The organism is Cytobacillus mangrovibacter (assembly GCF_042865275.1).
Lineage (GTDB): Bacteria > Bacillota > Bacilli > Bacillales > Cytobacillaceae > Cytobacillus > Cytobacillus mangrovibacter.
Genome location: NZ_JBIACJ010000008.1, coordinates 1 through 115,343, shown reverse-complemented (window position 1 = coordinate 115,343; position 115,343 = coordinate 1). Strand labels below are relative to the sequence as shown.

The following is a 115,343-nucleotide window of genomic DNA, read 5'->3' as shown; positions in this document are numbered from 1 at the left end:
AAACAAGTATTAATTAATGGCGGTGTAGGTGACTATGTAGCAGAATTATTCAACGGAACCTCCTTATCACCAATTTTGCTTGCTTGGATCATCGCTGCCATCTTACGGATCTCTTTAGGATCTGCCACAGTTGCTGCTTTAACAACAGCTGGTTTAGTGATTCCAATGCTAGGTCAATCTGATGCTAACCTTGCTTTAGTTGTCCTTGCAACTGGTGCCGGCAGTTTAATTGCCTCTCACGTAAACGATGCAGGCTTCTGGATGTTTAAAGAATATTTCGGCCTAAGCATGAAAGAAACATTTGCCACATGGACACTGCTTGAAACAATCATTTCAGTAGCTGGATTAGGGTTTATTCTATTACTAAGTTTATTTGTATAGGCTGCTCTTTTCAAAAAATCTTTGAACTAGCTACATGAATGGTTGTTAGCAAAAAAGGTTAGTTGATTGGAGCGGAAATCAACCTCTACAAATAACGTATTATAGCTTTCTAGGCAGTAAAATCCCTACGTATCAAAGGGACTTTACTGCCTATTCATCTAAAATAAAAGGAGCGGAAAGAATGTTTAATACAATTGGTGTCATTGGTTTAGGAGTCATGGGCAGTAATATCGCTTTGAACATGGCCAGTAAAGGTGAGCAAGTGGCTGTCTATAACTACACAAGAGATTTAACTGATCAGCTTGTACAAAAAAGCGAAGGGCAGGCGATCCATCCTTATTATGAAATCCAAGATTTTGTTCAGTCATTAGAAACGCCAAGAAAGATTTTCCTGATGGTTACAGCAGGTGACCCGACTGATTCAGTCATCCAATCATTAATACCTTTCCTTGAAAAGGGCGATATCATTATGGATGGCGGGAACTCTCATTACAAAGATACGGAACGCAGATATGATGAGCTGAAGTCAAAAGGTATCGGCTATTTAGGAATTGGAATTTCTGGAGGCGAAGTTGGTGCCTTAAAGGGACCTTCTGTCATGCCTGGCGGAGATAAAGACGTATACGAAAAAGTTGCGCCTATCCTTACAAAAATTGCGGCCCAAGTTGGAAATGAACCTTGCTGTGCCTACATGGGTCCAAAGGGAGCAGGCCATTTTGTAAAAATGGTGCATAACGGAATTGAATATGCAGATATGCAATTAATTACCGAAGCCTATACTTTTTTAAAAGACAAATTACATTTGTCTGTTCTTGAAATTGCTGACATCTTTGAATCATGGAATAAAGGGGAACTAAAAAGCTATTTAATCGAAATTACTGCAGAAATTTTACGAAAAAAGGATGAATTGACAGGCTTGCCACTCATCAATGTCATTCTTGATAAAGTAGGGCAAAAAGGTACTGGAAAATGGACAAGCATCCAAGCAATCGATAACGGAATTCCTTCATCCATTATTACAGAATCCTTATTTGCACGTTATATTTCGTCTTTAAAGGAAGAACGGGTAAATGCAGAAAGCATCCTAGCTGGCACAGAAATGGAGCAGCAGCCATTAGATAAAGAGTTGTGGATTGAACACGTCAGACAAGCATTATACATGGGTAAGGTTTGTGCCTACACACAAGGATTTACACAATATAAAATGACATCTGAATTGCACGGCTGGGATTTGCCGTTAAAGGATATCGCTCTCATTTTCCGTGGTGGCTGTATCATTCGTGCGGAATTTCTCAATGTTATCAGTGAAGCCTATCAAGCACAGCCAAACTTAGCAAATTTATTAATCGCTCCTTATTTTGCCGAAAAGGTAAAAAACTATCAAACAGGCTTGCGAAAAGTCTTGTGTGAAGGCATTAGCTCTGGAATCTCATTCCCATGTTTAAGTGCTTCACTCACATATTATGATAGCTACCGTACAGGCACTTCCAATGCCAGCTTGCTGCAAGCACAGCGCGATTACTTTGGTGCCCACACTTATGAACGTAGCGACATCGAAGGGGTCTTTCATACAGAATGGTAATATAAATAGTAACACTAGAATTCAAGACACGCATTTGATTTCTATAAATACTCCAAAAAGCTTAATGATGGGAGACATTTCCTTCCTTCATTAGGCTTCTAAAGAGGCTCTGTTATAACTGAATGTTGTTTTTACTGTATTAGAGAAATAAACGGGGAAATTCCGTTTAAATCGGGAAATACCCATATTTCCTTAAAAATAAAGGAAGTTTTTCCGTTTATAGTAACCAAATCTTTGGATTTTGTCTTATTTAGAGCAGTTACTCGGAATATCTCCGCTTATACCTGCTTTTTAAGCTTCCTCTCTCCATTTAGCCGGAAATTCTCCGCTTATGAATTCTCATACATCATGAAAATCAATAATGGAACATAACAAAGTCTATAAAAAAGCGGTATCGGAAATCCGATACCGTTTTTTTAGCTTATTATTTCCAATAGTTGTTCGCAGCGGCCACTGTTTGAAAATGGGTAGCAATTACCTGAGAGGCAAGTGTAAGGCTGTCTGCGTTTTCTTCATACACTGGTCGCAGTTTCTTCCTAACATCTTCAGAAGGCTGGGTATAGCCAACACCTTTTCTTGCCAATAAAATAGCTAATTCAAATCCCTCTTGAGGTGTTGCGGTTTGTAAGCTTGGAAGCCAATCACTCATGCTAATCATCTCCTTAACTTTCAATTTATCACCAATATATACCATATAGAAGGAGATATCAAATGCCATCTTCCATTAACTTTCCTCTGAATCATTACTAATTACTTGATTCGTATCTTATTAAACTGCCCCATTAGTCCAATAGGAATAAAAGCATCCAGAACGCCGGCCGCTCTTCGTTTTATGTTGATTATGATAATCCTTAAGCTTACCTTCATATACTAATTGAAACGTAGGGACTTCCTGCAGGTCATAGGGGGTGATTAGTGATAGCGGCTTATCAAAATGAATAGTATTGCCTTCCTTTAGCACGGATGCAACAAATTGAGAACAGAAGAAAGCCTTTGTTCTTGTTATTGGCTTATTAAACATAACACCAAATAAGCCTAAAAAATTATAGCGATAAAGGTTCTTTTGTACTTTAAATTCTTGTAAATAGTCATTCATCCTTTGGATTTGATGCTCTGTTGCTGAGAAAGAATAAATGGCACAATCAGCCTGCTTAAATAAACCAGCCGTCACATCTTCCTTAACAAAGCCTCCAATAAATGGATTTCGGGCTGTTTTTCTCCCAAAGCTATATACCTCTGATAACTTGTTATCAAAAGCAATAGATGCATGATTATATGGTTTTCTCGTATATAGCTTGATCAGCTTTGTTAAAACGGTTCCAGTATTTGTTACGATAATATACACCTGTTTTTCAGTCATCATTAGCCTCCTCAAAAACTCTTAAGAAAACTTCTCTACGTTTTACTATACATACAAAAACATAAGAAAAGTTTAATAGAATCCTTAAGATATTCTTAAGTTTTTTGGGGTAATGACCTTTGGCTATACAAAAAAAGACCATTCTTCGTTGCAAAAACAACTTGAATGATCTTCAAAGTCTCAAACACAATTACCTTATTGAAGCCTTCGTTATCTTTATAAATTATGAATTCGCTTTACATCGAGTCCCATGGACCAACCAATTATTCTCCCAACTCAGGTCAATCGATTTTTACAAACGGCCAAAGGAACAGGCTTTTCGTCCATAGGGTTAGAAGAGACCTATCGATGATTCAAATTGAAGAGGGCCTTTTGCATATTACTATTATTTATTTTGTCGCAAATCATCATAAATTTCCGTTAAGAGTACATTACTAGGGTCTTGGCTTAGCTCCCACATCATAGATCCGCCTAAGCCTATTGATTTAATGAAAGAAGTCTTATATCTTATTGATTCCACATCGTCATAGCTGATAAACTGAGACCCATTAAACAGCCAAGGGACTTTAGAATCAGGCGACCAATAGCGGGTAAATTTATTCTTATTAATATATTTCTCTTGAAGTTCAGCATATGAGATGGCAGATCCTCCCCCTGAAAATCGCTGGTATAAACCATTTCTCATTGGCTGAACCTGATTATAAACCCTGCCATAGAATGGAATACCCATAATAAGCTTGCTTGCCGGTACTCCATTATTAAGGTACATCTGTACAGTATCTTGTACACTCCAATCAGAATAAAAGTCTGAATGGGGATCTCTGTATAATGGAGCATTCAATCCAGTCAAAGGGTCCCAAGATCCGTGCATATCATAAGTCATCAGTTGAATATAATCAACATATTGATGAATGAACTTCAATTCCGTATTCGCTGCATACCATTTTCCCGCGCCTCCTGCAATGGTTAGCAAATACCTCCTTCCACTCTTAGCGCTTTCGGCATCGAAGGTTTCTTTAATTTCCTTTAATAATAACGTGAAGTTCTGCTTATCCTCACGGCGGTTTATATTGTCAGATTCCCCTCCTCCAACAGGATATTCCCAATCCAAATCAACTCCATCAAAGCCGTATTTTAAAATAAATTGAAGCAGACTATCAGCAAAAATGATTCTGGACTGCTCTGTTAAGGCAACATCCGAAAACCTTTCAGACCAGGTCCAGCCTCCTACTGAAATTAATGTTTTTAAATGAGGAAATTGCTTCTTCAGTTTGGCTAATTGATAAAAGTTCCCTTTATATGGCTGATTGGCTGTATCCCCTGGAAAGGATTTCTTCACATCAGCCCACGAATCTCCTAAGGCGATTCTTCCATCGGATGATATATTTGCGAATGCATAATTTAAATGGGTAAGTTTGCTAGCATCGATATCTGTTACTTGAAAGTTTGAATAGGCAGACCATCCTGTATAATATCCGACTGTCTTAAAGGTATTTTTCATAGGCACTATCGTTACCGTTTTTGAAGCCCTTGCCGCTTGATTAGATGTATCATAAACGACTGCTTTAAAGGTATGATTGCCATCTGGTACGGAACCGATAGACAAATTCGCACGATAAGGTGCAGAGGTGACGGATTTTATTAATTTCCCGCCATTATAACTATAAAAATTAACCTTGCTAATGCCCTTATCATCGCTAACATTTGCTGATAATGTAATCGTTCCGCTCACTGTTCGACCATCACCAGCTTCAGGAGAAATCTGAAATGCACTCATTTGAGGAGCTTTATCTATCACTAATTTCGCTGTTGTAACCTTGATCACATTACTGGTACCTGATACATTCCCGCTAAAATCTAGTGCTTTTATAAAAAAACTATATGATTTATTGGAATCTAATTTCTTTACAATATACTTTGTAGAGGCTGTATTTCCTATAAGCTTCTTATTCTGGTAAATATTATACCCTTTAACACCCTTATTATCTTTTGATTTAGTCCACGATAGGGATATTGTCGAACTGCTTTTCCCAGTCATCTGTAGTTTAGAAGGTATCGATGGTGCCGTCCGATCAGATGTGGCTGCCTCCGCAACACCGAATATTGGAAAGGATCCTGCTACAAAGAAAATAACAATGAAGAATGTGAATAAAGATAATAATGACCAACGAGGATCCTTTTGCAGCTTCATTTCTAGTCCCTGCCTCTTCTAGTAAAATAGTTTTAATATTTGTAACTCTATTTTAATAGAAGGCTAGACAAGGATATACCGGGAAATATTGGTATAAAAAATAGACAAGGATTTTCTACTACCATCCTTGTCTAAATTCGGTATTTATTTTATTGAAAAAAGACCATTCTTCGTTGCAAAAGCAACTCGAATGGTCTTCAAAATTAAAACGCTGGGATTGCCGTTTCATCATAATTTTTTTCTAAAAACTCACGTACTTCTGGACTTGTCATCGCTTCAGCGAGCTTTTGAATAGGCTCTGAATCAACATTATCTTTGCGTGCGACAAGAGAAATAGCAAAGTCATTATCGATTCCTTCTGTTAGAAGAGCATCCGCTTTCGGTGTCAATCCAAGTGGCGCCGCATAGGCAGGTGTCATAACGACTGCATCTGCATCATCGTACATTCTCGCTAGCATTAACAAATCTACTTCTTCAAATTTATAGTTCTTTGGATTGTTGGTAATATCGGCCTTCGTATAATATGGACCTGTTTTTTCTTTTAAAGTAATGACTTCATGTTGAGCTAATAATGCCAATGAACGGTCGATATTTGACACATCATTCGCAATCGCAATGACAGCGCCTTCTGGCAACTCATCCATTGCGCTGTATTCTTTAGCATACACACCATAGTTTGCAAAATAAATGGCTGTCACTGGAACTAGCTCCGCATCATTGCTTCGATTAAATTCCTCCATGTACGGAACATGCTGGAAGAAGTTTGCATCTACTTCTTTTGCTGCAAGCGCACTATTTGGCTGCACATTATCACCTAATACAACCATTTCAAGGTTAATGCCTTCCTCAGCTAGTTTAGGCTTTACTAGATCAAGAATTTCCGTCATTGGGGGAATAAGTGAAGCTACTTTTAATGTTACTTCTTCCTTGCTTTTTTCTGGTGCTTTTTCACTCTCTTTTGCTTTATCCTCTTGACCACACCCAGCCAAGATGAATAGCGCTATTGTAATGAGTAAGAATACTTTTTTCATGTTGATCCTCCTATTGTTTATCTCTTGTCCATTATTCTTGATACAGTCATTCCTGTAAATTGGATAAGCTGTACCAGTATGACCATAATGATAATCATATAAATCATTAACTCTGTTTTAAATTGCTGATAGCCGTACCTTATGGCAAAATCGCCTATCCCCCCGCCTCCAACCACCCCCATGATCGTTGAATAGGAAATAAAACTAATAATTGATGTGGTTAATCCAAGAACAAGTCCAGACCGAGCTTCTACATAAAGGAATTTAAAAATGACTTCCTTTACGGAAGCACCCATTGAAATGGCCGCTTCTATCACACCTTTTGGCACGTCCAATAAGGACTGCTCGACCAACCGTGAATAATGGGCAATCGCGATAATCGATAGCGGAACAGTTGCAGCGGCTGTGCCAATAGCCGTACCGATAATGAGCCTTGTAAATGGGATTAAGAAAACAACTAATAATAAAAACGGAAAAGAACGGATAATATTAACCAATAAGTTCGAGATTGAGAAAATCAACTGGTTTTCTAAGATATTTCCCTTCCTGCAAAGAAAAAGCAATGTCCCAACAGGCAGACCAATCAAAACCGCAGCCAGAATGGACACACCAACCATCACAAAGGTTTCTCCAATCGACTGCCAGATTTCTGCTTCATATTGTACTAAGACCTCAGGCATGGCTCATGTCACCAGCCTCTGTTAGTTGATTGATAAAATATTTCGGACTATTGTCTATCTGTTGAATCCCACTTGGATCAATTACTACCGTTTCGTAAATTTCTCCCGCTGCCATGACGGTTGCGTGATTACATATACTTTTAACCACTTCCATCTCATGACTAACAATGACAATGGTGACACCGAAACTTTTATTTATATTTTCCAAAACGCCTAGTACTTCACCAGTTGTATTCGGATCTAGCGAAGACGTCGGCTCATCACAAAGCAGCACTTGCGGGTTATTCGCTAATGCTCTCGCAATCGCCACACGCTGCTTTTGACCGCCACTTAATTGAGCAGGATATTTCTCCATTAAACCGTCCAACCCAACAAATCGCAGGCACTCTATCACACGATTTCGACGTTCTCTCTTTGGAAATTTTGCTAATTCTAAAGAAACAGCGACATTCTCATAAACCGTTTTATTTGCCACAAGATTAAAATGCTGAAAGATCATCCCGATTGACTTCCGTGCTTGCCGAAGTGCTTTGCTGTTCAAATTGGTCAGCCTTTGCCCATTCACTTCCACTTCGCCTTCATCCGGAATTTCCAGCAAGTTCATTAACCTCAGCAAGGTTGATTTCCCAGCTCCACTTGCTCCAATGATTCCATGGATTTCACCTTTATTTATTGTTAAAGAGACAGATTTAATAGCATGGAATTGTGAGAAGCTTTTGCTCACTTGATGCAATTTAATCATAAAAAAACCCCTTTCTATGATTTGAAAGGTGAACACATCGCTACTCATTATAGCTTAATCTTATGAGGATGTCATTTAGGGAAATTACTGAATCAGCAGTAAGATATAAAGCCCAAAATAAAGGGCCTGATACACTAAGCATCAGACCCTTTACTCACGGTTTAAGAAAAACGGCCAATGCACGACTAATCAGTGGATGAAGAACCGTTACATGCCCCTCCTCTTGGAAAATACGCAAACTCACTTGAAAGTTTGGTAAGTTCCAAGCAGACAAACGAGCATACATTTGTTCCGCATCCTCTACCATTATCCCTTTTTCCTCAGCCCCTATACCAATCAACAGTGCCTTTTCCCCTGATGAATTTCTATCTTTTAATTTCTGAAAAAATGAATCTTCAAGCGTGTTAATATAATTGTTTTTCCACCATATTGATGGACTTCCAGCAATATATGTTTGAAATAGGTCAGGGGTATTAAACAATGAATATAAGGTGAAAAATCCACCTAACGAGTGGCCAAATAATGCTTGTCTCTCCCGATCTATTTCCAATTTTGATTCAATCACTGGCTTTAATTGATTTTCAATAAAATGAATAAACGAATCTGCTCCCCCTACTTCAGGCCATTGCATTCCGTTCTTTCGTAATGGCAGCTCTTCATTCGTTGCTTGTACTGTATAATCCCAAAACCGCCCTTTTAGATCAAATGGCTCATCGGTCTGGTAACCAATTCCCACTACCACAATTGGTTCAAAGCCATGCGGTTTTCGTGTTTGCAAGCGGACAGCCTCCACAACCGAACCAAACAAAGCATTAGCGTCAAGTAAGTAAAGAACAGGAAAGCCTTGAATGGGCGCAGGTCCTTTTGGTTTGTACATAAAAATCTGGTATTCCTGTTCTCTTTCTTGTGAAACCATATGCCATTGTTCGGTACCAGGTATAGAATATGGCGGACATGTTTTATTCATTTGTCATTAAATCCTTTCCTTACGAGATTTAAACATTAAAAAAATAAAATATGGAACCCCAATTATCGATATAACAATGCCTACTGGCAGCTCTGCTGGAGAGAAAACGGTCTTCCCAATCAAGTCTCCTATCACTACCATGCAGACTCCAATTAATCCACTGACAGGAAGAACATGCAAATGCTTTAATCCAACAAGCCTTCTTGCCAAGTGGGGAGCAATCAAACCTAAGAAACTGATGCTGCCTGAAACAGAAATACATGCACTGATGATACCAACACTGCATAACAAAAGGAGCATCCTTTCTTTATTAACAGAAACCCCAAGACCTGTTACAGACATTTCATGAAGCTGAAACAAATCCAAAACCTTAGATTTATAATAAATAATCGGAGTTAACACGAGTATCCATGGCAGCGCCGTCACAACATACATCCAGTTCGCACTACAAATGCTCCCAGTCAGCCACACAGTAGCCATTTCAAAATCTTGAGGGTTCATTTTTAAGGACACATACAAAGTAAGTGCACTTAGACCTGCGCTTATTGCAATACCTACAAGGATGAATCTTTGTGGATCAATGGTTCCACGCTCCCAAGCAAAAATAAAAATGAGGAGAACAGCTATGATCCCGCCTACCCAGCCAAAAAGAGGCATAAGCATGACAGAAAGCCAATCTGCGCCTTGGATTTGCCCTGAAAAGAAGAACATAAAGAGAACAACTGAAGCACCAGCCCCTGCATTAATTCCAAGGATACCTGGGTCTGCTAAAGGATTACGAACAACACCTTGGAGTACAGCACCAGCAAGACCAATTCCAAAGCCTACTACTATTCCAATTATGATCCTTGGTAAGCGAAACTCAAAAATGACTAAGTCATAATTAGAATCTGGATCAATTCTTAATAACGTTTTGATAATATCCTTTACTGATATATCAAAGGCCCCGTTTGTAATACTCGCATAAATGCCAATAAGCATAAGAATAAAACCAATGAGCAATACACGCCAAAATCGCGCATTTGGATGACTAGACACCTCTTTTCCCTCCTCTCTTTTTAATTAAGTAGAGAAAGTAGGGCACACCAAATAATGCAGTGACCACCCCAACAGGAGTTTCAAAAGGATAGTTTATAAATCTGCTTATCATGTCACAAAGGACAAGAAAGATTCCCCCTATCACTGCTGAACAGGGAATTACCCATCTATAATCCTGTCCAACAATGAATCTCGTAATATGGGGGACAATTAATCCTATAAAGGCAATTTTCCCAGCTAGAGCAACCGAGATGCCTGTTAAGATCACAACCGCTAAGATACTGAAGCCTTTCACTAGCTCCGTTTTTTGTCCAAGTCCAGTCGACATCTCATCCCCTAATGACAAGATCGTAATTGACCTTGATAAGCATAAAGCCAAAATAATGCCCACTACAGCAAATGGAATTGCTAATTTAATGAGATGAGGGTCCATTTGATGCAAACGTGCATTGTACCAGAAGCTTATATTTTGTGAGACTTGAAAATAAGTAGATAGTGCCTGCGAGACTCCACCTAAAAATGTGCCGATAATCGTCCCAAGAATGGCCATTCGAATAGGAGAAAGGCCATCTGGCAGCAACCATGCAAGGCCAAAGACAAGAATGGCCCCGAATGCAGAGCCAATCAAGGAGAAGGTGATCATTGACATTGCTCCTGCATTCGGAAGTAAAATCATAAAGATTGTAATGAAAAATACGGAGCCATCCGTGACCCCCATAATGGAAGGGGACGCTAAATAGTTTCTGGTCATTCCTTGCATTAAAGCACCCGATACGGCAAGGAAGGCACCAATTAATAGAGCACCAATCGCTCGGGGCAGGCGTGATGACCAAATAATTTGGTGATCAATATTTGCCGTATCAAAGTGGGTGATCGCCTCAATAATTGTATTTGTACTCATTGATTTTGTGCCAAAACGAACAGACAACAAGATGAGTATTACAGCGATTAGCGGTGAAATCAATAAGATGATGAAAGCGATAGATCTTTGTTTCCCCATAATGAATCCTCGTTTTTTACTTCTTTATTTTGTAAGCGCGCTAACAGCTTCTTTCAAAAAGTTGATGCGACTCAATGCTGGGCCACCTTCAGAAAGAGGGTCGATCACATTCACAAAAACATGATCATCTTTAAATGCATTTGTTTTATTTAAAATTGGATTTTGCTGTAAATCCTTTAATGCATTTGGTGCTTGGGCATTTTCATTATTTTCAAATTGGATAAATAAATAGTCTGGATTGATTTCTGCTAGCTTTTCCACTGAAATTTGTTCCTGTGCCTTTGCTGCTTGTACTTCTTGAACACCGCTTAAGCCAAGGTCACTATATAACAATGGATTAACAAAAACAGTCTCAGGATAAATAAACAAATTCCCTCCACGAATTCGAACAGCAAGTACTTTTTTACCTTCCACCGTTTCCTTCAGTTTTTCTTTGGCCGATTGAAGATCGGAACTGTATTTCTCTATCTCTGCTGTTGCATCTTCCTGCTTTCCAGTTAACTCACCTAAGAACTTTACGTTTTCTTCCCAATCTGTTGCAATATGTGAGTAGCGAATGGTCGTTCCGATTTTTTCTAATTTCTGAATGACTTCATCAGGGAATTTCGTTGAAGCTAGAATCACGTCCGGCTTTAATTTAAGGATGGTTTCAAAATCAGGCTGGGACTTTTCCCCGATTGGTTCGGCATTTTCTACAATCGATGAAAATACCTCAGGGAATTTCCCGCCTATCGTCATTGCACCAACAGGCTTAACATCCAATAAGACCGAATCCTCCATTGCTTCCATCGCACCAGTTATGACAATATTTTTTACTTCCATAGGAATTGTGTACTCTTTGCCTAAATAAGTGATTGTTCGTGTTTCCTCTTTTTTTGGACTTTCTTCCTTTGCTTGTGTAGAAGCTTCCTTTGAGCTCGTTTTTGGGGCAGACTCTCCGCCATTCCCACATGCTGTAGCCAATAGCATAAAAATAGCAATGATTGCTGTTAGAAATAATTTGTTTTTCATTATTTTTCTGTCCTCCTATTTTGTTGATAATGATAATTATTATCACTAATAATGATAGAATGATCTCTCCCATTCGACCATGGACAATTTACAGATATGATTTAGATTCATTACAGAAATATGTTTACAAGTTGGTCAATGATTCTGCTTTGTGCATATGCAGAGTTTTCTAGCCATGGATCGGAAGACAAATAATGAACTTGGTTCCTCTTCACCGCCTCAATTTCCTGCCATTCTGAGGTATGCTTTAGCTCATTCCAGTGGGCCAATGTTTCTGATTCCTGACGAATTAATAATAATAAATGACTTGGTTCCATTTCCCTTAGTGCCGCTAAAGATATTCTTTCACTCTTATTCGAATTAGGTTCCACAAAGGAAGTTAGCTCTAAATCTTCTGTTAAGGCAGATGCAATGCCTTTACTCCAATGCAAATAAAGATTATTTTTAAACACGCGTACGATCGCTACTTTTGCATTTGGGAGTTGTTCAAATTTCCTAATTAGCCTTTCCTTTGCCTGCTTTACTTTCCAATCATAATGATGCAGCCACCGTACTGCCTCCTCAGAAACCCCTAAGCTATCTGCAATCCATGTAAATTGTTCCCTCCACTGCAATTGTGATGGTACCTTAATAAAGCTAGAAATCTTTGTATGTAATTGACTCTCCTCCTGTTCAGACAAATGATCAGAAACCATCACAATCTCTGCATTTGATTGATTAATAATTTCTATATTAGATTGCCAGTTTACATTATGACGGTATGCATTCAGATGAACAGGGATGTCACTTCCATAGGTTTGATAATAATATTCCGTCCACTTCGGATGAAGGGGAGCAGCGTAAGGAATCATATGAAGGGCAAGCACTTGGCCGAGCAGCTGCCGATCATAGATAGCAATTTTTCGACTCCTTCTCTTCATGTATTCAGTAGGAGAAACCCCTATTTCCTTCTTAAATTTCCTGCTAAAGTAGAACGGATCATCATATCCTATTTGTGTTGCTACTTCCTTTAATTTCATTCCACCTTTTGCGATAAGTTTCTTAGCCATATCAATCTTTACATCCGTTAAATACTCAGTTACACATTTCCCATAGATTTTTTTAAAAAGATCAACAAAATAATTTGGGCTAAAATTAGCCATTCGCGAGAGTTCTTCGATCGTCAGCTTCTCATGATAATGAGCATCCATATATTCCTTTGTCCGTTCTATCGCAGCTAACGGGCCTTCCTCTTGTTCAAAATTCTGCATGAAAATATCATACAGCAGCGCTTGAAAGGAAATTTGACAGTGATATCTATTTAACATCTTATTAGCAAACCATTTTGTAAGAATCTCCTCACACTGAAAAGCGATATGTTTTTTGGAATAAGCCTTATATAGGACACCATGATTAATAAATAGATTTTCATCTTTCAATAGACTCATAGTTGCATTCTGATCAGTTTGCTGAAATATATTGAATCGGAAAAGAAACAGCTCAATTTCCTCACTATGTGAAAACACACCAAAGGTTTGTTCAGGCGCACAGAAAACAAAGGAATCCTTCTTTACCTTATATTCATGTTTATCAATCAAAATAGAACCATTGCCACCCTTCACGATGAAGAGTAAATATGTAAGCGTTAATTGTTGTTTAAACTGAAATTCTACATCTCCATTTATCTTCTCAACATCCTCAAGTCTGATCATCAATTCGTTTAAATATTGTTTATTAGAAGCCTCTTTCATATCTTTCAACATCATCTTCTCCCATTGAAATAAATGTGCGTTTCATCTTGTTATAGTTACTACTAGCTTACTTTAAATTAATGATATTGAAAATCATTATCATTTAATATATTGCTTTTTTCTTATTTTTACAAGGAAAAATTCCTAATACATCTTAGGCATGTTCAATGAATCAGACGGGCTCTTTTTGTACAAAAAAAGAACCTTCAATCTAAAGATAGATCAAAGGTTCCATGTTATATTAATTTCCATCATTGCTTTTTCTTTATCACAATAAGCTATCCTACAATCAAAGAATCAGCTATAAGCTGGCTCTTTTTTGCTTAAACCAAGAACATGAGCTGTTGAGGTATGAATGTCTTGGAATAGCTCTGGATTTTCCGTAAGTGAAATACCATAAGAAGGGATCATTTCTTTTATTTTCGATTCCCACTTAAACATATGCTTTGGGAAGCATCTTTCTAATACCTCAAGCATAACGTGCACAGCAGTTGAAGCACCTGGAGAGGCACCAAGTAAGGCAGCAACTGAACCATCAGAAGCACTGACCACTTCCGTTCCAAATTGAAGTGTTCCTTTGCCAGCCTCCGTATCCTTGATTACTTGCACACGCTGGCCTGCGACCACAACACTCCAGTCCTCGCTTTTCGCGTTCGGAATAAATTCACGCAATTCTTCCATGCGCTTTTCATTCGAAAGCATGACCTGCTGAATCAGGTATTTAGTCAATGCCATCTCTTTTACGCCGGCCGCCAGCATCGTGATGACATTATTCGGCTTGATGGAACCGATCAAATCCAGGTTTGAACCTGTTTTTAAAAACTTTGGCGTAAAGCCAGCAAACGGTCCAAACAGCAATGATTTCTTGTTGTCGATATATCTTGTATCCAGATGTGGAACAGACATTGGCGGAGCGCCCACCTTCGCTTTGCCGTACACTTTTGCATGGTGCTGTTCGACGACTTCCGGATTATTGCATACCAAGAATAAGCCGCTTACTGGAAATCCGCCAATATGCTTGGATTCAGGAATACCGGTTTTTTGCAATAAAGACAGACTGCCGCCCCCACCGCCAATAAAGACAAACTTTGCTGTATGGGATTCGGTTTTGCCGCCGTCCATATTATGAACCTTCACTTCCCATAATCCATCGCTAGTGCGCTTAATATCTTCGACACTATGCTTATAATTCATCTCAACGTTTTTACTCTTTAAATGATCAAATAACATACGTGTTAATGCACCAAAGTTAACATCTGTCCCTGAGTCAATTTTCGTTGCCGCTATTGGCTCATCTGATATACGGCCTTCCATTATAAGCGGAATCCATTCCTTCAGTTTTTCAGGGTCATCCGAAAATTCCATCCCTTGAAACAGCGGATTAGTTGACAGCGCTTCCAAACGCTTTTTCAAATAAGCTACATTTTCTTCCCCCTGAACTAAACTCATATGAGGAAGAGGCATGATAAAGTCCTGTGGATTACGAATCATATTATGGGTAACAAGATAAGACCAATACTGTCTTGAAAGCTGAAACTGTTCATTCACTTTAATCGCTTTGCTAATATCTATCGATCCGTCTGGTTTTTCGGATGTATAGTTAAGTTCGCACAGGGCAGCATGGCCCGTCCCCGCATTATTCCACTCATTAGAGCTTTCTTCCCCTGCGTTTGCCAGTTTTTCAAACACTTTGATTTCCCATTCCGGTGCTAGCTCTTTCAGCAAAGATCCCAAAGTCGCGCTCATGATTCCAGCACCAATTAAGATAACGTCTGTTTTGTTCTGTACGCTGCTCATAATAACCTTCCTTATCCCCTATATTCGCCAAACAGAGTAGGCAATGCTGCTTAAGTGCACAAGAACACCACTTAGGAACACACCTTTTCTATCTTTATTATATAACTATCTCCTAGTCTATTATAAATATTAATAGCTTAAAATATCTACTAATTTCTGATAATAATAAACTATTTAAATTTGGTAAAAGATTGAGACGGCTCTCTAATAGGACGTAGGAATATGAAAGACCAAAATCCTAACTAAGCTTCTATCCATTTTTCGATTCCTTCAATTGGATAATTTAATAATTCCACATGGCCTCTTAACGCTTTACTTCTAATAACAAATGGAACCTACACTTATTTAATATTCTCATTTGACTACTTTTAATAATAAATTACTTACTCACTTCAATTCTAAAATTACTTTGTACTAGTTATTAAATAAGGGATCCTGCTTCTTTTTATGTCTAATAAATTTAATGAAAATTAATATCTTATTAAAATAATTATCGCAAATATATTGACTTTAATAATTAAGCCTATATAATAATTAATATAAATAAGAAATTATTATAGATAGATAATTCTTCTCAGTTCATTGCGAACAACCTATCTATCATTTAAAAAAACACTTTTAGGAGGAAATTATATTATGTCACTTATCGGATCAGAGGTTAAACCATTTAACGCACACGCATATAGAAACGGAGAATTTTTTGAGGTGTCAGACGCAGATTTTAAAGGTCAATGGAGTGTAGTTTGTTTCTATCCAGCAGACTTTACATTCGTTTGCCCAACAGAGCTTGAAGATCTTCAAGAACAATACCCAGCACTTCAAGAACTTGGAGTTGAAGTATTCTCTGTTTCTAGGGACTCTCACTTCACACATAAAGCATGGCATGATTCATCAGAAGCAATTGGCAAAATCACTTATACAATGATTGGTGACCCAGCACATGTGATTTCTCGTAACTTTGACGTATTAGTTGAGGAATTAGGACAAGCAGATCGCGGAACTTTCATCATTGATCCAGACGGAATTATCCAAGCTGTTGAAATTAATGCAGATGGTATTGGCCGTGATGCAAGCACATTGATTAACAAAATCAAAGCAGCACAATATGTTCGCAACAATCCAGGTGAAGTTTGCCCGGCTAAATGGAAAGAAGGCTCAGCAACACTTAAGCCAAGCCTTGATCTTGTAGGCAAAATCTAAGGAGAAGATAGAAATGATACTAGACGCTGATATTAAAGCACAACTTGATCAATATCTTCAATTACTAGAAAACGATATCCTTCTTAAAGTAAGTGCAGGAACTGATGAATTATCAAGGGACATGTTAGCTTTAGTTGATGAACTAGCAGCAATGTCATCTAAAATTAAGATTGAGAATACAACATTAGTTAGAACACCTAGCTTTAGTGTTAATCGTATCGGTGAGGAAACTGGCGTCACTTTTGCTGGTATTCCTCTTGGTCACGAGTTCACTTCCCTTGTGTTGGCATTACTGCAAGTGAGTGGTAGAGCGCCTAAGGTCGATCAGAAAGTAATTGATCAAATCAAAGGCATTAAGGGTGAATATCACTTTGAAACTTATGTCAGCTTAAGCTGTCATAACTGCCCTGATGTTGTACAGGCATTGAACGTGATGAGCGTCCTAAACCCTAGCATTACCCATACAATGATTGATGGGGCAGCTTTCAAAGAAGAAGTCGAAAGTAAGAATGTGATGGCCGTACCAACTGTTTTACTAAATGGAGAAGTCTTCGGCAGTGGTCGTATGACATTAGAAGAAATCCTTGCAAAAATGGGAAGCACACAAGACCCTTCAGAGCTAAATGACAAAGAACCGTTTGATGTACTTGTTATTGGCGGCGGTCCATCTGGTGCAAGTGCAGCCGTTTACACAGCACGTAAAGGCATTCGTACAGGAATTGTAGCTGAACGCTTTGGCGGTCAGATTATGGATACACTTGGCATTGAAAACTTCATTAGTGTGAAATACACGGAAGGTCCTAAACTTGCCGCTAGCCTTGAAGAACATGTAAAAGAATACGACATTGATGTCATGAATTTACAACGCGCAAAACGTTTAGAAAAGAAAGAGCTTATCGAAGTGGAACTAGAAAGCGGTGCGGTTCTAAAAAGTAAATCCGTCATCCTTTCAACAGGGGCTCGCTGGCGTAATGTTGGTGTTCCAGGTGAAGCTGAATTTAAGAACAAAGGTGTAGCATACTGCCCGCATTGTGATGGTCCATTATTTGAAGGAAAACACGTTGCCGTTATTGGCGGCGGAAATTCAGGTATTGAGGCAGCCATTGACCTTGCAGGGATTGTAAAACATGTAACCGTTATTGAATTTTCGGCAGAGCTTAAAGCTGATTCTGTATTGCAAGATCGCCTGAACAGTCTTCCAAATACAACAGTTATTAAGAATGCACAAACAAAAGAAATTACGGGTACCGATAAAGTAAATGGAATCACCTATATCGACCGTGAAACAGAAGAAGAGCACCATATAGAATTACAAGGTGTATTCGTTCAAATTGGTCTTGTGCCAAATACTGACTGGTTAGGTGATGCGATTGAACGCACGAGAACTGGTGAGATTGTAGTAGATAAACGTGGGGCAACAAACATCCCTGGCGTATTTGCTGCAGGTGATTGTACAGATAGTGCCTATAAACAAATCATTATTTCGATGGGATCAGGTGCAACAGCAGCCTTAGGCGCATTTGATTATCTGATTCGAAACTAATAGAATATAAGCCAGATTAAACATGTCACTAGTGAAATGTTTAATCTGGCTTATTTATTTTTGACGTTCTCTCCATCAAGGACAAACGTAAACACCTCTTCTTTATATTCAAAATTACGATACTTATCAATCTGAGTTATCGATAATTTGAATTGCCCTATAATATAAAAATAGTTAAATTAAAGAGTACGTGTGCCTGGAGATATCCTAGGCATTTTTTTCTGTAAAAGTAGAGACTATTTCCATAGTTTTATAAAAAGGGAGAGTTACATTCCATGAATCTATATAAAAAAGTCTTCAAAGAATATTGGAATCCTTATGTAGCCATTAGTATTGCAGGCCTTGTCAGTGCCTTGTACTTCGGGATTACAGGTACAGTTTGGGCGGTTACCGGGGAATTCACCAGGTTCGGTGGACATATCCTCGAATGGTTTGGGATTGATGTGTCGCAATGGGCCTATTTCCAACTAGTAGGTCTCGAAGGAAATCCGATCAGCCGAACAGATGGCTGGATTGTTATCGGGATGCTTGTTGGTGCAATGATTACAATTCTATTAAGCAGCAGCTTTAAAATCCGCGTACCGAAACAAAAGAGGAGATTAGTGCAGGGATTCATTGGTGGTATCATCGCAGGATTTGGTGCACGGCTTGCTCTTGGCTGTAATTTAGCAGCCTTTTTCACGGGTGTACCCCAATTTTCGTTCCATGCATGGATCTTTATGGTGACCACGGCCATCGGAACCTACTTTGGCGTCAAAGTTGTGAGTACGAAATGGTGGCGCGGAAAACCGACCATGATAAAGGGCCGGTTAAGCCCAGGTGGGAAAATGGATGCTCCCAAAAAGAGTATCCAGCCAATCCTAGGTCTTATATTCGCCATTCTATACTTAGCAGTTGTTATTTACTTTATTGCAATAGGCAAGACCCTTCTTGCAGTTGCTTGTATCGCAGGAGCCTTGTTTGGTATACTCATTGAACGCGGTCAAATTTGTTTCACTTCTGCTTTCCGTGATTTATGGATTAGCGGCCGTGCCGTCATGTCAAAGGCAATTGCAGTCGGAATGATGATCAGCGTTGTCATTACATTTTTCTATATTCAAAGCGGGTCTATTGCCCTTATCAAAATAGCTGCTCCAAGCACGGCAATCGGTGGCCTCCTTTTTGGGTTTGGCATTGTACTTGCAGGTGGCTGTGAAACAGGAATGATGTATCGGGCAATGGAAGGTCAATTATTGTACTGGGTGGTAGGCGCAGGTAATATTATTGGAGCTACCGTGCTCGCCTATGGCTGGGATCATCTCGGTATTTATCATGCTCTTGTAGAAAATTGGCCGAAGGTAAACTTAATCGAACAATGGGGACCAATGGGTGCCTTAGTTGGAACGATGATTATGCTGGCTGCTTGGCTTTTATTCTCAAATTGGTGGGAAAAGCGATTCCGTTATGGAACAGGAATCAAACATCAAAAACAAGAACGAGTTTCCCCTGTTACCAAGGAGGTATAATTTATGTCTCAGATCATAGATGTCAATTACACTTTAGACATTCGCGGTGAACCTTGACCGTATCCTGTCATTTATGCGCTGGATGCGCTAAAAACGATGAAAATAGGAGAAATCCTTCAAGTAATTGCGGATTGTCCACAATCTTTTCGAAGTGTACCGGAAGAAGCGGTCAAACATGGATACCAGCTCCTAGCAGAGCCTGAAAAATTTGGGCAAGACATTTATTTTTATATTAAAGTAGTTCAATAGTTAACATCCTAAGTACCCGTGTTAAGTAGAAACGCATGAAGTCTACTAACCGGGTACTTTTTTTACAATTCCTTATTACCCTTCGATCTTAACCCAATAGGTTTAAAGGCAGCGTGATTGTAAAGCAAGTGCCCTCTCCTTCTTTACTTGTAAAACTAATTGATCCATTACAAATCTCGATAATCCTTTTTACAATGGCCAATCCAAGTCCATTACCCTCTTCTGAACGAGAAACATCTCCCTGAAAAAATTTCTCGAAAATACGTGGTTGGTTTTCCTTAGAAATACCGATTCCCTCATCTTTAATTTGAACAACAATAGCATCCCCGTTTTTTTTTAGAGAAATAGAAATCATTCCATTTTCATGAGAAAACTTTATAGCATTTCCGATTAAATTAATCCATAGTTGCTGAACTAATTCTTCATAACTTTCATAGTCGACTTTTTCTAAATTAATTTCCAACTCTAATTGTTTCTTACTCCATTGCTCTTCAAATAGGAGAATGGTTCTTCTTAACTGCTCATCTAAAGAAAAATTTACTTTTTTATTTTGAATGACTTGATTATCTAACTTTGAAAGCCTAAGGATATTGGTTGATAGGTTGTTGAGTCTTTTAGCTTCTTCTATAATAATGTCGGTATATTCATCAAATTTCTCACGTGATAGGTTCTTATCTTTAATGATTTCTACAAATCCTTGAATGGAAGCAATGGGCGTTTTAAACTCATGAGATACATTCCGCATGAAATCCTTTCGTAGATACTCAATGTTTTTCAATTCATCTGTCATTAAACTGAAATTTTCAGCAAGTACACCTATTTCATCTTTCCTTTGATAGTGAATCTGCACATCGAAATTACCTTTTGCCACTTCCTTTGTCGCATCACTAATATAACTAATTGGCTTAGAAATGATTTTAGTAGCAATGAACATGAGAATAGATCCTATCACTGCACATAAAATGACAGTAGCAGTTAAAAGAAGCACGACATCTCTATTTATCTCTAAAGTAATGATTTCATTTAAATTTGGAGTTGCAATAATGACTATGCCCAGAGCTGAAAGGCAGGATATAAGTAATATGGAGATAAATAACAATGTGAATTTTGCTCTAATGGAATGTGAAAACTTATTCATATATATTTCTCCGCTTTATATCCTAATCCACGAATCGTAATAATTTTAAACTCTTCTAATTCATCGAATTTCTTACGAAGTTTCTTGATATGACTATCAACTGTTCTCTCATCTATATCTACATCCATTCCCCATATTTCATCGATCAGCTGCTGACGTGTAAAAATTTGTTTGGGATAGCTCAATAGTTTAAATAGTAAATAAAATTCCTTTTTAGGCAGTTCATAAACTGTATTTTGGGTTACAACGGTAAGGGTGTCATAATCTAAAACCACATTACCCATAGTCAGTTTGTGTTCAGTAGAAATTTTTGCCCGTCTTAATAAGGCAGCAACCCTTAAAACCATTTCGTTCATATTAATCGGTTTTACCATATAATCATCAATTCCTACTCGAAACCCTTTTTCCTTATCTTCAAAACTTTCTTTTGCTGTCACCATAAGTATAGGGATATGAAAATCTGCTTCTCGCAAATTTTTAGTTAATTCGTATCCATTCATATAGGGCATCATAATGTCACTAATGATTAGATCGATATGATGGGTATCAAGCATATCCAGTGCAATCTTTCCATTTTCCGCTTGAAAAACAATATAGCCTTCTTGCTCTAATCGGGCTGTCATTAGTTTTCTTATATTCATGTGGTCTTCAACAACTAATATACTAATCATTTTATCCCACCATCCTTTGTTTAGATATTATCACACAATAAAGAAAGGAGTTTTATGAAGAAGTTTTCAAAGTGGCGATATCGTAGTGAGATGATTGAAAAAATAGGGACTGATATCTTCAGTCCCTCAAAATATGATCCACCGATGTCCTTCATTAAAGGTAATCATTCCATTAAATGTCCTAATTATTAGCTAAACGGGTGAAAGCCTAGCGGCAATTTAAGACCAAGAAAAACTGTAACGATCAAAATGAGTACGCATAGAAATAGAAATCCGATTATTTTTTTTCCTTCTCGGCTTCCCACAAGTATCATTTCGAACAATCCAATCATGGCAATACCAAGTAAAGCTTTTAAAATATACAAGATGGTTATTTTGAAAACAGAAAAGAACAATAATACACCTGTAAGAACAAGTAACAGATAAAATACTCGCAGAATCATATGTAATACTGTTGTGTCGCGTCCCTTTTTCTGCAAGGTTAGTGTAATACAAAATAAGATGATTGTAAGTATGATTGTTGCTAAATGTGCATGAGTCATTATGTATCTCTCCCATATCTTTTTTTATTTTATTATCTTATGATTGATCCTTTTCTCGTCCTTAGGTACACCGGGAAATAATGATGTATGACTTCATATTCTCATTTCCCTCCTTATTTTTTTTCATTCCCCCTATCTCTCGTACATTTACTATTTTATAGAATTTTGCCTTTAATAGTGAATGTACTGTTATTATAAAGCACTTATATGACCTCAATGTGACCTATTGGAGGTCTTTTATTATCAGAAAAAGCCAGTCATAAACATGACTAGCTTTCCACTTTGGTATTACTACATAATAATCATTCATTAAATTTTTCAGTTTACTTCTGGAGTTTTTTGTTGTTTTTCACTAATTCATCCATAGCCCAATTCGTTCTAGCACCAGTCACACCTGTACTTGGAGTCTGATCAGAACCTGTTGTTAAGTCCGCTACAATCCTTTCAACAAGGGGTTGATGAACATGCTGGATTGCAGGAAATTCCCACTGCTCCGTTTTACAAGATGTGGTTAGCATAACAGGATTATGACCAAATGTAGAAAAGGTTATTTTCCCCTTACTGCCAATGATCTCATTTGTATCTACATCTTCATAAGCAGAAAAACACCAAGATCCAACACCATGGACGCCAGATTCAAATTGGTAGGTACCAGTTACGATATCCTCCGCATGATAGTAGCCTGCTTGATTTGAAGCGAATCCTTGCACATCCTTTATAGATCCTAGTAAAAAGCCTAATATATCGAGTGTATGACAGCCTAAATCAAAAAACAGCCCACCACCAGACAGTTCAGGCTGGGTTCTCCATGGGGGATTTTGTTTATTTAGTACATCTTCGGCAGCCTTTTGATATTGGGTCGTTGATACGAAACGAACATCTCCAATCACATTATTTTCTAATAGCTCTTTAATTTTAAGAAACTTAGGTTGGGCCCTTCGGTAATAAGCAACATATAAAGGGACTTTGGCAACCTTGCAGGCAGCAATCATTTCATTGCATTCTGCAAAATTAAGTGCCATTGGTTTTTCTACATAAACAGGCTTCCCCGCCTTTGCCGCCTTTATTGTATATACCTTATGTGAACTAGGGGGTGTAGCAATATAGACCGCATCGACTTCTGGATCGTTAATAAGTGCATCCGCGTCATCATACCATTTTCGCACCCCATGCCTTTTAGCATAATCTTCCGCTAGATTGCCCGTTCTCCTCATAACCGCAACTAACTCGGATTTTGGAACCCTTTGGAACGCTGGTCCGCTTTTCACTTCTGTTACATCACCGCAGCCAATCATTCCCCAACGTACTTTTGCAAGTGCCATTGTCCAGTCCCCCTTTACTCGCATCTAAGCCCGTCCTCAACTAGAATAATTTTTCTCCATTAGAGTCAATAACCCCTTTATACCAAAAAAAGCTTTTCTTCTTTATGCGGCGGAGGTCATGGTCCCCCTCCTCATGCTGATTCACATAGACGAAACCATAGCGTTTTTGGAAACCATTTAACCAGCTTAGCAGATCGGTGAAGGACCACACGCAATATCCGAACAGATCAACACCATCTGAAATGGCCTCTTGAATGGCGATCATATGAGAGCGAAGATACTCAATTCGGTAATCATCATTAATGACATCTCCCTGATCCACCTGATCATATTCACCCAATCCATTTTCACTAATCAATACCGGTAAATCATAACGGCTCGTTATTCTGCGGAGAGCAATTCTTAAACCTTGTGGATCAATATTCCAATCCCAATTCGTTCTTTCCACATTGGGATTCGCAATCGTTTTAAATAATCCTGGTATTCCCGAATCCTTTGATGTTCCTTTTTCACCGGTTGTATTCATTTTCCCGGCACCGATACCGCCTTCTAAAGGATTACTCTCAAAGGTTGTTGACTGATAATAGTTTACTCCCATAAAGTCTGGCATGCCCTCTAGCAGTAGCTCAAAATCCCCTTTTTCAATAATTGGGGTAAGTCCCTTTTCCTCCAAATAGCTCCAAGCCATTTTCGGATATTTGCCCGATGCATATATATCCATCCACCAATGGTTATTTAACTCCTCTGCATTTTCAGCTGCTAAGATATCTATTGGATTGGAGGAAGCTGCATAAGCAGGCGAATAGGCAAAGCTAGGGCCGATTTTTCCATTAGGCACATATTTGCGAAATTCTTTAATAACACTGGCATTGGCAAGATTGGCGTGATGATTGACCTGGTAAAATAATTTTTCATCCTTCATTCCCGGCGGATGTGTGGCATGAAGATATCCGTGGCTTGTGAATATATTTTGTTCATTTAAGCTAACCCAATATTTCACACGGTCACCAAAACGCTTAAATAATTCAACACTATAATTTGTAAAATCCTCAATAATTCTTCTTGATTCCCATCCTCCATATTCCTCTTGAAGTGACTGAGGCAAATCCCAGTGATACAGAGTCAGGATTGGTTCAATACCATTTTTGATTAATTCATTAATTAAATGATCATAAAACTCCATGCCCTTTTCATTTATTTCCCCTCGTCCATTAGGAAAAACACGGGTCCATGCAACAGAAAAGCGATAGGCTTTTAACCCCATTTCCGCCATTAATTTCACATCTTCCTGATAACGATGATAATGGTCTACGGCCATATCACCTGTTGTTCCTTTATATGTTTTTCCCGGGATCCGGACAAACTGATCCCAATTTGACATCCCTTTTCCATCCTTGTCCCATGCACCTTCCACTTGATAGGCAGCAGAAGCTGCACCCCACAAAAAATCCTTCGGGAAGCATTTTAGTGTTTGATGAATCATTTTGCACACCCCTTATTCATTTAGAATGGACAGATTGCCTTTGCAAAAAATGATACAAGGCACCAATTAGATTTGAATCATTGCCAAATTGACATCTTTCAACGTTAATTGTTAAATCATTTTGACTCCGTTTCATCTGAAGTAGTATTTCATTAATCCGTTCAATAAAACCTTCGCGGCTGCTGATGGCTCCGCCAATCAAAATCTTCTCTGGATCAAGCATATACTGTAAATTGTAAATCCCAACAGCTAGTCGTTTCATGAACTTGTCTATTTCATCCTTGACTTCACTATCTCCTTTTTCAGCTAATTCGAATATCCTTTTTCCATTGAAACTATCCGGATCCATTCCTTTTCGCTTGGCTACTTTATTAATTAATCCCCCAACTGCAGCTAGTGAGCTCCATGTCTCTCCCTCGGGCTTGTCGAGATAATCTTCCATAATCATATAGCCAAATTCTCCACAAAATTGATTTTTCCCATGGCGAATATTTTTATTAAGAACGACCGCACCGCCAATACCGGTGCCAATCACAAGACATAGATAATCCATTACATCCTTTGCAGCACCAATCCAGCCTTCTGCTAAGGCAGCACAGTTTGCGTCATTTTCCATTTCAACCGTTAAATGTGTTCTTTCCTGAAGAAGTTCTTTCATATTCGGCCCATGGATATAAGGAAGCGCACTTAATCCTGCAATGTATCCTGTTTTAACATTTACGGCACCTGGCATGCTAATGGCCATACCTTTTAATTCGTAAATGCTTTGATATCTTTTCACAATGAAATCTACTTGATCCAAAAACAATTCAAGACTCTCTTTAGGTGTAGGAACAGAGGACTTATCAATAATTTCCCCCAATTCATCCATAAGGGCATATTTAATAGAGGAACCTCCAACATCTAGAACTGCATAGTAATTCATCAAACAACCTCCTATCAACCCTTTTAAAGTGGAATGTCTATCAATGGGGGTCTTCACTGCCCATTAAGGACGGGATAGAGATTTTTACTGCTTTGTTCCGCAAGACTCACGAATAATTAATTCCGAATCAATTAATACAGGCTTTAATTGCGATTCTCCATTTATTAAATCATTCAGCATATAGGCTGATAATTTTCCAAACTTCTCTTTATCTTGTTTAACTGTAGTAAGCTTAGGGTCGCTGTAGCGGCAGGCAACAATATCGTCGCAGCCGATTATTCGAATATCATGAGGAACATGAAGTCCCTCCTCCTTCAGCGCTCTTAATGCACCAAGTGCCATCAAATCAGATATGGCAAAAATAGCTTCAGGATACTCTTGGCACGCAAGAATTTTCCTCATTGCCTCATATCCGCTATTCTCATGGAAATCACCATACTGAATCCACTCTTCACGAACATCCAAACCAAACTGATTCATCGCCTCAAAGAATCCTAAATTTCTTAAATTAGAAATAGTTGAATCCCATTTACCCCCAATATAACCGATCCTTTTAATCGAATGCAGATAAAAAAACTCAACTACTTTTCTTGATAAATCAATATTATCCGTCATAATGTAACTTGATTTCGGCCCATTTAATTCAATATCAATTCCAATGCAAGGGAAACCTCCCTTAGCTAAATCAAAGATGGCTTCCTCAACCTCTTCCCCAGCAATAACTAAACAGCCATCCACATGGAAATGTTTGCATCGTGCTAAATAGCTCCCATTATCTGATTGAAAAAGTTCGTTGGAAAACATTAAAATATCATAACCAAGTAAACCGATATTTTTTTTAAATGATGAGATTACCTCATTGAAATAAGGGTGTGTCATATCAACATTAATTTTCCCTGCGTAAATAAGACCAATCAGGTTTGACTTCTTCGTTGCCAATGTTCTAGCAGAAAAATTAGGCTCATACCCCATTTTCGTAATGATATCCATTACCTGCTTCTTCGTTTTCTCACTAACTCCTGCATAATTATTAATTACTTTTGAAACAGTGCCTTGGGAAACGCCTGCCATTTGTGCTATATCTTTAATAGTTAAATTCATCTCTAATCCCTTCTATTTCTCACAAAATAATTGATAATCATCGCTAGATACTAAGAGTTTAAACAGATCACAAAGATATTTTGTGAAAAGTTCCTATTTCACAGATCCTTCAGTAATACTCGAAATAAATAAACGGTTAAATAATAAGAATATAATTAAAAGAGGTACCGTTGCCCAAAATACACCAGATAAAATCATTCCAAAATCAACATTCTGTGTATTGCTCAATTGGGCTAGGGCTACTTGAATCGTATACTTTTCCGGATCTCTTAAGACAGTAAACTGCCAAAGGAACTCTCCCCATGCCGCAGAAAAGACGATAATTCCAAGTGTTGCAAATGCAGGAAGGATAATCGGAAGCACAATGCTTCGATAAATTTTAAAATTGGAACACCCATCTATTTTCGCCGCTTCAATTAACTCATCAGGTACAGATTCACTGATATATTGTCTCATTAGAAAAATACCGAGCGGATTTAGGAAGAATAATATCATCACACCTGGCAATGTATCGAGGAATCCTGCCTTCGAAATTAAGAAATACTGCGGGATTAGCCCTAATTGCGGTGGAATAATCATCGTTAAAAGGATTGCCGTGAAGAGGATATTTTTCCCTCGAAATTTAAATTTCGCAAAGGCAAATCCAGCTAATGAACTAATAAATAAAACGACAATGGTCACAACCGAACAAACAACAAAGGAGTTCCACATCGCTTGAAAGAAATCAATTTTATCCAGAACCTTCATAAAGTTATCAACTAACAAGCGTCCTGGCGTAACCGTCGGCGGAATGGAATTATAGGCGGAGCTAGGGCTCGTTGCCATGACAAACATCCAATAAAACGGAAACAATGAAAATAATGACACGATGGACAAAAGTACATAAATGAGGATTCTGCTAACAGGGGTGCTTCTTCTTTTTTCTACTTTACTCATGTGTTTTCACCCCTTTTCTTCCTGCCATTCCCTGCAATTAGCGATGTATTAATTACGGCAAATAAAGTAATCAGCACTAAAAGAATAATGGCCGTTGCAGATGCGGTACCAAAGGATTGCAATTTAAAGGCATCCCGATATAAATACATAACGATAGTCATGGCCTCATCTCTTGTAAATGCACTATTTCCTAGAAAAACAGTAGGTTCAGAGAATAGCTGCAATGCCCCAACGGTTGAAGTGAATACAGTTAAGATAATAAATGGTTTCAGCATCGGCATCGTTATGTAGATTAGCTGCTGAAATTTATTTGCCCCATCAATCGTAGCTGCTTCATACAAATCATTAGGAATGCTTTGAATACCGGCTAGATAAATAATTGTGTTATAGCCTACCCATCTCCAAAATACCATGATTGAAATAGCAATTTTCGTTCCCCATTCAGAGCTGCTCCAATTCACTGGATCAACCCCTGCCAAACTCAACAAATAATTGACCAAGGAAGAGTCGTGATCGCTAAACAGTACGCTGAAAATAAGGGCCACAGCAACCATAGATGTAATATACGGCATAAAAATGGTTACTCTGAAAAAGTTTTTAAATTTTAAAAAGGCTAGATTTAATAAAAAGGCAAAAATAATTCCGAAAACTAATTGTGGGGCGGTGCCCATAATTCCCATAACAATTGTATTATAAACCGATTTCCAAAATAGGGGATCAGTTAAGACAATTTCAAAGTTTGAGAGTCCAACAAATTTCATCGGACTTAACCCATTCCATTTTTGGAATCCTAAATAGATACTAAATAACGCTGGGTATAAACCAACAAGGGAAAAAATGATAAAGAAAGGCGCAATATATAGATAGCCCGAAATCATATCCTTTTTCTCCTCAGACCTATACCGCTTCTTTCTTATCTTTTTCTTCCTTGGTACTTGATGGACACCCACGTCTCCCTTCTTCTCCACCTTTTCCTTATTACTTTCAGGTTGCATTCTCACACCTCTTTTCCGATCAATAGGCGAAAAGTGGAGCCCACTCACTTTTAAGCTCCACATCCACCTCTAATAAACTAATAACCTATCGATTTAATAAATCCTTCGCTCGCTTAATAGCTGCTGTCCACTCTTTTTCCGGATCTGCCCCTTTAGACTGTACATTCTTTAAAGCATTCAACACTTCCTGGTAAACTGGAAAGTATTTTTCCCCTTTATAAATGGCACCATTGATATCTTGAGCGGCTTTCGCAAAGACAGGAGCTGTTGCCTGTCCGCCAAAGAACTCATCTTCATTCGTCTTAAATTCATCCATTTCATAAACAGATGGTGCAGATGGGAACAATCCCTTTTCCTGGAATGACTTCAATTGATTATCAGGAGAAACTAACCATTGGACAAATTCATACGCTTCCTTCGCATTCTTTGTTTCCTTTGGAATAGCGATAAAAGAGCCGCCCCAGTTTGCAGCAAATTCTGATGGCAATGTTGCCACTTTCCATTTACCGGTTGCTTCGGTTGCATTGCCTTCCATCCAGCCTTTCAACCAGCCTGCACCTAACTCTGCTGCGAATTCCCCTTTATTTACTGCATTGGCCCATTCAGGTGACCACATTTCGAATTTTCCTACAATGCCTAACTCATTTAATTTAACTGCATAGTCATAAGCATTTTTAACCGCATTTCCGTTCTCTTCAAGAATTAATTCTCCTTCAGGATTAAGGAAGGTTTCTTGTGCGGCATCTAAATAAGCCCTAAAGGCCATTTCAATACTATCAATAAAAGGTTTACCCGTTTGTTCCTTTACCTTTAAACCAGCTTCTTCAAATGCCTTTGGTGAATTAATTAAATTCGCTACTTCCTCTGGATCAGTCGGCAGACCTGCTTCTTCAAATACATCCACACGATAGTATAAAGCTTTCGGTCCAATATCCGTTGGTAAACCAATTAAGAAATCTCCATCATTGTTTTCACCAGTATTCCATTTCCAATCCAAGTATTGATCTTTAATATCCTTTGCACCAAGGTCATATAAGTTTTCAAAACGATCTTGTGCTACCTTAAAACGATCTAACTGGTCAATTTCTAACATCGAAATATCTGGGGCACCGCTTCCAGCTGATAATGCTGTAAATAGTGCATCATGGTGCTCCGCCGTTTCAGCTGCTCTTACTTTTATTTTGACATTCGGATTTTCTAGTTCGTATGCTTTAGCTAAATCTTCATATCCAGTAGCACCAAACGTCCAAAAATCCAAAGTAACTTGCTTATCTCCTTTTTCAACATCATCAGAAGACGACTTTTCATTATCATTACAGGCTGCTAATGTAAATGCTAGGGCTGTCGATAATCCTACCGCGACCAGTTTTTTCAAGCTTCTCACTTTTCATTCCCCCCACTTTTTTTTTAGCCATTAATTATTTTCCATTTAAATACTCCGCTGAAATAATTATTTTCCCTTTTTTTGTATCATTCACCTTCTTTTTTTGAAATTTGATTCTTAAAACTAAATTATTGCAAGATAACTCGGAAACCGATTTCTAAACTTCGGGAGAAATCTAGTCTTTTCTATGGAGGAAACCGCTTTCAATACAGATTATAAACCTAATATTCAGAAAAATCAATGATTTTATAGAAACCGGTTTCCATAATTTCTTTTAAAATTCTACAAAAAACTCCATTTGGCTCATGCTTTTCTCTCTGGTTTCCTCCATAAAAAAAAGCACGCTGGCTGCGTGCAATAGAATTAATTTGATAAATCGCAATCCTTTAACGGGATCCATTTTGTCTTTTTCGTAAATTTGTAACCAAGCCATAAAATAAGGAATAAAGGCAGTCCTATATAAGAAACCACTATACCGTTCCAATCAATATGATCCCCCATAAAGGCTGAATAGTTTTGTCCTAATACGACGAAGCCACAAACTGCGAAGGCGAAAATAGGGCCAAATGGAAATAACTTTGCTTTGTATGGTAAAAGGCTTAAGTCTTTTCCTTGGGCAACAAATGCCCGTCGGAATCGATAGTGACAAATGGCGATTCCAAGCCATGCAATAAATCCTGACATTCCTGAAGCATTTAGTAGCCAAACATAGACAGTGCCGTCACCAAATAATGAAGCCAAGAAAGCAAGTGTTCCGACTAATGATGTTGCAATCAAAGCATTTACAGGAACACCTCTTTTATTTAATTTTCCAAGAAACTTAGGTGCTTTTCCTTCACGTGCTAAATCCCAAAGCATACGTGTGGAAGCATACATTCCTGAGTTACCGGCAGATAGCACGGCTGTTAAGATCACTGCATTCATTACGGAAGCAGCAAAGGCAATTCCTGCCTTTTGGAAAACGATTGTGAATGGGCTAACCGTTACATCACTGCTTGCAAGATTCCCATTTGTATACGGAATAATTAAACTAATTACTAAAATTGCTAGCACATAGAATAAAAGGATGCGCCAAAATACTGATTTTACAGCCTTAGGAATTGATTTACCAGGATCCTCGGTTTCACCCGCTGCTACACCTAGCAACTCTGTGCCTTGGAAAGAGAAACCCGCTGCCATAAATATCCCAAGCATTGCCATAAAGCCACCATGGAACGGTGCATCTCCAACCGTAAAGTTCTTTAAGCCAATTACCTGACCACCCATGATTCCGAAAATCATTAAAGTACCAACAATAATGAAGATGATTACAGTAACGACTTTAATTAAGGAGAACCAATATTCTGCTTCACCAAAACCTTTTACAGATAGAAAATTTAATAAAAACATGATTACTAAGAAAAGCGCACTCCATATAATAGAAGGCGTATCTGGGAACCAAAATTTCATAATCATGGTAACAGCTGATAGTTCTGCTGCAATAGTTATCGCCCAGTTATACCAATAGTTCCAGCCAAGAGCAAATCCGAGTGACGGGTCAACAAACTTGGCGGCATATGTGCTAAAGCTCCCTGCAACAGGCATGTAGGCGCCCATTTCCGCAAGACTCGTCATTAAGAAATAGACCATAATCCCAATCACAAGATAGGAAAGGAGAGCTCCTCCGGGACCAGCAGAGTGGATTGCTCCGCCGCTGGCGAGAAAAAGGCCTGTTCCAATAGTTCCGCCTAAAGAAATCATGGTTAAGTGACGTGTTTTTAAACTGCGTTTTAAGCCGGTAGTTTCTTTATTGGAAGAAACTGTACCAGTGCTAAAATTATCTTTTCTTTCATCAAATGTTCTCATTGCTTTTACTCCTTTTCATCAGTTTTTCTAGCACATAGTCTTCAATGAAGACCCATTAGCTTTTCTAATTTGGAAGGAGTTTGGAATAAAAAATGTCACCGAAGTAGAATCAGGTGACATTATCAATAGCCCGCATCATACCTTCCGAAAGATAGCCCAACACGAATGGCTGGTAGGACCAATCGTGACAGTTCTGTTCCTATTTGGAGACAGCCCCAGCATGCTTAACCAGAGAGACAAGCACACTTCGGCAGCTTTTCCTTTCAAACGGAGTCAAGTGATGTCTCTGCATCTCGTCCGCCTTACTAATAAAAACTGCGACCTCTACCTCATCGGTTGATGAGGATTTATTATATTAAATTATTACGTTACTAACTTTATAATACTATTTTACAATAGTCAATATCTCGTTGTTTTACCCTATTCCGATATGCCGTTTTAATGGGGATAGTTATCATTTACCAATTAAATAGAATATAAAATAAAGCAAAATACTTTCTAAGTAAAATTTATTGTTAATGGTTGATCATTCTTCTACGTATAAAGCTTGAGCACTCGAATTAAGAAATTAAACATGTCCATTATCACTGTACCTGTCATCAAAGGAGGAAAAGCGGAAATTTCCATGGACTTCCTCCCCATTCCTAAGAGGAGTCTGGTATTAAGGGGAGAATAATCTAATATAGTGATAAAAGAATAAACTTATAGAAAGGTGTGACGAATTGAAAAGGCTATTTTTACCCTTACTTATCTTAATCTCGAGTGCATTATATATTTTTATCATTCCAGATGCGCCACTTCTTCTCAATCTTCCATTTAAGCTAATTCCGATGTGGTTAATCATTACTTATGCTTTTATACAATTTAGAGGAAAAGGCTCTAGCACTAGCTGGATTATTTTAACTGGATTAGTATTTTGTATGTTTGGGGATGGTTTACTTCATTGGTTCCTGATTGGGCTATCTGCCTTTTTAATAGGCCATATTTTTTATCTCATTGGATTTTTTAAGGAGTGGCAATTTTCCCTCATCCGCGTTTTATCGATTATTCCTATCGGTTTCTATGCTATCTTTATTGGTCATATTCTTACCGAATCTCTAATCGAAAATGGAAATAGCGCTTTATTCATTCCAGTTTGTTTATATACGATCATCATATCAACGATGGCCTGGTCTGCCATTATGACCGGCAATAAATGGGCAATTACAGGGAGTATCTTATTCGTTATCTCTGATTCGATCTTAGCGTGGAATCGGTTTGTTTCCGACATCCCTTATTCATCTGTCCTAATCATGACCACCTATTACACAGCCCAATTTTTTATAGCCCGTAGTTTAAAATTCTTTCAAAAGGGGTCTAATTCTTTATATTAGGCCTTTTCTCAATTAATTTAAGAGCAGTTGCTGCACGAAGTATATATTCCCCTTTTCACTCCTGCCATTAATGTAAACAGCCATCGGGTCAAACATCCAAAAAAAAATCAGAGCCTAAGCCCTGATTCATTTTTTCAAAGAAATAATAGACTGTTAAATCTTTGTTAGCACAATACCAACTAGCGCGGAAATAACCCCGATGACCTGATATATTCTGAGCCTTTCTTTATATAACCAACAGCTGCTGAGAACGACAACTAAACAACTTAAACTTACAATCGGGAAGACAATACTTGCTACTCCAGCGTTAAGAGCAAAAAAATAGCTGCTATAACCTATAACACTAATACATCCAATAATGGCACCAAATTTCAACTCTGTACGCTGCCATTTTTCCTTCATAATAATACTATTAATAATCAAATAAGTTGCACCGCCTCCATACATACAAACAAGCGTATTAATGGAATCAATATGTAAATGTGAAGATGTTTTCATAAGCACACCGAGTACACCAAACGATACAACCGATAATAAAATGCGGTACATCCACGGCCTATAATCCAATTTAACACCATTACCTGGTACATATTGGATGATAGCTGCAGAAGCAAGCATAATAATAATGCCACTCCACTGAATGAGCGTAATATGCTCGTGGAAAATAAGTGCCGCACTAAGTATAGGAATAACCGTATTTGTACTGATAAGTGGTGACGTTAAACTTGCAGGTCCCTTCTCAAACGCCTTTGACATTTGAATATTACCGTTTGCATTCAATATTCCGATGACCACACCTAGTACAATGGTTAATCCATTAAATGCTGCAAACCCTTCGACTGCTCCATAGCCAAGCATTAACAAGAATGCAATAAGATAAAAGAAAAATTGCATATGTACCTTTGATAGTCCTTTTCCTGACGTAACCTTAAAAATCAAATTATTAATCCCAAAGCAAAGCATCGTTAGAACGGCAGCTACAATCCACATTAAACAATCCTTCTCTCTCTTTAATAGAATCATTTTAATATAGATTTCAAGTACTTCAAATAGTTTTTATTATTATTTTTCTATTCATTTATATAACCTAATTCTTAGACAAAAACCTCCCTTCCATCAATGGCTTTGACGGAAGGGAGGTTTTTTTGGCGAACAATAGAATGATACATTGAGTTAACTGCTGTTTCACATGGAACATGTCAATTAATGACTTATTCATTATAATTCTTAGGCATACTAATCATCGATTTAAATAAGTCCCCATCGATTTGAATGATAAATTTCCCTTTCTGTATATCAATGAGGCTTTTCGCAATAGAAAGGCCCAACCCACTGCCTTGGCTAGATCTGGATTCATCGCCTCTTTTAAAGCGCTCCATTAATTCATCAGCTGAAATATTTAATTCATAAGCTGAAATATTCTTAAAGGTAATAAGGATTTCGTTTCCTAAATCTTCAATATTGATATACACCCTTGACCCTTTAAGAGCATACTTAAAGATATTAGATAATACGTTTTCAATAGACCTCCATAACAATTTCCCATCAGCTGTCACATAGACTTTATCATTTGGATGATTGAACCTAAATTCTAAACCCAGCTCTTCAATCTTTTCACTTACTTCTCCAAGCCCCTGTGCAATTAATGATACAATATCAATCTTCTCGAGTTGGACCGGAATATTTCCGCTGGAAGCCTTAGCAGCTTCAAATAAATCGTCTGTTAGGAACTTTAGTCTTTTAGACTTTTGATCCAGTACCTCGGTATATTCTGCTATCTTTGCCAGGTCCTTTTCATTTTTTAGTAAATCGACATATGTGATAATCGAAGTTAATGGTGTTCGAATGTCATGAGATACATTGGTGATGAGTTCTGTTTTTAACCGCTCACTTTTTAGTTCATTATCGACTGCATTTTTCAACCCATCGGTAATGCTGTTTATATTGGCAGCTAAGCTTGCAAACTCACCCTTTCCAACAATATCAATGCTGTGATGGATTTCTCCATTTTTTATTCTTTCTACTCCATCTTTTATTGCCTTAAAGGACTTAACTTTCTTTAAGGCAAACCAGGCAGCCGCCCCTATGGTTATCGGGAACATAAAAAAGGTTAAAGCAATCAATAGTGGATACCCAATAACAATCAGTACTGTCTTTACTCCAACATTTCCGCTATCATAAACATTTCTTACAAATTGGACAAGTCCTTTGAAAATTTGATAAATCAGAGAATGCTTAAAAAATGTTCGATTCTTAAAATGTCTCACCATTGATAAAATCAATGCAAAAAAGGCAGCTGAAAATGGAATTGTGATTGGAATGACCCATTGTATATTATGTGGCAGCTCCAAAAGATCAAGTAGAATAACCCAAAACGTTATAAGTCCTATACATAGCAAGATGTTCAGATCAATATATAACTTATCGACTGCATGCAAGTGCAGCTCTTCTTCCTTAAAGGACTTTCTCCCGCTTACAAATGCCAGGTAGAAAAGGGAAAGGATAAATCCTGCTGAAAATCCTAGTAAACGATAAAAACCCTTTGTGGCATTCACTTTATTTTCTTTCCACCCACTTATTTTAGAATCTAAAAACTTCTTTGAAAAAGCCATATAAATAGCATTATTTTCAGAGCTCATTTCATCCATTTGCATGGTAATCCAATTTAAGTACTTATTCTTTTCTACTTCCTTTGGATAAACATCACTTTTATATCCCTCAAACACCATGTAAGATGGATAGGCTTTAAATAGCTGTGTATCTTTCATTGTATTATTCGTAAATACATTTACACCGTCACTGACATAATACAATGGATCTTTAACCTCTTCGATATTGTTCATTAGGAAATGAAATTCTCTTAAATCCCTCTTTATCATTTGATCCTTTATTTGGGCAATTTTATCAGCATAATCCACTTTAAACTTCTCATAATTTTCCGCTTCACTTAAATTTGGATTATAACTTTTAGATTCATACTGATAATCTGAAAACAAGTTCTGTTCTTCCATTCTTAGTTCATCTTTATCGATTGTCTCGCCCTTTAAAATATTTTCTTCATTTTTATATTCTCCCAGCAGCCTCGTAAGATCACTTATGAGACTTTCACTTTCTCTCACGTAAGACTTGCTAAGGAAGTAATTATCTTCAAAAACGATTTCAATATCCCCATCATTCACGGAAACTAAATGAGCAATTGCCTGCATAATACCTGAAAAACATGCAAGCATGACCATAAAGACAATCAATTTTGTTGTTATTGAGTGGCTATATTTTCTCAACCTTATACCCAATTCCCCACACCACCTTTAAATATTTTGGCTCTTTCGGATTGATTTCTATTTTCTCTCTAATTTTTCTTATATGAACGGAAACTGTATTTTCCGGGCTAAAGGCCGTTTCATTCCATACCTTTTCATAAATCTCTTCGATAGAGAACACTCTTCCTGCATTTGCTGTCAAGAATTTCAAGATCTTGTATTGCACTGGAGTAAGCTGAACGGTCTCTCCATCAACGGTAATTATTTTACTTTCATCATCAATCATGAGCCCACCTGTTTTATAAACGTTGCTCTTCGTTTCAAGGCCTCCAAAAGTTGTGTATCTTCTTAGCTGCGATTTAACCCTTGCAATGAGCTCCAAAGGATTAAAAGGCTTGGTCATATAGTCATCTGCACCTAGATTTAATCCTAATATTTTGTCGTAATCCTCAGATTTGGCAGAAAGCATAATCAGCGGGATGTTGTTCTCTTCCCTGATCTTCATGGTCGCTTTGATTCCATCCATCTTTGGCATCATAATATCCATAATCACTAGATGAATTTCCTGATCATTGATTATTTCGATTGCCTCTATACCGTTAAAAGCCTTAAAAATTGAAAAGCCCTCATTTTCCAAGTAAATTCCTATCGCATCAACAATTGCCTGATCATCATCACAAACCAATATGTTCACTACATTCACCCCTGATATGCACTAACTATCGTGCTCCTTCCTCTATTATTCGTTTTTAGCTAGGTTTTTTGCAAACATAAATAAAAGCTTGCGGTTTTTCTCTTTACTAATGAGATTATCTTAATAAAAAAATATTAAAAACTAGTGGATAAGTTTCTTAAGATTTTCTTAAGGTTTTTATTAGAGTTGCACAGTTTTGCAAACAGTATTTCTATTTCATAAATAGTTGGTAGCGGTTGATTTCCGCTCCAGGTTGCGCAGCGACCCGCGGGGTGGGCGGTGAGCCTCCTCGGCGCGCTGCGCCTGTCCCACTCCTCCCGCAGGAGTCTCGCACCTTCCGCTCCAATCAACTAACGTTATTTGCACATGAATTTATTCAGTTAATAATCCACTTGTACCTGCTGGAAAAAATTCTGTTGACATTATTTAAGTATTGATTTCATAATATAATATATTCAAATAATCAGATATACAAATATTAAGAGAAGAAGGGTACATATGAAACAGAAGTTGCTTTCAGGTGGCAGATATAAGGATTATTCGCTTCATTCACTCCAAAAGGATATTATTTCAGGGATTATTGTGGGGGTCATAGCTATTCCCTTAGGTATGGCCTTTGCTATTGCATCTGGTGTGAAGCCTGAATATGGAATCTATACAACCATTATTGCTGGGATTTTAATCTCACTGTTTGGTGGGTCAAAGTATCAGATTGGCGGACCTACTGGTGCATTTATTCCTATTTTATTTGGGATTATTATGACCTATGGGTATGAGAATTTATTGATTGCAGGATTTATGGCTGGGATTCTTTTATTTATTATGGGGGTTTGTAAGCTTGGGTCACTTATTAAATTCATTCCTAAATCTGTTACCATTGGATTTACTTCAGGGATTGCAGTCATTATTTTCATCGGGCAGGTTCCAAATTTCTTAGGTCTAACGGGTGTGAAGAACCATGAATATTTTCTCAATAATCTTTACGAAATAATTAAACATATCGATAGTATTAACCTATATAGTCTATTAACTGCTGGGATTTGCTTAATAACCATTCTATATATGCCAAAATTACTTCCTGCTATCCCAAGTCCTCTAATTGGGCTTATCGTTTCGACTCTAATTGCAAGTTTTCTCTTTCCTACTCACATAGCAACAATTGGTTCAACCTTTGGGGCCATTCCAAATACGCTACCCAAATTTGAATTTCCCTCCCTTTCATTTGAACGGATTCAACAGCTAATTGGTCCTGCCTTTGTGATTGCTTTCCTTGGAGCCATTGAGTCGCTATTGTCTGCCGTGGTCGCTGATGGGATGACAAATAGTAAACATAATAGCAATCGAGAATTAATTGGGCAAGGAATTGCAAATATGGTTACACCAATGTTTGGTGGGATCCCTGCAACCGGTGCGATCGCAAGAACGGCTACGAATATAAAAAATGGCGCAGCCTCCCCCCTATCAGGCATTATACATGGGATCGTTGTTCTGTTGGTTCTATTGCTTTTTGCACCATACGCATCGAAAATACCTTTGGCAAGTATGGCACCGATTTTAATGATTGTTGCATGGAATATGAGTGAACGTCATGTATTTTACCAACTGTTAAAAGCCAAAACAGAGGATTCCTTTGTTTTAGTTATCACCTTCTTATTAACCGTGTTATTTAATCTGACTCTTGCCGTTGGAATCGGTCTTATTTTGGCTATAATTATTTTCACGAAACGGATGAGTGATATAATGGTAACGGCTAAGGCATTACCTAATCCTGAGCATAAGCAAGAAAAAGTAGACACTCAAATTGTGACAGATTCTCATGATTGCCCCCAAATTAGTATTTATAATGTAGAGGGGCCGCTCTTTTTCGGCGCAGCACAGACTTTTCAACAGAGTATTATGAATACCATTAACTACAAACCGAAAGTACTTCTTTTAAGAATGGGAAGAGTACCGTTCATGGATATAACAGGGGAATCTCATTTATCTAGTATTGTAAAAGACTTTTCAAAACATGGAATTGTCTTAATATCTGGCTTAAATGCTCAGCCCAAAAAGGTATTAATTAAGACCGGTTTATATCAATTAATTGGCGAAAGGCACTTTTTTGAACATACTGGAGATGCCATCAATTATGCACTTTTACATTTAAACAAAGATAAATGCATTGGATGCAAACATTTCGCTTTTAGGGAATGTGCAGCCTTTTCAGGTGCTCATGATATAGTGGAAGAAAAAAGGAAAGTGTTTAATGCCTAATCTCTTTTAATAGGAGGAAATAGAATTGAACTTAGAGATGCAAAAATTCAAGGCAGATTTTTTTAAAGCTCTTGCCCATCCGCTTAGGATAAAAATTCTTGAGTTACTGGCTGAAGGTGATAAAAGCGTTAACGAAATCCAAAGCCTTGCTGGAAGTGAAGGTTCCGCTGTTTCACAACAATTAACCGTACTTCGCGGGAAAAATATTGTGACAGGCACGAAAGACGGAAATCGTGTCATTTATTCCTTGCGTGATCCGATGATTGTTGACCTCCTTTCTGTTGCACGTCAAATCTTTAACAATCATTTAGTCGACACGATTAATATGTTAGACAAATTAAATATCCAGATGGATGAACCCATGCAAAATGGAAGTACCGTGAGTGATGATAATTAAAGTAAATAAAACTTATATGAAATGAGGCCCCTTGGAACACTGTTACCTTCCATGGGGCTCTTATATTTAATTGAGGTTAACATTTTATAAAAATTTGTCACAGATATCCACCCTTCATCGTCTTGAGTATAAACTAACAAATGGAGGTTATCTTATGACTCAAAAATGGGATGTTGTGATTATCGGTGGCGGATTAGCTGGTTTTGTAGCAGCAAATTATTTAACTAGAAACAATTTATCCATATTAGTACTCGAAAAAGGAAAAAAGGTTGGTGGAAGGGCTAGAACGGATCAGATACACCAGCAATATTTCAATTTAGGTCCACATGCATTATATAAAAAAGGAAAAGCCATGTCGATTCTCGAAGAACTAACTATTCAGGTTCCTGGAAAATCACCTCAATTAGGAGGTGTTCTAGTTAAAGATCATTTGGAATATACTGCACCTTTTACTCCTTTAGGCCTTCTTACAACAGGGCTTTTAAATTGGAAAGAACGTATAGAATGGGCTAACACACTGCTGAAAGTAATTTCGATCCATACTGAAAAGCTAGAAAAGCAAACTTTCGAGCAATGGGTTCAACAAACGACTGATTCAGCAAACATCCAATCCTTACTCTATTTACTAGGTAGACTCGCAACCTATTGTCATGCTCCAGATCAAGCGAGTGCAAAGATTATTGTCTCTCATTTAAAAACGGTCTTGAATGGTGTACTTTATTTAGATCATGGATGGCAGACAATCATTGACCAACTCCATAACAAAGCCGTGGTCTCTGGTGTACAGATTGAAACACATAAGCGAGTCAAACACATTGCCCCCCTTGAACAAGATTCTTTTAAACTCATTCTATCTAATGACGAAGAGATTTTTGGAAAGAACGTGATATGTACAACTGGCCCTCATGAACTCCAGCACATGCTAGGTGAAAAATCTAACTTTTCTTTTACTAAAATGAAGCCTGTAAAGGGAGCAACGTTCGATGTTGCTTTAACACAGCTTCCGAATCCTAAGAAATTGTTTGCCATGGACATCCAGCATCCGCTTTATTTTTCCGTTCATTCCAATTATGCCCGGCTCTCTGCTGAAGGCAAAAGTGCCGTTATGCATGTGTTTAAATACCATCATCCAGATGAAAAGATAGATGAGAAAAAGGTGAAGAATGAGCTTGAGCAATTCCTAGAAAAGATACAGCCAGGATGGAAAAACTATGAGATCACCAGTCGATTTATCCCGCAAATTATAGTTAACCAGCGCTTACCTCAAATAGGAGATGAGCAAATATTACAATGTTCTAAACAGGGAATTCCAGGATTATATATAGCAGGAGATTGGGCTTCTCCAGATTTCATTTTGGCAGAAGGAGCCGTTAGCAGCGCGAAACAAGCAGCTGAGGAAATTATGAAAAGGGAAAAGAGTTGATATCGTGCAAATTAGTAATGAGGACTATCAACAATATAAACCATTATTATTTTCGATCGGTTATCGTATGTTAGGTTCGATCGCGGATGCAGAGGATATTGTCCAAGAAACCTTTTTAAAAGCGTACCAAATGGATGAGCAGAAAATTGATAATAAGAAGGCCTACCTTTGCAAAGTAGTAACTAATCGTTGTCTAGATGAATTAAAATCGGCACGGCATAGACGGGAACAATATGTAGGACCATGGAATCCTGAACCATTATTGCTTGAGAAGCTAGATGGCTCTGATCCATCTGAAATGGTCTTGCAAAAAGAAGGATTGAGCATTGCCTATTTACGGATGATGGAGCACTTAGCCCCCGATGAACGAGCGGTCCTCCTTTTAAGAGAAGTATTTGACTTCTCCTATTCGGAAATTGCTATAATCATTGAAAAGAAAGAAGAAAACTGTCGAAAAGTCCTCAGTCGGGCTAAGCAAAGGATCTCACGAATTGAGGATGAAAGCTTAGACTATGAGCGGAATAAGTCCCTTATTCATCGCTTTATCCAAGCATTTCAAATGCAAAAGACGGAAGACTTATTAGAACTTATCTCTGAAAATGTCACACTATACTCGGATGGCGGAGGAAAAGTCAAGGCGGCTCTACGCCCGATTGTTTCCCTATCCAATGTTTTAGCCTTATTATATGGAGTAACAAAAAATGTCCCCAATGACTTTTATTTTGAGATCAGAAACGTCAATAACCAGCCAGCAATCGTAGTTTTTTTGAATGGAACACTTCATAGCATATTGAGCTTCTACATTTGTAATGACAAGATCAACGAAATGTATTTAACGATGAATCCAGATAAGTTACCCATTCGCTAAAGATAGAAGGGTAAAGTCAACACTGTCCCTAAAGGTTCATTTATTATTCCCTTTAGGGACAGCTGCTTTTCATCTCTAATTTGATATGAAAGTATTTGTTTATTTGTAATACGGTCTGTTTACATGGAGTGACTAATTATCCCTTTCATTTCTTTAGGAAGAGATACTTCCCCCTCCATATATTCTTTCAAAGAAAACTTCATCGGTTTACAATTCTCCCCTACTCCAATCATGAGGCTTAAATTTTTTGGTGAATAAACAACTGTATGCAACGTACCAAAGTACTCTTTATAGTATTTAAAAAATAAAGGAGATTGGTCACTATTAAAATGATGATAGGCAGACATAGGCGGCAGATTCTCTCTTAATAAGTAACGTAAAAATTCCTTACGTTTTACTGAGCCTTGTATCTCTATCCTGTTTTTCACTTTCAAAACATCTGATTCAAAGTGATTTGTACATATGAGCGGATTGGTGAAATGAGTGATCTGTTGTTGTGGAGACGCTTCTACTATTACACTTTTTCCACTTGGATCTGTAATGGAGTAATTGTAGCAGTAACCATGAGGGATACTTGTAATAAATGTTAGCGCTTCTTCAATATTAGCACATTGTTCTAATAGCATTCGGACAATAGTTGTTGCAATAAACCCCTCTCCTCTATGTTCATTATTTACAAAATGCAACCCTACTACGAGCCCTTTTTCATTCATTCCATCCAGTCTGCCAATGACTTGCTGACTTAAACCTACACTAACATAGCCATCTGTCGGATTCGTAATAACTAGTCTAGCATCATACATTACAGGGCTAAAATCATAATTACGCACGTAATAGCCATCGTTCACTAACGTTGTGCACCCCATCTTCGGAAATACGACATCGTATCCACTAAAAAGTTTAATGATCGAATCGAGTGGCCTATTTAATCCTTCTGCCAAACCCTTTAATTCTTGAAAAAGTTTCGGTGAAACATTCTTTACTATTTCCTTTGCCCTTTGTGAATTTGAGTTAATTGTTAATTCCAAAAGCTGATTCATTTGATTTAAGATGGGTAATGACATTATTTCTTTCCCTTGCTCTAAACCAAATTGATAATAATCTCCTCTCAATTCTACTATTCTTACAACTAACTCTTCCGTTTTACACATGTAGTTTATCCTCCCTTTTCCCCAATTGAGTGACGGGCATGAATAAATCGAGATCTGAAAAACCCTCCCCACGATACCATTCTAGTATTGACCCAGTAGGAACCCATTTGTTTTCGCTTGCATAGTTTATTAATTTTCGGTAGCCATCTTGTATGTTTGTGATTGGATCATTAAAAGACATGGCGATACATATACAAGAATCCATTTGTTCTATTAATGCCATTTCAGGCAGCTCATTTGTTTGTGTGTCTGCTGGTACACCAAAGCCAATTTGCGCCTTAATCAAATCTTTCCCAGATACATATTTTAAATAAATATTCTTAAATGGAATATTTAATTTCTTAAGTTCATTCCCATTCTTACTAACATGTTCTTTAAATTGCCCAACTTCAGATTCAGCAGAAAACCAAACAATCGTTTCCGCACATTTCTCTATCAGATAAATTTGTTCATTCGTATAATCACTCTCTAAATAACGTAAACTGACATGTAAGATATCTAGTTTCCCCCTTATAATCTGAATCCACTTATTCATCATTTCTTGTCGGGTCTTATCATTTTCTTCCTTTAAATAAGCTTGAATATCTTTTATCGGTACATCAGCTAAACGTAAACTTGTGATTAACTTAATTGTTGCAATTTGAGTCTCAGAATACACTCGATACCCACTAGAGTTTCTGCCTACTGAATGGAGTAAATTTTTAGACTCATAATACCTCAAGGCACTTTTGGAAATACCCGTTCTTTCTGAGAAAGCCTGTATTGACATGAACTTACTCAAACCATCATCCCCCTTAAATTTAATGTTACACCTTAAAGCTGCTTTAAGGTCAAGAGGATATACAAAAATAAAAAGCTTGCTACCAGGCAAGCTTTTTGTATGAGAGTGTCCTTCATGGAATGCAGCTAGCAAGTAATTTCACTCCCTTTTCAATTTCTTCAATTGATAATCCGCCAAATCCTAACATGATATAGGAATGGCCCTCGGAGTCTGGATTAAGCCAAAAGCTTGAGGAGGAATAAACTTTGACTCCCTTCTGTAGCCCCTTTTCAATCAGCTCAGATGTAGATATGCCCTTTAGTTTCAATAAAATATGCAGACCTGACTTTTCTCCAACAATTTTTACTTTCGTACCCATATATTGTTCAATACTTCTTAGCAGAGCCTGATGTTTTCTTTGATATAGCTTGCGCATTCTTCGTATATGCCTTTCAAATTCACCGGATTGCATGAACTGGCCCATCGCCCTTTGTATAATAGGAGAAACAGATTGATTATAAGCAGCGAACCTTCGTGAATATTGAACCATTAAAGAGGGTGGAAATACAATATAACTTAGCCTGACTGAAGGAAGAAATGATTTAGAAAATGTCCCTAAATAAATAACCTTTTCCTCTTCATCCAGCGATTTCAGTGAAGGAATGGGCTGTCCTTGGTATCGAAATTCGCTGTCATAGTCATCCTCAATAATGTATCCCCCTGTTTCATAAGCCCATTTTAGTAATCGCATTCTTTTCGAAATGGATAAAATCATACCTAATGGAAATTGGTGAGAAGGCGTTAAATAGACGGCTTTTGCCCTGCTCTTTTGAATATGCTCCACTGACACACCGTCCTTTTCAAGAGGCACAGGTTCAATATGGCATCCTTGATCTTCAAAGACAGAGCGGACACCATTGTAACCAGGTTCTTCCATAGCTACGGTATTTTCTTGGAGTGCTAAAAGTCGGCAGATCATTACTATGGAAGTTTGCGTTCCGCCCGTTATAAGAATCTGTTCTGGTGTAGAGCGTACACCTCTGGATTGCAATAAATAGTTTGAAATCTCTTGCCTTAAAGTAAGCTCTCCTTGTTTTTCACTATACTGAAATAACCAGTCGTTCTCTTGAACAACTGCGTCTGACAGACATTTCTTCCACTGTTTCAAGGGAAATTTATCAAGATCAACATTTCCATATTCAAAATCTACAAGAACTTCACTTGAAGGCTTACTCTCCATCATCATAGGATGTTTCACCTTAATCGAATGCAGTGAAGGTTTCTCAATCTCAGCTACCCATATTCCGCTCTTAGGGACACTTTCGAGATACCCCTCTGATTGCAGCTGCTGATAGGCTGTCTCAACTGTGTTCCGGCTGATCTTTAATTGAGTCGTTAGCTGACGAATGGAAGGCATCTTCATTCCTGGCAAAAGCCTGTCTTCTTCAATTTCCATCTTAATCCAATCATATAACTGGCTGTATAACGGTTCTGGCAGCTCCCTATTTAAAAATGGGGAAAGTTCCACGGCTACCCCTCCATCTGTCCCTATTAAACTTTTTCATTCTGTCACTTTTACCATGTACAGAAATTTCTTAAAATGAGTTTATCATTAATAAAGAAAGTTGGGATGAAATATGCATAAGATTCGTCAAGAAAAATTAAGGTGTACAGATGATACGCGTATTAATCAGTTTTTAAGCCAAGCTCGTACAGGTTATCTCGGATTAACGGATGGGGAGCTTCCTTATGTTGTTCCTTTGAATTTTATTTGGATGAATAAAGCTTTGTATTTTCATGGAGCTGCACATGGAAGAAAAATTAATTTGATTGAGGCCAATCCCAACTGTTGTTTCACAGTAGCTGAGGATTATGGAACGATGGTAAGTCCGATACCCGCCAAGACTGATACTGCTTACATGAGTGTGATGCTGTTTGGAGCACTAGAAATGGTCAGTGATTTAACAGAAGCTACTGCAGCAATGCAAGCCATGCTGGATAAGTACGTACCCGGTTACTATGATAAAAGCCTTTCCCATTCCCATGTGGAGAAATATCGATCCTCTCTAGGGAGTCATACCGCTGTTTTTAAACTTATTCCAAGCGTACGAACGGCAAAAGAAAATCAATTGGATCCGCAACTAGCTTTCTATCCTGGCAGGAATGTTGAGATGAATAGTTGATAATACCTGTAATCCGTGTGGACCAAAAAAGGAGCCAATGCTCCACGATGCATCGGCTCCCTTTTTATGTAAAAACCTCAATCACTATTCTTCATAAAGTTCTGCTTCTCCAAGTAATTTAGCACAGTCTGTGAAAACTCAATGTGAGATTCCTTCGTGTATTTGGCAATAGTATAGACCTGAGCCAGATTCTTTAAGCCCAATTGTTCTGTCATTTCCTTTAGCCTAGGAATGTCCATATAGCGTTTCCATCCCTTTTCATTTCTTTCTTTATAGATTTCTAGAATATCCTCATCTGAATAATCACGATACTGTTCATAGTGAACAACTCCATGCCTTGGCAATCGATCTCTTGGAGCAGGGTTCTCTGCAGGGTATCCTAAAGAATAACCAACAATGGGTACGACATTGGGCGGTAAGTTTAGAAGTTCACCAATTTGATCACAATTTGCAAGCGTTGAGCCCATATAACAAATCCCTAGCCCTTCATTCTCTGCTGCTAATGCACAGTTCTGCGCTGCCAACGTGGCATCGATCGCACCTATCATAAAGCTCATAAAATTATCAAAATGTACAGGTGCATCATTAAGTGTAAGCCATTTTCTCATTCGATTAAAATCAGCACAAAAGGTTAATAGGATCGGTGCATCTACAACCATCGATTGTTCCATATGTGGGGTGTACAATTTTTGTTTAAGCTCTTTGTCTTTTGTGACGATAATCGAATAAGATTGCATATTGCCGCTTGATGAGGCACGAATGCCTGCATCTAATATTTGCTCTAGCAGCTCTTGACTTACTTCCCTATCTTCATATTCTCGTATGGACCTGTGTCCGTATATCACATCATTTAATTCCAAAGCAATCACTCCTTATTTAATCGTATATGTAAGAGTTTGAACAATCTTTTTTATTTATAAAGCAATCTATTCATCTGGTTATTACCGTAAAACATTCCACATTCTCTTTGATAGAGAGAAGTGCAAAGTCCCTGCTCATATTATATCACGGTTTCCGAATAATCTGATAAGTAGAAAAGGCGTTTTTATTTGAAAATGTTATAATGAAGTGGTCTGGAGGATCGAGCAGCTAGTTGTAAATATCAATCCCTAGTAACTTAAATACTACGAAATTTTGAGTTTTCACGGGTGATCTATAGCAATCTTTATTATAATTGAACTATTACTTGTTAAAGAGGGGACATTAGTGAATGGAGATAATAGATTTTTCTACAGAAGCAGTTACTTCTGAGCAAGAACTTAGAGAAATAATAGGTATTCCACACGAATACGTCGTAAAAAAGGAAATTTCAATGCTAGACGAGCATTGTAAAGAATTCATTTCGGAGTCACAGCTATTTTTCCTTTCTACAGCAAGTGCTGACGGGAAATGTGATGTTGCACCTCGAGGGGATCTACCAAGCAAAATACTAATCTTAAATAACTATCAATTAGTCCTGCCTGATCGTCCTGGTAACAAAAGAGTCGATTCCTTTGAAAATATTTTATCAAATCCACATGTAGGACTCGTTTTCCTTATTCCGGGGTTGGATGAAGTACTGCGCATAAATGGAAAAGCAACCATTATCAAAAATAAAGACATCTTAGACAAAATGAGTTTAAATGGGAAGCCACCATTACTTGGAATTGGCGTGGACGTAGAGGAATGCTTTATCCATTGTTCCCGAGCACTGAAAAAAGCAGGAATTTGGAACCAAAGTACTTGGCAAACTAAAGAAACACTGCCTTCCAGTCTTGAAATATTCCATGCCCATCTTAAGATTAATGGAGTCGATATAAAGAAATAATATCCTTCATTCAATATTGAAAAAGAATAGAATACTAGCCAAAAATAATCAAGCCCCTACTCTTTACTTGATTATTTTTGGCTATTTATATTAATGGAAAAAGCCTAACTTGCATAGACAACAGCTATTTTCATTACACTCTCTCCATTCAATGGACTAAATTTGATATTGTTTGTGAGGGATTGATCCACTTGCTTTCTACTGGTGAAGAAATAAATAATTGGTCTTTAAAGCCAGCCCCTCTAAATCCATGACCTTCCACTGTTTCAATCGGTACAAGTGTCATCGTTTTTGGACATATTTCATATAGTCGCGAAAAGCCGTACTCATCCTTACTTGAAGTAGTAAATATTTTTTCATTTGCACTAAATAGGTCTAAGAATGCTCTTTCTGTTACCGGTTGTTGAAATCTCTGCCACTCATTCTTATCTGCATGTAATATTTCAATGCTCCCTGACCTTGTAAATGAAGAGCCTTCGCAATATAAAGAGATTGATTATGATCAATATAAATAGATGAGATCATGGAGCTTTCTTCTTTTTTCACATGAGTCATTTCGCCACTTTGCAAAGAGTATTTCCATAACCCGCCACTTTCCTTATTTACTTGAGTACCGATATACACATTACCCTTGTGATAAAATAGAGATCTAATGAATGGCCGGGTACTAAGCGCATGAAATGGTTTGATTACATTCCAATTTGAGCCAAAATTAGTTGATACATATAGCCTACTGCCACCATGAGTAATAATTAATCCGTCACTATTCCCGGTAATATCCCATAAACGTTGCGGCGTCGGGAAAGACGTATGATTCCATTTCTTTTGATAAGGTTCATAACGAATAATTGTCCCGTTATCTCCAATACCGAATATATGGCGGCCGAGCCGAATTAATTTGTATATATTTTGAGTAAGGCTATACTGCAGAAGCCATTCCCCTGCTTTAAATGAGTAAATGCCAGCTTTTTTAACAGCAACTATAAAAGGACGATCCGGTGTCGATAATACTGCCGTTGAGCCCATGCTAAACAAGTTCTGATTCCTTTGTTCTTACCACCCATTCAAAAACGGATTGGGCAAATTGCTGACACTCTATCACCTGTTCATCTGTTTCAGGGGCAAATTCCACTTTCAATCTTTTATCAAATACAAGACAGCCTTTCTCCTCTAATTTTTCGGCAAATACATCTACTGCTCCGCAAAATTTGGGGTAAGCATAATCGCCTGAACCAAAGCATGCGACATGTTTTCCCGATAAATCTAAACGATCCAATTCATCAAAGAAGCCCTCTGCTTCATAAGGCAGATCTCCATCCCCCCATGTGTATGTTCCTATGAAAATGCAGTCATATGGTAAAACGATATTTCCCTCTATTTTATCAAGGCATTCCATTTCCACTTCACATCCTGTCAAAAGGAGACTTTCTTTAAGAGCATTTGCGATATCTTCTGTATTACCAGACATACTGACATATCCAATAAAAAACTTCATCATCACAACCTCCTACTGATAATCATTTTCATTCAATCAAATAATAAGTGAAAATGATTATCAATGTCAATTGTAATTTTATAAAAAGATAATTTGGTCATTCAAATACTGCAACATCCACTTAGGTGCTTTTTCCCCCTCAACTATTTACACCACACCAATCAAAAACGATATGGCTATCAACTTGACTCTGATAATAATTTTCAATTAAAATATATTTAGTGATAATGATTATCATTATTAGAAATACTACTCCTAATGAATGTTTTACGAAGATCCTTTTACATATTGAAAGAATAAAAAAGTAGGTTGTGAAATTACAGGTGATTTAAGTTTATATTAAATGGATAAAGGGGAAGTATGTATGTGGAGCTATAAAAATATCCAGTTAGAAGATTCTCAAAAACAGGACACTTCGTTTTTTTACGAGGAGGTAAGAGCATGATTCAATATTTCATCGCAACAGAAACCTTTACACATCAAATTGAATGTTTTTGTCCAGGTAGTATACATGCAACTACCATAACGATTAACAAAATGGATATTATAGAAGTCATTAATCAACAAAGCTTCGCATTTAATAATGGATGGTATGTTCTAGCTATACTCAATAGCCATGGACATTTCTATATAGCCCTAGAAGATTTGGATCAATATTTTCACTTAGGAAAACTTGTCACTGAATTTGACTTGGGATTGAAATTAAACTATTTACGTTTTCAAATCGATCAGGCTCTAGAAGTAAGGGATGAGGAATTATTTTTAACTCATACAAAACAATTAAAAGAATCTAGTGATCTTAAGCTGAGATTAGAGGGCTTTTTAAATAATACAGTTATAAATCATTCGTAATAAATATTAGGTACTCAAAGTCACATTTTGGAGAGAAAATATAAATGAATAATATTTCAAATAGAACAATAGGTAATGAAAAACAGCTAATCATTCAGCAGCTGCTAAACATGGAGTTTTATAAATCATCTGATGATCGTCAGTTATACGAGTTAACATTACAAGAATTAAAACATGAATATTATAAATATCTAGAAGGCAGTTAAAGCTAATAATTAGTAATTGGATTCGTATAAAGAGTTCAATTACATAACAAAAGTTGGGATAATACAACATAGATATTATCCCTAAAACAGCGCCTTATCGAATAGGATTCTCAAAGTTCCAGTTAGTATAAATTACTGCTGCAGTAACTGGATCTGCGGACGTATCTTCTGTAAAACCACCTATTAGATTGCCCACTCTAAATGTAGGCTCAAATAATTGTTCTTCCTTAGATGGTGCTGTTGGACCATCTATCCCCAATTCTGTTTTATCTGTGACCACTACTTCCATTCCGTTATCCAACGTAAAGCTCAATCCATCTTCTCCCACTTCTGTTATAACTCCTTCAATATTAATCATTGCTTTTGCAGCAGGTCCTGTATTATCCACCACAATTCTTTCTGTCAAATCTAACTCTGCATCGTTGTTTATATTTGTTAAAGCCATCACAGCAATTACGGCACAAGCTACTAAACCCCCAACCATTAATTTTATATTTTTCATAAAGACCCTCTTTTCCTTTTGTTCATATTCCATCATCTCTTTTTGCATTTTGCTCTTAAATTCTTCGGAAGCATGAATCTGCTTCATCACTTTCTTATAAGCACTCATCACACTTAACTCCCTTCTTCTAAAATGTTCTTTAGCTTCATCCGCACCCTTCTCAGCCTTGAACCTACGGTGTTTACTTTCATCTCTAATAAATTAGCAATTTCAGCAGTCGTGTAGCCTTCATAATAATGTAAATAAACAATTGCCCTCTCTTTTTGATCAAGTTCGAAAATCTCAGGAAGAACGATCTGTTCCTCTTTTGCGATAAACGTCATCTCTTCTGTTATCGGTATCGTCTTCTTGACGCGGGAGGATTTAAAGTAATCCTTGCATTTATTAAAAGTCACTTTGATGAGCCAAGCCTTTAAATGTTCTTCATTATCGAAGGGCTTTTTCTGTCTCATAAGTGTCATATAGACCTCTTGAACAATATCTTCCGCCTCAGACATATTCTTTGTCTGTTGCACAGCAATTCTTATTAAGGTGTCACTATAAGTTTGAACAATCTCATGAACACGTAAGCCGGCGAACGTTTTCATACCCAACCTCCTTCACTTCATAATACGATTCAATTTCGTTTATTCGTGCAACAGAAATTTTTTTCACAGAATAATTTTATAAACAAGCTATTCCTTTACGAACTTTAATAGAAAAAGGAGAGAGAATTCATCAGTAATAGATAAATCCTCTCTCCTTCATAGGTGAAGTATTTAGTGTTTAAATTTAGAAATTAATTTATTTAACTCTTCTGCCATAAACGAAAGGGACTTTGCTGATGCAGAAATTTCCTCCATCGAAGCTAATTGTTCCTCTGTAGATGCTGCTACTTCTTCTGAATTTGCAGCATTAACCTGCGCAATTTCAGCTAGCTCATCCGTGGTCGATGTAACCTCCTGAACTGCTGCATTCATTTGTTGAGCAGTTGAAGAGATTTCATCCATTTGAGGAGTGATCTCTTTTGTACTCTTGAGAATTTGATTAAATTTCTCTATAGCTTCGTTAGATATTTCTACCCCAGCTTGGACATCACTTGTTACAAGAGCCATAACTTTAACGGAGGTTTCTGTATCATTTTGAATTCCTTGAACAATATCGTGAATTTCCCTTGCTGACGTTTGAGATTGTTCAGCAAGTTTCCGTACTTCGTCAGCAACAACAGAAAATCCTTTACCATACTCACCAGCTCTTGCTGCTTCAATTGCTGCATTTAAAGCAAGAAGATTGGTTTGATCCGCAATCCCAGTAATCACATTTAAAATGGAACTGACTTCCTTAGAGCGCTCATATAAGGATTTTATCATTGTATTGGATTCCATTACGGACTTATGAATTGAATTCATCTGATTAACGGTATTGGTAACTGCCTGTCCCCCTGCCTCTGCTTGGGTAGTTGTATGATGAGCAAGTTTTGATACTTCTATGGAGTAATCTGTGATTAGAGACATACCTTCAGAAACATCGGCTATAATCCGGGAGTTATGATCCACTCCAGTTGTTTGTTTCTCCGCACTACTTGCCACTTCTTGAATAGCAGCTGATACTTGTTCTGTTGCCTCGGCCGTATGTTCAGCACTTGCCGTTAGTTCTTCCGCAGATGCTGCAACCCGTTCGGCACTTTGTTCTACTTCTCGAACCAATATTTTTAGACTCTCCTGCATTTCATTAAAGGCCATTGCTAACTGGCCAATTTCATCATTGGACTGAACTTGAATATGCTCTGTCAAATCCCCCTTACTAACTGTTATCGCCTTCTCTTTTAACACCTTAAGAGGTCTAATGATTGATTTTATGATAATGAATACTAAAAAGGCACCTACCAGCAAAGCAATCACAATAACAAGCATAGTTTTTTTCAAAATGGGAGATGCTGCATCACTGATCTCCGATTGTTTTATGCCTCCTGCTATTTTCCAACCTGTCAATTGGTTAGTAGAAAAGGCCATTATTTTTTTTGCACCCTCAAACTCGTATGTAAATTTCCCTTTTTCTTGTTCGTACATTTTATTATAAAATTTTTCTTTTCCTTCACTTCCAGCCTCTATTTTAGGATGTGCAATGTATTTCTTTTCATTATCTAAAAGAAAAGCATACCCTTCATCACCTATTTTGACTTGTTTTACTAGCTTTTGGATGTAATTTAAATCTATATTGACTGCCACTACCCCTGACCCGTCTTGAGTGGTACTCATAATAGTTACGACCAAATCTCCTGTACTAGCAGATTTACTTGGATTTGATACAATTACTTCTCCTTTATTTTTCATTGCCTCTTCGTACCAATATCTTTCTCTTGGATCATAATCGGGATCCATTTTTCTCTTTGGTTCTTGAATGAATAAGCCCTCGTCTGTTCCAACAAAAACACTATCAGCTTCGGGGTGTAAACTTATATACTGATCAAGAAGTTGACGTATGCCTGGACTACTGTCTCCCTGATACTGATTTGATGAGATCCTTTTGGAAAGTACATCTATATCATGTCTTTTAGTCTGTATAGTATCATCAATAGACGTATTTAATAAATCGATAGTCCCAGAAAATCCATCCAATATCTCTTGTTCAACAGCATTCTTTGCAGTTGTATACGATAGCGATCCTATAATAATGGCAGGAACTATTAATATGAAGGAAAAAGCTAAAATTAATTTTGGTTTAATATTTCTAAAGATATTTTTCAATACAGGAACCTCTTTCTCTACTTTTCTATTGTTATCATTTTACTTCCATTTCCAAACACCAAGTATTGCTTACATTAAAAGCTTTGTTAATCAATATTGTTGGTGCAGAAAATCGCCATTGGTGTACCCGCTCATTAAGTTATTCATTCGAATAAAACGCATTCGAGTGCACACCAATGGCTCTTTATCAACATCAAACATTAACAAAGCCAAATTAAAAAAGACTATTCTCGGAATAGAATAGCCAAGCTTTTTTTAAAAATTTATAATCTCGTATTCACTTGTAGGTTAACTTGTTTCAAAGGTTATAAATATTGCTCCCTTTTCAACCAATAATATAGGGTAAATTACATAATCTTAAAAATTATAAACTCCCCACCAGATGTTTCAACAAATTTTAACACGTTTCTACATTTATATACTATCTAACTTACACATTCTTCATTAAAAATTCACAACTTTGTCAAAAGTACTATCACTAAAAAGGCTGGGACAAAAATTTTTCAGCAACTAAAAAAGCCGAACTATTATTAGAAATGCTAACACAGCATTCTGCAATAGTCCGGCCTTCTCTATTTAGATAATAGAAAATGAATTTATCATTCGGCTTTTAACAAAGCTAAATTAGTTATGTCCCAGCCTCTTTCACATTTGTAAATATATATCTATCATTTGAGGGCAGGTCTTGGTAGAGAAAAAGGAGCGATAACCGTATCCTTTCTTCTTCATTTCATTTGCAACATACTTCTTTTCATAGAAAAGTGCCTTTTTATATATGGGATAGCAAATCTATCAAGTCCGTAGTAATACCTTCCTTTTCCAATAAACAGCAGAATCATTGCTAGCACAAAAAGCTTTGCATCTAGACTAGCTAATCCCATCCCCGCCATTATAAAGTTCAGATTCATAAAGGCACCACCAATTAATGCTGGAATTGTCGCTAGCCCTAAGATTAATCCTAAGCCAACAAGAAACTCTCCCCAAGGGATGAGGATGTTAAAAAACTCTATATTCGGTAATGCAACTCCTTTGAGAAAACCGGCATACCACCCTTGAACTGTAGGATTTTCAATTGTTCCTTGTAAAAATCCACCTGCATCAAATCCAGAACTAATTTTATAAAAACCTGCTTTGATCCATTGAAATCCTAACCAAATTCGTAATATAGTCAAAACGAATGCCACTATTGGTCCATTTATATGTTTTTTCATAATGAGTTTCCTCCTTTAATTGTGAATCACTTCACAATAATCATTAAAAAATTTTAAGTTAAGCTATAGTAATTAAAAGTTTGTGAAATTATTCACTTGTCTTTATACACATATTTACTTATTTCTTAATCTTCTCCCCCGCAAATTACTAATCATCATATGAATGTTAATAAAACCATGATGGCCTGTCCCCTTTTTTCATTTGTATACATATATTTTAACGAGCCCATTCATCTATTTCCTTGATTTAGATCAATTTTTTTATGAAGTTGTTTTATGGAATAATCATTAGGAGTGCTCTTATGTTACATAAGGAAACATGAGAGGAATAATATCGCTACATGATTTATTGATAAATTTGGCGCTGACCCTTTATTGATCTCCGAACTTCTCATAAAAAAAACCAACTCTCACTTAGAGAATTGGTTTATACATCATCCTTTTTTCAATTGCCCACGAATCACTCCGATAATGGCTGGCAACACAGACACAAAAATAATGGCTAAGAGAACCGTTGAAAAATTGTCTTTTATAATTGGGATATTGCCAAAAAAATAGCCTAGGATCGTACAGATGCCCACCCATAAAGCAGCACCCGTCACATTATAAATCAAGAAATAACGATAGTTCATTCGGCTCGCCCCTGCAACAAAAGGAATAAATGTGCGAATAAACGGCATAAAACGAGCGATTACAATTGTTTTTCCTCCATGCTTATTAAAGAAATCCTCAGCCTTCTTCATTTTATCTTGGTTAATCAATCTTCCCATAAAACTATTATTTGAGATGGTTGTCCCTACTTTCCTGCCGATATGATAATTGACTGTATCTCCAATTACCGCCGCGGCAAAAAAGAAAATGAGTAGTAAAACAATGTTAAATGCCCCCATCGCAGCAAGAGCACCACTAGCAAATAATAAAGAATCACCTGGCAAGAAAGGGAAAATCACAACACCCGTTTCCACAAATACGATTAAAAATAAGATTCCATATGACCAACCGCCGAAATTTTTGATGATTTCAACTAGATGTTCATCAATATGTAGGATGAAATCAATGATATTTTGAATTAATGTCAAAGTTGTACCCACTTTCATTTATATATATATTCTCATATTATTTTTTTCTAAAAGCCATTAAGAACACTCTCTTTTCCCTATAAGTTATTCTAGCATATTTAGCAAATAAAAGATCGTTTCCCCTTTATTAAAGGAAAAAGTATCCTCTCTCCGATGAACGGAAGGTCTCATAAAATCATCCTGAAACGACAAAGGACAGTACTGTAAACAGTACCGCCCCCTATTATCAATTTCTATCTCTAACCATCTGTGTATCCCGTATATTTTTCTGGATGGTGATTGCCGCAAATAGACTAAGTACAAATGACATAGCATAAAATCCCTTTTCACTTAAAATGATGCTGCCGGCATTATAAAGTCCAATCGCCATCAAGGAAATAGCAATAATCACCGCAAACCAGCTAAGCCCGTAATAGATACCGGAAACAGGGATATCCTCTTCCTTATCCCTAACCGCTTTTTGCAGTGATACAGCTGCATACAATCCGAATACCAATAAAGCAAAGTAGTACCCCTTCTCATTTAGTTCCATTCCCACATTGAACAGGCCAATCAGATAGGCGGAAACACCCACCACTAAAGCTGCCCAGCTTGCCCCTTTAAAGGCGGCAGTCGGCTCTCCTTCTTTTCTTTCAGGCTTTATCTTTGGTTTCTTTTCATCACTCTTCATTAACGGGTTTTCATTCAAATCAGACATTAGTCGCTCCCCTTTACTGTCATTCAAAATGCAGATACCTTCACTCCTGCTATAAGAAACATTATAGCGATTTTTTACATATTTTGTTTACTATTATTGAATTAATTTATACTTTTTACCACATTAAATAGTCCTATTTTAAAGGTATTGATTGGAGTGGAAATTTATGACACAGTATGTGAGACCACTTATATCAAGGACTAGTTGAACTGATCAAACAGCAGCTCCTTTTTTAACAAGGTCACTCATGTTCCTTTACAGTCACTTGTCTATCTATAATTTTACTTGGCAAATAAAAAAGGCTAGAGGTTCTCTAGTCCTTTTATGGTGCCATTTATAAAGAGTGTGCAAAATAAGTTATTATTCGTTGCTAAAATCATAAATTCATGTACCTTTAATGCTCTGCTTTAAGAGATTATTTGTGGTACGGTTCAGCGTAATGTACCTAAATGAGGTTTTTAAAAAGCAAATTCACATGCTTTTTTTAGAAACTCATTTTCTATTACGCCTCCCTAGCCAAATGTGCTGGCTCCACCATCTCAAAACACAAGCTTCCCTAACGGCAGAAACTGCCGGGACAGAGTGCCTGTCCCTTCGTCCCACCTACAAATAATCCCCCTGTAAAACAACTCTTTCGTTTGGAACCAAGCAAATGGCAATGCCTTCATCTTGATCACACTTGTCGTCAAGGAGCAAAGCATATTCACCGTTCCGGTCGAAGAGTAAAGTCCTAGGGATGAACTGTTCCGGTGCATTACTTTTGCAGTAATCATTGAGCAGCTTTTCGATTATACTCACTTTCTGCTCTTTGTTACTGTCCCAATCAGCAAATGCCTTTTCTTGGTCTGAGGTAATTCCATCCTTTTCGTAGTAAGCCTTAGCCTTAACCATGATATCTACGGTTTTATCGAATAGTACCAACACCGTTTTTGCCTTCCATCCCGTGTCAAAAATCAATTCTCCGAATACCTGGTTTTTCATGCGTTATCACCTATTCCTTTTTTAGCTTCAGATATGCCGCCGCTATGGGGGATATTGTTATGTATTTCGCTTGGCACCTTCTGCATAGTCTTCATATCCCTGCATTCATGCCATGTGTAGCCATTCTCTTTACGCCAAGCGGCGACTTCCTCTGGGGTGCATCCTTTTTGCTTTGCCAACTCGATGTCGGCTTTATCAAAGTTATCCGGCCTATTGTCAGAAAACGATTCAATCTCCACTTCACCTTTACAGACCTTACTGAAATCCGGTTCGCCATCCTTGAATGGAATGCAGCTTATTTCATACTTATCAAGGATTTCACTCCACGTTTTTCCTTCTGGATTGGCCTTACCCGGAACAAAATCCGGGTCCGGAAACCAAATGGAATTGCCGCGCTCACCATCCCAGTGCCCATTATTCCCTTCAATAGGACAGTTCCTAAATTTTTCAACAACTTCTCCCAATGGCTTGTCATACTCGCTCATCGGATTATCAAATTTCTTGCCTTCAGTCATTTTTCCAAGGGGGCTTTCGGCGAATCGATTCACAGTCAATTCCGCCACTTCTTTTAACGGAAAAAAGTTCATGGAACTATCTCACTTCCTTTTCCGCATCAATCCATTGCCTATAGATCCCTCTACGGACTTCTGTTTCGTTTTTATTTTCTGCCATATCTTTCATAAAGCATTGGCTCAATGTCATGATTACCTGCTCGCTTGCATCCGGAGCAAATTGTCTGACGGTTTCAGCTAGTTTCTTGGACAAGTCCGTATTGTCTGCAGCCGTGGCTACGATGTTTTCAATCCGTGCCCTTAAGCCCAGGATATTCGTTACGCGCCGGGCAAGCTTGGAAAAATTCCCCTCACTCCATAACAACAGCGAGTTGTTTGCATGATATTCTATGACTTGCTCTTCTACGAATTCGCGGTCCCGTAAGGAAAATTGAAACGAATCAATATTCCTCTCAATCTCACTTATATCAAATCTCAGCCGTTCGTTTACCCTTCCCTGAATAAGGAAATAAAGCAACTGCTGGCGCAATTGCGTTTTATCGGTAAAATCACCTTGCATGTCATGTTTATACTCTTTTTCGGCAATCCCGCATTTATTGATTTTTACCAAAACAGGTTCAACCCAGTCGTTTTGATAAACCGCCGCAACGCCGCGCTCCAACTTGGCTAACTCCTCAATTTGCTCCTTGTTGAGGTTTGCAGAAAGCCCCACGAGTTCACGGTCGTTATATTCCGGCAGACGTAGGATGATTTTCGTGTTTGTATTCCGAATAACCGACAAATCCAAAAGGCCCGGTGATTGGTCGGCAATAATAAACCCTTCGCCATATGTCCGCATTTCAGCGATTGAATTGGCAAGAAGTTCCACAGATTTCCCCAGCAGATTTGAACCTTCGGACACTTGTTCCGTTGAAGTGCGTTTTAATAGATTATGAGCCTCTTCAAGAACAGTTATATGTCTTAATGGACTATTAGTCTTACTGAAGGCCATTCGGTATTCATTTAACCGCATCACAAGCAAGCCCATAATCAGCGATTTCGTTTCCACTGAACCCACACGGCTAAGGTCAACAATGACACTTTGATCAAATAAATCGGCATCGCTCAAATCATCGTGGCAAAAAATTAATCCGTTCAAACCCGTCGTTAACGAGCGCACACGAGTAAGCAGCGCGCCGGAATAATCACCTTTATTATCCGCTGAGTAGTTGGATTCATTTATCACGTTTTCAATCTGTTCCAAAAGGTCGGAAAAATTCGGAAAGACCCCTCCCCTGGAATTTTCCGATGTGCTGATGTTCCACCCCACTGCAATGTACGCTTTTTCCATCGCTTCTTTTAAAATTGCGGGCATAGCCGCATACATCGGCCAGCAAACATTAAAAATCTCAACAAGTCTGTCCAAATGCTCCAAGACATGAATATCGGCCGGGAAACGAAACGGGTTAATGCGTAATAGTGCAGACTTCTTTGGATTCGTTCCATATACAGCAACATCGCTAAATTGGCCAAATACATCTTTATATTCGCCTTTTGCCGGTTCAACCACAAGGAACGGAATATGATAAACATTCCGAAGCTGTTCAAGCATGGCATAAACCGTGTTGCTTTTTCCGGATCCTGTCGACCCGGTGATAAACGTATGCATGGATAGCGAATCGAGGTCTAGTCTAACATCGGTGTCATTTTCTTTGCCCATGTTGAACACTTTGCCAAGAGCAAAATTGCGGGTGGATTTGCTCCTCGAATATTTCACCACTTCTTTGCCGAAATCGGCATGTTCAATAACAGGAAAACCGCAAACCGATTTGCGGGGCAGCCCCATTTGGATGGCAAGTTCATTGCCGCTTACAAGCGAAGATGCTGTTACTGGTACAACCGCTGAATGGGAACGGTACTCAAAAACAGGGTGGATAAAGTTCGTAATATAGTCACGAAGCATGGGCAACTGCTTTTGTTTTTGATTGCTGTTGCCCCAGAAATTTATCGCAGACATTTCAACCTCGGATTTTTCACCGATCATCAATGCCTTATACGTTCCGGCCGCCATTTCGACCGTTTCCTGGCTATCGGAAAGAAAGTATGCCGCGCTTTCCCACATACCAAAACTTTCACACTCGTCAATTCGCTGTAGCTGCAAATCAATTCTCTCAAGCGTATTAAGAATCGTTTTGTTCTGCATGGTAAGTTGCAGATTGTCTGACACCCCCGTAGTCAAACCCTTCGTTTCGGTATAGTTTTCATTTGTACTCTCATTGGTCGAGTCCGACACACCGAAAGTCTCAGACTTGGTTGAAGTGAAGTTTTCAGTTTCAGCTTTACCAGTAGTTGCCGACGTTCCGGTTGTTCTGGTACCGGTCGGAATCACATTGATCGCCGCCCCCGCTGCTCCCGCTGCCAACAAACTAAGTCCGCCGGTAAACGGTGTTGCAACGATTCCCGCAACGCCGACGACCGCGCCGAGACCGCTTTTAATAACCCCTCCAAGACTCTGGTTTGTTTTCGAGTCGTTCGTTGTCATGCTTTCATTAAACGTTGTCCCTTTTGAAAAACTTGTCCCCGATTGCGTGGAGCTATTGGTAGAATGTGAGCTTCCTACAGTAGTACCCTTGGAGAACGCATCGGAAATACTAAGCGCAGTATTTGTGCCGTAGCTTAGCTGCATATTTGCGAATGGCGACAGTTGAGTATAGATCTGCTCATACGCGCGGCGCGTTTCCAAAAGCTGGTTTGTCGGCGTGCTCTTCGCTAAGACAACGGCGGTATAACGTTGCCCTTGCATGGCAAGAGCAAGTTTCTCAAGACCCTGTATGTACGTTTCATTGTCCTTGAAATTCTCATACTTGTCTTTGGCTACACATGATACAGCAGCGATATTCTTCGCTTCAATTTTGGCTAGGATCTTTTCCGCTTGCGGGTCAAGTAAATCAAGCGTTTTTACACCAGGGAACTGGCCGCTTAGGGCGTTACGCAATGTATCCTTAAGCGACTTGGTTGTTCGTTTGTCGTCAAGAGAGCGAACGCCCATATAGAAATCTGTTTTCTGGCCGTCGCTATCAGCAACGATAAACACACCACAATTAAGATTCTGTACGGAATTGAAAACGGACGCAAGTTTATATGTCGAATATTCATCGTTTTGATAAACCATCTCGGTAATTTTGAAAAGACGAATATTGCCGATCTGCTTTAGGCTATCATCTAGCGGAATCACTTCTAAATCGGTCAGCTTCGATAGATAGTTCTTAAGAACAATATCATCAACAAGAACACTCGCCTCCGCAAGCTGATTTTGAAGCGTATCATAGCTTGGCACATTGCTTTTATGCGTTGCCGGAACACGTGCGGACGGATTACTTATGGTAATGCCCGCATTCTTTTTCTTCACAGAAAGGTCTAAAAAGTCACTCATGTAATTGTTCCCCATTCGTAGCAATTGCGACAGTCACGCCTCCGATAACCGCTCCGGCCACAGCCCCGCCGACAATAGCCACACTTGCAGCGGCGGCTATTGCTCCTCCAACTGCAGCTCCAGCTATTGCACCGCATGCAACTTTTGCACTTCGGTTAGAATAAGAATAACCCCGTAGACTGTGGTTTCCTTGTCCACCACCGGCACCCTGTCTGGTGGATGTTGTCTGATTGCCGCTTCCCACCTTTTGTCGTCCAGAACCATAAGCCGCGCCAAACTGTTCGGATGCACGACTTGCACCTTGAGAGCTAATTGCAACAGGGCGATTATGGCGGACAACTTTTTTCAAGAGGTCAATCCTATCCCGGGAAAAGTTCCCCACAACCTGAACCATAAGTTCATTCATATAATGATCCGTCCATGATGATTTTTCGTAATTCAGCACACGCCCATCATGGTCGTCATACAACTCTTTCATGTTCCTTGCCGCATTCAACATTTCGTTAAATTCCGTGAATGACGGGTCGTTCAGCAGACTGTCTTTCATCATGATCCGGACGCGCCTCAATTTTCCGGAGGATACTGCATCGTAAAAGGTGTTGGTCAAAGTCATTTCATTTCCTCCTATATTTCGAGAATGGATTCCACTTTTGTCTTAATTGCCTCTAGCCATTGCAACTTGCGCTCCGTTTCCTTAATACGCTCCTCGGCTTTCCGTTGGTCAGTGGCAAAGCTTTCAAGTTCAGCAAGTTTCTCTTTAAGAATGTCATCAAGCCGCTTAAACTCCATATTAAACTTATCAGCGATTCGTTTCGATTGTTTAAGGGTGAATTTCTGAGCATTATCACCGTTATCGTATAATGCCTCTTGCATTGGGGCAAGGTATTGCTGGGCTAGTACCGATCCATCAATATACCTGACCGTTTTATAAATGTTACGGGTTTTGGTGACATATTCGTTCTTAGGCCAGAAAGCAAAACTTTCAAACCATCCTCTTGTCTGTTCTTTTACTTCATAGGTTTCCGTTCCTGTTACCCGCCTGTCTTCGCGAATCAGATGCTGGAACGAAAAATTAGTAGGCACAACACTGCCGCCCATTAATTTTAACGGATCAATGGAAATCCCCATTTCCTCAAAATCCATTTCTTCTGTTAATGAAATTAGTTTCTGACGGTACTCTTCAATCAAAGCAGAACCTGTTTTGATTAAATTCTCTCGAACTAATTCATCCAGTTCAACTTCAAAATCAGGAATGAGCCTTTTTGCAAACTTGTCAAGGCGCTCTACCTCGTCTTGTGCATCATCAACATCCAATTCTTGACCTCTTAAATTGTCAATTTTCTTTGTAATCCGCACTTGGAACTTTTTAATAATACTTTCGACAACGTCGCGGGAATCATCGTTTACCTTTACTACTGCATTATCGACAGCATTTTTGAATTTCTTGGCGGATTTGGCATCATCGATTTTTTTTCGGACCATTTCAATTTGCTCAACAATCTTTTTGCTCTCTTTCTGATTTTCGATAAGTTCACGCTTAGTCTCTTCAAAACAGCCGACTTCATCAAGTTTATGCATAAAGGTATCCACAATATTTTTGATCTTTGCTGTTTTGGCGTATTTCTGGACATATTGCCGGATTGCTGCTTCGACAGAAGGGATACCTGTATGAATCAGCGCTTCGCCCTCATCATCGTAATTTGCTTTTGCATCCAATACGGCTTGATTTACTTCTCCTTGTAAACTTTGCGGCAAAGATGCATAGGTTTCAAAATGGAGCGGTGCATTCCCATTAGCCGGTATTCGATTTAATTTTCTCACCTTAAAGAAAATATCATCCAGTGTTTCTTCGTCTAATTCCACATTGTTTTTCTTTTGCCGGATATAAAGCGCCGGCAATGCGGCAATGGGAAACAAATTAGGATTCGCGACCCCGTGCGTCTTTAGATAGGCGCGGACACGATTTAATGTCTCAGCGGTATCACCGTCTTCTTTCTTACGGTCATCAAGTTTGTTCACAACAAATATAAAGCGGTCTTTTGATTGCTTGCCGCCAACGGCCATACTTTCGGCCACACGCTTCAATAGTGCGTTATCATCATCCGTTCCAAATTCGCCTGTCATTATGTATAAAACTAGTGATTTAGATGATTTACTTAGAAACTCACTTTGAACCTTTTTATGATGCGGGTCGCGTGAATTATTCGGTCCCGGCGTATCAATTAGCACCAGAGAAACATCATCCGTAGCCACAAATGGAATATTGCCCGCAATCTTAATGGCAGATACGTTCTCATCGGCGTTTAGGCGTTCCATTGTTGGGTAAGTAAGCTGTTCGTGCGTTTCCACAAGAACGGATTCTTTATTATAAACCTCAGCTTCCCAAGGTATTTCCTCTTGGCTAGTATCTTTAATTCGGGTAATAATTGCGGTACAGGCCTCTTGTTTTGACGGCATGAGTTTCGTTCCAAGCATCGCATTAATAAGAGTTGATTTTCCCGCGCTCATCGTGGCGACGACACAGACCTCAAAGTCGCTGCTTTTGGCATGATTGAATGCACTGATGATTTCAACGTCACGCAGTTCATCAAACGGCCCCGCTTGGATTTCATTGAATACTTCGTCAATTAAAACTTCCTTGTCCGTTGTTTCCTTTGCGGGCCTGCGCTCAAGCGTGGCAGTAAGTTCCCCGCGTTCGTGCGCTTCAATAAATACGTCGGCCAAATCCTCGTAGTCAGGCAGCGTGCCGTGAAACAATACTTGGAAATCGATATCATTGTACTCGTCGATCAGGATTCTTGGAAGGTTCTCAACCCACTGCTGCAGGCGCGACCCCGGTGCCGCCAGTTCACCAAGTTTGCTATTTTGCGCTAATTTTTTATCTTCAACAATGATTTCCGTTTCCAGCTTAAAAGGATTATACTTGATAAAGACTTTTTTCATAAACTTCCTCCGAATAATAATGTTTCTAAACCATAAATCCCACATCTTTTGCTCATCAATAACGGTTCACTATCGCTATCTACACTGTTTACACCATCATAATATTTTGACAGGTCATATTCAGGCCGACTAAACTTCCTGACATAGGCGTCATATGCATCTGTTTCATCTTCCGACAGTGGCTCACCGTGCATTTTCAGCTTAATTAGATAACCAAAATAAGCAGATAGCGGGTAGACTATTGGGTTTTCAAACCCCAGCTCCCTAAGGTCATTCTTAACACCGTTCATACTTGCCTCTATTGAATCCTCAGTTCTTTTGAAGTCATCGATTTTGTTAAGAACAAATACAACCTTTTCCCTCGGCATATTCTCCGCGACCCATTTCAAATAGCGCATCTCCTCATCCGTGCCGAGTTTATTCGCATTAAAAATGTACATCAACAGGTCGTACTGCCCCTCCACTAAAGCTTTTTTGGTAATCTTCCCATGCTGGCGGTTTATCGCTGAATTCACGCCGGGAGTATCAATTACACAAACTCGGCCATCGGAAGAAGCCATAGTTCTAAAATGCGAAGCAATGCTGCTTACCTCCGCCTGATCCAAACGAATAAGGTCCTCGCGACTTGCATCAAGATTTAGAGGAGGACCGGAAAAATGGATGGTTTTGTCTTCAAATGGCTTGTTGTAAAGGTAGCAAAGGTTACCCGTGCAAACTTCTTGGGAAGTCCGTGTCAGCGGCTTGCCGATGATGGCATTAATGAGTGTAGACTTCCCTGCGCTCATATTTGCCGTAACGACAAAGCGTTTTTCCGTATGTGCAAAGAATCGGCGATTTTCACGGAACTGGGCAAGCAATGGCTCTGTGAACGCAAACGCGGAGGTTACTTCATCATCAATCCATATTGCACGGTGCATCGATTCCATCAAAGCCGCTTGGCGTCTACTAAGGAAACTTTGCATGAATCGAAGCGACCGATCAATCGCATCTCTATCCAACAGAATAAGGGCAATGTCACAAAGCAACCAATATCTATATTTCCTGCGCCATGGCTTTATTGGGTTATTTACAATGGAACGAATAACTTCCTTGTATCCTTCATCACTTAACTTGTGCAGGTTCTCGTTTCCTACGAGGAAATCCCGATATTGACCAAGCCGGACATTTGTATACTCTGTATCGGTTGCGATTTGCTTCACGAAATACTCTAGCGATTGGTAGTAACGCGCCTTTAGTTTTCGTCTGCTTGCCATTAGTGGATGTCCCGCAAGCGACATTGCTGCGGAAAAATTTCTTGATTTACTATTCATTTGAAACCGATATCCTTCCTACCCTTTTGAGGGGATTTCTAGTTGCCATGCTTAGGAATTCCAAATTTCAAGTTGGTGTCTTACATTCTATTCTAGTAAAATTTCGACATAAAATGAAAAAATCCTACAAAAAAACCTTATTCAGGGAAATAGAAAATTCTATTAGGATTTTATGTATGATTGAAACTATTAAACTGCAAAACTCGACAAATTCCGGGGCGTGACAGGCACTGGCACAAAAATTAACACCATCAAAGAATTAGTTGCTAATCATCAAAAGGAAGGTCATGATCAAGATATGACCATCAAACCAATAACGGCAGATCAAATTCGTCAACAACTAAAAGAGTTTCTTGACCTGAAAGACCTTTTATCTGCTATCGAATCAGACAGCTACTTGTAGCATCAATTGAAAAAATAGAAATAAGCAAAAAGGAACTTAAACATATCCATTTTTCCTTTATTGCTTACCTACCTGAAAGTGAAAAGGATCATAATGATCCTTCACTACATAGCCTATCAAACTCTACCCCACTAATCTTACGGGGTTTATATTTTACCCCAAACCATTACCTATTTATGATAAGGTTCCCCCCGCATAATCCGAAACGCCCGATAAACCTGTTCCACCAATATCAGCCTCATTAACTGATGAGGAAACGTCATTCTTGAAAAGCTTAGCTTCTCGTTCGACCGCTGCAAGACTTCTGCACTCAATCCAAGTGATCCGCCAATTACAAATGCCACTTTGCTTTTGCCATAGGTAGCAAGCTTGTCCAACCCATCGGCCAGTTCCTCAGATGTTTTTAGCTTGCCTTCAATAGCTAGAGCAATCACGTGGGCATCTGGGTGGATTTTTGATAAGATCCGCTCGCCCTCTTTTTGTTTAACTTGGATCATTTCTGTTTCACTTAATTCTTCAGGTGCTTTTTCATCTGGAACTTCGATGATTTCTATTTTGGCATAGGACGATAGTCTCTTTAAGTATTCATCGATCCCCTGTTTTAGGTATTTTTCTTTTAGCTTGCCAACCGTTATAATTGAGATATTCACAGGCCATCCTCACTTTACAAACAAGATATCCACAATACTTATCCACATATCCACATTTTCTATCCACATATTGTGTAAGATCATTCGTTCGCCACCATATATATAGCTGGATTTTGACAATATTCACAGGCTGTTGATAACTTATTATCCTCTGAAATTTTAGATAATTGAGGGAAAGTTTCATACTCATCAACGACTGTATCTATTGCTACATCAACATGTTCCTCACAACTGTATATCATTTAATCATTCCTCTTCTCATAAATGTTATCTACTATTATTATTTGAATTGTGGATAATTTTGATTCCATTCTTTTCTTTTCACTTATCCACATCCCATCTTATCAAAAACAATTAGCTTTGTTAAATATGAATGTTGTGCATAAAAAAAAGGAGAGCACCCACGCTCTCCTTTTTACCTATTTAGAATGTCTCACCGCTCAGTTTCATAGTTGTTTCGGCTAGCTTCCCTGCTCGGTAATACTTAACTTTCATTTGGTCTCCAACTTTTTTCTGATTGTACAAATGCTTTCTCAGATCGATGACATCGGTAATTGCCTCGCCATCCATTTCTACAATGACATCCATCTCTTTCAAACCTGCCTGAGCAGCTGGTGAGTTTGGCTCAACGGTCGTAATTGCTACACCTGATTTCACTTCAGATGGAAGCTTCAAAGCCTCCTGCTGATAATATCCTGGAATTTCACTTACTGATGCCAACCCAATTCCCATATATGGCCTTCTTACTTCTCCATACTTCTCAAGATCTTCAATAATCGGCTGAGCATAATTAATTGGAATGGCTAGCCCAATTCCTTCTACTGCTGATTGAGCAATCTTCATTGAATTTATTCCGATCACTTGACCACTTATGTTCACTAAAGCTCCACCACTGTTCCCTGGATTGATAGCTGCATCCGTTTGAAGAACCTCTGCCTGCCAATCAGCCGTTCCATTCTGATCAATATCCACTGGTACCGTCCGCTCTAGGCCAGAAATAATCCCCTGTGTGACTGAACCTTCAAAAGTCCCTAGCGGATTTCCAATGGCAATCACAGGCTCACCCGTTTTTAGAGCAGCTGAGTCACCAAATTCTGCAATTGTTTGAATATCTTTTGAATCTACTTCTAATACAGCAAGGTCTGTCCATATATCACTTCCAACTAACTTTGCTGGTATCTTTGTTCCATCAGCAAGACTTACTTCAAGCTGTTGGGCACCTTCAACCACATGGTGATTTGTGATGATAAAGGCACTATTCCCCTGTTTTTTATAAATAACGCCTGATCCCGATCCTGCCGGCACCCCATCTTCTCCATTTTCTCTTGACCAGAAGCCAGCTGCTTGAATGTTTGTAATACTAACAACGGCATCTCCAGCCTTATCAACTGCTTTTGTTACATCTGTCACCACATTAAGTGATACATTTTGAGTAGGGACATTCTTATTTCTAGCAGAATCCTCTTGCACATGCTCACCTGAATCTATCGAATAAGGGAGAACATTGTACTCGAATAGTTTTGGGACAGCAATAATGACAAGAATAGCACCGAGAATGACTCCTACAAGACTTGCCAAAAAATAGCCGCCTTTATTCCCCTTTTGTCTATTTGACCGATTTTGATAATCTTGATCATAATAACCCACACTGCACCAGTCCTTTCTTTTCATAATAGAAAGTAATAACTTCTCGATTTCAGTGATACCTTGCCTTTAATACGAGTATTAGTCCTAGGATTTAGTCTTCCTTCTTATCCATTATTATACTCCCTCATTTTTAATAAGCTAAGGAAAAAGATACGCAAATAAGCATTCTTACGACTTTGTTCATAAGTTTGCTGAAATTTGTTAAAAAAGAGGAATGAGTTCCCGCTAAATAGCGATACTCATTCCTCTTATTTCCCCTATTTCCACTATCAAACAGCAGTTAATGCAGTCGGTATCTTCGGATCTGTATCATACAATTCAAACTGCTCCCCGACCCGAATCCCCCTGCTTTCCAGTGTTTGTTCGACAGACATTCTCGCTAAATCCTTCATATTATTATCCTGGCTTAAATGAGCTAAGTAAATGCGCTTTGTGCGGTCACCCGCTACTTCACTCATTGCTATTGCTGCATCCTCATTAGATACATGCCCGACATCACTTAGGATTCTTCTTTTAATACTCCATGGATAGCGGCCCATCCGGAGCATCTGAACATCATGATTGCTTTCGAATACATAGGCATCCGCATTAGATATAAGGCCCTTCATCCGGTCGCTGACATACCCCGTATCTGTAATTAAGACAATCTTCTTTTCTCCTTGATGGAAAACGTAGAACATTGGATCTGCAGCATCATGTGAAACACCGAAGGATTCAATATCTAAAGAACCGAAAGTCTTCACTGTTTCCATATCAAATATAAACTTCTGCTCCAGTGGTACTTGTCCAATCAGCCCATCCATTGCCTGCCATGTTTTCTGATTTGCATAAACAGGCAGCCGGTACTTCCTAGCCAGTATCCCTACACCTTTAATATGATCGCTATGCTCATGTGTAACAAGTATGCCTGAGAGATTCCCTATCTCTCGGCCAACCTTTTGAAATAGAGCTTCCATCTGTTTCCCGCTCAGACCAGCATCAATCAGAAATGAATGATCCTCTGTCGCAACTAATATCGCATTCCCTGTACTTCCGCTCGCGAGAACGCTAAATTGCAATGACATATTCTCTCACTCCACTATTTTTTTCTCTTCTTTATTCAATTGCATAATTTGACCCTCGAAGGCATGGACAAATAGATTTTCTTCATCATTGATAACAAATCGCCAGGCTGGTGTCAAAACCTGTGAGGTGCCCGTATGTACAAAAGTAACATAGCCAGGCTCTACTTTCGTTATTTTGCTTTTCGGCTTTAATGAGCCATTTTCATATAAGGTTTCAATCGCCTTTAAAGGCTGAATAATTTTTTCCTCTTCGGAGAGTTCTTCGATGTTTTCTAATAATGTTTGCTGATAGGTAACAATATCGTTTTCATCATTTAGAAAAATGGTCAATTCCCCACTAATATTTTTATAAAAGACCTTATCCCTAAACTGCTGATAATAGATGATCATATTCCCCTTCTTCTTCCAGAAGCGATACTGATCCCCGTACAAAACATGACTTTTGATAAAAGAATTAACCTCTGTTGAATCAATTTTATCACTAAGCTCGTATGGCTTGTCTAAAACAGATTCTAAAATTGTTCCATCCTTTACTTCAACGTCTTGTCCTTTTAACTTTGTATTTGCTAACTCTTCTAAGCCCTCATTATTAAAATTCTTTGGCTTAGCACTTAAATACATATCTTTTTGATAGACTTTTGGAAGCTCCACATACTCAATTTCATCGGCTTTCAGTCTTTTTTCAAATGATGTTTCTGTAAGAAATTCATATTGACTTAAACTTTTCAGTTTAAAGAATTCATACATTAGGTAAATATCTAAAACAAGGAAGGTCAATATAAAGATTGTCTTAATTTTACTCCAATCCATGATTGCCTCCTTCAAACTCATCCATTGAAATTTTGTACCATGAATGATTGTATTGATAATACCAAGAAGGTTCAAGATAGACTAATGGTGTTTGTGGATCCTTTGTCATCGTATACCCTAGCACGATATCCTGAACTAAATCAAGATCAAAGTCTTCCATACTTTCCAGCCATTCCAATACTTCATGACCCGAACTCAGCGTCTTTTCTACCGTTTCAGTTAGGACTCCAAATGAAAAATTACTGCGTGAATACTCCAGAATCTCATTTTGTCCCCATTTATGCCTGATTTCAGAAATTCCGTTCTCATCACTAAACACAGGGTAGCCTTTATCCTCGTAGAGCCTAAACAGCACCCTATGATTCAATTCATCCACCTCAACAAATCGATATTTACCTGTCCATCCCCCATGTTCATTAACAAAATCAATGCTTCTTTTCAGCAGATTATTGGAAGGAAAGTGACTCTCACTGCTTTCAACTGGATTAATATAAGAAAGGGTGTTTTTATCATAATTCACGCGCATTAAACTGGAATAATCCTTATATTCTTCTCCTGAAAGCAGATAATTCTTCTGAACAACACTTGGATCAATAAATAGAGCATTCTTATATTTTTCAGAATCCAATGGGTTGGATAAATACTGATAGCTTAACATTTTCGTTTCTTTCTCTGGAAGAAAGAAAATTCGTTCATTAGAGGACTTATATGGAAAATACTTTACATAGTTTATTGTGTATTCGACATTTTTAAAGAAACTAGTATTGAAATTAGAAACGAAGGAGGAAGGAACATGGCTTCTATAAGCTTTCTCATTCTTAGTAGAAATGAAATAAACGAAGCTCTGTTCCTTTTGTACTCCCTCTACATCGATCACAATTTGATCAAACTGAAAATTTGGCAGGTCTTTATCTTTTATATCAATAATTGACCGATAAAGGTCGATTGGAATAGAGTCTGGAAACACAATCACCGTATTTCCGGGACTATGGCTGAACGAATAAGGGTTCTTTATCTCATCTGAAATATTCTCAAAATCTGTAAAATTCCATCTGCCAATCTCAGTAATTATTTTCTTTATTTCATTTTTATCAACTGTACCATAATGCTTTTCTTTTGAAAGATGGTAATAAATTCGATCAGGCTTAATAATTTCCCCAACTTCTTTCTTTTCACTGATCGCAACCTTTTCAACTGTATTTTGCTTTTTCATCATTTCATAATTAGGCTGATACATCCAAATACTCCATGTTAATAGCACACTAAAGCATACTAAAAAGACTAATATGACTGATTTAATATTTTCATATGTCATTCCCAATCATCCTCTTCAGTACGAACATAAGGCAGGCTGAAAGAAATAGTTGTTCCTTTCCCCTCTTTACTCATCGCCCATATTTCACCGCCATGTGCTTCAACCATTTCCTTGGCGATTGCAAGACCGAGTCCGGTACCACCCAGTTTCCTTGTTCTTGCTTTATCTACTCGGTAAAACCTGTCAAATATTTTATCAATATTCTCCTTTGGTATTCCTACACCCTGATCAGAAACACTAATAATAAGCAGATCCATTTTCTCTTCCACCCTGAAAGTCACTTTGCCTCCTTCTGGAGAGTACTTCAGTGCGTTGGATATAATATTATCTAGCACTTGGGTTAGTTTATCCCCATCTATTTCGACAAATGCTGAATGAGCAGGAAGCTTTCTTTCAAAAGTAACATTTTGCTGTTTTGTTAATTCAAATCGGTCAATAATCCGATTATAGAAAGCAATAACATCGATCCAGTCTTTCGTCAGACGATAATCCTTGCTATCCATTTTCGATAGTTGCAGCAAGTCATTAACCAAGCGTATCATTCGCTCTGTTTCATTTTGTGTCACTTCTAAAAAGTTAGGCGCTATCTCTTTATCCTGCCATGCACCATCTGCAAGCGCTTCTAGATAACTTCTCATTGTTGTTAAAGGCGTTCTAAGTTCATGGGAAACATTCGCAACAAATTCTCTGCGTTCCATATCAATTTTTTCCTGTTCAGTAATATCATGAAGAACAGTAATAAGCCCGTTTACAAACCCTGTTTCCTTTTGTATAACTGAAACATTTGCCCGTAAAATTAATGTATTAGCTGGCCCGCTATAATCCAATATGACTGAATCCCGTTCGGCAAGCAGCTCATCAAAGGTATAATCCTCTTCCAGACCAAGTAGAGTAACAATCGGGGAGGACAGAACTGTTTCACGTGAAACATTCAACATTTCTGCTGCTGGTTCATTAATCAAAATGACGCGTCCTTTGCGATCGGTTGCAATCACACCATCTGTCATATAGGACAGGACAGAAGAGAGCTTCCGCCTTTCCCCTTCAGTTGTCGCCTGGGCCTCCTGTAACTTTTTCGTTAAATTATTAAATGTCATCGCTAGTTGGCCAATTTCATCATACCCATACACCTTTACCTTCCGAGAAAAGTTCCCTTTTGTCATCGCTAAAGCATGTCTTCTCATATCTGACATGGGCCTTGTGATGGTTTGCGCTAAGAGAACACCCAGAACGGCTGTGATGGCAAGGGCGATTGCTGTTCCAGTAATAAAGATATTATTAATCTGTCTCATTTGCTGAAAGACATTTTCAATTTTTGCTACTAAATAAATAGCCCCTTTGACCTCGCCATTATGCTTTATTGGCGTCACTAATACCCAGATCCGATTCCCTGTGTGATCAATATGATCCTCACTTGCTTGTTGTGCGGTAGCAATGGTCATTCTAATCAACGTATTAGTTGTTCTTTGTCCAACGACTCCTTGGTTATCTGGATTAGATGTGCCAATAATCTTTAATGTATCTCCCTCAATCACATTTACTTCCGTAATATCAGGTGAATAAAAGTCTCTTAATAATTTATAGACATCTTCATCAAGGGTTTGGCCATCTTCATCAGGCAACCGCTCTTTTGTCATCTGTTCCTCAAGATAATAGCCAAGTAAATTGACCCGATCCTGGATGGTCGTCTTAAAATTATCCTTTAATGTAGATTCTAATTGTCTAACAAAATAAACACCGATAATCTGCATGGCAATTAATATTAACAGTACATAAATAATGACAAATTTCAGGTGAATTGACCGGAAAAACCCTACCTTTTTCATTGATTATCCTTACTCCTGTTCGGGATTTCGCAAGTAATATCCTACTCCCCTTCTAGTTACAATCCAGGTGGGATGACTTGGGTTATCTTCAATTTTTTCACGAAGACGTCTAACCGTTACATCAACTGTTCGAACATCTCCATAATAATCATAGCCCCATACTGTTTGCAGAAGATGCTCCCTTGTCATAACTTGTCCAATATGCTTTGCCAAGTAATGGAGCAATTCAAATTCACGATGGGTCAGTTCGATAGTCTCTCCCCGTTTAGAAACAACGTAGGCATCTGGGTGAATAATAAGTGAACCCACTGTAATTTCATTGGTCTCATCTTCTTCAACTGTATTTGCAATAATTTGTTGATGACGCCTTAAATTAGCTTTAATACGAGCAATAAGCTCCCTTGTGCTAAATGGCTTTGTCACATAATCATCTGCCCCTAGCTCAAGGCCAATGACTTTATCAATTTCAGAGTCCTTAGCTGTTAGCATAATAATTGGCATATCATATTTTTTCCTTACTTCCCGACAAACTTCAATTCCATCTCTAAGCGGAAGCATGATATCAAGAAGAATTAGATCAGGTTTGATTTCCTCCACCTTTTCCAACGCATCGTTTCCATCATAGGAGCAGAAGACTTCATAGCCCTCTTTCTTTAAATTAAATTGCAGGATATCTGCAATTGGTTTTTCATCATCTACAACTAGAATTTTCTTTTCCATATTATTCTCCTTTTTTCATCTGATTATTGGGAGTAAGTAGATTTCAATTTATTATTATCTTTTCTCAATTTTACTTTACCATTTTTATAAATGGAAATACATTATTAGAAGTTATAGTATAGTAAAGCACGTGCACTGGGCAGGAGTCTATTAGAAAGCCTGTTTTCGCAAACATTGATGCTTTCAACGTGAATTCGTAAAAGTTGATTCCGCTCCAGGCGCTCGCTTTCCGCGGGGTAGGCGGTGAGCCTCCTCGGAGTATCCGCTCCTGCGGGGTCTCACCTGTCCTACACTTCCCGCAGGAGTCTCGCACCTTCCACTCCAATCAACAACCTTATTTGTAAACAGTTTTCCTTAATGTAACCTATTCAAAAACTACAATTTCCCATAAAACGACCATTAGAAAAGAATCAATAAAAAAGACTCTAGTATGAGTAACTAGAGACTTTTGCTGCGAGGGCTATTAACGAATGTAATTTAATGGATTCTGCAATTCGCCATTTTTGTGGATTTCAAAATGTAAATGAATGCCTGTTGAGTTGCCTGTTGAACCCATGATACCTATTTTGGAACCTTTTGATACGGTTTGACCTACACTCACATCTATGGATGCCAAATGCCCGTATATTGTACGGTAGCCATTATTATGATCGATAACAATTTTATTTCCAAAACCGCCATCATACCCAGCTGACACGATGACTCCATTATCTGCTGCTTTTATCGTCCGGTTACTTGGTCTAGCAATGTCAATACCTTTATGCATTCTACCCCAGCGATGTCCAACCTTGCTTGAAATATATCCTCCATTGGCCGGCCAGATAAAGCTTCCTTCACCACGAGAAGGTACTACCTTCGTTCCTTTAATAACAATATATTTAGCAGGCTCCTGAAGCACTTCTTCTTTCGTCATTTCTTTTGAAACTAATTGTCCATTTAGCTCAGAAAGTCGATAAGTTGCTGCACGAATTCCATCTTTTCCTTCTTGCTTTACTTTCCTATCACCTTTAAACAAGGAGGAGTCTTCAATAACTTCCTTTTCAAAGGCAATTTTTTCCTTTGCGTAATATTCCTTTTCGATTACAACTTGAATATATGGCTTCAAGACCGTTACATTCAATTCTTGATCAATTTTTAGAAGGGAATCTTCTGTTAAACCAGGGTTTATTGCAAGCAGTTGTTTCAATTCAAGGTTATGTGCATGGGCAATTCCCCCAAGTACATCCCCTTCTTTCACTTTATACTTTGTTTCCTCAACTGAACCCTTTACAAGGAGTTTAACTGCTTCTTCAATATTCAACATTTGTTCAGGATTAATTTTCTCATTTGTAATTGTAACTTCTTTTGATAACCGAACGTCTAATAGACGAGATTCATTTTCCTTTAATGGTGGTAATGTACTAGTATTCGATAATTTTTGTGCTTCTAATTTATTTAATTGATCAACAGTTATGTACTTTAATTTTAACTGACGAATAACCTCTTTTGCCTTCTCTTCATTTTCTACATAGGCTACTGGGTTTCCATCAATTACTAAAGCAGCAGCTTCAGCCTGTACACCAATTTCTTTGACCACTTCTCTAGCTACTTCAGAATTATTTGTTGCGGCATTCGAATGAAAAACCTGCTCTGGTATATACGTTACTTCCGAAGCAATCGACAAATGAAGATCTGTATAAGATGCCTGTGACTCTGCTAACTTAGCATTTACTAAGCTTTCAATCTCATTTTTATCAGAAACTGTACCTATGTATTTATCATTCACATAAACATAATAAACAGTTGTCAGCTTTTCACTATTTGCTAGTGCAGAGGCACCTCCTGCAAAGGCAAGAGCTACAACAGCTGTTGCAGTTATTGCAGTTTTTCTAAAGCCTGATGTCATTTTCTTATATGTATAATTTTTTAATTGAATTAATTTATTTATTGAACCTTGCATTGTTACATCCTCCTAGACTACGGTAACTAACACACTTTCATATAGTGCTATGTAACTACTTTTAGTTCCTGCCAATTTTTACTTCTTTACTTTATCATAAAAGGCCTAGGATATAATGATAGATTTCATAATGTAACAAAAATGTATAATAGATGACATTTTACTGCCATTTTTCTATCAAAGAAGTGAATTTGTTAGCGGGAAATGTCGGAAAAATGAATCTTCTATATAGGTAAATAATCCCTATACAGCGCGGTTTTGAAGTGATTTTTCATTTAGAAGTTGGAAATGTATGGAGGCATAGAGGAATAGTTGTTACTATTTCAAAGAAACTAGCCATTTATTACAATTGTGTAACAAAAAGGAGTATGAATGATTCATACTCCTTTTTACTATCTTTTTCTTAAATGGCTCAGGACGGAATCGAACCGCCGACACAAGGATTTTCAGTCCTTTGCTCTACCGACTGAGCTACTGAGCCGTATTTGATATGGTTCCCTATAAATAGATTCTTTTAAAAACTGTGCTCATAAATTCTCGCGAATTTCCTCGCAGATCGCCACTGGAGCTTAATCTTAGATGTTAGCGATCCTCTACCGACTGAGCTACTGAGCCTTATTAATAAATATGACAGTTAGCAAGGAGGCTGTGCTTGCCAGCCGCTCACCAACTGTCATGTGCCATGACCCCTACGGGATTCGAACCCGTGTTACCGCCGTGAAAGGGCGGTGTCTTAACCGCTTGACCAAGGGGCCATATTCAAAAATGGTGAGCCATGAAGGACTCGAACCTTCGACCCTCTGATTAAAAGTCAGATGCTCTACCAACTGAGCTAATGGCTCGGTATAAATTACTCATCACTTATGACGACGCTTTTTATAATATCATATATAATAATTACATTGCAATAACTTTTTTACTTTTTTTAAAAATACAGAAGCCCTGAACGAAATCAGGGCTTCTTCTTCTATTAGTTTTGGCGCCAAGGGCTTCTAACTACATTTGTTTGTGTACGGTCTGGACCAACAGAGAAGATGGAAAGCGGGATACCTGTTAATTGGGATACACGCTCAAGATAATGACGAGCATTTGCTGGCAGCTCATCTAATGTCTTGCAGCTAGTAATATCCTCTGTCCAGCCTGGCAGCTCTTCATATACAGGCTCACATTCAGCTAATACCTTTAAGCTTGCAGGGAATTCTTCAATGACTTCCCCTTTATAACGGTAAGCTACACAGATTTTCAATGTTTCAATTCCTGTTAATACATCAATGGAATTAAGTGAAAGATCAGTCAGTCCACTCACACGGCGAGAATGACGAACAACAACACTATCAAACCAGCCAACACGACGAGGACGGCCAGTTGTTGTTCCGTATTCACGGCCAACTTCACGGATTTGATGACCAATTTCATTATCAAGCTCAGTTGGGAATGGACCATCACCCACACGAGTTGTATAAGCTTTTGATACACCAACAACATGTTTGATTTTTGAAGGACCTACACCAGAACCAATTGTTACACCACCAGCAACAGGGTTTGAAGAAGTAACAAATGGGTATGTTCCTTGATCAATATCAAGCATAACGCCTTGTGCGCCTTCAAATAAGACCCTGCGTCCTTCATCAAGTGCATCGTTAAGAACTACAGATGTATCACAAACATAGTGCTTAATTTGCTGTCCATATTCATAATACTCATCTAGAATATCTTCGATTTTAAAACCTTCTGTTTCATAAATACGTTCAAATAAACGATTCTTCTCTTCAAGATTACGTGCAAGCTTTTCCTCAAATACTTCACGGTCTAATAAATCAGCCATTCTGATGCCAATTCGTGCAGCTTTATCCATATAAGCAGGGCCAATACCCTTTTTCGTTGTGCCAATTTTGTTCGCACCTTTGCTCTCTTCTTCTACTTCATCTAGTTTTAAATGATATGGCAGAATAACGTGAGCGCGGTTGCTGATTCGAAGGTTATCAGTTGTTACACCTTTTTCATGTAGATAAGCCAATTCCTTCACTAGTGCTTTCGGATCTACAACCATTCCGTTTCCAATCACACATGCTTTATCTTTATAAAAAATACCTGATGGAATTAAGTGAAGCTTGTAAGTTTCTCCATTAAACTTAATCGTATGTCCTGCATTGTTTCCGCCTTGATAACGTGCGATAACTTCAGCATTCTCAGAAAGAAAATCGGTAATTTTCCCTTTTCCTTCGTCTCCCCACTGTGTTCCAACAACAACTACTGATGACATATAAAACGCACCTCCGAGATTTCCGTTATTTAAAGTAAACATTATAAATTTAAATTTGTATCAACAATTTAACGTACAGCTTTTGAGTACTGACTATAATATTCTTTATATCCCATTCAAACATTCCTATTTTACCAACATTTTTAGACAAAAGTCAATAAAACACGAACAATTTCTACTAAAATATAAAAATATGTTCGTTAATAATTTCAAGCACATGCTTGCACTCTTGTAACACTATGATTAAAAAGGAAAAGGAGCTGTCCAATAGTCTGGAAATAGACTTATTGGACAGCCCCTATCTAGATAAGGCCACTATGCACCTGGCGGCATGGATGAATCATCGTATCGCCGCTCTAAATTTACGAATTTATTGTACTCTTTAACGAAGGCTAGCTGAACAGTACCAACTGGACCATTACGCTGTTTGGCAATAATAATTTCTATGATATTCTTATCCTCTGATTCTTTATCATAGTAGTCATCACGGTAGAGAAAGGCCACAATATCTGCATCCTGCTCAATACTTCCTGATTCACGGATATCTGACATCATTGGACGCTTGTCTTGACGCTGCTCAACCCCACGGGAAAGCTGAGAAAGAGCAATAACTGGAATCTGCAATTCACGAGCTAGTGCCTTTAATGAGCGGGAAATCTCCGATACTTCCTGCTGACGGTTTTCGCCTGAACGGCCGCTTCCAAGAATCAGCTGTAAATAGTCAATTAAGATCATGCCCAGGCCATGCTCCTGCTTTAAGCGGCGACATTTCGAACGAATTTCTGTAATCCGTACTCCTGGGGTATCATCGATGAAAATACCTGCATTTGATAAGCTCCCCATCGCCATTGTCAGTTTGCCCCAATCATCATCGGTAAGCGACCCCGTACGAAGCCTTTGAGCATCAATATTTCCTTCTGCACAGAGCATACGCATAACAAGCTGTTCTGCCCCCATCTCAAGACTAAATATCGCGACGTTTTCTTCTGTTTTTGTTGCCACATTTTGTGCAATATTTAATGCAAAGGCCGTTTTACCTACAGAAGGACGGGCACCGACAATAATTAAGTCATTGCGCTGGAAACCAGCAGTCATTTTATCTAATTCAGCAAATCCTGTTGCGATTCCCGTAATATCGCCTTTTCGATTATGCATGACTTCAATATTATCGTAGGTACGAACGAGTACATCCTTAATATTATGAAAAGCACCTGCATTTTTCCGTTGGGCCACTTCAAGAATACTTTTCTCTGCTTCGCCTAGAAGGACCTCAACCTCATCCTCACGCGCATAACCGTCCTGAGCAATATCTGTTGCTGTACGAATGAGTCGGCGGAGCAATGATTTTTCTTCAACAATTTTTGCATAATATTCAATATTAGCTGCAGTCGGGACAGACCCTGCTAACTCACTTAAGTAACTTACCCCGCCAGTATCCTCCAAAAGCTTTGCTGCGCTCAGCTCTTCAGTTACTGTTACTAAATCAACAGCTTTACCTTGGTCATTTAGCTTTAGCATCACATTAAAAATCTTTTGGTGAGCCGCACGGTAAAAATCCTCTGGTATTAATATCTCAGAGGCTAGCGTGAGAGAAGATGGCTCAAGGAAAATGGCACCAAGAACAGCCTGCTCCGCTTCAATGTTTTGGGGCGGAAGACGATCTGCGTATAAATCACTCATCTATTTTATACCTCCATCATACGCTTAAAGCGAACATATTTAGCACCGTTTTGAAACGTTCATCATTTATCTCTAATATATAGTAGTTTACTAGAATATATGGTAATCCCCATTGAATTTACGTTTTTTTGCTTAGAAAAAATGTGACCAGCAAGCACCGATCACATTTTTTCTAACCTTTATAGTTTAACATGTTTATTCGTAAATGGAACTTCCAATTTTAGTGTGCTTCTTTTACATGGACATTTAAAGTGGCTGTCACTTCAGTATGAAGCTTGACAGATACCTTTGTGTAGCCCAATGTACGAATCGCATCAGGCAATTCAATTTTACGTTTATCAATTTTTAGGTTATGATCTTTTTGAAGCTCTTCTGCGATTTGCTTACTTGTAATTGAACCAAATAAACGGCCGCCTTCACCAGCTTTTGTTGAGAATTCTAGTGTAATTTTATCCATTGTTTCTTTTAATTTTTTTGCATCTGCAAGCTCTTCAGCAGCAAGCTTTTCTTCTTTTTTCTTTTGGGCGCTTAATGTACTAACATTAGCTTGGTTTGCTTCAACCGCTAATCCTTGCTTAATGAGGAAGTTTTGTGCGTAACCGTCAGCTACGTTCTTTACCTCTCCTTTTTTGCCTTTTCCTTTAACGTCTTTTAAAAATATTACTTTCATCCCTTTTTTCTCCCTTCGATATATTCATCTATAGCTATTTTCAAACGTTCTTCTACTTCATCTATGGTCACATCTGCAAGCTGGGTAGCAGCATTTGTTAAATGCCCCCCGCCTTCAAGATTCTCCATAATAACTTGAACGTTTAAATCACCTAATGAACGAGCACTAACGCCTACTGTGTATTCTGACCTTTTGGAAATAACAAAGGAGGCAATCACACCATCCATTGTTAATAATGTGTCTGCTGTTTGTGCAATAAGCACTTGATTGAGCTCCTGGTCCGGCTGACTTTTAGCAATAGCAATACCCTCACGGTAAAAATAGACATTCTCAATTATTTTCGAACGCCTTATATAAGTCTCCACATCTTCTTTGAGAAACTTCTGTACGAGTACCGTATCTGCCCCAAGAGATCGTAAGTAAGAGGCAGCATCAAATGTCCGGGATCCCGTTCGTAATGAGAAGCTCTTCGTATCGACAATAATGCCGGCTAATAACGCTGTAGCTTCAAGCATTTCAACTCTTCCATGCTTTGGCTGATATTCAAGAAGCTCCGTTACTAGTTCGGCTGTGGAGGAAGCATATGGCTCCATATAGACAAGCAATGGATTATTAATAAACTCTTCTGCCCGGCGATGATGGTCAATAACAACAACATGATCCATTTTATGGATTAATCTTTCTTCTATTACCATTGAAGGTTTATGAGTGTCTACAACCACTAATAACGTATCCTCTGTTGCTATTTCTAATGCTTGTGCTGGACTAATGAATTTCGCAAACAACTCTTCATTCTTCTGAATCTCGGTCATTAATCTTTGAACACCTGTATCAATTTCTTGAAAATTAACAACAATATACCCTTCACGCTGATTCATTTGTGCGATTTTCCGAATGCCAATAGCTGCTCCAATAGCATCCATATCCGGATTCTTATGCCCCATGATAATCACCTTATCACTTGCTGTGATTAATTCCTTTAAGGCATGTGCAATAACACGGGCACGAACTCTAGTCCTTTTCTCGACTGGATTTGTTTTCCCTCCGAAAAATTTCACTTTCCCATTTGTCTGCTTAATCGCCACTTGGTCACCGCCACGGCCAAGGGCTAAATCAAGACTCGATTGAGCAAGAATGCCTAATTCAGGCAAAGAAGAGACACCTGTTCCTACACCGATACTTAATGTTAGAGGAACATTCTGCTTCGAAGTGGTTTCTCTTACTTCATCAAGAATAGTGAATTTCCCCTTTTCAAGCTGATGGAGAATTTGCTCATTAAAAACAGCAATAAATCGCTCCGATGAGACTCTTTTTAAGAAAACACCATTATCAAGAGCCCATTTATTGAGGATGGAAGTCACGATATTATTTAGACTGCTTCTTGTCTGGTCATCCATCCCTTGCGTTAAATCATCATAATTATCTAAATAAATAATAGACAGCACGGTTCTTTCTTCTTGATACATTTTTTCAATTTCTGTTTGTTCTGTTACATCAAAGAAGTATAAGAGCCGTTCATCTAATTTAAGAATGACGCGGAACTTCCGGTCATGGAGAGTGATAATTTCTGTTTCTACTTCCTGCTTGATAAGAGGAACAAGTATATCCCCTACATCATAAAGCGATCTTCCCACTAACGTATCTTCATCAAAGCATGAGGCTAAAAAGGGATTTGTCCATTCAATATAATAATCATCATTTATTAACATAATCCCAATCGGCATTTCCATTAAAGCCTCTTCACCGACTTTTTTAACCCGATAAGATAACGTTGTTATGTAATCTTCTGTTTCCTTCCTCTGTGTTGCATCCATTTTAAAGATATAATAAAAGGGAAGAAAGGCAAGAAGAACACCAATTACACCCAATATCCAGTTATAGTACGCTAGTAAACCAAGAAGCACCACCGTAATGCCCATCAATCCATAGATTGGATAGCGAATGGACCGCTTTTCTAAATATGAAGGCATTCTTTTCAGCTCCCAAACAGTCGTGTTAATAGGAAGTTCAAAATGCTTTGTCCTCCTTTTGAACACCCTCTTTATCCATTCCTATTTTCTAAACTTTTCCTTAATCCAAACCCTAAGTCAATTATACCTAATATCCTCACAATGGAAAGGAGAATTGGGAGAAGGAATATGGAGACAGTTGCAATAATAGGTATAGTCTTAGATACACCTTTCAAATGACAAATATAATAGATAAATGACAAGCCTTGAATAACCATGCATAGCTGAAGAATAAACGAAATATTGACTAAAGCTAAGTACCAATAATCCCCTTCAACAGGATTAAATACAAAGCTTGCTAGTATTGTTAATAAATAATACCAAAGAATACTCTTCGGCAGCACAAGTTCCCTAAATGGCTTTCTCTGGTCAACCGTTACCCCGAATCTTTTAACAATTGGGAAGGAAACCACTTCAATCAAGAAAACAGCAAATATTGAGGTTAATACAAATAAACTTGGTGTCAAAGATTCTACCATTTTCGGTACTGCCTCAAATTGTTCTATGACTTTCCCATCAATAGTCTGACCCGTCGCATCAAGAAGCTTTCTTGAACTATCAAAGGATTCCTTCATTATGGCAATCAATTCTTCAATAAGGTTCATCTTGAAAAAAACAACCATCGCTGCATATTGCACGAGCAAAGTAATAAGAAAGACAAGTGTGGCAGCAATAAACGTAGACATTCTTCCCTTTTTTACTTGAATAAAGTAGCCGATAACAAGCCCAGTCACTCCATATGAAAGTGTAAACGGAATCGCAAGAACCGTTCCGACTATGAAGGAAAGAAAAACAGAAGCCACGAAGAAAATGAATGAATTCATTCGTGTGTTTTTTGCGGCAAATAAAATAAATGGGACAGCCAAAAATAAGTTTGTCACAATCCCAAGCACTGGAACATAGACGGTTATTAGCATTAAAACACTAAAGATAGCTAGAAGGAGTGCCCCTTCTGTTAACTTATGTACATTTTTCAATTTTCCACCCCCTAGTGGGTACATCCATAAGGTCTATTTTAGCTAGTAATATTAAGAGATTCAACCATCTGAGCTAGGAATCGTTTATGTATGATTCTTCTTAGCTAATTTATCATTATATACATGCTAATTCTCGAGTATATTCTGTGAAAAATGGATAATAGAAAAGGGATATCAAAATGAATGATATCCCTTTTCTATTTAATTTATTTTAGGCTATTTTTGTAAATATAGTTGCTAAATAATACATAGTGGGGTAAAGGTTGATTTCCGCTCCAGGTACTCGCTTTCCGCGGGGTGGGCGGTGAGCCTCCTCGGCGTTAAAACGCCTGTGGGGTCTCACCTGTCCCACTGCTCCCGCAGGAGTCTCGCACCTTCCACTTCAATCAACCAATCTTTTTTTGCCAACAGTGTTCATCGATTGACAAAATTAGAAATAACCCCCTATTAAAGTACTCTAATTTATTTTAAAACGGTCTACTACTTCTTTTAATTCATTGCTTAATTCTGTTAGTTGCTCTGCAGATTCTGCAACGGATTGAAGGGCATGAAGTTGTTCATCAGTTGAAGCACTTACTTCTTCACAGGAAGCAGCTGCCTGCTCGGACATTGCTGCCATGCTATGAATTCCACTCACTACTTCATCTTTGCTCTTAGCAATATGAGTCATTTCATTGCTTATATAGAAAATTGATTTCCTCATTTCTTCAACTAGTCCTGAAATGTTTTGGAAATTCAATTCGGTTTCATTGACTACCTCTGATTGCTGATTAAAGGTTTCCTTTGTCTTACTCATTGATTCAACCGCTAACAGCGCTCCACTTTGAATGTCGGTTATTGTTTGCTTAACCTCATCAGTGGCTACAACTGATTGTTCAGCTAACTTTCTTACCTCATTTGCTACAACAGCAAAGCCTTTGCCATGTTCACCTGCGCGAGCAGCCTCAATACTGGCATTTAAGGCTAGTAAATTCGTTTGTGAACTTATTTCTGTAATTGTCGTCATTACCTTTTCTATCTTTTCGATCTTATCTTCAAGGTCATTTATAACATTTTCCATCGAACCAAGGTATTCCTTCGATGTAGCAAATGACCCTTTTAGATCGCCAATTTGCTTTATTCCTGATTGATTGATGCCATCTGCTTGTTCAGCTAGCAGCGTCATCTCAGTAGCCTTTTCGCTGATGTCATTAATCTGATTACTTAATTGATTTGATAGCTGATTGGCTGTTTCAGCCTCTGCTGCTGATTGAGTCGCACCTTTGGCAATTTCATTAATAGCTGCAGCCATTTCCTCACTAGAAGCGTTTGTTTCTTCAGAAACGGCACTTAAACTCTCAGCAGATTCTTTCACATTATTAACAGAATCGTTCACTGTAGTTAATATCGACTTCATACTTCCAACCATTGTATTGAAATGGCCACCCAGCTCACTAATCTCATCCTTCGAGGTTACGTTCACATTCACCATTAAATTCCCATTTGATACTTGGCTAAATGCCTTCTTCAGTAATGAAATAGGTTTGGTCAGTCCAGCAGCTACAAAATAAGTAATGACTAAAGCAATGACAAGACCAATAATCGAAATCATAATAATGCTATTTCTTATTTTCAAAGCTGTTACTATTAAATCCTTTTCTGTGTATGCTGCGCCTACTTTCCACGATGTATTAGCAACAGTGTTATACACTAATAACTTTTTGTCACCTTCATACACATAATTGATAACATCTTCCTTATTTTTACTCTCAAACATTGATTTAATAAATGGCAGATCCATTAAATTATTGCTTCTTTCAGTTGGATGAACAATAGCTGTTCCTTCTTTTGAGAAAACAAATGAATAGCCATGATATCCAATTTGAACCTCACTAATCATTTCTGAAATATTTGCAAGCGTGATATCTAGTCCAACTACACCAATTACCTTTGATCCTTCTTTCACGGCATGAGAGGCGGTAACAACATATTCTTTCGTTGCCTTATCAACATATGGCTCACTCCAGACAACTTCATCTGGATTAGATGCAGCAATTTTATACCAATCTCTTGAAGTAGGATCAAAATCTGCGCCTAAATCCACTGCAGGAATAATTTCTAAATCCTTCTTTGCACTCGCCACATAGATAGAAGTGACACTTCCGTATTTATCTATAAAATTTAAAAAGTCCTTTTCTAATTCCTTTTTTGACTGATCATCAATCACCTGACTATTACTATTGGCATAGTCCATTACTCGCTGGGATTCAGATAAATATTGTAAATTGGTTGAATACGTATCAAGAAATAATTGAAGTGATGTATTCATTGAATTGACAATACTTTTTGTTTGACCAACTACATCTTTCTCAATTTGGTTTTCTGTTTGTTGGTAAACAAAAAAGCCTACTACCAGCAATACGGCAATAAACAATGACGAAATCAATAAGATCAGTTTTCCCTTTATTGATTTTAACAAAATATTCTCCCCCTTATTTTTTATATTCATTTGAATAAGGAAGTAGATTCAATAGCATAAAAACTTGAAATACCCTCCGACATCCCCCAATATTCCATGTTGAAGCTAGTATTAAACAAGGTTTTAAAAGCCACCTCTTCTTCCCCATTTGTACAAAAAAATGCAGAAATACACTTAATTAATAGTAACATATATTTTTTTACTTAAATATTTGAAAGATGATTTGTAATTTTATAAATATTCCACTTTAACGTATAAAAGCAAAACCTGGAATAATTGGCATTTTTTGCATAGAAAAAGACACCGAAGAATCGGTGTCCTACTCTTAATTATTCACCTGAAACATAAGGCAGTAATGCCATAGTACGTGCGCGCTTAATAGCAGTTGTTAATTTACGTTGGTATTTAGCGTTTGTACCAGTTACACGGCGTGGTAAAATTTTACCGCGCTCAGAGATGAATTTTTTTAGAAGATCAACATCTTTAAAGTCGATGTGAGTAATTCCGTTTGCAGTGAAAAAGCAAACCTTACGACGTTTTGCACGTCCGCCTCTGCGTCCTCCAGCCATTGTCAATTCCCTCCTTTTCTATTTCTTATATAAGATCGTTTAATAATCAATCATGTTAAAACGGTAGATCGTCATCAGAAATGTCTATTTGACCATCATTTGCAAATGGATCTTTATCTACTCGCGTGTAACCTTGATTATTTCGGTTGTACTGTTGTTGTTGATTCTGATTGTTGTTTCCGAATGGGAAATCCTGTTCCCTAGGAGCACCATAGTTTGCACCTTCGCTTTTGCCGCCAGAACTATTACGCGGCTCAAGGAATTGCACACTTTCAGCCTGAACTTCCGTCACATATACGCGCTTTCCATCTTGGCCATCATAACTACGTGTTTGAATCCGTCCATCAACGCCAGCAAGACTTCCCTTTTTCAAGAAATTTGCTACGTTTTCAGCTGGCTTTCTCCAAATAATACAGTTAATAAAGTCTGCTTCCCGTTCACCTTGTTGATTCGTAAACGTACGATTCACAGCAAGTGTAAATGAAGCAACCGCTACTCCATTTGGGGTATACCGCAAATCTGGATCCTTTGTCAAACGTCCGACAAGAACAACACGGTTCATCATCAGAATCAACTCCTTCCAACCATTGTTTCACATGGAACATTGTATCTATTATTTTTCGTCTTTAACAACGATTTGACGGATAATATCTTCGCTGATCTTAGCTAAACGAGTAAATTCATCTACTGCTTTTGCTTCAGCATTTACATGCATTAATTGGTAGTAGCCATCGCGGAAATCATTGATTTCATAAGCTAAACGACGCTTACCCCACTCTTTAGAATCAGTCAATTCCGCACCATTATCAGTTAAGATTGTGTTAAAACGCTCAATAAGAGCCTTTCTAGCCTCATCTTCAATATTTGGGCGGATGATGTACATAATTTCGTACTTTCTCATCACTTTCACCTCCTTTTGGTCTAAACGGCCCGTCTATACGGGCAAGGAGCAATATACATTACTCACAAGTTGAAAGTATAGCATATAATATACAATTTTGCAATGCAGGTCCTTTAAATATTAATACAGATGCCTGCACATCTATTATTTAATTACTGCATATGACGATTGAAATGCTGTCTTAATCCTTCACCAAGGATATTAAAAGTCAATGTTGAGAGAACAATCGCTAGCATTGGAAAAAAAGGAATCCAAAAGGCAGTAATAACATCTCTGCGCGCTTCTCTAATAAGAGTTGCCCAATCTACACTTGTATTAAAGATTTGACTTTGTCCAAAGTTAATCTGGATCAGCTCCTGTGAAATAAATACATTAATAATTGCTAGTTGGCCAATCAACATCGCTACACGGCCTGCATCAATAAAAAAATTCACCCATATGCTTGGTAAAAGACTCGGTAGATAATGGGATAACATCATATTTATTGGCTTTACACCAATCGTTACTCCTGCTTCAATAAAGGATTTCTGTGAGAGGGAATGCGCCTCTTGCTGAATAATAAAGCTAACCCTTCCAACCTCAACAAGAGCAATCACAAAAATGGACCAATAGAATCTTTGCTCATGAAATAATAAAAAGGGCAAACAAAGAATTAATGCCGTTGTAAATATAACAGGGAAACTTGAAAAAAGCTGATTCCACCATTTATTAAGCCATGAAAAGAATCCTTTATTTTTCATGCCAAGAAGCCCTAAAGGAATAGCTAACGCATATCGAAGAATAACAATGATAAAAATAAGGAAAAATGTATCCTTTGCACCCACTACTAATAAACTAAGTAAATCTCTCCCTTCTCTATCTGAGCCAAGCGGGAATTTCTCAGAAGGTGGAAAAGGAGCTGTTTCAATTTTGCCTGGGCCAGGAAAAATTACTCGCTCTCCTTTTAGCTCTGCATCCACAAAAGGTAAACTTTCACCGAAAATGGTCAAAAGGGCTAACATCCCAGTCATAATTAAGCCAATCATTAAATAGTAATTTTTCAAATGATTCCCCCCTTTTATGGAATTCGAAGACTTCTCTTAATGAGTAGGCCAATCAATTGAGCCACTATAACAAGAAGCAAAAAACATAAGCCAATCCCAATGACGACTCCTGGCTCAAATCCGCGGAAAGATCCCATATTGAAAGACGTGCTGAATCCAAGGGCAGTAAATAATCTGTAGGCCAGACCTTCGTACCCGATCAAATATTCGACAATAAGAAGGCTGGACAAGGTATGAATCATTAATGAAGTCATATGGGACAAAATCATTTTCATCCCATTTCGCAAAATATGGCGGTTTGTCACTTTAGACATAGGAAATCCCTTTGCTTTTGCTACTTGAATATAATATTGCCCATCCTCATTTGATAGAGCAGCTGATGTAATCCTTGCCATGTACATCATTGGATAAATGGATACTAAAATAGCAGGCGCGATGAAGCCGTACCAATTTGACTGGCTAAAGAGGCGCAGGGATGGGAAAATAAAAATAACTAGCCATTGCAGGCAAATGACAATAAAAAAGTCAGGGATGGATTGCAGAAGCCATGTCAGTCCATTACCAAGGATACTCTTTCGATTAAATCTATTTCTGTAATCAAAAACTCCCTTCCAGACCCCCATGAGTAAACTAATAATAAATGCTGGTATAATAATCTTTAAACTGTTGGGAAAGAAACGTTTTAGTTCATCTTCAACAGTCACATTTTGATGCCTTGTCTCACCTAAGCTTTTTTCTTTCCAAACCAATTGTATGTATTGAACGATATTGTCTTTATACTCTTGCAAGGAAAATTGATATTCCATTTCTACCGTCTGAGCCCTTCCTCCTACAGACATGGCTGGATTTCGCGGGAACAAGACAACTAAGAGTAAGGCTGCGATGATAATCACATAAAAGAATAAGTTCTTAATAAACATTCCGGCAATATCCATCTTTCCCTCCAAACAAAAGGTTATTTTACAAAATCATATCAAAAATAACTAGAATATTCTATTAATTTACCATATATCTCTATAGAACTCTACTCAAAATTGGGAATCTTAACATAGAAAAAGCTGTCCACTAGTCGTAAAGTTGACTTAATGGACAGCTCTTTTATAATTAGCTCGCGATTAAACATTGAAACGGAAGTGCATGACATCTCCGTCTTTAACTATATATTCTTTTCCTTCTAAACGAACTTTACCAGCTTCTTTGGCTGCTGCCATATTGCCTGCTGCTAAAAGGTCGTCATAAGAAACTGTTTCTGCTCGAATAAAACCTTTTTCAAAATCAGAATGGATAACGCCTGCACATTGTGGTGCCTTCATCCCTTTAATGAATGTCCATGCACGAACTTCTTGTACACCAGCTGTAAAATATGTTGCCAGCCCAATAAGATTATAGGCAGCTCTAATTAACTGATCAAGACCTGATTCTTGAATGCCAAGTTCTTGAAGGAACATTTCCTTTTCTTCCCCTTCAAGTTCCGCAATTTCTGATTCAATCTTCGCACAAACAACAATAACCTCAGCATTATCTTTTTCGGCAAATTCTTTCACTTGCTGCACATATTCATTTGAAGATGGATCTGCTACATCATCTTCACCAACATTTGCTACATAAAGCACAGGTTTAATGGTTAATAGGTGAAGACCTTTAGCTACCTTCATTTGCTCTTCTGTAAATTCTACTGTACGTGCAGGCTTGTCTGCTTCAAAGGCCTCTTTAAGCTTTTCAAGAATCTCCATTTCAAACATAGACTCTTTATCTTTTTGTTTCGCCATTTTTCCTACACGGGCAATCCGCTTATCAACTGACTCAAGGTCAGCCAAAATTAACTCTAAGTTAATAATTTCAATATCATCTATCGGATCTACTTTTCCAGATACATGTGTAATATTATCATCCGCAAAACAACGAACAACCTGACAAATAGCGTCTACTTCACGAATATGTGACAAAAACTTATTGCCTAATCCTTCGCCCTTACTTGCACCTTTTACAATCCCTGCAATATCCGTAAATTCAAATGCCGTTGGAACAGTCTTTTTCGGTTGAACAAGCTCAGTTAATTTGTTTAGACGATGATCCGGCACTTCTACGATTCCTACGTTCGGATCAATTGTACAGAACGGATAGTTCGCAGATTCCGCTCCCGCCTGGGTAATTGCATTAAATAAAGTAGACTTCCCAACGTTCGGTAAACCTACAATCCCAGCTGTTAAAGCCATCTATCGCCACTCCTCTATTTAGAAAATATCTATTATAAACAATGGTTTCACTCATATAAGCCCCTCACAATTATAGAGATATAAGGGTAAAAAGACAAGCATTCATGAAAACCAGTCATTATGATGATGATTCCTCATTCTTTACTAAGATTTTCTTCATTTTCCGTGCAAACTCTCTGCGCGGGATTAGTACACTATGGGCACACCCTTCACATTTTATTCGGATATCTGCGCCCAAGCGAATAATTTTCCAACGGTTGGTTCCACATGGATGTGCTTTTTTCATCTCAACCACATCATTTAAACTAAACTCCTTTTGTTCCACCATTAGCCCCCCTATTCTATTCCTTCTCTGGCATCCTTTCACCATTACCTCATTTATGAACATATTATCAAATAATTGCCATGAATAGAAATGAACCTACTACAGGATTGAATAAAACAAGAATATTTTTCTACTATTCCCCTTTTTATAGGACATTTTGCCCTGTTTGATCTTTAAATTTAATCGTTACGTATACATTGCTAAATTCTTCCGTATACTGTTACTACTAATTGGAAAGAAGTTATCGAATGACTCAAACTCGTACGTTTCTTACTTAAAAAAGAGGGGTGGAACCATTGAATGTAAGACATAATCTGTTTGATAAAAAGGACGGCACAACAAGAATTCCACATAATGAGGCAAATGCATCAATGAAACTAGCAAAGGAAATCAGCTATCTATTGCCAACTAGTGTTAGCAGCCGTCCAATTGTCTTTGTCTGTATCGGAACAGACCGCTCAACTGGTGATTCATTGGGGCCACTTGTCGGCACACTTCTTGAAGAAAAAAGACAATCCTCTTTTTTTGTTTATGGAACACTTGAAAACCCCGTCCATGCTGTGAATCTCGCTGAAAAATTAGACGAAATAAAGAAACGCCATTTCAACCCTTTTGTTATTGGAATTGATGCTTGTTTAGGCCGTTTAAAAAGTGTTGGGGTCATCCAAGTAGGTGAAGGGGCAGTAAAGCCTGGTGCAGGCGTCAATAAGGAGCTTCCTGAAGTGGGACATATGCATATTACTGGGATTGTTAATGTAAGTGGATTCATGGAGTTTTTTGTTTTGCAGAATACAAGACTTCATCTTGTCATGAATATGGCAAAGACCATTGCAAACGGAATTTACAAAGCAAGCTTGGAATACGAGCCTAGTCCTATTTTATCTGCATTTAAATGGGAATCAGATAAAGAACAGGATATTCAAAGCAGCAATATGTAATAAGTAGAGGAGAAAATCTCTCCTCTACACTTTAAAAGTATAATTGGTAAAAGTGAATAATTGTTACAATAACTCCTGTTACAAGAATAGCAGGCAGTAAATTAGCCACACGGATTTTTGTTATTCCTGCCAGATTCAATCCAATCGCAAAAATCATAACTCCTCCTGTAGCAGTCATTTCAGTAATAAAGCTATTCATAAGCTCTGTTGGCACAAATCGATCAATTTGAGTAGCAAATAGCGCAATCAATCCTTGATAAATCACTACAGGGAAAGCTGAGAAGAGAACACCGACTCCAAGCGTAGTCGTCAAGATTAAGGCAGTAAAACCATCTATAATTGACTTTGTATATAGAACGTCGTGATCACCTCTAATTCCACTATCTAATGCTCCAATGATTGCCATCGCTCCAATAACAAATATTAAGGTAGCTGTAACAAAACCTTGAGAAATGCTCCCCTGCCCTTGGCCACTTGAACCCAGTTTTTTTTCTAGCCAGTCTCCGAGTGCATTCAATTTATTCTCCAAAGCAAAATACTCTCCTATCACCGCACCAAAAACAAGACTAATGATTACGACTAAAAAATTATCCCCTTTTAAGCCCATTTGAAGTCCCAGCACCATAACAGCTAACCCAATTGCATACATAACGGTTCCCTTCATATTTTCAGGAATCCGATGGAGTAATTTACCTAATAACGTTCCAATAATAATCAATAATCCATTTACAAGTGTACCAAGCAGAAACATCTCTTTTCTCCTCACTAAATCTATTTCGAATTACGAATGATTTTTAGAATACAGTACACGAATCCGACAATTTTTACAATATTTTTTTATTTTCCCCAATAAATTCTTATTAACAAGCCGCTCTTCAGAACAAATGCGCAAGCGCCTTGATCACCCCCGATAAGCACAAGACGAGCCTCCCGGAAAGGTGTCCTTTACCTTTCTGGGAGGTTTGGCTTGTGACCTCGAGGGGGTAGGCGCTGGAGCTGGACGCAGACAAACTTGTCGCAAAGTTATCCACAACATCCAAATTTATAATTTCCTAGACATAAAAAAAATAAACCATCAGCATGATGGTTTATGGATTACTTCGTTATCTCTAACAATTCAATGATCCGCTCTAAGTCTTCCTTTGAGAAGAATTCAATTTCAATTTTCCCTTTATTCTTCGATTGTTTGATGTTAACAGTTGTTCCAAAACGCTCACGAAGAGAGGATTCCCGTTCTTTAAGAAAGACATCTTTTTGTTGTGCAGGCTTTTTTGTTTCACGTGAAACATCGTTCAGTTGTTGAATAAGCTGCTCAAGCTGACGGACATTAAGATGATCCTTCATCGTCTTTTCGACAACTGCCTGGAGTTTATCCTTTTTTCTTAAGCCCAAAAGTGCCCTGCCATGTCCCATCGATATCTCTCCATCGGAAATAAGTGCTTGTATTTTCGGTGGGAGTGATAATAAGCGGATGTGATTAGCAATATGTGGGCGGCTTTTTCCAAGACGCTTGGCAAGCTCCTCTTGGGTTAGCTTTAGCTTTTCTATTAAAAGCTGATAAGCTGCCCCTTCTTCAATTGGTGAAAGATCCTCTCGCTGTAAGTTCTCTAGGATAGCGAGCTCCATCATTTGCTGCTCATTCAGTTCTCGTACGACAACAGGCACCGTTTCAAACTTCGCTTCCTTTGCTGCACGAAAACGCCTCTCACCTACAACAATTTCATAGCCCTTGATACTTTTTCGAACAATAATAGGCTGAAGAATGCCATGTTCAATAATCGATTGCTTCAGTTCCTCGATTGCTTCCTTGTCAAATACTTTCCGTGGCTGATAAGGATTGGGCCTCAGCTCTTTTATTTTAACTTCGCGAACCGTTTCTTCCTTCTCGGTTTCCATGTTTGTAAAAAAGGCATTCAGTCCTTTTCCTAAGCCTTTAGCCATTTGAAATCACTTCCTTTGCCAAATCTAAATATACTTCAGCTCCGCGGGACTTCGGATCATACGTAATAATTGGCTCACCATGGCTGGGTGCTTCACTTAGACGAACATTTCTAGGAATAATCGTTTTATAGACTTTATCTTGAAAATACTTTTTCACTTCTTCAATTACCTGTAAGCCTAAATTAGTTCTTGCATCAAGCATGGTTAATAAAACACCCTCTATTTTCAAGTCCTGATTTAAGTGCTTTTGAACAAGACGAACAGTGTTCAGTAACTGACTTAATCCTTCTAAAGCGTAATATTCACACTGAACAGGGATAATAACTGCATCAGAAGCGGTAAATGAATTGAGTGTAAGTAATCCTAGGGAAGGAGGACAATCAATAATAATATAATCGTAATCTTCCTTAATTTCTTCCAATGCTCTTTTTAGTCTAACTTCTCTTGAAATCGTCGGCACTAATTCAATTTCTGCTCCTGCTAATTGAATTGTTGCTGGAATGACGTAGAGATTTTCAACTGATGTTGGCATAATTACCTTAGACGCTTCCACATCATCAACTAACACATCATAAATGCATTGTTCCACATCAGCCTTTTCGATCCCAACACCACTTGTTGCATTCCCTTGAGGATCTATATCTACCAATAAGACTTTCTTCCCTATGTATGCTAAGCATGCACCAAGATTGACTGAAGTCGTCGTTTTGCCAACTCCACCCTTTTGGTTTGCAATTGCAATTACTTTGCCCACGATATCACCTGCCTTCATCTTCAATTAAGTTTTTTGTCGCATATATATTAATAACTTCAACTTTTTAAAAATAGCAGTCACGTAATCTATTTTATCATGAAAAAGGCAAGAGGATATTTTTTTTGTTAAAAATATGGAGAAGGACAGAGGTTTTTGTAGTTATTAATAATGCAGATAGTCTAATAGCCTGTGGAATACGCATTTTAAAAAGTGATCTATCAAACCAATCACTTTATTTATGCATACTCAACAGGCTATTTCAACTGTATAATTTATGGCTGTTTTCGTAAATATGGTTGCTAATTAACATATAATTGGTAGAGATTGATTTCCGCTCCAGGTACGCACCGAACCGTGGGGTGGGCGGTGAGCCTCCTCGGCGCCAAAGCGCCTGTGGTGTCGCACCTTCCGCTCCAATCAACAACCTCTTTTAAAAAGGACTATATTTATCAAGGATCAATTAAATAAACCTATTTCTTTTTAGGTATTTTAATCGTGATTTGATAGAATTCATCAAATTCTTCTTCTTTGGAATCTAAATTAATCCCACTGTCTGAAACCATAGATAATGATTGACGTATCGTATTGACCGCAATTCGCATATCTTTACTAAAGGCTTTTCTCTTTGCCTTTGGCTTAGGATTATTCTGTTCTAGAATCCTTACAACTCGATCTTCTGTTTGCTTAACATTTAGACTTTTTTCGATAACTTCCTCAAGTAATTTCACTTGCTTTTCAGGATCCTTTAAAGGGATTAGTGAACGGGCATGGCGCTCTGTAATCGCTTTACTTAATAAGGCGTCTTGGACAAGTTGAGGGAGTTTTAAAAGTCTAAGCTTATTAGCGACAGTTGACTGCCCTTTGCCTAAACGCTGTGCCAGTGCCTCTTGCGTTAGATTATGCAGCTCTAGAAGCTTTCCGTAAGCAACAGCTTCCTCTATCGGTGATAATTCTTCTCTTTGGAGATTTTCAATTAAGGCAACAGAAGCTGTTTCTGTATCATTAAGATTCTTAACAATAGCCGGGACTTCATCCCAGCCAAGCTTCTTCATTGCTCTCCATCTTCGCTCACCAGCAATAATTTCGAACTGGCCATTTCCAAATTCCCTTACTACAATCGGTTGAATAATCCCGTGTGTATGAATCGTTCGTGACAGTTCCTCAATTCGATCATCATCAAATACCGTTCTTGGCTGAAAACGGTTAGGAACAATAAGATTAATGGGAATTTTCTTTACTTCTTCGAAATCCCCAATTTTCTCTATATCCACTTGATCTTCTAATTTTTCCGCTTCTACTTGTTCTCCCTTTTCGCCTAGGCCAAAAAAGCGTGAGAAAGAATGCTTCATCACCCTGCACCACCTTTACGAAACTCCCTATTACATATTCTCTATAAAAATGACAAGTCCTTCCGACTATCAATATTAACCCATTTTTTTCGTACTAAAATTGTGAACATTTCTGCTTCAACTTTGCTAAGACTGTACTTGCAAGTATTATTGCTAAATAAATTTTATCAGACAAAATTCCTTGATTATTAAATAAAACGAGTCAGATTATTGCATTAACCTATTTATTATGCCATATTTCTGTGAAAAACGTAATATTATTCAATTGGTGTTTTGTTTGGCGTACCTGGTTTTCTTGGGTACTTTTTTGGTGTAGCCTTTTCCTTTTTGATAATTAAAATATTCCGTTCGCTTTCTTCTTGAGGAAGTGTGAAGGAAAAGGATTGATCAAGCTTACCGCCTAGGACGGCAATCGCCTTTTTCCCTGCATCTAATTCTTCTTTTGCACTTGCACCCTTCATCGCTACAAAAGTCCCACCTACTTTCACAAGTGGTAAGCAAAGCTCGCTAAGTACGGATAGTCTTGCTACAGCTCGTGCAGTGACCACATCATACACTTCTCGATGCTCCTTTTTCTGACCAAATGTTTCTGCACGATCATGGATAAATTGGACATTCTTCAAGCCCAATTGATTTGAGAGATGCTCTAAAAAACCAATTCGTTTATTCAATGAATCGACAATGGTCACATGAAGTTCTGGAAAGGCAATTTTGATAGGCAGACTTGGAAAACCTGCACCTGCACCAACATCGCAAATATGTAAAGGCTCATTAAAATCAAAATAAAAAGCAGCCGAAATCGAATCATAATAATGCTTTAAATACACCTCAGGCTTGTCAGTAATGGCTGTTAAATTCATTTTTTCATTCCATTCCACTAATGTGGAGTAATAAGTTTCGTATTGTTGAAGCTGCTGAGGCGAAAGCGAGATCCCCTTCGCACTCAGCATATCAATAAATTGTTCTATATTCATCGCCTAGTCCTTTCCAAATGTCTCGCTCTATTCATTTGAGACTCTTGCAATCCGTCCCTGTTCAATATAAATCAGCAAAATTGAAATATCTGCTGGGTTTACACCAGAAATCCTTGAAGCCTGTGCAATCGATAAAGGCTGAACTTCTTTTAAATTATGTTTTGCTTCTGTGGCAATTCCGTTAATGGCATCATAGTCAATGTTCTCAGGAATTTTTTTGTCTTCCATCTTCTTTAAACGCTCAACTTGCTGAAGGGATTTTTCAATATATCCCTCATATTTAATATGAATTTCAACTTGCTCTTCAACCTCGGAATCAAGAGCCTCTTCACTAGGAACAAGCTGCTGAATATGCTCATATGTCATTTCTGTTCGTTTTAATAGATCAGAAGCCCTGATCCCATCCTTTAATTCACTTCCGCCTAGATTATGAATTAGTTCCTGAACTTCAGCGGTCGGCTTGATGATTGTTTTTTGGAGTCTTTTAATTTCGCCTTCAATCGATTGTTTTTTTCCTAAAAACTTTTGATAACGTTCTTCTTTAATAAGACCAATCGAATGACCAACTTCTGTTAAGCGCAAATCCGCATTATCATGACGAAGCAATAAGCGATATTCTGCACGTGATGTAAGCAAACGATAGGGTTCAGAAGTTCCCTTTGTAATAAGATCATCGATCATTACACCAATATAGGCATCAGAGCGACTTAGAATAACCTCTTCTTTTACTAATGCTTTTAGCCCTGCATTTATTCCAGCCATAAGACCTTGCCCAGCCGCTTCTTCATAGCCTGACGTTCCATTGATTTGGCCAGCGGTAAAGAGACTTTTAACTTGCTTCGTTTCTAATGTAGGCCATAGCTGGGTTGGTACAATTGCATCGTATTCGATAGCATATCCAGCACGCATCATTTGTGCGTTTTCTAGACCAGGTACACTTCTAATTAAACGATGCTGAACTTCCTCAGGTAAGCTTGTTGAAAGACCTTGAACATATACTTCCTGTGTATTTCTTCCTTCTGGCTCCAGAAAAATTTGATGACGAGGCTTATCGTTGAAACGAACAACCTTATCTTCAATGGAAGGGCAATAGCGCGGACCTTTTCCTTGAATCATTCCAGAATACATAGGTGATCGGTGGAGATTGTTATTGATTATTTGATGTGTTTCTTCACTCGTATATGTTAGCCAGCAAGGAAGCTGATCTGTAATATACTTAGTCGTTTCGTATGAAAAAGCTCTTGGTGTTTCATCACCAGGCTGGATTTCGGTTTTGCTGTAATCAATGGTATGACTATTCACTCGAGGAGGCGTACCCGTTTTAAATCGAACCAAATCAAAGCCTAACTCCTGAAGGTGCTCAGAAAGCTTGATAGAAGGCTGCTGATTATTAGGGCCGCTTGAATATTTCAGTTCACCTAAAATAATTTCACCTCTTAGGAAAGTACCAGTCGTTATAATAACTGTCTTCGAATGGTAGACTGCTCCTGTTTGGGTAACAACACCTTTACAAACACCATCTTCTACAATTAATCTTTCAACCATCCCCTGGATGAGAGTTAAGTTTTCTTCCTCTTCAAGTATCTTCTTCATTTCATGCTGATACATAAATTTATCAGCCTGCGCCCTTAATGCTCGGACAGCTGGTCCTTTTCCTGTATTCAACATTCGCATTTGAATATGAGTTTTATCAATTACCTTACCCATTTCCCCACCTAATGCATCAATTTCCCGGACAACAATTCCCTTAGCTGGTCCGCCAACTGATGGGTTGCATGGCATAAAGGCAATCATATCTAAATTGATAGTAATGACTAATGTCTTCGCACCAATACGGGCAGATGCAAGGCCAGCTTCACAGCCTGCATGACCCGCGCCAATAACGATGACATCATAGTTTCCTGCTTCATATGGCATAATTCTGCCTCCTTTATTCTTCTTTTACTTTCCTAAACAAAACTGTGAAAATAATTGATCGATTAGGCTTTCATGAACACTGTCTCCAATAATTTCACCGAGCAATTCCCATGTTCTTGTTAAATCGATTTGCACAATATCTATTGGTGTTCCCATATTAACAGCCTGAAGTGCTTCTTCAATCGTATTTAATGCTTGATTCAGCAATGCAATATGGCGAGTGTTTGAAACATAAGTTAGATCCCCTGTTTCTATTGAACCTGAAAAAAACAAAGATGCAATTGCTTCTTCTAATTGATCTACCCCCTTATCTTCTAATAAGGAAGTCGTAACTATTTTATGACCTTTCGAAAGCACTTGAACTTTATCCATATCTATAGCTTGAGGCAAGTCTGTTTTATTGACGATAACGATAACATCCATGCCTTCAACAGCTTTAAATAAGTTTTCATCTTCATTTGTAAATTCATCGGAATAATTAAGAACCAGTAAAATAAGATCTGCTTCTTTTAATACCTGCCGGGATCTTTCTACACCGATTCGTTCAACAATATCTTCTGTTTCCCGAATACCTGCAGTATCTAGTAATCGTAATGGAACACCACGCACATTAACATATTCCTCAATTACATCTCTAGTCGTCCCTGGAATGTCTGTTACAATCGCCTTATTTTCATGAACAAGACTATTTAGTAATGATGATTTTCCTACATTCGGACGTCCTACAATAACTGTAGACAATCCCTCTCGCAAAATTTTCCCTTGTTGAGAGGTTCTCAGCAGCTTTTCAATCTCTTCTTTGACATATGCCCCTTTTTCCAGCAAAAGTGTATGTGTCATTTCCTCAACATCATCATACTCAGGATAATCAATATTCACTTCTACATGTGCCAATGTTTCTAAGATTTCTTGGCGCAGCTTTTGAATCAGCTTAGAAAGCCGCCCTTCCATCTGTCCTAGTGCTACATTCATAGCCCGATCGGTTTTGGCACGAATTAAATCCATCACTGCTTCTGCCTGGGATAAATCAATACGTCCATTTAAAAACGCCCTTTTCGTAAATTCCCCTGGCTCCGCAAGCCTTGCTCCATTATTCAAAAGCAGCTGCAGTACACGATTAACAGATACTAAGCCACCGTGGCAATTAATTTCAACGACATCCTCTTTGGTAAAGGTTTTCGGACCTTTCATCACAGAAACCATTACTTCCTCAGCCACTTGACCTGTCTTCGGATCAATAATTTGACCATAGTGGATTGTATGGGAAGCAACATCTTTAATCCTTTTTCCGCCGATTCCTCTAAATAATTTATCTGCAATGGCAATCGCATGATCACCACTTAACCGAACAATCGCAATTGCTCCTTCACCCATTGGTGTTGAAATAGCCGCTATTGTATCAAACTCCATTTAAATCCACTCCACTCACTACACTAGCAGGTTTCTATTTATACCAAATACCCAAATAAATAGAATAGCATATGCTCATTTGTTAGAAAAGAACGGAGTCACCTTTTTTGCTTCTTATCCACAAGGTCACTCTTTGCATTCTTAACCTTTTTTATCCACATTCCTCTAGATTATTATGCTCTATTTTAACTTATCCACATGTGAATAACAATAAAACCAAATGATAATTCACATTCAGGCTGTTTTCGCAAACATTGATGCTAGAGAAATGTAGTTAGTAGAGGTTGATTTCCGCTCCAGGTGCTCGCTTTCCGCGGGGCGGGCGGTGAGCCTCCTCGAAGCACACGCTTCTGCGGGGTCTTACCTGTCCCACACTTCCCGCAGGAGTCTCGCACCTTCCGCTCCAATCAACTAATTTTTTTGCCAATCGTTTCGTAACTTTTTAGAGCAACAAAAAACTCCCAATCAAATGATTGGGAGTTCGTTTCTATTTATTTGGTGTGATGACAAGATGTCGATGCGGGTCATTTCCACTTGAATATGTTTTTACCCGTTTATTTTCTGCTAGCGCTGCATGAATGACTTTTCGTTCATATGAAGGCATCGGTTCTAAAGCAACACTTTGGCCAGTTCTTACTGCTTTTTGTGCTAGCCTTTCCGCTAATTGAATAAGGGTATCATTGCGTCTTTTTCGGTAATCTTCTGCATCAAGCAAAACATTCATATATTGATCAGAATAACGATTAATCACAAGTTGTGTTAAATATTGTAAAGAATTTAATGTTTGTCCTCTTTTTCCGATCAATAGCGCAATTTTCTCACCTGTTAAAATAAATTGGATATTTCGCCCTTCACCTACAAGCTCAATTTCAACAGGTGCACCCATCTTTTCACTAACATCTGACAGGAATTTCTTCGCTTCTTCAATAGGATCCTGCTTCTTAACAGCTTTCACAATAGCAGGACGTGAGCCAAAAATACCGAATATCCCCTTTTTCCCTTCATCAACAATCGTAATCTCTGCATGCTCTTTCGTTGTCTGTAATTGAGCGAGAGCCGACTTTACTGCTTCCTCGACGGTTGTCCCCGTAGCAGTTACTTGTTTCACTTTTTTGCTCCTCCTGCATTACCGGTTGCTTTTGCACTCTTTAGCTCCGGCCCTTTTATAAAGTACGTCTGTACAATCATAAAGATATTTCCAACTACCCAGTATAATGAAAGAGCTGCTGGGAAGTTAATTGCAAAGACAATAATCATGATCGGCATTAGCCAAAGCATCATCGCCATTTGTGGATTTTGATTTGCCGTTCCAGCCATCATCATCTTTTGTTGAATAAATGTTGTTACACCCGCAATAAGCGGTAATAAATAAATTGGATCTGGAGAGCCGAGGTCAAACCATAAGAAGCTATGATCAGCAATTTCCCTTGTACGTGTAATTGCATGATAGAATCCAATTAAAATCGGCATTTGAATAATTAGTGGAAAACAGCCTGCTAACGGATTGACACCATGCTGCTGAAATAATGCCATTGTTTCCTGCTGCAGCTTCTGTTGTGTTTTTTGATCCTTTGAACTATATTTCTCTTTCAGCTTTTGCATTTCAGGCTGTATTGCCTGCATTGCCTTTGAACTTTTCGTCTGCTTAATCATTAGCGGCAGTAAGAATAAACGAATAACGATCGTAACGATAATTATCGAAAGCCCAAAGCTACCTCCAGCAAACTCTGCCACTTTTATAATAAACAGTGAAAGCGGATACACTATGTACTCATTCCAAAACCCTTCACTCTCAGAAGTAATCGGTTGTTTGATTTCTGTACAGCCAGCTAAAAGTGACACCAAGAAAATCAACCCGATTACCAGAAATATTCTTTTCTTCAAACGTTTTTTCCTCCTTACTGCTTAGAAAATAAGTATATTTGGATATTTACTTTTGCTTACACACAGATTTATATGTATTTTACCATTTTTACTATCTATTGTCTTTAAATTATATAGTCTCTTTCAAGTGTTCAAAAAGGCTGTTAAGAATGAAAAACGACTGTTGTACATTATTGCCATACTTTTATTTTTTCAAAACCCTAGAGAGCTTTAATACATGGGTCAAACTTTTTTTTATTTCGTCCAATCCCATTTCAGCTACAGGCTTCCTAGCAATAATTATGTAGTCAAATGGGTTCTGCACTTCATTCTCGAACTCATGGAATGCTTGACGGATATATCTCTTTATCTGATTTCTGGTTACAGCATTTCCGATCTTTTTACTCACAGAAAGACCGATTCGGAAATGCTCCTGCCCTGGCTTTTTAAGTGAATAAACCACAAATTGGCGATTTGCAAATGACTTGCCCTTTTTAAAGGCTTCTTGAAATTCTTTATTCTTTTTCACTCTATACTCTTTTTTCATTGTCATTTACACCACCTTTAAGACATTTACGCATTTCTATGATTATGGAAAAAAAGACCACTGACGTTTCAGTGGCCTAAGCAGATAATACTTTTCTTCCTTTACGACGACGACGAGCAAGGACATTACGTCCGTTAGGCGTACTCATACGACTACGGAATCCATGAACTTTGCTTCTTTTACGCTTACTTGGTTGGTAAGTTCTTTTCATTATATGACACCTCCCTCGAGGAATAGCTGCTAAAGACAGTCTTAACTATTATAAAGATGCTACTAGAATATTGTCAACTCTTCATTGTATAAGTTCAGAAATTCCTAACTGAATTTAAAAAGTTCTACTAAGAGAGTTTACCCTCTTTTTATCTTTCTGTCACTTAAAAAATTATATTTTAAGAAAGTAAATTTCTCCATTAATCATCGCTGCCCTACCTTGTGGATAAATTTTCGACAGGTTTTTTATTATCCACAGCACATATTGACAGCTTTTTCACAAAAAAAGGTCTTGTGGACAGTTTTTATACCCAATATGTTAAGCTTGTGGATAATATCTGAAAAATCGTTGCACCTCTTAGGATTATCTGTTATCATAATTGTGTTTTCACTCTTAATAATTCATTGTGCATAACTCCGTTATCCACAGATTGTGGATATCATGTGGACAGTTTATTCAAAGGGATTGTAAAACATTGTCCACAGGTAGTGGATATTGTCGAAATCCTATTTTACTTCCTTATTATATATTTTTCCACATCATTATTTCGATAGATTTCAAAAAAGCGGATATACGACCTCATAATATTGACTTCTTATTGGTAAGTAAGGATGAGTAAAGGTCCAACCAAAATAAAAACATGGTTCATTCATATAGGTTGTACAACTTGTATAACCTATATTTTTAATGCGGAATTACGTAAAGCAACGCAAAAAAATAGGAAGAGGAGGGACAATGATTGGAGAATATAGCAGATCTTTGGAATAATGCTCTTGCTAAAATTGAAAAAAAAATAAGCAAGCCAAGCTATGAAACATGGCTAAAATCAACTAAAGCCCATTCCCTTCAAGGGGATACTTTAGTCATTACGGTTCCAAATGACTTTGCCCGTGATTGGCTTGAAGAGCGATACTCCAAACTGATTTCTGAAATTGTCTATGAAATAACAGGCGAAGAATTGGGAGTTAAATTTATTATCCCGCAAAATCAGACTGAGAATGATCTTGATCTTTCTAATCTTCCTAAGAAGAAGAAAAAAGAAGAGGAACAGCCCGAACTGCCATCCATTATGCTTAATCAGAAAAACACATTTGATACATTTGTTATCGGATCAGGCAACCGCTTTGCACATGCTGCTTCACTTGCAGTTGCTGAAGCGCCGGCCAAAGCATATAACCCTTTATTTATTTATGGGGGAGTTGGACTTGGAAAAACGCATTTAATGCATGCGATTGGCCATTATGTATTGGATCATAATCCATCTGCTAAAGTTGTGTATTTATCATCAGAAAAATTTACAAATGAATTTATTAACTCCATTCGTGATAATAAAGCCATTGATTTTCGCAATAAATATCGTAAAGTGGATGTGCTATTAATTGATGATATTCAATTTCTAGCTGGAAAAGAATCGACACAAGAGGAATTCTTCCATACTTTTAATACTTTGCATGAAGAGAGCAAGCAAATTGTCATTTCAAGTGACCGCCCGCCAAAAGAAATACCAACACTTGAAGATCGGCTTCGTTCCAGGTTTGAATGGGGTTTAATAACTGATATTACGCCGCCAGATCTTGAAACGAGGATTGCTATTCTCCGTAAGAAGGCGAAAGCAGAAGGATTAGATATTCCGAATGAAGTCATGTTATATATAGCCAATCAGATTGACTCCAATATTCGTGAATTAGAAGGGGCACTTATCCGTGTTGTTGCCTATTCCTCTCTAATCAATAAAGATATTAATGCTGATTTGGCTGCTGAAGCACTAAAGGATATTATTCCAAGCTCTAAGCCTAAAATAATTACAATCCTTGATATTCAGCGTGTTGTTGGGGAACATTACAATGTAAAACTTGAGGACTTCAAGGCGAAAAAGAGAACGAAATCCGTCGCTTTCCCACGACAAATTGCGATGTATCTTTCAAGGGAATTAACAGATTTCTCCCTTCCTAAGATTGGTGAGGAATTTGGAGGAAGAGACCATACAACCGTTATTCATGCTCATGAAAAGATATCCAAGCTGATCCAAACGGATACTCAATTTCAAAAACAGCTAAAAGAAATTCATGAAGTCTTAAAAATATAATGTGAATAACTCCGAACTACTTACACACAGTCTGTCCACATGTGGATAGGCTGTGTTTCCATTCAAAAAATAGAGTTATCCACATACTAACAAGCCCTACTAGTACTTCTATTATTTTTTAAAAGAAAAATATATACCTATCTTTAAAAAAAATACTTATATTCGGAGGATTAAAAAATGAGATTTATAATCCAACGGGATCGTTTAGTACAAAGTGTTCAAGATGTAATGAAAGCTGTAACAAGCCGAACGACTATCCCGATTTTAACAGGAATTAAAATTGTAGCGACAACCGATGGGGTCACATTAACAGGCAGTGATTCTGACATTTCGATTGAATCCTTTATCCCAAAAGAAGAAGATGAACATGAAATTGCTGAAATTAAGCAAACAGGATCGATTGTTCTCCAGGCAAAGTTCTTTAGTGAGATCGTTAAAAAGCTGCCAACAGATATTGTGGAAATTCATGTAGAAAATCAATTACAAACCATTATCCGTTCAGGCAAATCTGAATTTAAATTAAATGGATTAGATGCTGAGGAATATCCACATCTACCGCAAATTAAAGAAGAAAACATTTTTAAAATCCCAACAGATCTCTTGAAAATGATGATTAGACAAACTGTATTTTCAGTGTCCACCTCAGAAACACGCCCCATCTTGACAGGTGTAAACTGGAAGGTGGGAAATAATGAATTAATCTGTGTTGCAACAGATAGTCACCGACTAGCTTTGAGAAAGGCTAGAATTGAGACTGAGGCAAATGAAAGCTATAATGTTGTTATTCCAGGAAAGAGTCTAAGTGAATTAAGTAAGATACTGGATGATAACAATGACTTAATTGATATTGTTATTACGGAAAACCAAGTTTTATTTAAAGCGAAGAATTTATTGTTCTTCTCAAGATTATTAGAGGGGAATTATCCTGATACTTCAAAATTAATTCCAAATGAAAGTAAAACAAATATTGTTGTAAATACGAAGGATTTCCTTCATGCGATTGATCGTGCATCATTGCTGGCAAGAGAGGGCAGAAATAATGTTGTTAAGTTCACAACAATGACAGAGGGAAGTATTGAAATTTCGTCCAATACACCGGAAATCGGAAATGTAGTCGAGGAACTCCAAAGTCAACAAATTGAGGGAGAAGACCTGAAAATCTCCTTTAGTGCGAAATTTATGATGGACGCTCTTAAAACACTGGAGGGCTCAGAAATAACAATAAGCTTCACTGGTGCAATGAGGCCATTTGTTATTCGTCCAGTAAATGATGATTCCATTCTTCAGTTAATACTCCCAGTTCGAACATACTAAATAGATTCAAAAAAGATTGAGCTACCAGCAGACTGTTGGTAGCTTTTCAATCGTATTAACTTATCTTTGTATATTAGTTAGTTATTTAGTAAAATAAAGTATTGGATACTATTTTAGAAAGAGTGAAATAATGACGAAAATTAAAATAGAGACAGAATACATTACATTAGGCCAGTTTTTAAAAGCTGCGGATATGATCCAGTCAGGCGGGATGGCTAAGTGGTTTCTGAGTGAATATGAAGTATTTATCAATGGAGAACAAGATCAAAGAAGAGGTAGAAAGCTTCGATTAGGGGACAAAATTGATATCGCTAGTTTTGGTTCTTTTGAAATTATCTAATCCTCTTCGAAGTCCAAAAGGATGTAGCGCCTATGCATATTGAGCAGTTGCTTTTGAAAAATTATCGTAACTATGATGAATTAGAGGTACACTTCGAAGATAAAGTAAATGTTATCTTAGGTGAAAATGCCCAAGGGAAAACAAATGTAATGGAATCCATCTATGTATTAGCTATGGCTAAGTCACATCGAACTTCAAATGATAAAGATCTTATTCGTTGGGATCAAGAGTATGCTAAAATAGAAGGACGGATAAAAAAAAAGCACGGCTCATTGCCAATGCAATTAGTCATTTCCAAAAAGGGAAAGAAGGCTAAGTGCAACCATATTGAACAGCAAAGATTGAGCCAATATGTTGGGAATATGAATGTTGTTATGTTTGCTCCGGAGGATCTTCATCTTGTAAAAGGCAGTCCACAAGTAAGACGTCGATTTATTGATATGGAGATAGGGCAAGTTTCCCCTATTTATTTACATGATATAAGTCAATACCAGAAAGTTCTTCAACAGCGCAATCATTATTTAAAACAACTGCAAATAAAAAAACAAACCGACCACACGATGCTTGAAATTTTAACAGAACAATTTATTCAAATAGCTGCGAAAATTGTATTTAAGCGTTTTGAATTTTTGAGACTGCTTGAAAAATGGGCGATACCGATCCATGTAGGGATATCTAGAGGACTGGAAACATTGAAAATAGAGTATAAGCCGTCAGCAGATGTATCAGATGAGCAAGAATTGTCGAAAATAGTAAGTGTCTATGAGGAAAAATTTGCTAAAATAAAGATAAGAGAGATAGAACGCGGAACAACAATGTTTGGACCTCATCGGGATGACCTTCTTTTTTTTGTTAATGGACGAGATGTACAAACATTTGGTTCACAAGGCCAACAAAGGACCACTGCTCTATCTGTCAAGCTAGCAGAGCTTGAACTGATTCATTCTGAAATTGGCGAGTATCCCATCCTTCTTCTAGATGATGTTCTATCGGAACTGGATGATTATCGTCAATCGCACTTATTAAATACGATACAGGGAAAAGTACAAACCTTTGTCACGACAACTAGTGTTGATGGAATCGATCATCAAACACTAAAAGAGGCTGCTGCGTTTCGAGTGAAAGCTGGAGGTATACTTAAGATTCAATGAGGTGAGTGTTTGTATATTCATGTCGGAGAAGATATATTAGTACGTTCAAAGGATATCATTGCAATTTTAGATAAAGAAAGTTTCAACTCTTCTAAGTATGTAGAGGAGTTTTTAGAATGCAAGAATCATTCAATCGTAAATCTTTCTAAGGGGTCATTTAAATCAGTAGTCATCACCGCGAAGGAAGTTTACTTTTCCCCATTAGCTTCTGGAACACTAAAAAAACGTTCCCAGCAATTAGCTATTCATGAATATTAGAATATATGGAATTACCAAAAGCGGACTGACAGTAATGTCAGTTTTTATATAGATTATTGATTAAAGTGAGCAAAACGAAAGTGTAGGTGATCGATGTGTCTATGGAGCAAAAGGCTGTGCAAGAGCAGTCCTATGATGCGAATCAGATACAGGTACTAGAGGGTCTTGAAGCAGTAAGAAAGCGTCCGGGAATGTATATTGGTTCTACCAGTGCTAAAGGTCTCCATCATCTCGTCTGGGAAATTGTCGATAATAGTATTGACGAAGCATTAGCTGGCTATTGTTCAGAAATTAATGTGTGCATCGAGAAAGATAATAGTATAACTGTCACTGATAATGGACGAGGCATTCCTGTAGGTATTCAGGAGAAAATGGGTCGGCCAGCAGTTGAGGTTATCATGACAGTTCTACATGCAGGTGGGAAGTTTGGCGGCGGAGGATACAAAGTTTCTGGTGGTCTACATGGTGTAGGAGCGTCTGTAGTTAATGCTCTATCATCGGAATTAGAAGTTTTTGTCCATCGTGATGGTCATATTCACTATATAAAGTTTGAACGCGGGGCTATAATTGAAGAACTTAGGGTTATAGGTGAAACGGATCATACAGGGACTAAGACACACTTCAAGCCGGATGGAGAAATATTTACTGAAACAACTGAATATGATTACGAGACACTTGCCAACCGAATTCGTGAGTTAGCTTTCTTAAACCGTGGCTTGAAAATTACGATTGAAGATAAGCGTGTGGAAGATAAGAAAAATGAATATATGTACGAAGGTGGAATTAAGTCGTACGTTGAACATTTGAATCGTACAAAGGATGTTATTCACGAAGAGCCGATTTATATTGAAGGTGAACGTGAGGGAATCAGTGTTGAAGTTTCCATGCAGTATAATGATGGTTTCACTGGAAATATTCATTCCTTCGCAAATAACATCAACACATACGAAGGCGGAACACATGAAGTAGGATTTAAAACTGCTTTAACTAGGGTTATTAATGACTATGCTAGAAAAAATGGGATATTTAAAGAAAATGATGCTAATCTTTCTGGAGAAGATGTACGTGAAGGGTTAACTGCAATTATATCTGTTAAACATCCTGATCCTCAATTTGAAGGACAAACAAAAACAAAGCTTGGAAATTCTGAGGTTCGAGCAATTACTGATACTATTTTTTCAGAAACACTCGAAAAGTTCCTATTAGAAAACCCAGCAGTTGCCAGAAAGATTGTGGAAAAGGGACTTATGGCAGCACGTGCAAGACTTGCAGCCAAGAAAGCGCGTGAATTAACAAGAAGAAAGAGTGCACTTGAAGTATCAAGCCTTCCTGGGAAATTAGCGGATTGTTCTTCAAAAGATGCTTCCATATCTGAACTTTATATTGTAGAGGGTGACTCGGCTGGCGGTTCAGCTAAACAAGGGCGAGATCGCCATTTCCAAGCTATTCTTCCGTTAAGAGGAAAAATCTTAAATGTAGAGAAAGCAAGATTGGATCGTATTCTTTCAAATAATGAAGTAAGAGCGATGATTACTGCTGCGGGAACGGGGATTGGTGAAGATTTTGATATTTCTAAAGCGAGATATCACAAGATTGTCATCATGACTGATGCTGACGTTGACGGTGCTCATATTCGAACACTATTATTAACGTTCTTCTATCGTTATATGAGAAAAATACTCGAAGCAGGCTATATTTACATTGCTCAGCCACCGTTATATAAGGTGCAGCAAGGGAAGAAAATTGAGTATGCATACAATGATCATCAATTAGCGGAAATCATGAGTCAATTACCAAGCCAGCCAAAGCCAAATGTGCAGCGATATAAAGGTCTGGGTGAAATGAACCCTGGGCAGCTTTGGGAGACAACGATGGACCCTAAAACAAGAACTCTGTTGCAAGTGAATTTAGATGATGCAATTGAGGCTGATGAAACATTTGAAATTTTAATGGGCGATAAAGTAGAACCACGTCGTCATTTTATCGAAGAAAATGCACTATATGTAAAAAATCTGGATATATAATTAGGATGCCAGGATAGATTCTAGATTATTCTATCCTGGTTTTACATAGAAAAGCGGTGGCGAGAAGTCACTTAATGATAAGCATGTAAACATGCAGGAAGTTTCACTTATAAGGGAGGTTCTTTAAATGGCCGAAACTCCGAAGTCTCAGATAAAAGAGAGAAATATAAGCCAAGAAATGCGTGAGTCTTTTCTTGATTATGCGATGAGTGTTATCGTATCGCGCGCGCTACCGGATGTAAGAGATGGATTAAAGCCTGTTCACCGTCGTATCTTGTATGCAATGCATGACCTTGGTATGCATGCAGATAAGCCGTACAAAAAGTCAGCACGTATTGTTGGGGACGTTATTGGTAAATACCATCCACATGGTGATTCTGCTGTATATGAAACGATGGTTCGTATGGCTCAGGATTTTAACTATCGCTATATGTTAGTTGATGGACATGGAAACTTTGGTTCAGTTGATGGGGACTCTGCAGCAGCCATGCGTTATACGGAAGCACGGATGTCAAAAATCTCAATGGAACTTCTAAGAGATATTAATAAAGATACAATTGATTATCAAGATAACTATGATGGGGAAGAAAGAGAACCTGTTGTTCTTCCCGCACGTTTCCCTAACTTATTAGTAAATGGAACTTCAGGGATAGCGGTAGGAATGGCAACAAATATTCCACCACATCAGCTAGGAGAGGTCATCGATGGGGTCCTAGCAGTGAGCCAAGATCCTGAGATCACCATTCAAGAATTAATGGATATTATTCCTGGTCCTGACTTTCCAACTGCTGGGATCATTTTAGGACGTAGCGGTATTCGTAAAGCTTATGAAACGGGAAGAGGATCTATTACTTTAAGAGCAAAGGTAGAGATTGAGCAAAAGGCAAATGGCAAAGAAGTGATTATCGTCAATGAAATCCCTTATCAGGTAAATAAAGCAAAGCTTATTGAGCGGATTGCTGAACTTGTTAGGGAGAAAAAGATTGACGGAATTACAGATCTTCGTGATGAATCAGACCGTGATGGGATGAGAATCGTTATAGAGGTTCGCAAAGATGCTAATGCAAGTGTTCTGTTAAATAACTTATACAAACAAACAGCCATGCAGACGAGTTTTGGTATTAACTTACTTGCCTTAGTAGATGGCGAGCCGAAGGTCCTAAATTTAAAGCAATGTTTAGTGTACTATCTTGCTCATCAGAAGGTTGTTATTCGCCGTAGAGTGGAGTTTGAATTAAGGAAGGCAGAAGCACGTGCCCATATCTTAGAAGGTTTACGTATTGCACTTGATCATTTGGATGAAGTCATTGCATTAATCCGCAGCTCTCAAACAACAGATATTGCCCGTGAAGGATTAATGACAAAGTTTAATCTTTCTGATAAGCAGGCTCAAGCTATTCTTGATATGCGTCTTCAGCGTTTAACAGGTTTGGAACGTGAAAAAATTGAAGATGAATATGCGAACTTAGTTAAGCTAATTGGGGAACTGAAGGCAATTTTAGCGGATGAGGAAAAGATTCTTGAAATTATCCGTGAAGAATTAACTGAAATTAAAGAGAGATTTAATGACAAGCGCCGCACTGAGATTGTTGCCGGAGGAATTGAGCAAATTGAAGATGAAGACCTCATTCCGCGCGAAAATATTGTTATTTCTCTAACCCATAAAGGTTATATTAAGCGTCTGCCGGTATCGACTTACCGAGCGCAAAAACGCGGTGGCCGCGGAATTCAGGGAATGGGAACAAATGAAGATGATTTTGTTGAACATTTAATTACCACCTGTACGCATGATACAATCCTATTCTTCACGAATAAGGGGAAAGTATACCGTGCTAAAGGGTATGAAATTCCTGAATACAGCCGAACGGCAAAAGGGATACCGATTATTAATCTACTTGGAATTGAGAAGGATGAGTGGGTTAATGCTATCATTCCAGTTGAAGAATTTGTTGATGATTGGTTCTTATTCTTCACAACGAAAAAGGGAATTTCAAAGCGTTCTCCGCTAAGCTCGTTTGCTCATATAAGAAATAATGGACTGATTGCCTTAAATTTAAGAGAAGATGATGAATTAATTTCTGCGCGTTTAACAGATGGAAGCAAGGAAATCATTATTGGAACAAGTAATGGAATGCTCATTCGTTTCCCAGAAACAGATGTCCGTTCAATGGGACGTACAGCAACAGGTGTGAAAGGGATTAGTTTAAACGATGAAGATGAAGTTGTAGGAATGGAAGTTTTAGAAGATCATTCCCAAATCTTAATTGTTACTAAAAACGGGTATGGCAAACGCACTCCTTCTGAAGAATACCGTATTCAAGGAAGAGGCGGAAAAGGAATTAAAACATGTAATATTACTGAGAAAAATGGCAACCTTGTATCAATGAGAGCTGTAACTGGAGAAGAAGACTTGATGCTGATTACAACTGGCGGAGTTCTTATTCGTATGGCTGTTAATGATATCTCTACAATGGGACGTAATACACAGGGTGTAAGACTGATCCGTTTAGATGAGGCACAGAATGAATTTGTCGCAACAGTTGCGAAAGTAGAAAAGGAAGAAGATAAACCTGAAGAGGAATTAACAAAACCGCTTGAGAGTGCTGATTCTTCCGAAGAAGATGTTGAAGTGAATGATCAGGAATAGGATGGAATAAGGAGGGACACAATTTTGTGTTCCTCTTTTTTTATAAAATGAAGTAGAATGTTAGTAAGGACTCACGACATTTGAGGTGTGATAGATATGCGTGTAGATTTAAAGGAGCTTCAAGAAGGCTGTATTGTATCAGCTGATATTTATAGCCTGACAAATCGTCCAATCATAAGTAAAAAGACGATCATAACGAATGAATTAATTGAAGTGTTAAAAGCTTTTATGGTAAAAGAAGTAGCTGTAGATAAATTAATGGTTAATGGTTCCCCATTTATTCCTAAGGAAGTTTTGCATGAAGGAGGAAAAGAGTCAGGTAATGTCTCTTCAGGTAAGGAAGTTAGCCTAGAAGATGCCTTTATAATGGGTGTTCAAGAGTATAAGAGAGAATTCAATAATTGGCAAGCAGGTCTTCCAATTGATATTTCAAGGATTAGGAATATCATGATCCCTCTCGTAGAGAAATCAGAGACAGTGCCTTCTAAATTATTCTCCTTGCACCACTTATCAACGGAAGATGAGTATTTATTTCAACATGCGGTTGCAGTAGGATTAATAAGTGCATTTATAGGAAAAAGGCTAAAAATGAACAAAGGTGACATTGTTCAATTAGCAATTGGAGGCTGCTTATCTGACTCTGGAATGGCAAAGATTAAGCCAGCAATCTTAACAAAGAAATCTACTTTAACACAGCAAGAATTTGAGGATATAAAAAGGCATACTACCTATTCTTATAAAATGGTTCAAAATATATCTCTTTTAAGGGAAAGTATGAAAATTGGAATATTACAGCACCACGAAAGATTGGATGGAAGTGGCTACCCATTAGGAGAGCAAGATAAGAAAATTAATATCTTCGCAAAAATTATTGGGGTTGCTGACACATTTCATGCAATGACTTGCAGCCGTCTTTATAGACGGAAACAATCGCCATTTAGAGTTTTAGAAATGATGCTCCAAGATATGTTTGGGAAATATGATATCACTGCCATGCAGGCAATTGGATCAGGTATAATGACATTTTCAATTGGCAGCAATGTAAAGTTGTCTGATGAGCGTGTGGCTGAAATTCTATTTATAGAAGAAAAGTCTCCAACAAGACCGTTAGTGAAGATTATTCATACTGGAGAACTCATACACTTAGAGAAAAATCGCCAATTGTTTATTGATGAAGTATTAAAATAGATCGTATATTTACGGTCTATTTTTATTTATGCTCATTGTTTGAACATCCTATTTGGAAAAGTTATATAAAATGATGAAAAAACTCTTGCAATCGATTTGTTTAGTTGTTATACTAATTCAAGTCAGCAAGAGACAAGTTCACTTCTTTTATAAGAAATAAAGAAATTGTTGACATCAACAAAGGTAAATGATATAGTAATAAGGTTGCTTCAGATGAAAAGAAAAGCAAATAACATTGATCTTTGAAAACTGAACGAACAAAAACGTCAACGTTTTAAATTTTTATTTATGAGCTAATCAACTCTTTATTGGAGAGTTTGATCCTGGCTCAGGACGAACGCTGGCGGCGTGCCTAATACATGCAAGTCGAGCGAATCTGAGGGAGCTTGCTCCCGAAGATTAGCGGCGGACGGGTGAGTAACACGTGGGCAACCTGCCTGTAAGACTGGGATAACTTCGGGAAACCGGAGCTAATACCGGATAATTCTTTTCCTCTCAT

At 38.1% G+C, this 115,343-nt stretch carries 102 protein-coding genes, 3 tRNA genes, 1 rRNA gene and 1 riboswitch (1 of these 107 running past the window's edge); of the genes, 26 read left to right on the top strand and 80 right to left on the bottom strand.

Features of this window, described 5'->3' with window-relative positions:
- Both ACFYKT_RS15465 and gnd read left to right on the top strand, forming a co-directional pair.
- Positions 1-381, top strand: partial view of a GntP family permease gene (locus ACFYKT_RS15465; RefSeq protein WP_389221440.1) — the final stretch only. It extends 966 nt beyond the left edge of the window; only the last 381 of its 1,347 coding nucleotides appear in the window; its start codon lies off the left edge, out of view; it ends in the stop codon at positions 379-381.
- 181 nt (positions 382-562) lie between these two features.
- On the top strand, positions 563-1,963 hold the full coding sequence (gnd, locus tag ACFYKT_RS15460; protein WP_389221438.1) for a decarboxylating NADP(+)-dependent phosphogluconate dehydrogenase: 1,401 nt from the start codon (positions 563-565) through the stop codon (positions 1,961-1,963).
- 424 nt (positions 1,964-2,387) lie between these two features.
- On the opposite strand, the gene ACFYKT_RS15455 is transcribed toward gnd, so the two are convergent.
- The 12 genes from ACFYKT_RS15455 to ACFYKT_RS15400 form a co-directional block, all read right to left on the bottom strand.
- The gene (locus ACFYKT_RS15455) at positions 2,388-2,612 is read right to left on the bottom strand and encodes a hexameric tyrosine-coordinated heme protein (RefSeq protein ID WP_389221436.1); all 225 of its coding nucleotides are present in this window, start codon (positions 2,610-2,612) and stop codon (positions 2,388-2,390) included.
- A gap of 120 nt (positions 2,613-2,732) precedes the next feature.
- Complete coding sequence (locus ACFYKT_RS15450) at positions 2,733-3,323, bottom strand: hypothetical protein (protein ID WP_389221434.1); 591 nt, start codon at positions 3,321-3,323, stop codon at positions 2,733-2,735.
- A gap of 385 nt (positions 3,324-3,708) precedes the next feature.
- Positions 3,709-5,514, bottom strand: a complete 1,806-nt coding sequence (locus ACFYKT_RS15445; protein ID WP_389221432.1) for a glycosyl hydrolase family 18 protein — start codon at positions 5,512-5,514, stop codon at positions 3,709-3,711.
- A gap of 203 nt (positions 5,515-5,717) precedes the next feature.
- Positions 5,718-6,545, bottom strand: coding sequence for a MetQ/NlpA family ABC transporter substrate-binding protein (locus tag ACFYKT_RS15440; protein WP_389221430.1), 828 nt, complete (start codon positions 6,543-6,545; stop codon positions 5,718-5,720).
- Positions 6,546-6,562: 17 nt separating this feature from the next.
- Positions 6,563-7,225, bottom strand: coding sequence for a methionine ABC transporter permease (locus tag ACFYKT_RS15435; protein ID WP_389221428.1), 663 nt, complete (start codon positions 7,223-7,225; stop codon positions 6,563-6,565).
- The gene (locus ACFYKT_RS15430; RefSeq protein ID WP_389221426.1) at positions 7,218-7,967 is read right to left on the bottom strand and encodes a methionine ABC transporter ATP-binding protein; all 750 of its coding nucleotides are present in this window, start codon (positions 7,965-7,967) and stop codon (positions 7,218-7,220) included. Before ACFYKT_RS15430 ends, ACFYKT_RS15435 begins: the two co-directional genes overlap by 8 nt.
- 154 nt (positions 7,968-8,121) lie before the next feature.
- Positions 8,122-8,934 (bottom strand): alpha/beta hydrolase, encoded by an 813-nt coding sequence (locus ACFYKT_RS15425; RefSeq protein WP_389221424.1) that lies wholly within the window; start codon positions 8,932-8,934, stop codon positions 8,122-8,124.
- A gap of 6 nt (positions 8,935-8,940) precedes the next feature.
- Complete coding sequence (locus tag ACFYKT_RS15420) at positions 8,941-9,915, bottom strand: FecCD family ABC transporter permease (protein WP_389221645.1); 975 nt, start codon at positions 9,913-9,915, stop codon at positions 8,941-8,943.
- Positions 9,916-9,964: 49 nt separating this feature from the next.
- Positions 9,965-10,972 carry a FecCD family ABC transporter permease gene (locus ACFYKT_RS15415; protein WP_389221422.1) on the bottom strand — a complete coding sequence of 336 codons (1,008 nt, stop codon included), beginning with the start codon at positions 10,970-10,972 and terminating at the stop codon, positions 9,965-9,967.
- A 24-nt stretch (positions 10,973-10,996) separates the two neighbouring features.
- Positions 10,997-11,983, bottom strand: coding sequence for an ABC transporter substrate-binding protein (locus ACFYKT_RS15410; RefSeq protein WP_389221420.1), 987 nt, complete (start codon positions 11,981-11,983; stop codon positions 10,997-10,999).
- Between the two features lie 110 nt (positions 11,984-12,093).
- On the bottom strand, positions 12,094-13,713 hold the full coding sequence (locus ACFYKT_RS15405) for an AraC family transcriptional regulator (protein WP_389221643.1): 1,620 nt from the start codon (positions 13,711-13,713) through the stop codon (positions 12,094-12,096).
- Between the two features lie 297 nt (positions 13,714-14,010).
- Entirely contained in the window at positions 14,011-15,510 is a 1,500-nt protein-coding gene (locus ACFYKT_RS15400; protein WP_389221418.1) for a malate:quinone oxidoreductase, read from the bottom strand.
- Positions 15,511-16,146: 636 nt separating this feature from the next.
- Between ACFYKT_RS15400 and ahpC the strand changes: the two genes are divergently transcribed.
- The 4 genes from ahpC (at position 16,147) to ACFYKT_RS15380 (ending at position 20,007) form a co-directional block, all read left to right on the top strand.
- Positions 16,147-16,710 (top strand): alkyl hydroperoxide reductase subunit C, encoded by a 564-nt coding sequence (gene ahpC, locus ACFYKT_RS15395; RefSeq protein WP_389221416.1) that lies wholly within the window; start codon positions 16,147-16,149, stop codon positions 16,708-16,710.
- A gap of 13 nt (positions 16,711-16,723) precedes the next feature.
- Positions 16,724-18,253, top strand: coding sequence for an alkyl hydroperoxide reductase subunit F (gene ahpF, locus ACFYKT_RS15390; RefSeq protein ID WP_389221414.1), 1,530 nt, complete (start codon positions 16,724-16,726; stop codon positions 18,251-18,253).
- Between the two features lie 275 nt (positions 18,254-18,528).
- Positions 18,529-19,758, top strand: a complete 1,230-nt coding sequence (gene yedE / locus ACFYKT_RS15385) for a selenium metabolism membrane protein YedE/FdhT (protein WP_389221412.1) — start codon at positions 18,529-18,531, stop codon at positions 19,756-19,758.
- Between the two features lie 69 nt (positions 19,759-19,827).
- Positions 19,828-20,007 (top strand): sulfurtransferase TusA family protein, encoded by a 180-nt coding sequence (locus ACFYKT_RS15380; protein ID WP_268877052.1) that lies wholly within the window; start codon positions 19,828-19,830, stop codon positions 20,005-20,007.
- Positions 20,008-20,095: 88 nt separating this feature from the next.
- Here ACFYKT_RS15380 and ACFYKT_RS15375 read toward each other — a convergent pair whose 3' ends face one another.
- From ACFYKT_RS15375 to ACFYKT_RS15325, 11 genes are all read right to left on the bottom strand, one after another.
- Positions 20,096-21,145: a HAMP domain-containing sensor histidine kinase gene (locus tag ACFYKT_RS15375; protein WP_389221410.1), complete on the bottom strand. Its 1,050-nt coding sequence runs from the start codon at positions 21,143-21,145 to the stop codon at positions 20,096-20,098.
- The gene (locus tag ACFYKT_RS15370) at positions 21,142-21,816 is read right to left on the bottom strand and encodes a response regulator transcription factor (RefSeq protein WP_389221408.1); all 675 of its coding nucleotides are present in this window, start codon (positions 21,814-21,816) and stop codon (positions 21,142-21,144) included. Before ACFYKT_RS15370 ends, ACFYKT_RS15375 begins: the two co-directional genes overlap by 4 nt.
- 188 nt (positions 21,817-22,004) lie before the next feature.
- Positions 22,005-22,358, bottom strand: coding sequence for a DUF1516 family protein (locus ACFYKT_RS15365; protein ID WP_389221406.1), 354 nt, complete (start codon positions 22,356-22,358; stop codon positions 22,005-22,007).
- Positions 22,359-22,681: 323 nt separating this feature from the next.
- A complete protein-coding gene (locus tag ACFYKT_RS15360; protein ID WP_389221404.1) occupies positions 22,682-23,680 on the bottom strand; it encodes a Gfo/Idh/MocA family protein in 999 nt (332 codons plus the stop codon).
- Between the two features lie 40 nt (positions 23,681-23,720).
- Positions 23,721-25,163, bottom strand: coding sequence for a glycoside hydrolase family 1 protein (locus ACFYKT_RS15355; RefSeq protein ID WP_389221402.1), 1,443 nt, complete (start codon positions 25,161-25,163; stop codon positions 23,721-23,723).
- Positions 25,164-25,179: 16 nt separating this feature from the next.
- Positions 25,180-26,088 carry an ROK family protein gene (locus tag ACFYKT_RS15350; protein ID WP_389221400.1) on the bottom strand — a complete coding sequence of 303 codons (909 nt, stop codon included), beginning with the start codon at positions 26,086-26,088 and terminating at the stop codon, positions 25,180-25,182.
- Positions 26,089-26,172: 84 nt separating this feature from the next.
- On the bottom strand, positions 26,173-27,189 hold the full coding sequence (locus ACFYKT_RS15345; RefSeq protein ID WP_389221399.1) for a LacI family DNA-binding transcriptional regulator: 1,017 nt from the start codon (positions 27,187-27,189) through the stop codon (positions 26,173-26,175).
- 93 nt (positions 27,190-27,282) lie between these two features.
- A complete protein-coding gene (locus tag ACFYKT_RS15340) occupies positions 27,283-28,125 on the bottom strand; it encodes a carbohydrate ABC transporter permease (protein ID WP_389221397.1) in 843 nt (280 codons plus the stop codon).
- Positions 28,122-29,120, bottom strand: a complete 999-nt coding sequence (locus ACFYKT_RS15335; RefSeq protein WP_389221395.1) for a carbohydrate ABC transporter permease — start codon at positions 29,118-29,120, stop codon at positions 28,122-28,124. Before ACFYKT_RS15335 ends, ACFYKT_RS15340 begins: the two co-directional genes overlap by 4 nt.
- Positions 29,121-29,205: 85 nt before the next feature.
- Positions 29,206-30,504: an ABC transporter substrate-binding protein gene (locus ACFYKT_RS15330; RefSeq protein ID WP_389221393.1), complete on the bottom strand. Its 1,299-nt coding sequence runs from the start codon at positions 30,502-30,504 to the stop codon at positions 29,206-29,208.
- Positions 30,505-30,867: 363 nt separating this feature from the next.
- Positions 30,868-32,349: an amino acid permease gene (locus tag ACFYKT_RS15325; protein ID WP_389221391.1), complete on the bottom strand. Its 1,482-nt coding sequence runs from the start codon at positions 32,347-32,349 to the stop codon at positions 30,868-30,870.
- A 144-nt stretch (positions 32,350-32,493) separates the two neighbouring features.
- Positions 32,494-32,684, bottom strand: a riboswitch (Lysine riboswitch).
- A gap of 387 nt (positions 32,685-33,071) precedes the next feature.
- On the opposite strand from ACFYKT_RS15325, the gene ACFYKT_RS15320 reads away from it, so the two are divergent.
- Positions 33,072-33,722: a lysoplasmalogenase gene (locus tag ACFYKT_RS15320; RefSeq protein ID WP_389221389.1), complete on the top strand. Its 651-nt coding sequence runs from the start codon at positions 33,072-33,074 to the stop codon at positions 33,720-33,722.
- Positions 33,723-33,875: 153 nt separating this feature from the next.
- Here ACFYKT_RS15320 and ACFYKT_RS15315 read toward each other — a convergent pair whose 3' ends face one another.
- The 3 genes from ACFYKT_RS15315 to ACFYKT_RS15305 form a co-directional block, all read right to left on the bottom strand.
- Positions 33,876-34,712: a DMT family transporter gene (locus ACFYKT_RS15315; protein WP_389221387.1), complete on the bottom strand. Its 837-nt coding sequence runs from the start codon at positions 34,710-34,712 to the stop codon at positions 33,876-33,878.
- A 221-nt stretch (positions 34,713-34,933) separates the two neighbouring features.
- Positions 34,934-37,015, bottom strand: coding sequence for a HAMP domain-containing sensor histidine kinase (locus ACFYKT_RS15310; RefSeq protein WP_389221385.1), 2,082 nt, complete (start codon positions 37,013-37,015; stop codon positions 34,934-34,936).
- Positions 36,990-37,676: a response regulator transcription factor gene (locus ACFYKT_RS15305; protein WP_389221383.1), complete on the bottom strand. Its 687-nt coding sequence runs from the start codon at positions 37,674-37,676 to the stop codon at positions 36,990-36,992. Before ACFYKT_RS15305 ends, ACFYKT_RS15310 begins: the two co-directional genes overlap by 26 nt.
- A gap of 498 nt (positions 37,677-38,174) precedes the next feature.
- Between ACFYKT_RS15305 and ACFYKT_RS15300 the strand changes: the two genes are divergently transcribed.
- From ACFYKT_RS15300 to ACFYKT_RS15285, 4 genes are all read left to right on the top strand, one after another.
- The gene (locus ACFYKT_RS15300; protein ID WP_389221381.1) at positions 38,175-39,932 is read left to right on the top strand and encodes a SulP family inorganic anion transporter; all 1,758 of its coding nucleotides are present in this window, start codon (positions 38,175-38,177) and stop codon (positions 39,930-39,932) included.
- A 25-nt stretch (positions 39,933-39,957) separates the two neighbouring features.
- Positions 39,958-40,329, top strand: a complete 372-nt coding sequence (locus ACFYKT_RS15295) for an ArsR/SmtB family transcription factor (RefSeq protein ID WP_389221379.1) — start codon at positions 39,958-39,960, stop codon at positions 40,327-40,329.
- Between the two features lie 154 nt (positions 40,330-40,483).
- Positions 40,484-41,752 (top strand): phytoene desaturase family protein, encoded by a 1,269-nt coding sequence (locus tag ACFYKT_RS15290; protein ID WP_389221377.1) that lies wholly within the window; start codon positions 40,484-40,486, stop codon positions 41,750-41,752.
- Positions 41,753-41,756: 4 nt separating this feature from the next.
- Positions 41,757-42,620 (top strand): RNA polymerase sigma-70 factor, encoded by an 864-nt coding sequence (locus ACFYKT_RS15285; protein WP_389221375.1) that lies wholly within the window; start codon positions 41,757-41,759, stop codon positions 42,618-42,620.
- 119 nt (positions 42,621-42,739) lie between these two features.
- Here ACFYKT_RS15285 and ACFYKT_RS15280 read toward each other — a convergent pair whose 3' ends face one another.
- The 3 genes from ACFYKT_RS15280 to pdxR form a co-directional block, all read right to left on the bottom strand.
- Positions 42,740-43,771, bottom strand: coding sequence for a C45 family autoproteolytic acyltransferase/hydolase (locus tag ACFYKT_RS15280; RefSeq protein WP_389221373.1), 1,032 nt, complete (start codon positions 43,769-43,771; stop codon positions 42,740-42,742).
- The gene (locus ACFYKT_RS15275; protein WP_389221371.1) at positions 43,764-44,552 is read right to left on the bottom strand and encodes a MerR family transcriptional regulator; all 789 of its coding nucleotides are present in this window, start codon (positions 44,550-44,552) and stop codon (positions 43,764-43,766) included. Before ACFYKT_RS15275 ends, ACFYKT_RS15280 begins: the two co-directional genes overlap by 8 nt.
- Before the next feature lie 112 nt (positions 44,553-44,664).
- Positions 44,665-46,059, bottom strand: a complete 1,395-nt coding sequence (pdxR, locus tag ACFYKT_RS15270) for a MocR-like pyridoxine biosynthesis transcription factor PdxR (protein WP_389221369.1) — start codon at positions 46,057-46,059, stop codon at positions 44,665-44,667.
- A gap of 109 nt (positions 46,060-46,168) precedes the next feature.
- On the opposite strand from pdxR, the gene ACFYKT_RS15265 reads away from it, so the two are divergent.
- Positions 46,169-46,714, top strand: a complete 546-nt coding sequence (locus ACFYKT_RS15265; RefSeq protein ID WP_389221367.1) for a pyridoxamine 5'-phosphate oxidase family protein — start codon at positions 46,169-46,171, stop codon at positions 46,712-46,714.
- A gap of 77 nt (positions 46,715-46,791) precedes the next feature.
- Here the strand turns inward: ACFYKT_RS15265 and ACFYKT_RS15260 are convergent, their stop codons facing one another.
- On the bottom strand, positions 46,792-47,583 hold the full coding sequence (locus tag ACFYKT_RS15260) for a nitroreductase family protein (RefSeq protein ID WP_389221365.1): 792 nt from the start codon (positions 47,581-47,583) through the stop codon (positions 46,792-46,794).
- 341 nt (positions 47,584-47,924) lie between these two features.
- Between ACFYKT_RS15260 and ACFYKT_RS15255 the strand changes: the two genes are divergently transcribed.
- Positions 47,925-48,521: an MSMEG_1061 family FMN-dependent PPOX-type flavoprotein gene (locus tag ACFYKT_RS15255; RefSeq protein ID WP_389221363.1), complete on the top strand. Its 597-nt coding sequence runs from the start codon at positions 47,925-47,927 to the stop codon at positions 48,519-48,521.
- A gap of 393 nt (positions 48,522-48,914) precedes the next feature.
- Here ACFYKT_RS15255 and ACFYKT_RS15250 read toward each other — a convergent pair whose 3' ends face one another.
- Both ACFYKT_RS15250 and ACFYKT_RS15245 read right to left on the bottom strand, forming a co-directional pair.
- Positions 48,915-49,556 (bottom strand): WD40/YVTN/BNR-like repeat-containing protein, encoded by a 642-nt coding sequence (locus tag ACFYKT_RS15250; protein ID WP_389221361.1) that lies wholly within the window; start codon positions 49,554-49,556, stop codon positions 48,915-48,917.
- Positions 49,549-50,019: a flavodoxin gene (locus ACFYKT_RS15245; RefSeq protein WP_389221359.1), complete on the bottom strand. Its 471-nt coding sequence runs from the start codon at positions 50,017-50,019 to the stop codon at positions 49,549-49,551. Before ACFYKT_RS15245 ends, ACFYKT_RS15250 begins: the two co-directional genes overlap by 8 nt.
- A gap of 438 nt (positions 50,020-50,457) precedes the next feature.
- On the opposite strand from ACFYKT_RS15245, the gene ACFYKT_RS15240 reads away from it, so the two are divergent.
- Positions 50,458-50,868: an IDEAL domain-containing protein gene (locus tag ACFYKT_RS15240; protein WP_389221357.1), complete on the top strand. Its 411-nt coding sequence runs from the start codon at positions 50,458-50,460 to the stop codon at positions 50,866-50,868.
- Positions 50,869-50,912: 44 nt separating this feature from the next.
- Positions 50,913-51,074, top strand: a complete 162-nt coding sequence (locus ACFYKT_RS15235; RefSeq protein ID WP_389221355.1) for a Fur-regulated basic protein FbpA — start codon at positions 50,913-50,915, stop codon at positions 51,072-51,074.
- Between the two features lie 94 nt (positions 51,075-51,168).
- On the opposite strand, the gene ACFYKT_RS15230 is transcribed toward ACFYKT_RS15235, so the two are convergent.
- From ACFYKT_RS15230 to ACFYKT_RS15175, 12 genes are all read right to left on the bottom strand, one after another.
- Positions 51,169-51,684: a hypothetical protein gene (locus tag ACFYKT_RS15230; protein WP_389221352.1), complete on the bottom strand. Its 516-nt coding sequence runs from the start codon at positions 51,682-51,684 to the stop codon at positions 51,169-51,171.
- Between the two features lie 5 nt (positions 51,685-51,689).
- The gene (locus ACFYKT_RS15225; RefSeq protein ID WP_389221349.1) at positions 51,690-52,163 is read right to left on the bottom strand and encodes an RNA polymerase sigma factor; all 474 of its coding nucleotides are present in this window, start codon (positions 52,161-52,163) and stop codon (positions 51,690-51,692) included.
- A gap of 171 nt (positions 52,164-52,334) precedes the next feature.
- A complete protein-coding gene (locus tag ACFYKT_RS15220) occupies positions 52,335-54,302 on the bottom strand; it encodes a methyl-accepting chemotaxis protein (RefSeq protein ID WP_389221346.1) in 1,968 nt (655 codons plus the stop codon).
- A 725-nt stretch (positions 54,303-55,027) separates the two neighbouring features.
- A complete protein-coding gene (locus ACFYKT_RS15215; RefSeq protein ID WP_389221343.1) occupies positions 55,028-55,513 on the bottom strand; it encodes a DoxX family membrane protein in 486 nt (161 codons plus the stop codon).
- 434 nt (positions 55,514-55,947) lie between these two features.
- Positions 55,948-56,592: a DedA family protein gene (locus tag ACFYKT_RS15210; protein ID WP_389221340.1), complete on the bottom strand. Its 645-nt coding sequence runs from the start codon at positions 56,590-56,592 to the stop codon at positions 55,948-55,950.
- A 226-nt stretch (positions 56,593-56,818) separates the two neighbouring features.
- Entirely contained in the window at positions 56,819-57,289 is a 471-nt protein-coding gene (gene yiaA, locus ACFYKT_RS15205) for an inner membrane protein YiaA (RefSeq protein WP_389221337.1), read from the bottom strand.
- A gap of 603 nt (positions 57,290-57,892) precedes the next feature.
- The gene (locus ACFYKT_RS15200; protein WP_389221334.1) at positions 57,893-58,270 is read right to left on the bottom strand and encodes a DUF6985 domain-containing protein; all 378 of its coding nucleotides are present in this window, start codon (positions 58,268-58,270) and stop codon (positions 57,893-57,895) included.
- Positions 58,267-58,857 carry an HNH endonuclease signature motif containing protein gene (locus ACFYKT_RS15195; protein WP_389221331.1) on the bottom strand — a complete coding sequence of 197 codons (591 nt, stop codon included), beginning with the start codon at positions 58,855-58,857 and terminating at the stop codon, positions 58,267-58,269. The genes ACFYKT_RS15200 and ACFYKT_RS15195 overlap by 4 nt, the downstream gene beginning before the upstream one ends.
- A 4-nt stretch (positions 58,858-58,861) precedes the next feature.
- Positions 58,862-62,194, bottom strand: coding sequence for an ATP-binding protein (locus ACFYKT_RS15190; protein ID WP_389221328.1), 3,333 nt, complete (start codon positions 62,192-62,194; stop codon positions 58,862-58,864).
- Positions 62,187-62,672 carry a hypothetical protein gene (locus ACFYKT_RS15185; protein ID WP_389221325.1) on the bottom strand — a complete coding sequence of 162 codons (486 nt, stop codon included), beginning with the start codon at positions 62,670-62,672 and terminating at the stop codon, positions 62,187-62,189. The genes ACFYKT_RS15190 and ACFYKT_RS15185 overlap by 8 nt, the downstream gene beginning before the upstream one ends.
- Positions 62,673-62,818: 146 nt before the next feature.
- Positions 62,819-65,137 carry a dynamin family protein gene (locus tag ACFYKT_RS15180; protein WP_389221322.1) on the bottom strand — a complete coding sequence of 773 codons (2,319 nt, stop codon included), beginning with the start codon at positions 65,135-65,137 and terminating at the stop codon, positions 62,819-62,821.
- Entirely contained in the window at positions 65,134-66,447 is a 1,314-nt protein-coding gene (locus tag ACFYKT_RS15175) for a dynamin family protein (protein WP_389221319.1), read from the bottom strand. The genes ACFYKT_RS15180 and ACFYKT_RS15175 overlap by 4 nt, the downstream gene beginning before the upstream one ends.
- Positions 66,448-66,667: 220 nt before the next feature.
- On the opposite strand from ACFYKT_RS15175, the gene ACFYKT_RS15170 reads away from it, so the two are divergent.
- The gene (locus ACFYKT_RS15170) at positions 66,668-66,850 is read left to right on the top strand and encodes a hypothetical protein (RefSeq protein WP_389221316.1); all 183 of its coding nucleotides are present in this window, start codon (positions 66,668-66,670) and stop codon (positions 66,848-66,850) included.
- A 170-nt stretch (positions 66,851-67,020) separates the two neighbouring features.
- Here the strand turns inward: ACFYKT_RS15170 and rlmH are convergent, their stop codons facing one another.
- The 25 genes from rlmH to ACFYKT_RS15045 all read right to left on the bottom strand — a co-directional run bounded on the left by rlmH (position 67,021) and on the right by ACFYKT_RS15045 (position 91,932).
- Positions 67,021-67,500: a 23S rRNA (pseudouridine(1915)-N(3))-methyltransferase RlmH gene (gene rlmH, locus ACFYKT_RS15165; RefSeq protein WP_389221313.1), complete on the bottom strand. Its 480-nt coding sequence runs from the start codon at positions 67,498-67,500 to the stop codon at positions 67,021-67,023.
- An 80-nt stretch (positions 67,501-67,580) separates the two neighbouring features.
- A complete protein-coding gene (locus ACFYKT_RS15160) occupies positions 67,581-67,742 on the bottom strand; it encodes a CxxH/CxxC protein (protein WP_389221310.1) in 162 nt (53 codons plus the stop codon).
- Positions 67,743-67,923: 181 nt separating this feature from the next.
- Positions 67,924-69,147: a S1C family serine protease gene (locus tag ACFYKT_RS15155; protein WP_389221640.1), complete on the bottom strand. Its 1,224-nt coding sequence runs from the start codon at positions 69,145-69,147 to the stop codon at positions 67,924-67,926.
- 269 nt (positions 69,148-69,416) lie between these two features.
- The gene (locus tag ACFYKT_RS15150; RefSeq protein WP_389221307.1) at positions 69,417-70,211 is read right to left on the bottom strand and encodes an MBL fold metallo-hydrolase; all 795 of its coding nucleotides are present in this window, start codon (positions 70,209-70,211) and stop codon (positions 69,417-69,419) included.
- 6 nt (positions 70,212-70,217) lie between these two features.
- A complete protein-coding gene (locus ACFYKT_RS15145; RefSeq protein WP_389221304.1) occupies positions 70,218-71,021 on the bottom strand; it encodes a two-component system regulatory protein YycI in 804 nt (267 codons plus the stop codon).
- A complete protein-coding gene (locus tag ACFYKT_RS15140; protein WP_389221301.1) occupies positions 71,008-72,336 on the bottom strand; it encodes a YycH family regulatory protein in 1,329 nt (442 codons plus the stop codon). Before ACFYKT_RS15140 ends, ACFYKT_RS15145 begins: the two co-directional genes overlap by 14 nt.
- Positions 72,333-74,162: a cell wall metabolism sensor histidine kinase WalK gene (walK, locus tag ACFYKT_RS15135; protein WP_389221298.1), complete on the bottom strand. Its 1,830-nt coding sequence runs from the start codon at positions 74,160-74,162 to the stop codon at positions 72,333-72,335. Before walK ends, ACFYKT_RS15140 begins: the two co-directional genes overlap by 4 nt.
- Before the next feature lie 9 nt (positions 74,163-74,171).
- Positions 74,172-74,882: a response regulator YycF gene (yycF, locus tag ACFYKT_RS15130; RefSeq protein ID WP_389221295.1), complete on the bottom strand. Its 711-nt coding sequence runs from the start codon at positions 74,880-74,882 to the stop codon at positions 74,172-74,174.
- A gap of 463 nt (positions 74,883-75,345) precedes the next feature.
- Entirely contained in the window at positions 75,346-76,821 is a 1,476-nt protein-coding gene (locus ACFYKT_RS15125; protein ID WP_389221292.1) for a peptidoglycan DD-metalloendopeptidase family protein, read from the bottom strand.
- Positions 76,822-77,229: 408 nt separating this feature from the next.
- Positions 77,230-77,302, bottom strand: a tRNA-Phe gene (locus ACFYKT_RS15120).
- Positions 77,303-77,504: 202 nt separating this feature from the next.
- Positions 77,505-77,576 (bottom strand) — tRNA-Glu (locus ACFYKT_RS15115).
- 11 nt (positions 77,577-77,587) lie between these two features.
- Positions 77,588-77,663, bottom strand: a tRNA-Lys gene (locus ACFYKT_RS15110).
- Positions 77,664-77,791: 128 nt separating this feature from the next.
- Positions 77,792-79,084 carry an adenylosuccinate synthase gene (locus ACFYKT_RS15105; protein ID WP_389221289.1) on the bottom strand — a complete coding sequence of 431 codons (1,293 nt, stop codon included), beginning with the start codon at positions 79,082-79,084 and terminating at the stop codon, positions 77,792-77,794.
- A 315-nt stretch (positions 79,085-79,399) separates the two neighbouring features.
- A complete protein-coding gene (gene dnaB / locus ACFYKT_RS15100) occupies positions 79,400-80,764 on the bottom strand; it encodes a replicative DNA helicase (protein WP_389221286.1) in 1,365 nt (454 codons plus the stop codon).
- A 220-nt stretch (positions 80,765-80,984) separates the two neighbouring features.
- Positions 80,985-81,434 (bottom strand): 50S ribosomal protein L9, encoded by a 450-nt coding sequence (gene rplI / locus ACFYKT_RS15095; protein WP_389221283.1) that lies wholly within the window; start codon positions 81,432-81,434, stop codon positions 80,985-80,987.
- A complete protein-coding gene (locus ACFYKT_RS15090) occupies positions 81,431-83,404 on the bottom strand; it encodes a DHH family phosphoesterase (protein ID WP_389221280.1) in 1,974 nt (657 codons plus the stop codon). The genes rplI and ACFYKT_RS15090 overlap by 4 nt, the downstream gene beginning before the upstream one ends.
- A 71-nt stretch (positions 83,405-83,475) precedes the next feature.
- On the bottom strand, positions 83,476-84,420 hold the full coding sequence (locus tag ACFYKT_RS15085) for a YybS family protein (RefSeq protein ID WP_389221277.1): 945 nt from the start codon (positions 84,418-84,420) through the stop codon (positions 83,476-83,478).
- A 457-nt stretch (positions 84,421-84,877) separates the two neighbouring features.
- Positions 84,878-86,878, bottom strand: a complete 2,001-nt coding sequence (locus ACFYKT_RS15080; RefSeq protein WP_389221274.1) for a methyl-accepting chemotaxis protein — start codon at positions 86,876-86,878, stop codon at positions 84,878-84,880.
- Positions 86,879-87,207: 329 nt separating this feature from the next.
- A complete protein-coding gene (rpsR, locus tag ACFYKT_RS15075) occupies positions 87,208-87,447 on the bottom strand; it encodes a 30S ribosomal protein S18 (RefSeq protein ID WP_389221271.1) in 240 nt (79 codons plus the stop codon).
- A gap of 55 nt (positions 87,448-87,502) precedes the next feature.
- Positions 87,503-88,012 (bottom strand): single-stranded DNA-binding protein, encoded by a 510-nt coding sequence (ssb, locus tag ACFYKT_RS15070; RefSeq protein WP_389221268.1) that lies wholly within the window; start codon positions 88,010-88,012, stop codon positions 87,503-87,505.
- Positions 88,013-88,060: 48 nt separating this feature from the next.
- Complete coding sequence (gene rpsF, locus ACFYKT_RS15065; protein ID WP_389221265.1) at positions 88,061-88,348, bottom strand: 30S ribosomal protein S6; 288 nt, start codon at positions 88,346-88,348, stop codon at positions 88,061-88,063.
- Positions 88,349-88,500: 152 nt separating this feature from the next.
- Entirely contained in the window at positions 88,501-89,391 is an 891-nt protein-coding gene (locus ACFYKT_RS15060; RefSeq protein ID WP_389221262.1) for an ABC transporter permease, read from the bottom strand.
- Positions 89,392-89,405: 14 nt separating this feature from the next.
- Positions 89,406-90,326 (bottom strand): ABC transporter permease subunit, encoded by a 921-nt coding sequence (locus ACFYKT_RS15055; RefSeq protein ID WP_389221259.1) that lies wholly within the window; start codon positions 90,324-90,326, stop codon positions 89,406-89,408.
- Between the two features lie 180 nt (positions 90,327-90,506).
- Positions 90,507-91,607, bottom strand: coding sequence for a redox-regulated ATPase YchF (gene ychF / locus ACFYKT_RS15050; protein ID WP_389221256.1), 1,101 nt, complete (start codon positions 91,605-91,607; stop codon positions 90,507-90,509).
- 118 nt (positions 91,608-91,725) lie between these two features.
- Positions 91,726-91,932: a DUF951 domain-containing protein gene (locus tag ACFYKT_RS15045; protein WP_389221637.1), complete on the bottom strand. Its 207-nt coding sequence runs from the start codon at positions 91,930-91,932 to the stop codon at positions 91,726-91,728.
- A 296-nt stretch (positions 91,933-92,228) separates the two neighbouring features.
- On the opposite strand from ACFYKT_RS15045, the gene yyaC reads away from it, so the two are divergent.
- Positions 92,229-92,870, top strand: a complete 642-nt coding sequence (gene yyaC, locus ACFYKT_RS15040) for a spore protease YyaC (RefSeq protein ID WP_389221253.1) — start codon at positions 92,229-92,231, stop codon at positions 92,868-92,870.
- Between the two features lie 31 nt (positions 92,871-92,901).
- Here the strand turns inward: yyaC and ACFYKT_RS15035 are convergent, their stop codons facing one another.
- The 11 genes from ACFYKT_RS15035 to rpmH all read right to left on the bottom strand — a co-directional run bounded on the left by ACFYKT_RS15035 (position 92,902) and on the right by rpmH (position 103,836).
- Positions 92,902-93,621, bottom strand: coding sequence for a DUF554 domain-containing protein (locus ACFYKT_RS15035; protein WP_389221251.1), 720 nt, complete (start codon positions 93,619-93,621; stop codon positions 92,902-92,904).
- A 344-nt stretch (positions 93,622-93,965) separates the two neighbouring features.
- Positions 93,966-94,811 (bottom strand): ParB/RepB/Spo0J family partition protein, encoded by an 846-nt coding sequence (locus tag ACFYKT_RS15030; RefSeq protein ID WP_389221248.1) that lies wholly within the window; start codon positions 94,809-94,811, stop codon positions 93,966-93,968.
- Positions 94,804-95,565: a ParA family protein gene (locus ACFYKT_RS15025; protein ID WP_389221245.1), complete on the bottom strand. Its 762-nt coding sequence runs from the start codon at positions 95,563-95,565 to the stop codon at positions 94,804-94,806. Before ACFYKT_RS15025 ends, ACFYKT_RS15030 begins: the two co-directional genes overlap by 8 nt.
- A 470-nt stretch (positions 95,566-96,035) precedes the next feature.
- Positions 96,036-96,914, bottom strand: a complete 879-nt coding sequence (noc, locus tag ACFYKT_RS15020) for a nucleoid occlusion protein (protein WP_389221242.1) — start codon at positions 96,912-96,914, stop codon at positions 96,036-96,038.
- 257 nt (positions 96,915-97,171) lie between these two features.
- Positions 97,172-97,888: a 16S rRNA (guanine(527)-N(7))-methyltransferase RsmG gene (rsmG, locus tag ACFYKT_RS15015; protein ID WP_389221239.1), complete on the bottom strand. Its 717-nt coding sequence runs from the start codon at positions 97,886-97,888 to the stop codon at positions 97,172-97,174.
- Between the two features lie 27 nt (positions 97,889-97,915).
- Positions 97,916-99,805, bottom strand: coding sequence for a tRNA uridine-5-carboxymethylaminomethyl(34) synthesis enzyme MnmG (mnmG, locus tag ACFYKT_RS15010; RefSeq protein ID WP_389221236.1), 1,890 nt, complete (start codon positions 99,803-99,805; stop codon positions 97,916-97,918).
- Between the two features lie 24 nt (positions 99,806-99,829).
- Positions 99,830-101,215 carry a tRNA uridine-5-carboxymethylaminomethyl(34) synthesis GTPase MnmE gene (mnmE, locus tag ACFYKT_RS15005; RefSeq protein WP_389221233.1) on the bottom strand — a complete coding sequence of 462 codons (1,386 nt, stop codon included), beginning with the start codon at positions 101,213-101,215 and terminating at the stop codon, positions 99,830-99,832.
- A gap of 487 nt (positions 101,216-101,702) precedes the next feature.
- A complete protein-coding gene (jag, locus tag ACFYKT_RS15000) occupies positions 101,703-102,323 on the bottom strand; it encodes an RNA-binding cell elongation regulator Jag/EloR (RefSeq protein WP_389221230.1) in 621 nt (206 codons plus the stop codon).
- Positions 102,320-103,099, bottom strand: coding sequence for a YidC family membrane integrase SpoIIIJ (gene spoIIIJ / locus ACFYKT_RS14995; protein WP_389221227.1), 780 nt, complete (start codon positions 103,097-103,099; stop codon positions 102,320-102,322). Before spoIIIJ ends, jag begins: the two co-directional genes overlap by 4 nt.
- A 184-nt stretch (positions 103,100-103,283) precedes the next feature.
- Positions 103,284-103,625 (bottom strand): ribonuclease P protein component, encoded by a 342-nt coding sequence (gene rnpA, locus ACFYKT_RS14990; RefSeq protein ID WP_389221635.1) that lies wholly within the window; start codon positions 103,623-103,625, stop codon positions 103,284-103,286.
- Between the two features lie 76 nt (positions 103,626-103,701).
- Positions 103,702-103,836, bottom strand: coding sequence for a 50S ribosomal protein L34 (gene rpmH / locus ACFYKT_RS14985; protein WP_053478303.1), 135 nt, complete (start codon positions 103,834-103,836; stop codon positions 103,702-103,704).
- A gap of 739 nt (positions 103,837-104,575) precedes the next feature.
- Between rpmH and dnaA the strand changes: the two genes are divergently transcribed.
- The 9 genes from dnaA to ACFYKT_RS14940 all read left to right on the top strand — a co-directional run.
- Positions 104,576-105,922: a chromosomal replication initiator protein DnaA gene (gene dnaA, locus ACFYKT_RS14980; protein WP_389221224.1), complete on the top strand. Its 1,347-nt coding sequence runs from the start codon at positions 104,576-104,578 to the stop codon at positions 105,920-105,922.
- A 177-nt stretch (positions 105,923-106,099) separates the two neighbouring features.
- On the top strand, positions 106,100-107,236 hold the full coding sequence (gene dnaN / locus ACFYKT_RS14975; protein WP_389221221.1) for a DNA polymerase III subunit beta: 1,137 nt from the start codon (positions 106,100-106,102) through the stop codon (positions 107,234-107,236).
- Positions 107,237-107,366: 130 nt separating this feature from the next.
- Positions 107,367-107,576 carry a S4 domain-containing protein YaaA gene (yaaA, locus tag ACFYKT_RS14970; RefSeq protein WP_389221218.1) on the top strand — a complete coding sequence of 70 codons (210 nt, stop codon included), beginning with the start codon at positions 107,367-107,369 and terminating at the stop codon, positions 107,574-107,576.
- A gap of 32 nt (positions 107,577-107,608) precedes the next feature.
- Positions 107,609-108,727, top strand: a complete 1,119-nt coding sequence (gene recF / locus ACFYKT_RS14965) for a DNA replication/repair protein RecF (protein ID WP_389221215.1) — start codon at positions 107,609-107,611, stop codon at positions 108,725-108,727.
- 9 nt (positions 108,728-108,736) lie between these two features.
- Positions 108,737-108,985 carry an extracellular matrix regulator RemB gene (remB, locus tag ACFYKT_RS14960; RefSeq protein WP_389221212.1) on the top strand — a complete coding sequence of 83 codons (249 nt, stop codon included), beginning with the start codon at positions 108,737-108,739 and terminating at the stop codon, positions 108,983-108,985.
- A 101-nt stretch (positions 108,986-109,086) separates the two neighbouring features.
- Entirely contained in the window at positions 109,087-111,009 is a 1,923-nt protein-coding gene (gene gyrB, locus ACFYKT_RS14955; protein WP_389221633.1) for a DNA topoisomerase (ATP-hydrolyzing) subunit B, read from the top strand.
- Positions 111,010-111,136: 127 nt separating this feature from the next.
- Positions 111,137-113,656 carry a DNA gyrase subunit A gene (gyrA, locus tag ACFYKT_RS14950; RefSeq protein ID WP_389221209.1) on the top strand — a complete coding sequence of 840 codons (2,520 nt, stop codon included), beginning with the start codon at positions 111,137-111,139 and terminating at the stop codon, positions 113,654-113,656.
- 96 nt (positions 113,657-113,752) lie between these two features.
- On the top strand, positions 113,753-114,844 hold the full coding sequence (locus tag ACFYKT_RS14945; RefSeq protein WP_389221207.1) for an HD-GYP domain-containing protein: 1,092 nt from the start codon (positions 113,753-113,755) through the stop codon (positions 114,842-114,844).
- A 305-nt stretch (positions 114,845-115,149) separates the two neighbouring features.
- Positions 115,150-115,343: ribosomal RNA gene (locus tag ACFYKT_RS14940) — 16S ribosomal RNA — on the top strand; the annotation flags it as partial.

Bases quoted from the DNA above. Each gene is read 5' to 3' on its own strand.
- ACFYKT_RS15185 (WP_389221325.1), bottom strand. From the start codon at position 62,672: ATGAAAGAGTTGTATGACGACCATGATGGGCGTGTGCTGAATTACGAA.
- ACFYKT_RS14945 (WP_389221207.1), top strand. From the start codon at position 113,753: ATGCGTGTAGATTTAAAGGAGCTTCAAGAAGGCTGTATTGTATCAGCT.
- gyrA (WP_389221209.1), top strand. From the start codon at position 111,137: ATGGCCGAAACTCCGAAGTCTCAGATAAAAGAGAGAAATATAAGCCAA.
- ACFYKT_RS15340 (WP_389221397.1), bottom strand. From the start codon at position 28,125: ATGAGTAAAGTAGAAAAAAGAAGAAGCACCCCTGTTAGCAGAATCCTC.
- ACFYKT_RS15425 (WP_389221424.1), bottom strand. From the start codon at position 8,934: ATGAATAAAACATGTCCGCCATATTCTATACCTGGTACCGAACAATGG.
- ACFYKT_RS15150 (WP_389221307.1), bottom strand. From the start codon at position 70,211: ATGTCATTGCAATTTAGCGTTCTCGCGAGCGGAAGTACAGGGAATGCG.
- ACFYKT_RS15195 (WP_389221331.1), bottom strand. From the start codon at position 58,857: ATGAACTTTTTTCCGTTAAAAGAAGTGGCGGAATTGACTGTGAATCGA.
- ACFYKT_RS15410 (WP_389221420.1), bottom strand. From the start codon at position 11,983: ATGAAAAACAAATTATTTCTAACAGCAATCATTGCTATTTTTATGCTA.
- yiaA (WP_389221337.1), bottom strand. From the start codon at position 57,289: ATGTCTGATTTGAATGAAAACCCGTTAATGAAGAGTGATGAAAAGAAA.
- ACFYKT_RS15280 (WP_389221373.1), bottom strand. From the start codon at position 43,771: ATGTGTAAAACGGAAGAGTTAGTTGTAAGAATAGTAGAATTGAGAGGA.
- ACFYKT_RS15455 (WP_389221436.1), bottom strand. From the start codon at position 2,612: ATGAGTGATTGGCTTCCAAGCTTACAAACCGCAACACCTCAAGAGGGA.
- yedE (WP_389221412.1), top strand. From the start codon at position 18,529: ATGAATCTATATAAAAAAGTCTTCAAAGAATATTGGAATCCTTATGTA.
- ACFYKT_RS15370 (WP_389221408.1), bottom strand. From the start codon at position 21,816: ATGATTAGTATATTAGTTGTTGAAGACCACATGAATATAAGAAAACTA.
- ACFYKT_RS15240 (WP_389221357.1), top strand. From the start codon at position 50,458: ATGATTCAATATTTCATCGCAACAGAAACCTTTACACATCAAATTGAA.
- ACFYKT_RS15090 (WP_389221280.1), bottom strand. From the start codon at position 83,404: ATGCCTTCATATTTAGAAAAGCGGTCCATTCGCTATCCAATCTATGGA.
- ACFYKT_RS15405 (WP_389221643.1), bottom strand. From the start codon at position 13,713: ATGAAAGAGGCTTCTAATAAACAATATTTAAACGAATTGATGATCAGA.
- ACFYKT_RS15030 (WP_389221248.1), bottom strand. From the start codon at position 94,811: ATGGCTAAAGGCTTAGGAAAAGGACTGAATGCCTTTTTTACAAACATG.
- rpsR (WP_389221271.1), bottom strand. From the start codon at position 87,447: ATGGCTGGAGGACGCAGAGGCGGACGTGCAAAACGTCGTAAGGTTTGC.
- rplI (WP_389221283.1), bottom strand. From the start codon at position 81,434: ATGAAAGTAATATTTTTAAAAGACGTTAAAGGAAAAGGCAAAAAAGGA.
- ACFYKT_RS15435 (WP_389221428.1), bottom strand. From the start codon at position 7,225: ATGCCTGAGGTCTTAGTACAATATGAAGCAGAAATCTGGCAGTCGATT.
- yaaA (WP_389221218.1), top strand. From the start codon at position 107,367: ATGACGAAAATTAAAATAGAGACAGAATACATTACATTAGGCCAGTTT.
- rpsF (WP_389221265.1), bottom strand. From the start codon at position 88,348: ATGAGAAAGTACGAAATTATGTACATCATCCGCCCAAATATTGAAGAT.
- yycF (WP_389221295.1), bottom strand. From the start codon at position 74,882: ATGGAAAAGAAAATTCTAGTTGTAGATGATGAAAAACCAATTGCAGAT.
- ACFYKT_RS15440 (WP_389221430.1), bottom strand. From the start codon at position 6,545: ATGAAAAAAGTATTCTTACTCATTACAATAGCGCTATTCATCTTGGCT.
- ACFYKT_RS15215 (WP_389221343.1), bottom strand. From the start codon at position 55,513: ATGAAAAAACATATAAATGGACCAATAGTGGCATTCGTTTTGACTATA.
- ACFYKT_RS15190 (WP_389221328.1), bottom strand. From the start codon at position 62,194: ATGAGTGACTTTTTAGACCTTTCTGTGAAGAAAAAGAATGCGGGCATT.
- dnaB (WP_389221286.1), bottom strand. From the start codon at position 80,764: ATGAGTGATTTATACGCAGATCGTCTTCCGCCCCAAAACATTGAAGCG.
- ACFYKT_RS15225 (WP_389221349.1), bottom strand. From the start codon at position 52,163: ATGAAAACGTTCGCCGGCTTACGTGTTCATGAGATTGTTCAAACTTAT.
- ACFYKT_RS15035 (WP_389221251.1), bottom strand. From the start codon at position 93,621: ATGTTTCTGCTTGGTACACTTGTAAATGGATTATTGATTATTATTGGA.
- walK (WP_389221298.1), bottom strand. From the start codon at position 74,162: ATGAAAAAGGTAGGGTTTTTCCGGTCAATTCACCTGAAATTTGTCATT.
- ACFYKT_RS15180 (WP_389221322.1), bottom strand. From the start codon at position 65,137: ATGAAAAAAGTCTTTATCAAGTATAATCCTTTTAAGCTGGAAACGGAA.
- ACFYKT_RS15355 (WP_389221402.1), bottom strand. From the start codon at position 25,163: ATGATTCATCAAACACTAAAATGCTTCCCGAAGGATTTTTTGTGGGGT.
- ACFYKT_RS15160 (WP_389221310.1), bottom strand. From the start codon at position 67,742: ATGATATACAGTTGTGAGGAACATGTTGATGTAGCAATAGATACAGTC.
- ACFYKT_RS15335 (WP_389221395.1), bottom strand. From the start codon at position 29,120: ATGCAACCTGAAAGTAATAAGGAAAAGGTGGAGAAGAAGGGAGACGTG.
- ACFYKT_RS15245 (WP_389221359.1), bottom strand. From the start codon at position 50,019: ATGATGAAGTTTTTTATTGGATATGTCAGTATGTCTGGTAATACAGAA.
- ACFYKT_RS15445 (WP_389221432.1), bottom strand. From the start codon at position 5,514: ATGAAGCTGCAAAAGGATCCTCGTTGGTCATTATTATCTTTATTCACA.
- ahpF (WP_389221414.1), top strand. From the start codon at position 16,724: ATGATACTAGACGCTGATATTAAAGCACAACTTGATCAATATCTTCAA.
- ACFYKT_RS15230 (WP_389221352.1), bottom strand. From the start codon at position 51,684: ATGAGTGCTTATAAGAAAGTGATGAAGCAGATTCATGCTTCCGAAGAA.
- ACFYKT_RS15325 (WP_389221391.1), bottom strand. From the start codon at position 32,349: ATGAGAACATTTGATGAAAGAAAAGATAATTTTAGCACTGGTACAGTT.
- ACFYKT_RS15420 (WP_389221645.1), bottom strand. From the start codon at position 9,915: ATGCTTATTGGCATTTATGCGAGTATTACAAACGGGGCCTTTGATATA.
- ACFYKT_RS15140 (WP_389221301.1), bottom strand. From the start codon at position 72,336: ATGACATATGAAAATATTAAATCAGTCATATTAGTCTTTTTAGTATGC.
- noc (WP_389221242.1), bottom strand. From the start codon at position 96,914: ATGAAGCATTCTTTCTCACGCTTTTTTGGCCTAGGCGAAAAGGGAGAA.
- dnaN (WP_389221221.1), top strand. From the start codon at position 106,100: ATGAGATTTATAATCCAACGGGATCGTTTAGTACAAAGTGTTCAAGAT.
- ahpC (WP_389221416.1), top strand. From the start codon at position 16,147: ATGTCACTTATCGGATCAGAGGTTAAACCATTTAACGCACACGCATAT.
- rsmG (WP_389221239.1), bottom strand. From the start codon at position 97,888: ATGAATATAGAACAATTTATTGATATGCTGAGTGCGAAGGGGATCTCG.
- ACFYKT_RS15365 (WP_389221406.1), bottom strand. From the start codon at position 22,358: ATGACTCATGCACATTTAGCAACAATCATACTTACAATCATCTTATTT.
- ACFYKT_RS15175 (WP_389221319.1), bottom strand. From the start codon at position 66,447: ATGAATAGTAAATCAAGAAATTTTTCCGCAGCAATGTCGCTTGCGGGA.
- ACFYKT_RS15415 (WP_389221422.1), bottom strand. From the start codon at position 10,972: ATGGGGAAACAAAGATCTATCGCTTTCATCATCTTATTGATTTCACCG.
- ACFYKT_RS15105 (WP_389221289.1), bottom strand. From the start codon at position 79,084: ATGTCATCAGTAGTTGTTGTTGGAACACAGTGGGGAGACGAAGGAAAA.
- ACFYKT_RS15345 (WP_389221399.1), bottom strand. From the start codon at position 27,189: ATGAATTTAACTATTAAAGATATAGCACAAATGGCAGGCGTTTCCCAA.
- ACFYKT_RS15235 (WP_389221355.1), top strand. From the start codon at position 50,913: ATGAATAATATTTCAAATAGAACAATAGGTAATGAAAAACAGCTAATC.
- ACFYKT_RS15315 (WP_389221387.1), bottom strand. From the start codon at position 34,712: ATGTGGATTGTAGCTGCCGTTCTAACGATGCTTTGCTTTGGGATTAAT.
- recF (WP_389221215.1), top strand. From the start codon at position 107,609: ATGCATATTGAGCAGTTGCTTTTGAAAAATTATCGTAACTATGATGAA.
- ACFYKT_RS15350 (WP_389221400.1), bottom strand. From the start codon at position 26,088: ATGAATTACTATGCAGTTCTAGATGTTGGAGGTTCCTCTATTAAATAT.
- ACFYKT_RS15145 (WP_389221304.1), bottom strand. From the start codon at position 71,021: ATGGATTGGAGTAAAATTAAGACAATCTTTATATTGACCTTCCTTGTT.
- gyrB (WP_389221633.1), top strand. From the start codon at position 109,087: ATGGAGCAAAAGGCTGTGCAAGAGCAGTCCTATGATGCGAATCAGATA.
- gnd (WP_389221438.1), top strand. From the start codon at position 563: ATGTTTAATACAATTGGTGTCATTGGTTTAGGAGTCATGGGCAGTAAT.
- rpmH (WP_053478303.1), bottom strand. From the start codon at position 103,836: ATGAAAAGAACTTACCAACCAAGTAAGCGTAAAAGAAGCAAAGTTCAT.
- ACFYKT_RS15375 (WP_389221410.1), bottom strand. From the start codon at position 21,145: ATGAATAAGTTTTCACATTCCATTAGAGCAAAATTCACATTGTTATTT.
- ACFYKT_RS15300 (WP_389221381.1), top strand. From the start codon at position 38,175: ATGAAACAGAAGTTGCTTTCAGGTGGCAGATATAAGGATTATTCGCTT.
- ACFYKT_RS15360 (WP_389221404.1), bottom strand. From the start codon at position 23,680: ATGGCACTTGCAAAAGTACGTTGGGGAATGATTGGCTGCGGTGATGTA.
- mnmE (WP_389221233.1), bottom strand. From the start codon at position 101,215: ATGGAGTTTGATACAATAGCGGCTATTTCAACACCAATGGGTGAAGGA.
- ACFYKT_RS15255 (WP_389221363.1), top strand. From the start codon at position 47,925: ATGGAGATAATAGATTTTTCTACAGAAGCAGTTACTTCTGAGCAAGAA.
- ACFYKT_RS15400 (WP_389221418.1), bottom strand. From the start codon at position 15,510: ATGAGCAGCGTACAGAACAAAACAGACGTTATCTTAATTGGTGCTGGA.
- ACFYKT_RS15200 (WP_389221334.1), bottom strand. From the start codon at position 58,270: ATGAAAAACCAGGTATTCGGAGAATTGATTTTTGACACGGGATGGAAG.
- ychF (WP_389221256.1), bottom strand. From the start codon at position 91,607: ATGGCTTTAACAGCTGGGATTGTAGGTTTACCGAACGTTGGGAAGTCT.
- ACFYKT_RS15055 (WP_389221259.1), bottom strand. From the start codon at position 90,326: ATGGATATTGCCGGAATGTTTATTAAGAACTTATTCTTTTATGTGATT.
- ACFYKT_RS15450 (WP_389221434.1), bottom strand. From the start codon at position 3,323: ATGACTGAAAAACAGGTGTATATTATCGTAACAAATACTGGAACCGTT.
- rnpA (WP_389221635.1), bottom strand. From the start codon at position 103,625: ATGAAAAAAGAGTATAGAGTGAAAAAGAATAAAGAATTTCAAGAAGCC.
- mnmG (WP_389221236.1), bottom strand. From the start codon at position 99,805: ATGCCATATGAAGCAGGAAACTATGATGTCATCGTTATTGGCGCGGGT.
- ssb (WP_389221268.1), bottom strand. From the start codon at position 88,012: ATGATGAACCGTGTTGTTCTTGTCGGACGTTTGACAAAGGATCCAGAT.
- ACFYKT_RS15430 (WP_389221426.1), bottom strand. From the start codon at position 7,967: ATGATTAAATTGCATCAAGTGAGCAAAAGCTTCTCACAATTCCATGCT.
- ACFYKT_RS15125 (WP_389221292.1), bottom strand. From the start codon at position 76,821: ATGCAAGGTTCAATAAATAAATTAATTCAATTAAAAAATTATACATAT.
- ACFYKT_RS15265 (WP_389221367.1), top strand. From the start codon at position 46,169: ATGCATAAGATTCGTCAAGAAAAATTAAGGTGTACAGATGATACGCGT.
- ACFYKT_RS15290 (WP_389221377.1), top strand. From the start codon at position 40,484: ATGACTCAAAAATGGGATGTTGTGATTATCGGTGGCGGATTAGCTGGT.